This window comes from Pantoea sp. Ap-870 (genome assembly GCF_011752515.1).
In the GTDB taxonomy this organism is placed as follows: domain Bacteria; phylum Pseudomonadota; class Gammaproteobacteria; order Enterobacterales; family Enterobacteriaceae; genus Pantoea; species Pantoea dispersa.
Genome location: NZ_VWXG01000008.1, coordinates 1 through 114861, shown reverse-complemented (window position 1 = coordinate 114861; position 114861 = coordinate 1). Strand labels below are relative to the sequence as shown.

At 59.0% G+C, this 114861-nt stretch carries 107 protein-coding genes, 1 other RNA gene and 1 pseudogene (1 of these 109 only partly in view); 63 read left to right on the top strand and 46 right to left on the bottom strand.

Annotation, left to right across the window (positions count from 1 at the left end):
- The 7 genes from ispG to F3J41_RS18330 form a co-directional block, all read left to right on the top strand.
- Positions 1 to 322, top strand: partial view of a flavodoxin-dependent (E)-4-hydroxy-3-methylbut-2-enyl-diphosphate synthase gene (ispG, locus tag F3J41_RS18360; protein ID WP_021506559.1) — the final stretch only. 800 nt of this gene lie to the left of the window's left edge; the window shows 322 of its 1122 coding nt (coding positions 801-1122); its start codon lies beyond the left edge, outside the window; its stop codon occupies positions 320 to 322.
- Between the two features lie 105 nt (positions 323 to 427).
- Positions 428 to 1702 carry a histidine--tRNA ligase gene (gene hisS / locus F3J41_RS18355; protein ID WP_166711996.1) on the top strand — a complete coding sequence of 425 codons (1275 nt, stop codon included), beginning with the start codon at positions 428 to 430 and terminating at the stop codon, positions 1700 to 1702.
- Between the two features lie 39 nt (positions 1703 to 1741).
- Positions 1742 to 2359 (top strand): YfgM family protein, encoded by a 618-nt coding sequence (locus F3J41_RS18350; RefSeq protein WP_021506561.1) that lies wholly within the window; start codon positions 1742 to 1744, stop codon positions 2357 to 2359.
- 19 nt (positions 2360 to 2378) lie between these two features.
- Positions 2379 to 3560: an outer membrane protein assembly factor BamB gene (bamB, locus tag F3J41_RS18345; RefSeq protein ID WP_058758300.1), complete on the top strand. Its 1182-nt coding sequence runs from the start codon at positions 2379 to 2381 to the stop codon at positions 3558 to 3560.
- Positions 3561 to 3736: 176 nt separating this feature from the next.
- Positions 3737 to 5227 (top strand): ribosome biogenesis GTPase Der, encoded by a 1491-nt coding sequence (gene der, locus F3J41_RS18340; RefSeq protein ID WP_021506563.1) that lies wholly within the window; start codon positions 3737 to 3739, stop codon positions 5225 to 5227.
- Between the two features lie 84 nt (positions 5228 to 5311).
- A complete protein-coding gene (locus F3J41_RS18335) occupies positions 5312 to 5539 on the top strand; it encodes a zinc ribbon domain-containing protein (protein WP_104094083.1) in 228 nt (75 codons plus the stop codon).
- Between the two features lie 329 nt (positions 5540 to 5868).
- Positions 5869 to 8307 carry a glucose/quinate/shikimate family membrane-bound PQQ-dependent dehydrogenase gene (locus F3J41_RS18330; RefSeq protein WP_166711994.1) on the top strand — a complete coding sequence of 813 codons (2439 nt, stop codon included), beginning with the start codon at positions 5869 to 5871 and terminating at the stop codon, positions 8305 to 8307.
- Positions 8308 to 8393: 86 nt separating this feature from the next.
- Here the strand turns inward: F3J41_RS18330 and F3J41_RS18325 are convergent, their stop codons facing one another.
- From F3J41_RS18325 to xseA, 4 genes are all read right to left on the bottom strand, one after another.
- A complete protein-coding gene (locus F3J41_RS18325) occupies positions 8394 to 8576 on the bottom strand; it encodes a general stress protein (RefSeq protein ID WP_071813581.1) in 183 nt (60 codons plus the stop codon).
- 102 nt (positions 8577 to 8678) lie between these two features.
- Positions 8679 to 9008 (bottom strand): protealysin inhibitor emfourin, encoded by a 330-nt coding sequence (locus F3J41_RS18320; protein WP_058775657.1) that lies wholly within the window; start codon positions 9006 to 9008, stop codon positions 8679 to 8681.
- Positions 9005 to 10018 carry a M4 family metallopeptidase gene (locus tag F3J41_RS18315; protein WP_166711993.1) on the bottom strand — a complete coding sequence of 338 codons (1014 nt, stop codon included), beginning with the start codon at positions 10016 to 10018 and terminating at the stop codon, positions 9005 to 9007. Before F3J41_RS18315 ends, F3J41_RS18320 begins: the two co-directional genes overlap by 4 nt.
- A gap of 125 nt (positions 10019 to 10143) precedes the next feature.
- Positions 10144 to 11511 (bottom strand): exodeoxyribonuclease VII large subunit, encoded by a 1368-nt coding sequence (gene xseA / locus F3J41_RS18310; protein WP_166711991.1) that lies wholly within the window; start codon positions 11509 to 11511, stop codon positions 10144 to 10146.
- 168 nt (positions 11512 to 11679) lie between these two features.
- Between xseA and guaB the strand changes: the two genes are divergently transcribed.
- Positions 11680 to 13146, top strand: a complete 1467-nt coding sequence (gene guaB / locus F3J41_RS18305; RefSeq protein ID WP_021506568.1) for an IMP dehydrogenase — start codon at positions 11680 to 11682, stop codon at positions 13144 to 13146.
- Between the two features lie 72 nt (positions 13147 to 13218).
- Entirely contained in the window at positions 13219 to 14799 is a 1581-nt protein-coding gene (gene guaA / locus F3J41_RS18300) for a glutamine-hydrolyzing GMP synthase (protein ID WP_021506569.1), read from the top strand.
- A gap of 113 nt (positions 14800 to 14912) precedes the next feature.
- Here the strand turns inward: guaA and F3J41_RS18295 are convergent, their stop codons facing one another.
- The gene (locus F3J41_RS18295) at positions 14913 to 15824 is read right to left on the bottom strand and encodes a LysR family transcriptional regulator (protein WP_166711989.1); all 912 of its coding nucleotides are present in this window, start codon (positions 15822 to 15824) and stop codon (positions 14913 to 14915) included.
- Positions 15825 to 15919: 95 nt separating this feature from the next.
- Between F3J41_RS18295 and F3J41_RS18290 the strand changes: the two genes are divergently transcribed.
- The 3 genes from F3J41_RS18290 to F3J41_RS18280 all read left to right on the top strand — a co-directional run bounded on the left by F3J41_RS18290 (position 15920) and on the right by F3J41_RS18280 (position 17798).
- A complete protein-coding gene (locus F3J41_RS18290) occupies positions 15920 to 16363 on the top strand; it encodes an ester cyclase (RefSeq protein WP_127834436.1) in 444 nt (147 codons plus the stop codon).
- A gap of 20 nt (positions 16364 to 16383) precedes the next feature.
- Complete coding sequence (locus F3J41_RS18285) at positions 16384 to 17304, top strand: NADP-dependent oxidoreductase (protein ID WP_166711987.1); 921 nt, start codon at positions 16384 to 16386, stop codon at positions 17302 to 17304.
- Positions 17305 to 17429: 125 nt separating this feature from the next.
- Complete coding sequence (locus tag F3J41_RS18280; protein ID WP_058770842.1) at positions 17430 to 17798, top strand: hypothetical protein; 369 nt, start codon at positions 17430 to 17432, stop codon at positions 17796 to 17798.
- Positions 17799 to 17804: 6 nt separating this feature from the next.
- Here the strand turns inward: F3J41_RS18280 and F3J41_RS18275 are convergent, their stop codons facing one another.
- Complete coding sequence (locus tag F3J41_RS18275; protein ID WP_031279408.1) at positions 17805 to 18713, bottom strand: LysR family transcriptional regulator; 909 nt, start codon at positions 18711 to 18713, stop codon at positions 17805 to 17807.
- 139 nt (positions 18714 to 18852) lie between these two features.
- On the opposite strand from F3J41_RS18275, the gene F3J41_RS18270 reads away from it, so the two are divergent.
- The 4 genes from F3J41_RS18270 to F3J41_RS18255 all read left to right on the top strand — a co-directional run bounded on the left by F3J41_RS18270 (position 18853) and on the right by F3J41_RS18255 (position 23085).
- Entirely contained in the window at positions 18853 to 20169 is a 1317-nt protein-coding gene (locus F3J41_RS18270; protein ID WP_166711985.1) for an amidohydrolase family protein, read from the top strand.
- Positions 20170 to 20222: 53 nt separating this feature from the next.
- Positions 20223 to 21410: an arabinose transporter gene (locus F3J41_RS23500; protein WP_072209959.1), complete on the top strand. Its 1188-nt coding sequence runs from the start codon at positions 20223 to 20225 to the stop codon at positions 21408 to 21410.
- Positions 21411 to 21420: 10 nt separating this feature from the next.
- Positions 21421 to 22185 carry an SDR family NAD(P)-dependent oxidoreductase gene (locus tag F3J41_RS18260; RefSeq protein ID WP_166711983.1) on the top strand — a complete coding sequence of 255 codons (765 nt, stop codon included), beginning with the start codon at positions 21421 to 21423 and terminating at the stop codon, positions 22183 to 22185.
- Positions 22186 to 22308: 123 nt separating this feature from the next.
- On the top strand, positions 22309 to 23085 hold the full coding sequence (locus F3J41_RS18255) for a DUF3750 domain-containing protein (RefSeq protein WP_021506578.1): 777 nt from the start codon (positions 22309 to 22311) through the stop codon (positions 23083 to 23085).
- Between the two features lie 54 nt (positions 23086 to 23139).
- Here F3J41_RS18255 and F3J41_RS18250 read toward each other — a convergent pair whose 3' ends face one another.
- The 6 genes from F3J41_RS18250 to ppk1 all read right to left on the bottom strand — a co-directional run bounded on the left by F3J41_RS18250 (position 23140) and on the right by ppk1 (position 29589).
- Positions 23140 to 23319 carry a hypothetical protein gene (locus F3J41_RS18250; RefSeq protein WP_010617609.1) on the bottom strand — a complete coding sequence of 60 codons (180 nt, stop codon included), beginning with the start codon at positions 23317 to 23319 and terminating at the stop codon, positions 23140 to 23142.
- Between the two features lie 47 nt (positions 23320 to 23366).
- Positions 23367 to 24803 carry a magnesium transporter gene (mgtE, locus tag F3J41_RS18245; RefSeq protein WP_021506579.1) on the bottom strand — a complete coding sequence of 479 codons (1437 nt, stop codon included), beginning with the start codon at positions 24801 to 24803 and terminating at the stop codon, positions 23367 to 23369.
- Positions 24804 to 24927: 124 nt separating this feature from the next.
- The gene (locus tag F3J41_RS18240) at positions 24928 to 25113 is read right to left on the bottom strand and encodes a YfgG family protein (protein WP_022548292.1); all 186 of its coding nucleotides are present in this window, start codon (positions 25111 to 25113) and stop codon (positions 24928 to 24930) included.
- A gap of 259 nt (positions 25114 to 25372) precedes the next feature.
- Positions 25373 to 25972 (bottom strand): tellurite resistance methyltransferase TehB, encoded by a 600-nt coding sequence (tehB, locus tag F3J41_RS18235; RefSeq protein ID WP_132464747.1) that lies wholly within the window; start codon positions 25970 to 25972, stop codon positions 25373 to 25375.
- Positions 25973 to 25999: 27 nt separating this feature from the next.
- On the bottom strand, positions 26000 to 27523 hold the full coding sequence (ppx, locus tag F3J41_RS18230; protein ID WP_021506582.1) for an exopolyphosphatase: 1524 nt from the start codon (positions 27521 to 27523) through the stop codon (positions 26000 to 26002).
- Between the two features lie 5 nt (positions 27524 to 27528).
- Entirely contained in the window at positions 27529 to 29589 is a 2061-nt protein-coding gene (gene ppk1, locus F3J41_RS18225; RefSeq protein ID WP_021506583.1) for a polyphosphate kinase 1, read from the bottom strand.
- Between the two features lie 183 nt (positions 29590 to 29772).
- On the opposite strand from ppk1, the gene F3J41_RS18220 reads away from it, so the two are divergent.
- The 3 genes from F3J41_RS18220 to pstB are packed head-to-tail and all read left to right on the top strand — an operon-like array spanning position 29773 to position 34241.
- Positions 29773 to 31866, top strand: coding sequence for an ABC transporter permease subunit (locus tag F3J41_RS18220; protein ID WP_166711981.1), 2094 nt, complete (start codon positions 29773 to 29775; stop codon positions 31864 to 31866).
- Positions 31863 to 33461 carry a phosphate ABC transporter permease PstA gene (pstA, locus tag F3J41_RS18215; RefSeq protein WP_166711979.1) on the top strand — a complete coding sequence of 533 codons (1599 nt, stop codon included), beginning with the start codon at positions 31863 to 31865 and terminating at the stop codon, positions 33459 to 33461. The genes F3J41_RS18220 and pstA overlap by 4 nt, the downstream gene beginning before the upstream one ends.
- Positions 33462 to 33473: 12 nt before the next feature.
- Positions 33474 to 34241: a phosphate ABC transporter ATP-binding protein PstB gene (pstB, locus tag F3J41_RS18210; RefSeq protein WP_021506586.1), complete on the top strand. Its 768-nt coding sequence runs from the start codon at positions 33474 to 33476 to the stop codon at positions 34239 to 34241.
- A 134-nt stretch (positions 34242 to 34375) separates the two neighbouring features.
- Here the strand turns inward: pstB and purN are convergent, their stop codons facing one another.
- Together purN and purM are read right to left on the bottom strand one after the other, a co-directional pair.
- Positions 34376 to 35014 (bottom strand): phosphoribosylglycinamide formyltransferase, encoded by a 639-nt coding sequence (purN, locus tag F3J41_RS18205; RefSeq protein WP_104094091.1) that lies wholly within the window; start codon positions 35012 to 35014, stop codon positions 34376 to 34378.
- Positions 35011 to 36051, bottom strand: coding sequence for a phosphoribosylformylglycinamidine cyclo-ligase (purM, locus tag F3J41_RS18200; protein ID WP_021506588.1), 1041 nt, complete (start codon positions 36049 to 36051; stop codon positions 35011 to 35013). The genes purN and purM overlap by 4 nt, the downstream gene beginning before the upstream one ends.
- Positions 36052 to 36291: 240 nt before the next feature.
- Here purM and upp point away from each other — a divergent pair, with 240 nt between their 5' ends.
- From upp to hda, 3 genes are all read left to right on the top strand, one after another.
- Positions 36292 to 36918, top strand: a complete 627-nt coding sequence (gene upp / locus F3J41_RS18195) for a uracil phosphoribosyltransferase (RefSeq protein ID WP_010617600.1) — start codon at positions 36292 to 36294, stop codon at positions 36916 to 36918.
- A gap of 218 nt (positions 36919 to 37136) precedes the next feature.
- Positions 37137 to 38420 (top strand): uracil permease, encoded by a 1284-nt coding sequence (gene uraA / locus F3J41_RS18190; RefSeq protein ID WP_031279414.1) that lies wholly within the window; start codon positions 37137 to 37139, stop codon positions 38418 to 38420.
- Between the two features lie 92 nt (positions 38421 to 38512).
- The gene (hda, locus tag F3J41_RS18185; RefSeq protein WP_031279417.1) at positions 38513 to 39214 is read left to right on the top strand and encodes a DnaA inactivator Hda; all 702 of its coding nucleotides are present in this window, start codon (positions 38513 to 38515) and stop codon (positions 39212 to 39214) included.
- Here the strand turns inward: hda and arsC are convergent.
- Both arsC and F3J41_RS18175 read right to left on the bottom strand, forming a co-directional pair.
- Positions 39211 to 39558, bottom strand: coding sequence for an arsenate reductase (glutaredoxin) (gene arsC / locus F3J41_RS18180; RefSeq protein ID WP_166711977.1), 348 nt, complete (start codon positions 39556 to 39558; stop codon positions 39211 to 39213). The genes hda and arsC overlap by 4 nt on opposite strands.
- 286 nt (positions 39559 to 39844) lie before the next feature.
- Complete coding sequence (locus tag F3J41_RS18175; RefSeq protein ID WP_021506592.1) at positions 39845 to 41308, bottom strand: M48 family metallopeptidase; 1464 nt, start codon at positions 41306 to 41308, stop codon at positions 39845 to 39847.
- A 697-nt stretch (positions 41309 to 42005) separates the two neighbouring features.
- Between F3J41_RS18175 and F3J41_RS18170 the strand changes: the two genes are divergently transcribed.
- The 9 genes and pseudogenes from F3J41_RS18170 to F3J41_RS18130 all read left to right on the top strand — a co-directional run bounded on the left by F3J41_RS18170 (position 42006) and on the right by F3J41_RS18130 (position 50656).
- Positions 42006 to 42611 carry a DsrE family protein gene (locus F3J41_RS18170; RefSeq protein ID WP_021506593.1) on the top strand — a complete coding sequence of 202 codons (606 nt, stop codon included), beginning with the start codon at positions 42006 to 42008 and terminating at the stop codon, positions 42609 to 42611.
- Between the two features lie 27 nt (positions 42612 to 42638).
- Positions 42639 to 43247: a DsrE family protein gene (locus tag F3J41_RS18165; protein ID WP_021506594.1), complete on the top strand. Its 609-nt coding sequence runs from the start codon at positions 42639 to 42641 to the stop codon at positions 43245 to 43247.
- A 124-nt stretch (positions 43248 to 43371) separates the two neighbouring features.
- Positions 43372 to 44394 (top strand): substrate-binding domain-containing protein, encoded by a 1023-nt coding sequence (locus F3J41_RS18160; protein WP_021506595.1) that lies wholly within the window; start codon positions 43372 to 43374, stop codon positions 44392 to 44394.
- Positions 44381 to 45403, top strand: a complete 1023-nt coding sequence (locus F3J41_RS18155) for an ABC transporter substrate-binding protein (RefSeq protein WP_104094095.1) — start codon at positions 44381 to 44383, stop codon at positions 45401 to 45403. Before F3J41_RS18160 ends, F3J41_RS18155 begins: the two co-directional genes overlap by 14 nt.
- Positions 45403 to 46260: an ABC transporter permease gene (locus tag F3J41_RS18150; protein ID WP_166711975.1), complete on the top strand. Its 858-nt coding sequence runs from the start codon at positions 45403 to 45405 to the stop codon at positions 46258 to 46260. Before F3J41_RS18155 ends, F3J41_RS18150 begins: the two co-directional genes overlap by 1 nt.
- Positions 46257 to 47069 (top strand): ABC transporter permease, encoded by an 813-nt coding sequence (locus tag F3J41_RS18145; protein ID WP_021506598.1) that lies wholly within the window; start codon positions 46257 to 46259, stop codon positions 47067 to 47069. Before F3J41_RS18150 ends, F3J41_RS18145 begins: the two co-directional genes overlap by 4 nt.
- Positions 47066 to 48052, top strand: coding sequence for an ABC transporter ATP-binding protein (locus tag F3J41_RS18140; RefSeq protein ID WP_021506599.1), 987 nt, complete (start codon positions 47066 to 47068; stop codon positions 48050 to 48052). Before F3J41_RS18145 ends, F3J41_RS18140 begins: the two co-directional genes overlap by 4 nt.
- 24 nt (positions 48053 to 48076) lie before the next feature.
- Positions 48077 to 48895, top strand: coding sequence for a phosphodiesterase (locus tag F3J41_RS18135; protein WP_211075318.1), 819 nt, complete (start codon positions 48077 to 48079; stop codon positions 48893 to 48895).
- A gap of 166 nt (positions 48896 to 49061) precedes the next feature.
- Positions 49062 to 50656, top strand: a pseudogene (locus F3J41_RS18130) (sensor domain-containing diguanylate cyclase).
- Positions 50657 to 50713: 57 nt separating this feature from the next.
- Here the strand turns inward: F3J41_RS18130 and bcp are convergent.
- Together bcp and F3J41_RS18120 are read right to left on the bottom strand one after the other, a co-directional pair.
- Complete coding sequence (gene bcp / locus F3J41_RS18125; RefSeq protein ID WP_021506602.1) at positions 50714 to 51181, bottom strand: thioredoxin-dependent thiol peroxidase; 468 nt, start codon at positions 51179 to 51181, stop codon at positions 50714 to 50716.
- A gap of 142 nt (positions 51182 to 51323) precedes the next feature.
- Entirely contained in the window at positions 51324 to 51890 is a 567-nt protein-coding gene (locus F3J41_RS18120) for a glycine cleavage system transcriptional repressor (protein ID WP_059011708.1), read from the bottom strand.
- A 143-nt stretch (positions 51891 to 52033) separates the two neighbouring features.
- Here F3J41_RS18120 and dapA point away from each other — a divergent pair, with 143 nt between their 5' ends.
- The 6 genes from dapA (at position 52034) to ypfH (ending at position 58631) form a co-directional block, all read left to right on the top strand.
- Positions 52034 to 52912: a 4-hydroxy-tetrahydrodipicolinate synthase gene (dapA, locus tag F3J41_RS18115; protein ID WP_166711973.1), complete on the top strand. Its 879-nt coding sequence runs from the start codon at positions 52034 to 52036 to the stop codon at positions 52910 to 52912.
- 14 nt (positions 52913 to 52926) lie between these two features.
- Positions 52927 to 53958 (top strand): outer membrane protein assembly factor BamC, encoded by a 1032-nt coding sequence (gene bamC, locus F3J41_RS18110; protein ID WP_021506605.1) that lies wholly within the window; start codon positions 52927 to 52929, stop codon positions 53956 to 53958.
- A gap of 144 nt (positions 53959 to 54102) precedes the next feature.
- On the top strand, positions 54103 to 54816 hold the full coding sequence (purC, locus tag F3J41_RS18105; RefSeq protein WP_031279423.1) for a phosphoribosylaminoimidazolesuccinocarboxamide synthase: 714 nt from the start codon (positions 54103 to 54105) through the stop codon (positions 54814 to 54816).
- Between the two features lie 206 nt (positions 54817 to 55022).
- The gene (locus F3J41_RS18100) at positions 55023 to 55886 is read left to right on the top strand and encodes a neutral zinc metallopeptidase (protein WP_104188645.1); all 864 of its coding nucleotides are present in this window, start codon (positions 55023 to 55025) and stop codon (positions 55884 to 55886) included.
- Positions 55886 to 57862 carry a tRNA(Met) cytidine acetyltransferase TmcA gene (locus F3J41_RS18095; protein ID WP_166711971.1) on the top strand — a complete coding sequence of 659 codons (1977 nt, stop codon included), beginning with the start codon at positions 55886 to 55888 and terminating at the stop codon, positions 57860 to 57862. Before F3J41_RS18100 ends, F3J41_RS18095 begins: the two co-directional genes overlap by 1 nt.
- Positions 57863 to 57935: 73 nt before the next feature.
- The gene (gene ypfH / locus F3J41_RS18090; protein WP_021508041.1) at positions 57936 to 58631 is read left to right on the top strand and encodes an esterase; all 696 of its coding nucleotides are present in this window, start codon (positions 57936 to 57938) and stop codon (positions 58629 to 58631) included.
- Between the two features lie 67 nt (positions 58632 to 58698).
- Here ypfH and F3J41_RS18085 read toward each other — a convergent pair whose 3' ends face one another.
- From F3J41_RS18085 to F3J41_RS18075, 3 genes are read right to left on the bottom strand one after another with little or no spacing between them, the layout of a single operon-like run.
- Positions 58699 to 58887, bottom strand: a complete 189-nt coding sequence (locus F3J41_RS18085) for a YpfN family protein (RefSeq protein ID WP_021508042.1) — start codon at positions 58885 to 58887, stop codon at positions 58699 to 58701.
- Positions 58888 to 58910: 23 nt separating this feature from the next.
- Positions 58911 to 60038: a succinyl-diaminopimelate desuccinylase gene (gene dapE, locus F3J41_RS18080; protein ID WP_010617581.1), complete on the bottom strand. Its 1128-nt coding sequence runs from the start codon at positions 60036 to 60038 to the stop codon at positions 58911 to 58913.
- A gap of 1 nt (position 60039) precedes the next feature.
- Entirely contained in the window at positions 60040 to 60408 is a 369-nt protein-coding gene (locus F3J41_RS18075; protein WP_166711969.1) for an ArsC family reductase, read from the bottom strand.
- Between the two features lie 322 nt (positions 60409 to 60730).
- On the opposite strand from F3J41_RS18075, the gene ypfM reads away from it, so the two are divergent.
- Positions 60731 to 60862, top strand: coding sequence for a protein YpfM (ypfM, locus tag F3J41_RS23695; protein WP_211072994.1), 132 nt, complete (start codon positions 60731 to 60733; stop codon positions 60860 to 60862).
- A gap of 108 nt (positions 60863 to 60970) precedes the next feature.
- On the opposite strand, the gene acrD is transcribed toward ypfM, so the two are convergent.
- The 3 genes from acrD to narQ all read right to left on the bottom strand — a co-directional run bounded on the left by acrD (position 60971) and on the right by narQ (position 66645).
- Positions 60971 to 64087 (bottom strand): multidrug efflux RND transporter permease AcrD, encoded by a 3117-nt coding sequence (acrD, locus tag F3J41_RS18065; protein ID WP_058770826.1) that lies wholly within the window; start codon positions 64085 to 64087, stop codon positions 60971 to 60973.
- A gap of 195 nt (positions 64088 to 64282) precedes the next feature.
- Positions 64283 to 64915, bottom strand: coding sequence for a response regulator (locus F3J41_RS18060; RefSeq protein ID WP_058758331.1), 633 nt, complete (start codon positions 64913 to 64915; stop codon positions 64283 to 64285).
- Between the two features lie 41 nt (positions 64916 to 64956).
- Positions 64957 to 66645: a nitrate/nitrite two-component system sensor histidine kinase NarQ gene (gene narQ, locus F3J41_RS18055; protein ID WP_058758332.1), complete on the bottom strand. Its 1689-nt coding sequence runs from the start codon at positions 66643 to 66645 to the stop codon at positions 64957 to 64959.
- 239 nt (positions 66646 to 66884) lie between these two features.
- Here narQ and F3J41_RS18050 point away from each other — a divergent pair, with 239 nt between their 5' ends.
- The 8 genes from F3J41_RS18050 (at position 66885) to nudK (ending at position 74921) form a co-directional block, all read left to right on the top strand.
- On the top strand, positions 66885 to 67157 hold the full coding sequence (locus F3J41_RS18050; protein ID WP_058770823.1) for a DUF1471 domain-containing protein: 273 nt from the start codon (positions 66885 to 66887) through the stop codon (positions 67155 to 67157).
- A gap of 290 nt (positions 67158 to 67447) precedes the next feature.
- Entirely contained in the window at positions 67448 to 68950 is a 1503-nt protein-coding gene (gene ansP, locus F3J41_RS18045) for an L-asparagine permease (protein ID WP_031279802.1), read from the top strand.
- Positions 68951 to 69113: 163 nt separating this feature from the next.
- Positions 69114 to 69584 (top strand): ferredoxin-type protein NapF, encoded by a 471-nt coding sequence (gene napF, locus F3J41_RS18040; RefSeq protein ID WP_021508050.1) that lies wholly within the window; start codon positions 69114 to 69116, stop codon positions 69582 to 69584.
- A complete protein-coding gene (locus F3J41_RS18035) occupies positions 69574 to 69852 on the top strand; it encodes a chaperone NapD (RefSeq protein WP_021508051.1) in 279 nt (92 codons plus the stop codon). The genes napF and F3J41_RS18035 overlap by 11 nt, the downstream gene beginning before the upstream one ends.
- Entirely contained in the window at positions 69849 to 72335 is a 2487-nt protein-coding gene (gene napA, locus F3J41_RS18030) for a nitrate reductase catalytic subunit NapA (protein WP_104094115.1), read from the top strand. The genes F3J41_RS18035 and napA overlap by 4 nt, the downstream gene beginning before the upstream one ends.
- Positions 72336 to 72346: 11 nt before the next feature.
- A complete protein-coding gene (napB, locus tag F3J41_RS18025; protein ID WP_021508053.1) occupies positions 72347 to 72778 on the top strand; it encodes a nitrate reductase cytochrome c-type subunit in 432 nt (143 codons plus the stop codon).
- A 7-nt stretch (positions 72779 to 72785) separates the two neighbouring features.
- Entirely contained in the window at positions 72786 to 73370 is a 585-nt protein-coding gene (gene napC, locus F3J41_RS18020; protein WP_058758337.1) for a cytochrome c-type protein NapC, read from the top strand.
- A gap of 972 nt (positions 73371 to 74342) precedes the next feature.
- Entirely contained in the window at positions 74343 to 74921 is a 579-nt protein-coding gene (gene nudK, locus F3J41_RS18015) for a GDP-mannose pyrophosphatase NudK (protein WP_166711967.1), read from the top strand.
- Between the two features lie 70 nt (positions 74922 to 74991).
- Here nudK and rbsK read toward each other — a convergent pair whose 3' ends face one another.
- From rbsK to F3J41_RS17975, 8 genes are read right to left on the bottom strand one after another with little or no spacing between them, the layout of a single operon-like run.
- Positions 74992 to 75966, bottom strand: coding sequence for a ribokinase (gene rbsK, locus F3J41_RS18010; protein ID WP_166711965.1), 975 nt, complete (start codon positions 75964 to 75966; stop codon positions 74992 to 74994).
- Positions 75963 to 76859: an allose kinase gene (gene alsK, locus F3J41_RS18005; protein WP_166711963.1), complete on the bottom strand. Its 897-nt coding sequence runs from the start codon at positions 76857 to 76859 to the stop codon at positions 75963 to 75965. Before alsK ends, rbsK begins: the two co-directional genes overlap by 4 nt.
- Positions 76856 to 77548 (bottom strand): D-allulose 6-phosphate 3-epimerase, encoded by a 693-nt coding sequence (alsE, locus tag F3J41_RS18000; protein WP_166712049.1) that lies wholly within the window; start codon positions 77546 to 77548, stop codon positions 76856 to 76858. Before alsE ends, alsK begins: the two co-directional genes overlap by 4 nt.
- Positions 77548 to 78597, bottom strand: a complete 1050-nt coding sequence (locus F3J41_RS17995; protein ID WP_166711961.1) for an ABC transporter permease — start codon at positions 78595 to 78597, stop codon at positions 77548 to 77550. The genes alsE and F3J41_RS17995 overlap by 1 nt, the downstream gene beginning before the upstream one ends.
- Before the next feature lie 17 nt (positions 78598 to 78614).
- A complete protein-coding gene (locus F3J41_RS17990) occupies positions 78615 to 79604 on the bottom strand; it encodes an ABC transporter permease (protein WP_021508060.1) in 990 nt (329 codons plus the stop codon).
- On the bottom strand, positions 79597 to 81102 hold the full coding sequence (locus F3J41_RS17985) for a sugar ABC transporter ATP-binding protein (RefSeq protein WP_021508061.1): 1506 nt from the start codon (positions 81100 to 81102) through the stop codon (positions 79597 to 79599). The genes F3J41_RS17990 and F3J41_RS17985 overlap by 8 nt, the downstream gene beginning before the upstream one ends.
- A 1-nt stretch (position 81103) precedes the next feature.
- A complete protein-coding gene (locus tag F3J41_RS17980) occupies positions 81104 to 82087 on the bottom strand; it encodes a substrate-binding domain-containing protein (protein ID WP_058758342.1) in 984 nt (327 codons plus the stop codon).
- A 12-nt stretch (positions 82088 to 82099) separates the two neighbouring features.
- Complete coding sequence (locus F3J41_RS17975; protein ID WP_021508063.1) at positions 82100 to 82930, bottom strand: DeoR/GlpR family DNA-binding transcription regulator; 831 nt, start codon at positions 82928 to 82930, stop codon at positions 82100 to 82102.
- A gap of 236 nt (positions 82931 to 83166) precedes the next feature.
- On the opposite strand from F3J41_RS17975, the gene F3J41_RS23495 reads away from it, so the two are divergent.
- The gene (locus tag F3J41_RS23495) at positions 83167 to 83571 is read left to right on the top strand and encodes a hypothetical protein (protein WP_230857099.1); all 405 of its coding nucleotides are present in this window, start codon (positions 83167 to 83169) and stop codon (positions 83569 to 83571) included.
- On the top strand, positions 83546 to 84481 hold the full coding sequence (locus tag F3J41_RS17970) for a DUF1176 domain-containing protein (protein ID WP_240656196.1): 936 nt from the start codon (positions 83546 to 83548) through the stop codon (positions 84479 to 84481). The genes F3J41_RS23495 and F3J41_RS17970 overlap by 26 nt, the downstream gene beginning before the upstream one ends.
- Before the next feature lie 277 nt (positions 84482 to 84758).
- Here F3J41_RS17970 and ampH read toward each other — a convergent pair whose 3' ends face one another.
- The 3 genes from ampH to tal all read right to left on the bottom strand — a co-directional run bounded on the left by ampH (position 84759) and on the right by tal (position 89102).
- Positions 84759 to 85928, bottom strand: a complete 1170-nt coding sequence (gene ampH / locus F3J41_RS17965; protein WP_166711959.1) for a D-alanyl-D-alanine-carboxypeptidase/endopeptidase AmpH — start codon at positions 85926 to 85928, stop codon at positions 84759 to 84761.
- 144 nt (positions 85929 to 86072) lie between these two features.
- Positions 86073 to 88082, bottom strand: coding sequence for a transketolase (gene tkt / locus F3J41_RS17960; protein WP_058758343.1), 2010 nt, complete (start codon positions 88080 to 88082; stop codon positions 86073 to 86075).
- Positions 88083 to 88151: 69 nt separating this feature from the next.
- Positions 88152 to 89102, bottom strand: coding sequence for a transaldolase (tal, locus tag F3J41_RS17955; RefSeq protein WP_021508067.1), 951 nt, complete (start codon positions 89100 to 89102; stop codon positions 88152 to 88154).
- Positions 89103 to 89454: 352 nt separating this feature from the next.
- Here tal and maeB point away from each other — a divergent pair, with 352 nt between their 5' ends.
- Positions 89455 to 91734 (top strand): NADP-dependent oxaloacetate-decarboxylating malate dehydrogenase, encoded by a 2280-nt coding sequence (maeB, locus tag F3J41_RS17950; RefSeq protein WP_166711957.1) that lies wholly within the window; start codon positions 89455 to 89457, stop codon positions 91732 to 91734.
- A 100-nt stretch (positions 91735 to 91834) separates the two neighbouring features.
- Here the strand turns inward: maeB and hemF are convergent, their stop codons facing one another.
- Both hemF and amiA read right to left on the bottom strand, forming a co-directional pair.
- Positions 91835 to 92755, bottom strand: coding sequence for an oxygen-dependent coproporphyrinogen oxidase (gene hemF / locus F3J41_RS17945; RefSeq protein ID WP_166711955.1), 921 nt, complete (start codon positions 92753 to 92755; stop codon positions 91835 to 91837).
- Positions 92756 to 92802: 47 nt separating this feature from the next.
- On the bottom strand, positions 92803 to 93660 hold the full coding sequence (gene amiA, locus F3J41_RS17940) for an N-acetylmuramoyl-L-alanine amidase AmiA (protein WP_166711953.1): 858 nt from the start codon (positions 93658 to 93660) through the stop codon (positions 92803 to 92805).
- A 209-nt stretch (positions 93661 to 93869) separates the two neighbouring features.
- On the opposite strand from amiA, the gene F3J41_RS17935 reads away from it, so the two are divergent.
- The 10 genes from F3J41_RS17935 (at position 93870) to F3J41_RS17890 (ending at position 103219) form a co-directional block, all read left to right on the top strand.
- Positions 93870 to 94295, top strand: a complete 426-nt coding sequence (locus F3J41_RS17935) for a GNAT family acetyltransferase (RefSeq protein WP_021508071.1) — start codon at positions 93870 to 93872, stop codon at positions 94293 to 94295.
- Between the two features lie 113 nt (positions 94296 to 94408).
- Positions 94409 to 95029: an RpoE-regulated lipoprotein gene (locus F3J41_RS17930; protein WP_166711951.1), complete on the top strand. Its 621-nt coding sequence runs from the start codon at positions 94409 to 94411 to the stop codon at positions 95027 to 95029.
- A gap of 98 nt (positions 95030 to 95127) precedes the next feature.
- Positions 95128 to 96030, top strand: coding sequence for a Dyp-type peroxidase (locus F3J41_RS17925; protein WP_166711950.1), 903 nt, complete (start codon positions 95128 to 95130; stop codon positions 96028 to 96030).
- Positions 96031 to 96250: 220 nt separating this feature from the next.
- Positions 96251 to 97267 (top strand): sulfate ABC transporter substrate-binding protein, encoded by a 1017-nt coding sequence (locus F3J41_RS17920; protein ID WP_150361614.1) that lies wholly within the window; start codon positions 96251 to 96253, stop codon positions 97265 to 97267.
- Positions 97267 to 98100: a sulfate/thiosulfate ABC transporter permease CysT gene (cysT, locus tag F3J41_RS17915; protein ID WP_166711948.1), complete on the top strand. Its 834-nt coding sequence runs from the start codon at positions 97267 to 97269 to the stop codon at positions 98098 to 98100. The genes F3J41_RS17920 and cysT overlap by 1 nt, the downstream gene beginning before the upstream one ends.
- Positions 98100 to 98972: a sulfate/thiosulfate ABC transporter permease CysW gene (gene cysW / locus F3J41_RS17910; RefSeq protein WP_021508076.1), complete on the top strand. Its 873-nt coding sequence runs from the start codon at positions 98100 to 98102 to the stop codon at positions 98970 to 98972. Before cysT ends, cysW begins: the two co-directional genes overlap by 1 nt.
- Positions 98962 to 100050 (top strand): sulfate/thiosulfate ABC transporter ATP-binding protein CysA, encoded by a 1089-nt coding sequence (gene cysA / locus F3J41_RS17905; RefSeq protein WP_058770811.1) that lies wholly within the window; start codon positions 98962 to 98964, stop codon positions 100048 to 100050. Before cysW ends, cysA begins: the two co-directional genes overlap by 11 nt.
- A gap of 72 nt (positions 100051 to 100122) precedes the next feature.
- On the top strand, positions 100123 to 101007 hold the full coding sequence (cysM, locus tag F3J41_RS17900; RefSeq protein ID WP_104094124.1) for a cysteine synthase CysM: 885 nt from the start codon (positions 100123 to 100125) through the stop codon (positions 101005 to 101007).
- Positions 101008 to 101180: 173 nt separating this feature from the next.
- Complete coding sequence (locus F3J41_RS17895) at positions 101181 to 101861, top strand: response regulator transcription factor (protein WP_021508079.1); 681 nt, start codon at positions 101181 to 101183, stop codon at positions 101859 to 101861.
- Positions 101858 to 103219 carry an ATP-binding protein gene (locus F3J41_RS17890; RefSeq protein ID WP_166711946.1) on the top strand — a complete coding sequence of 454 codons (1362 nt, stop codon included), beginning with the start codon at positions 101858 to 101860 and terminating at the stop codon, positions 103217 to 103219. The genes F3J41_RS17895 and F3J41_RS17890 overlap by 4 nt, the downstream gene beginning before the upstream one ends.
- Positions 103220 to 103463: 244 nt before the next feature.
- Here the strand turns inward: F3J41_RS17890 and crr are convergent, their stop codons facing one another.
- From crr to cysZ, 6 genes are all read right to left on the bottom strand, one after another.
- Positions 103464 to 103967, bottom strand: coding sequence for a PTS glucose transporter subunit IIA (gene crr, locus F3J41_RS17885; RefSeq protein ID WP_010617547.1), 504 nt, complete (start codon positions 103965 to 103967; stop codon positions 103464 to 103466).
- A gap of 42 nt (positions 103968 to 104009) precedes the next feature.
- Positions 104010 to 105737: a phosphoenolpyruvate-protein phosphotransferase PtsI gene (ptsI, locus tag F3J41_RS17880; RefSeq protein WP_021508081.1), complete on the bottom strand. Its 1728-nt coding sequence runs from the start codon at positions 105735 to 105737 to the stop codon at positions 104010 to 104012.
- A 159-nt stretch (positions 105738 to 105896) separates the two neighbouring features.
- Positions 105897 to 106154 (bottom strand): phosphocarrier protein Hpr, encoded by a 258-nt coding sequence (ptsH, locus tag F3J41_RS17875; protein WP_007889063.1) that lies wholly within the window; start codon positions 106152 to 106154, stop codon positions 105897 to 105899.
- Between the two features lie 178 nt (positions 106155 to 106332).
- Positions 106333 to 106527 (bottom strand): hypothetical protein, encoded by a 195-nt coding sequence (locus F3J41_RS17870; protein WP_021508082.1) that lies wholly within the window; start codon positions 106525 to 106527, stop codon positions 106333 to 106335.
- A gap of 16 nt (positions 106528 to 106543) precedes the next feature.
- A complete protein-coding gene (cysK, locus tag F3J41_RS17865; protein ID WP_021508083.1) occupies positions 106544 to 107515 on the bottom strand; it encodes a cysteine synthase A in 972 nt (323 codons plus the stop codon).
- A 140-nt stretch (positions 107516 to 107655) separates the two neighbouring features.
- On the bottom strand, positions 107656 to 108417 hold the full coding sequence (gene cysZ / locus F3J41_RS17860) for a sulfate transporter CysZ (protein ID WP_166711944.1): 762 nt from the start codon (positions 108415 to 108417) through the stop codon (positions 107656 to 107658).
- Between the two features lie 217 nt (positions 108418 to 108634).
- Between cysZ and zipA the strand changes: the two genes are divergently transcribed.
- From zipA to F3J41_RS17845, 3 genes are all read left to right on the top strand, one after another.
- Positions 108635 to 109618 carry a cell division protein ZipA gene (gene zipA, locus F3J41_RS17855; protein ID WP_166711942.1) on the top strand — a complete coding sequence of 328 codons (984 nt, stop codon included), beginning with the start codon at positions 108635 to 108637 and terminating at the stop codon, positions 109616 to 109618.
- A gap of 72 nt (positions 109619 to 109690) precedes the next feature.
- Positions 109691 to 111709 (top strand): NAD-dependent DNA ligase LigA, encoded by a 2019-nt coding sequence (gene ligA, locus F3J41_RS17850; protein ID WP_058781777.1) that lies wholly within the window; start codon positions 109691 to 109693, stop codon positions 111707 to 111709.
- A gap of 1 nt (position 111710) precedes the next feature.
- On the top strand, positions 111711 to 111929 hold the full coding sequence (locus tag F3J41_RS17845) for a DUF3820 family protein (RefSeq protein WP_021508087.1): 219 nt from the start codon (positions 111711 to 111713) through the stop codon (positions 111927 to 111929).
- Between the two features lie 31 nt (positions 111930 to 111960).
- Here the strand turns inward: F3J41_RS17845 and F3J41_RS17840 are convergent, their stop codons facing one another.
- Positions 111961 to 112962: a bile acid:sodium symporter family protein gene (locus F3J41_RS17840; protein WP_021508088.1), complete on the bottom strand. Its 1002-nt coding sequence runs from the start codon at positions 112960 to 112962 to the stop codon at positions 111961 to 111963.
- Between the two features lie 101 nt (positions 112963 to 113063).
- On the opposite strand from F3J41_RS17840, the gene F3J41_RS17835 reads away from it, so the two are divergent.
- On the top strand, positions 113064 to 113984 hold the full coding sequence (locus F3J41_RS17835; protein WP_021508089.1) for a LysR family transcriptional regulator: 921 nt from the start codon (positions 113064 to 113066) through the stop codon (positions 113982 to 113984).
- Here F3J41_RS17835 and F3J41_RS17830 read toward each other — a convergent pair.
- Positions 113981 to 114337 (bottom strand): FlxA-like family protein, encoded by a 357-nt coding sequence (locus tag F3J41_RS17830; RefSeq protein ID WP_021508090.1) that lies wholly within the window; start codon positions 114335 to 114337, stop codon positions 113981 to 113983. The two genes, F3J41_RS17835 and F3J41_RS17830, sit on opposite strands and share 4 nt — an antisense overlap.
- Positions 114338 to 114709: 372 nt before the next feature.
- Positions 114710 to 114846, bottom strand: a non-coding RNA gene (locus tag F3J41_RS17825) — RtT sRNA.
- Positions 114847 to 114861 lie beyond the last annotated feature (15 nt).

The window sequence follows — 114861 nt, the reverse complement described above, 5'->3', positions numbered from 1 at the left end:
CATCGCCTGCCCGACCTGTTCGCGCCAGGAGTTTGACGTCATTGGCACGGTGAACGCGCTGGAAGAGCGGCTGGAAGACATCATCACGCCGATGGACGTCTCGATCATTGGCTGCGTTGTGAACGGTCCCGGCGAAGCCACGGTCTCGACGCTCGGCGTCACCGGCGGCAACAAGAAGAGCGGTTTCTACGAAGATGGCGTGCGCCAGCGCGATCGCCTCGACAACAATGACATGATCGATCAGCTGGAAGCGCGCATCCGTGCGAAAGCCACCATGCTGGACGAGAGCCGCCGCATCAACGTGCAGCAGCTGGAAAAATAAAGGACGGTGTGCGCCCGGCGCACGCCAGTTGTGATTGAACCTGTGCGGTTTCATCCTCATAAGGTATGATGCCGGACAGGTTTTTTTGTATTAAGAGATTCTAACGTGGCGAAGAATATTCAAGCGATTCGCGGGATGAACGATTACCTGCCGGCAGATACCGCCATCTGGCAGCGTATTGAGGGCACCCTGAAGCAGGTGCTGGCCAGCTACGGCTACAGTGAAATCCGTTTGCCAATCGTCGAGCAAACCCCCCTGTTCAGCCGCGCGATCGGTGAAGTCACCGACGTGGTTGAAAAAGAGATGTACACCTTTGAAGACCGCAACGGCGAGAGCCTGACGCTGCGTCCGGAAGGCACCGCAGGCTGCGTGCGCGCCGGTATCGAACATGGTCTGCTGTACAATCAGGAGCAGCGCCTGTGGTACATCGGTCCGATGTTCCGCTACGAGCGTCCGCAGAAGGGGCGCTATCGCCAGTTCCACCAGATGGGTGTGGAAGTGTTTGGCCTGCAGGGGCCGGACGTGGACGCCGAGCTGATCATGCTGACCCATCGCTGGTGGAAAGCGCTGGGTATTGCTGACCACGTTGAGCTGGAGCTGAACTCCATCGGTTCACTGGAAGCACGCGCCAACTACCGCAGCGCGCTGGTGGCCTTCCTCGAACAGCATAAAGAGGTGCTGGACGAAGATTGCAAACGCCGCATGTATACCAATCCGCTGCGCGTGCTGGACAGCAAAAATCCGGATATTCAGACGCTGCTTAACGACGCGCCGACGCTGGGTGAATTCCTCGACGAGGAGTCACGTGAACACTTCAGCGGCCTGTGCGCGCTGCTCGACGATGCCGGCATCAAATACCGCATCAATCAGCGCCTGGTGCGCGGCCTCGACTACTACAACCGCACCGTGTTCGAATGGGTGACCAGCAGCCTCGGCTCGCAGGGCACCGTGTGCGGCGGCGGTCGCTATGATGGTCTGGTGGAGCAACTGGGCGGCCGCGCGACGCCGGCGGTCGGTTTTGCCATGGGGCTCGAGCGTCTGGTGCTGCTGGTGCAGGCGGTGAATCCGGAATTTGAACCGACGCGCATTGTTGATGTCTATGTTATCGCTTCGGGGCAGGGCGTGCAGTCCGCCGCGATGCAACTGGCGGAAAAACTGCGTGATGCCGACCCGGCGCTGAAGCTGATGACCAACTTCGGCGGCGGTAACTTCAAGAAGCAGTTTGCCCGTGCAGACAAGTGGGGCGCACGCATTGCGCTGGTGCTGGGCGAAGACGAAGTGAAAACGGGCCAGGTGGTGATTAAAGACCTGCGCACCGGCGATCAGCAGACGCTGGCGCAGAGCGACGCCGCCGCGACGCTGCACACGCTGCTGCAGTAAGCGCAGCACTGCAACAGGCATTTTAAGGAGAGGGATTGCGTGGAAGTTTACAGCAACGAAAACGAACAGGTTGATGCGCTGCGTCGCTTCTTTGCCAATAATGGCAAAGCACTGGCGGTCGGGGTTATCGTCGGTATCGCTGCACTGGGTGGCTGGCGTTTCTGGAGCAGCCATCAGGAAGGAGCGGACAAAGCCGCGTCGGCGCAGTATCAGCAGCTGACCAGCGCCATGCAGGCAGACAAGCCGCAGACGCTGGAAGCGGTCGCCAGCTTCGCCAGCGAGAACAACAACACCTACGGTGCGCTGGCCGCGCTGGATCTGGCTAAACAGTACGTTGCCGCCAATCAGTTAGACAAAGCCATCACGCTGTTACAGAGCGGGCTGAAAGACACCAAAGATGCCAATCTGCAGGCGGTGATCAACCTGCGTCTGGCACGCATTCAACTGCAGCAAAATCAGGCAGATGCCGCCCTTACTACCCTGAACAATGTGAAGGGTGATGGCTGGACAGCCATTGTGGCGGACATTCGTGGCGAAGCACTGCTGAGCAAAGGCGATAAGCAGGGCGCCCGCGATGCCTGGAGCAAAGGTGCGGAATCGCAGGCTTCTCCTGCGCTGAAGCAGATGCTGCAGATGAAGATGAATAACTTAAGTTAAGCCAGTCAAGAGAGCGCACATGGAATTACGTAAATACCTGCTGCCAGGGCTGATGTCAGTCACTCTGCTCAGCGGTTGCTCGCTGTTCAGCGGCGAAGAAGATGTAGTGAAAATGGCCCCGCTGCCGAAGGTTGAAAACCAGTTCACGCCGGAAACCGCGTGGAGCACCTCGGTCGGTGACGGCGTGGGTGATTTCTACTCCAATCTGCATCCCGCCTGGCAGGACGGCACCGTGTATGCCGCCGACCGCTTCGGTATCGTGAAAGCGCTCGACGCCAGCAACGGCAAAGAGAAGTGGAAAGTGAACCTCTCTGAGAAGACCGGCTTCTTTTCGAAAAACATTTCGGCACTGCTGTCTGGCGGCATCACGGCCAATGGCGATCGCCTCTACATCGGTAGCGAGCGGGGGCAGGTATTTGCCCTGAACAGCAGCGACGGCAGCATTGCCTGGCAGACCAAAGTGGCCGGTGAAGCACTGTCGCGTCCGGTGGTCAGCGATGGTCTGGTGCTGATTCACACCAGCAACGGTATGCTGCAGGGGCTCGATCAGAGCAGCGGCGCGGTGAAATGGAGCGTGAATCTGGATATGCCAGCGCTGTCGCTGCGTGGTGAATCGGCGCCGGCAGTAGCGTTCGGCGGCGCGATTGTTGGCGGCGATAACGGTCGCGTCAGCGCGGTGATCATGAACCAGGGTCAGCTGATCTGGCAGCAGCGTATCTCCCAGCCAAGTGGCGCGACCGAGATCGATCGTCTTAACGATGTCGACACCACGCCGGTTATCGTCAATGGCGTGGTCTATGCGCTGGCCTACAACGGTAACCTGACGGCGCTGGATCTGCGTTCCGGTCAGATTCTGTGGAAGCGTGAAATCGGCGGCGTCAAAGATCTGATCGTCGATGCCGGTCGTATCTATCTGGTGGATCAGGATGACCGCGTGATTGCGCTCAACGCCGATGGCGGCGTGGCGATCTGGCGTCAGAGCGATCTGCTGCACCGTAACCTGACGTCTCCGGTGCTGTTCAACGGTTACCTGGTGGTCGCCGATAGCGAAGGCTACGTGCACTGGATCAACACCCTGGACGGCCGCTTTGTGGCGCAGCAGAAACTGGACAGCGATGGCTTCCAGACCGAGCCGGTTGTGGCCGGTGACAAGCTGCTGATCCAGGCAAAAGGCGGTGAGGTCTACGCCATCACCCGTTAAGGCGATGGCCCGACGGGCAGCGTTTCGCACGCATTGATACGGCTCCTGATTCGTCAGGGGCCGTTCTGTTTTTAGTCAGGCATGATATTCTTGGCGCCTGCGGCCTGAACCTGACGGCAAATGCCGTTATAATCACGCCATTCGGGCGATTTATTTTTAAAACTGAGGCAAGTGTTATGGTACCTGTGGTCGCGCTGGTTGGGCGTCCCAATGTGGGGAAATCCACGCTGTTTAACCGCTTAACGCGCACACGTGATGCGTTAGTGGCCGATTTCCCTGGACTGACTCGCGATCGCAAATATGGTCGCGCCGAAGTGGAAGGGCGCGAATTTATTGTTATCGATACCGGCGGTATTGATGGCACCGAGGAAGGCGTGGAAAACCGCATGGCGGAGCAGTCGCTGCTGGCGATTGAAGAGGCCGATGTGGTGCTGTTTTTAGTTGATGCGCGTGCTGGCGTCATGCCGGCGGATCAGCAGATCGCCAATCATCTGCGTTCGCGCGATAAAGCGACGTTCCTCGTTGCCAACAAAACTGATGGTCTCGATCCGGATGCTGCGGTGCTGGACTTCTACGCGCTCGGCCTGGGTGAGATTCACCCGATTGCCGCGTCGCACGGTCGTGGCGTCACCAGCCTGCTGGAAACCGCGCTGCTGCCGTGGATGGATGACATCGCGCCGCGGGAAGTCAGCGAAGAGGACGAAAACGAAGCCTACTGGGCCGCGTTAGCCGCCGAAGAGAACGGTGAAGCGCTGGAGGAAGAAGAGGAAGAAGCCTTCGATCCGACCGGTCTGCCGATCAAACTGGCGATTGTCGGGCGTCCGAACGTAGGTAAGTCAACGCTCACCAACCGTATCCTCGGTGAAGACCGTGTGGTGGTGTACGACATGCCGGGCACCACGCGCGACAGCATCTACATTCCGATGGAGCGTGATGACCGCGAGTACATTCTGATTGATACCGCGGGCGTGCGTAAGCGCGGCAAAATCACTGATACGGTGGAAAAATTCTCCGTCATCAAAACGCTGCAGGCGATTGAAGATGCCAACGTGGTGATGCTGGTGATTGACGCGCGTGCGGGCATTTCCGATCAGGACCTGTCGCTGCTCGGCTTTATCCTGAATAGTGGGCGCTCACTGGTGATTGTGGTCAACAAGTGGGATGGCCTGTCGCAGGAGATTAAAGATGAAGTGAAAGAGACGCTGGACTTCCGTCTCGGCTTTATCGACTTCGCGCGCGTGCACTTTATCTCGGCACTGCACGGCAGCGGCGTGGGCAACCTGTTTGAATCCGTGACCGAAGCGTACGACTGCTCGACCAAGCGCGTAAATACCTCCATGCTGACGCGTATCATGAACATGGCTGCTGACGACCATCAGCCGCCTCTGGTGCGTGGCCGCCGCGTGAAACTCAAATACGCGCATGCCGGTGGTTATAACCCGCCGATTGTGGTGATTCACGGTAATCAGGTGAAGGATCTGCCGGATTCCTACAAGCGTTATCTGATGAACTACTTCCGCCGCTCGCTGAACGTGATGGGAACGCCGATTCGCATCCAGTTTAAAGAGGGCGATAACCCGTATGCGGGCAAACGTAACCTGCTGACGCCAACCCAGCAGCGTAAGCGTAAGCGTCTGATATCGCATCTGAAGAAAAACAAACGCTAAACATGATGAGGGCCCGGATGGGCCCTCTTTTTATGGCGTAACATCCGGTTTATCACGATCCTCAGCCACGATTCCGGAGTCATCATGCTCACCCCATGCCCTCACTGTCAGCAACCGCTCACTTACAGCGAACAACGCTTCGACTGCCCGCACTGCCAGCGTCATTTCCCCGCGCTGGCCTGCTGTCCCGACTGCCAGCAGCCGCTGCAGGTGCTGAAGGCGTGCGGTGCCATAGATTATTTCTGTACCCACGGTCACGGCCTGATCTCCAGCAGGCGCGTGCATTATCGCCCGGAAGACGTCATCGAATGAGGGTTTGCGATAGCGCGAAGTGGCGCTGGCTGCTCGCTTCGCGCTGCGTTTGTAGCAAAAATGCTATTGCCCAGTAACCACCGCGTTATGGATGTTCACTTTTAATTGTACCGGATGGTACAATCCTGCCCGCCTTGTCGCGAATGCCAGCGGATGTTGATCCTGCGGCCTCGCTCACAAGCGCTGCATAACGGGCGTAGCTCCCGTACCAACAGATATAAAATAAAGCGTAACGGATAACTTCCTGTCCCTGCTCAGTCAGGAAGACATTGACCGGCTGCTCCCGCATTCCGGCCGCCACGCGTTATTTTTTCAGGAGAGTTTGTGTTATGGCAGAAAATTCCGCTCGTCCCGGTAAAGGGTTGAGTCTCTGGTCCGTGTTATTCGGGCTGGTCCTGCTGGCGATCGGCCTGTTCTTCGCGATCGGTGGCGGTAAACTGGTGGCCCTGGGCGGCAGCTGGTACTTCCTCATTGCCGGTATCGTCATGTTACTGTCGGCGATTCAGTTCTTTCGCCGTAAATCCTCGGCGGTTACGCTGTTCATTCTGGTCTTCGCCGGTACGCTGATTTGGGCGCTGTACGATGCTGGCTGGCAGTTCTGGCCGCTGGTGTCGCGCCTGATGGTGCCGGCCGGCCTGATGGTGCTGGCATTTATTACCTGGCCGGCGCTGCGTAAGCGTGAAGGCAAGGCCTCGCTGGCGAAGCTTTCATATGCGCTGTCAGCGGTGATTGCCGTTTGTATGGTGGTCACCTTTGTCCAGATGTTCCAGCCGCATCCGACAGTGGCTTTCACCGGCAAGCAGCTGCCGTTGATCCCGGTAGATAAAAGCAAACCGCAGCAGGACTGGAGCAGCTACGGCCGTACGCCGCAGGGTGACCGTTTTGCCGCTATCGACCAGATTACCCGCGACAACGTGAAAGACTTGCAGGTTGCCTGGACGTTCCATACCGGCGACACGCCGATCAGCCCGACCGGTAACGGTGCAGAAGATCAGGAAACGCCACTGCAGGTGGGTAATACCCTGTATCTGTGTACGCCGCACAACAACGTGATTGCGGTGGAAGCCGACAGCGGTAAGCAGATCTGGAAGCGCGAAATCAATGCGCAGGCGCAGGTGTGGAACCGCTGCCGTGGTCTGGCGTACTTTGATGCCACCAAACCGGTACAGCAGCCAACGCAGCCGGGCTCCACGCCGGTGCCAGCGGTAACGCTGGCGGCGGGCGATAGCTGCCAGCGTCGCATCCTGATGAACACCATCGATGCACGTCTGATTGCCATCAATGCCGATAACGGCGAGCTGTGTGAAAACTTCGGCAACCACGGTGTGGTCGATCTGAAGCAAGGTCTCGGCAGCGCGCCGGACCCGCAGTATCAGCTGACCTCGCCGCCGCAGGTGGCAGGCACCACGGTTGTGGTGGGCGGTCGCGTCGCGGATAACGTACAGACAGACATGCCTGGCGGCGTTCTGCGTGGCTTCGACGTCATCACCGGCCAGATGCGCTGGGCGTTTGACCCGGGCAATGAAGATCCGAATGCCGTGCTGATGCCGGGTAAAGATTACACCCGCAGCACGCCAAACTCATGGGCGCCAATCTCTTACGATCCGGCGATGAACACCGTGTTCCTGCCGATGGGCAGCTCGTCGGTGGACCTGTGGGGTGCCAACCGTACCGCGCTGGATCACAAATATGGCGCGTCGGTGCTGGCGCTGGATGCCACCACCGGTAAAGAGAAGTGGGTGTATCAGACGGTCCACAATGACCTGTGGGACTTCGACCTGCCAATGCAGCCGAGCCTGGTGGACTTCCCGATGAAGGATGGCACCACCAAACCCGCGGTGGTGATCGGCGGGAAAACCGGCATGATCTGGGTGCTGGATCGCCTGACCGGCAAGCCTTTGACCAAAGTTGAAGAGCTGCCGATGCCGCAGGGCCATATCCCGAACGAGCAGTACACCAAAACTCAGCCGCACTCGGTAGAAATGCCAAACATTGGCAATCAGAAACTGACCGAGTCAGACATGTGGGGTGCTACGCCGTTTGACCAGCTGGCTTGCCGTATTGCTTTTAAAGGCATGCGTTATGACGGCCTGTTCACCGTGCCGGACACCGATGTTTCGCTCAGCTTCCCGGGCTCGCTCGGTGGCATGAACTGGGGCAGCATCTCGTTCGATCCGAACAACCAGTACATGTTCGTTAACGATATGCGTCTCGGCCTGTGGGTGCAGATGATTCCGCAGGACACCACCAAATCGGCTGCCAGCAACGGCGGTGAAGCCATCAACACCGGCATGGGTGCGGTACCGCTGAAAGGCACGCCGTACGCAGTTAACAAAAACCGCTTCATGTCGCCGCTGGGCATTCCATGCCAGGCACCGCCGTTCGGTACGCTGTCGGCCATCGACATGAAGACCCGTCAGATTGTGTGGCAGGTGCCGGTGGGTACGGTGCAGGATACCGGTCCGTTTGGTATCAAAATGCATGCGCAGATGCCGGTCGGTATGCCGACGCTGGGCGGTACGCTGGCAACCCAGGGCGGTCTGGTATTTATTGCCGGCACCCAGGATTACTACCTGCGCGCCTTCGACAGCTCAACCGGTAAAGAAGTGTGGAAAGCACGTCTGCCGGTGGGCAGCCAGGGCGGACCAATCAGCTATGTTTCGCCGAAAACCGGCAAACAGTACATCCTGATCTCCGCAGGCGGTGCGCGTCAGTCACCGGATCGCGGTGATTACGTGATTGCTTACGCGCTGCCCGACAGCAAGTAAGCCGCAGTAAAAGAAAGGCCGACATCATGATGTCGGCCTTTTTTATTTACCGTCCGTGGCGTACTCCTTCCTGTAAGGATCCTTACTTACTTCTGCTTAGAGGGGCGACGGCTTTTTTGACCTCCTTTTCTTCCAGCTTCCCTGGCTCTCTCAGGATCGTTCCTGAAATTGCCCCCACTGACTTTGCCGCCCGCGCTACCGGCTTCCCTGGCGCGCTCCGGGTCCTCTGCAAAGTTCCCGGCACCGCCTCGTTGCTTGGTTTGTGTCATAGCAGAGACCTCATCTAAGGGTATTTTCTTTGATGTGGACTAGCTAGCCACGTTATCCAGTATAGTCAGTTAGTTACGGCGATGCAGTGGGAACTGTGTAAGTTATTCTTCGCCATCGCGCCACAGCGTCTGCAGTTCAGGAGGCGCAACGTTTTCCGGAATCAGGATCACAATCGTTCCGGCTTCGCGGTGGGTCGCGTAGCTTATCTGGATACGGAAATAGCGCTGGTCGCCACGCCCGATGCTGGCGGCCTGTTCCTCCGGCTCGCCGAGCGGCAGCGCCCGCTCCAGCACGTTGCACACGCGCTGCTTCTGCGGTTCCGGCAGCTGCGCCAGCGCAAATCGCCGCTCGCTGCGCAGGCCGGGGATAAATGCAATGCCGCCTTCACGCGCCAGCTCAATGATGGCGTCATCGGTCAGCTGAATATTCACCTTACACCTACCTCGTGCCACGCGGACTGGATCGCCTGTGCCACCGTATTATCAAAACGTTTTGCGGCATGCTGTACGGTAAAGCGCGCAAAGGTGCTGAAGTCGGCATCCTGCGGCAGTTCCTTATCGCACAGCGTGTCGTACCATGCCTGACCGGCCCGTTCCCAGGCAAAGCCGCCCAGCGCGGTCGCCGCCAGATAGAAGGCGCGATTGGGAATGCCGGAGTTAAGATGTACGCCGCCGTTGTCTTCGCGCGTGTCGATATAGTGATCCATATCGGCCGGCTGCGGATCTTTGCCAAGCAGCGGATCGTCATAGGCGGTACCGGGCGCAGACATCGAGCGCAGGCCACTGCCCTTAATACCCGCCGCCAGCAGCCCTTCGCCGATGATCCAGTCGGCCTGGTCGGCGCTTTGCTTAAGGTGATACTGCTTCACCAGCGAGCCGAACACATCGGACATCGATTCGTTGAGCGCACCTGCCTGCTGGAAGTAAATCAGCCCGGCTTCGGTTTCGGTCACGCCGTGCGTCAGCTCGTGCGCGACCACATCAATGGCAATGGTAAAGCGATTGAAGATCTCACCGTCGCCGTCGCCAAATACCATCTGCTGGCCATTCCAGAAGGCGTTCTGGTACTCCTTGCCGTAATGCACGGTGCCATTCAGTTTCAGGCCTTTGTTGTCCAGCGAGTTGCGCTGATAGATCTGCCAGTAGAAATCATAGGTGATGCCGAGATAGTTCCACGCTTCGTCGGCGGCGACGTCACCGTTACCGGGCTGGCCTTCCTCACGGATCAGGGTGCCAGGCAGATTTTGCGTATTACCCGCATCGTAGATAGCACGCAAAACACTGCCGGGCTGCGCGGTGCTGGCTGCGCTGGCGGTATGAGGATGTTCCGCCATCAGCTGTTGCACGTGAGTGAGGGTGCGCCGAGCGTAATCCTGCTGTGCGCCGGAACAGTTATCGATGATGTTTCGCAGAATATACGGAGGAATAACGCTGTAAGGCATGTCGGACTCCCTGACGGATGGGTATGTCAGAAAGTATAGACCCGCTTATCAATCGCGCGCCGCTGCGTCTGCAGCCCGCGCGATTTACGGGGGGTTATCAACCATTTATGCGGCTGAAAAGATTATCACGCCTTACGGCTGCGCGTCTTCTGCGGTTGTAACGCCGTCACCTGACTCTCCACCCAGCCATCATTCAGCCGGGTACGCAGCAGATCGCCGGCATGCAGCTGACGGGTCTTTTTCACCACCTGGCCCTGAGCATCGGTGGTGACGCTAAAGCCGCGCGCCAGCGTCGCCAGCGGACTTACGCCTTCCAGCTGTGCTGCCAGCGTACCAAAACGCTGCCGGCTGTGATTGAGCTGTTTTTCCATGCCCTGCTGCAGCCGGTAGTGCCACTGCTGTAACTGCTGCTGAGCGCGCAGAATACGTCCCTGCGGCTGCTGGGATTGCAGGCGCTGCAGCAGGCGATCCTGCTGGCGATGCGCCAGGCGCAACCGCTGATCGGCCGCTTCCTGCAGACGGCGCTGCAGCTGAATCAGCGTGGTTTGCTGCCGTGCCAGGCGCAGCTGCGGATGCTGTTGTTGCAGACGATGCTGCAGCCGGGTGAAGCGGCGTTGCTGCTGCGCCACGTAATAATCCATCGCCATCTCCATGCGCTGCTGCTGAGACTGCAAACGGCGCAGCAGCTCGATCTGGTTGCGGCTCACCAGTTCGGCAGCGGCAGAAGGCGTCGGCGCGCGCAGATCGGCAACAAAGTCGGCGATGGTGACATCGGTTTCATGCCCAACGGCGCTGACGATTGGCAGGCGGCTGGCAAAGATGGCCCGCGCCACGCGCTCGTCGTTGAAGCTCCACAGATCTTCCAGTGAACCGCCGCCGCGCCCGACGATCAGCACGTCGCACTCGTCACGCTGGTTGGCCAGCTCGATGGCGCGCACGATGGCGGCGGGCGCATCAACGCCTTGCACTGCGGTCGGATAGATCACCACCGGCAGCGAGGGATCGCGGCGATGCAGCACGCGCAGCACATCGTGCAATGCCGCGCCGGTGGCGGAGGTGATCACACCCACCTGGCGCGCCGGCTCCGGCAGCGGCTGTTTAAACTGCTGGTCGAACAGCCCTTCCGCCGCCAGCCGGGCTTTCAGCTGCTCAAACTGTTGCTGCAGCAGCCCTTCACCGGCCGGATGCATGCTTTCGATAATCAGCTGATAGTCGCCGCGCGGCTCATACAGCGTGATGCTGGCGCGCACCAGCACCTGCTGACCGTGCTGCGGGCGAAAGCTGACGCGTCGATTGCTGTTGCGGAACATGGCACAGCGCACCTGCGCGCCATCGTCCTTCAGGGTGAAGTACCAGTGACCGGAAGCGGGCTGAGTGAAATTGGAAATTTCAGCGCTGAGCCACACCAGGCCCATCTCATTTTCCAGCAGTTGGCGCACCGTGGTGTTCAGGCGGCTGACAGTAAAAATATTGGCGGTTGGCGGTAGCGACATGTGATGAGGATCAAATTTCAAATCAGAGGGTTAATTAACCGATACTACATGCCTGCCCCGGAGGATCAAGACTTTTTCCGAAAAAACACTGGAGGCAACCGATTTCGGCCTGTATAATGCCGCGGCAATATTTTATCTGTTTTAAACGCCCCAGGTGGAGATATTGCAATGTTAAGAATCGCGAAAGAAGCCCTCACATTTGACGACGTCCTGCTCGTTCCCGCTCACTCCACTGTTTTACCCAACACGGCCGATCTCAGCACCCAGCTGACCAAAAACATCCGTCTTAACATTCCTATGCTGTCTGCAGCGATGGACACCGTGACCGAAGCCGGTCTGGCGATTGCGCTGGCGCAGGAAGGCGGTCTGGGCTTTATCCACAAAAACATGTCGATTGAGCGCCAGGCGGATGAAGTTCGCAAGGTGAAAAAACACGAAAGCGGCGTCGTAACGGAGCCACAGACCGTGCTGCCAACCACCACGCTGGCCGAGGTGAAAGAGCTGACCGAACGTAACGGCTTCGCCGGTTATCCGGTGGTTAACGCCGACAACGAGCTGGTGGGCATCATTACCGGTCGTGACGTGCGCTTCGTGACCGATATGACGCTGCCGGTGACCGCGGTCATGACGCCGAAAGAGCGCCTGGTGACGGTGAAAGAGGGTGAAGCGCGTGAAGTCGTGCTGCAGAAAATGCACGAAAAACGCGTCGAGAAAGCGCTGGTTGTTGACGACAGCTTCCACCTGCTGGGCATGATTACCGTTAAAGATTTCCAGAAAGCCGAGCGTAAACCTAACGCCTGTAAAGATGCGCAGGGTCGTCTGCGCGTCGGTGCCGCAGTAGGTGCCGGTGCCGGCAACGAAGAGCGCGTTGATGCGCTGGTCGCTGCGGGCGTTGACGTACTGCTGATCGACTCCTCGCACGGCCACTCCGAAGGCGTGCTGCAGCGTATCCGTGAAACCCGCGCAAAATATCCAGACCTCGAAATCATCGGCGGCAATGTGGCGACCGGTGCAGGCGCACTGGCGCTGGCTAATGCGGGCGTGAGCGCGGTGAAAGTGGGCATCGGCCCGGGCTCTATCTGTACTACCCGTATCGTTACCGGCGTTGGCGTACCGCAGATCACGGCGGTATCCGACGCGGTTGAAGCGCTGGAAGGTACCGGTATTCCGGTCATCGCTGACGGCGGTATCCGTTTCTCTGGCGACATCGCCAAAGCTATCGCCGCGGGTGCGTCGGCGGTAATGGTTGGCTCCATGCTGGCCGGTACCGAAGAATCTCCGGGCGAAATCGAGCTCTACCAGGGCCGTGCGTTCAAATCCTACCGCGGGATGGGTTCACTGGGCGCGATGTCCAAAGGCTCGTCTGACCGTTACTTCCAGAGCGATAACGCCGCCGACAAACTGGTGCCGGAAGGTATCGAAGGGCGCGTTGCCTATAAAGGCCGCCTGAAAGAGATCGTGCACCAGCAGATGGGCGGCCTGCGCTCCTGCATGGGCCTGACCGGTTGCCCGACTATCGACGATCTGCGTACCAAAGCCGAGTTCGTGCGCATCAGCGGCGCCGGCATTAACGAAAGCCACGTACACGATGTGACCATCACCAAAGAGTCACCGAACTACCGCATGGGTTCATAATCCCGTAAGATTTCCCGCCCGGCTCCAGCCGGGCGCTTTTATTATTAAGTCCATCCCAATGGAAACGCCTCAATGACGACTGAAAATATTCATAAACATCGTATTTTGATCCTCGATTTTGGTTCTCAGTATACGCAGCTGGTCGCGCGCCGCGTGCGTGAGCTGGGCGTCTACTGCGAACTCTGGGCGTGGGATGTCACCGAAGAGCAAATCCGCCAGTTCAACCCGAACGGCATCATCCTGTCCGGTGGCCCGGAAAGCACCACCGAGCACAACAGCCCGCGCGCGCCGGAATATGTGTTCAACGCTGGTGTGCCGGTGCTGGGCGTGTGCTATGGCATGCAGACCATGGCGATGCAGCTGGGCGGTAAGGTTGAAGGCTCGAACGAGCGTGAATTTGGTTACGCGCAGGTTGAAGTGACAACCCCGAGCGCGCTGGTGCGTGATATCGAAGATGCCATCAGCGCGGCGGGCAAACCGCTGCTAGACGTGTGGATGAGCCACGGTGACAAAGTCACGGCGATCCCGGCAGACTTCGTGACGGTTGCCAGCACCGAAAGCTGCCCGTTTGCCATCATGGCCAACGAAGAGAAGCGTTTCTACGGCGTGCAGTTCCACCCGGAAGTGACGCACACCCGTCAGGGCCTGCGCATGCTGGAGCGTTTTGTGCGCGACATCTGCGGCTGTGAAGCGCTGTGGACGCCAGCCAAAATCATCGAAGATGCGGTAGAGCGCATCCGTGAGCAGGTAGGTGAAGACCGCGTGATTCTCGGCCTGTCCGGCGGCGTGGACTCGTCCGTGACCGCGATGCTGCTGCACCGCGCGATTGGCGAGCGCCTGACCTGTGTGTTCGTTGATAACGGACTGCTGCGTCTGAATGAAGCTGAGCAGGTGATGGACATGTTCGGCGACCACTTTGGTCTGAACATCGTGCACGTTGCGGCAGAAGGGCGCTTCCTCGACGCGCTGGCGGGCGAGAACGACCCGGAAGCCAAACGTAAGATCATCGGCCGCGTGTTCGTGGAAGTGTTCGACGAAGAAGCACTGAAGCTGACCGACGTGAAATGGCTGGCGCAGGGCACCATCTATCCGGACGTGATTGAGTCGGCGGCTTCAGCTACCGGTAAAGCGCACGTGATCAAATCGCACCACAACGTGGGCGGTCTGCCGAAAGAGATGAAGATGGGCCTGGTTGAGCCGCTGAAAGAGCTGTTCAAAGATGAAGTGCGTAAAATCGGTCTGGAACTCGGCCTGCCTTACGACATGCTGTACCGCCATCCCTTCCCGGGCCCGGGTCTGGGCGTGCGCGTACTGGGTGAAGTGAAGAAAGAGTACTGCGACCTGCTGCGCCGTGCCGATGCCATCTTTATCGAAGAGCTGCGCAAAGCCGATCTGTACAACAAAGTCAGCCAGGCCTTTACCGTGTTCCTGCCGGTGCGCTCCGTCGGCGTGATGGGTGATGGCCGTAAATACGACTGGGTAGTTTCCCTGCGTGCTGTCGAAACCATCGACTTCATGACGGCCCACTGGGCGCACCTGCCGTACGACTTCCTCGGCCGCGTCTCCAACCGCATCATCAACGAAGTGAACGGCATTTCACGCGTGGTTTATGATATTTCAGGTAAACCGCCTGCGACGATTGAGTGGGAGTAACGCCCGCACTGGCAACCGCCAGCACCTGAAGCCTCAAAGCCCGCGTAACTGCGGGCTTTTTTATCCTGCCATCTTTCGCATCGCCCGATCAGCGCAGAATTCAGATACAGCGCCTACAGCCGCGCCGCCTGTTGTTCAATAAATTCCCTGAACCACTGCTGGGCGGGATGCGCGTCGCTGCGCCGGTGCCAGATCAGGTTGAACACCATTTCGGGCAACGACACCGGTGGAGGGAACAGCACCAGCTGGCGACTGGCCTGCGCATGCAGCGCCACGCGCTTCATCACGGTCGCCGTCATGTGGGTTTGCGCCACGATAGACGGCACCGTAAACATCTGCTGGACCGTCAGCCCCAGCCGGCGCTTTTTACCCTGCTGCGCCAGCACCTGATCAACCAGGCCGTACAGTTCACCTTCCGGCGAGACCAGAATATGCGGCAGCGCCAGGTAGCTCTCCATGTCCATGCCGCGTCTGGCCGCCGGATGGTTGCTGGTGACGATGGTGACGAATTCATCGCGCAATACTGGCCGGGAGATGATGCGGCTATCGCTGTGGGTGGGCAGGACGCCGATGGCGACATCAATCGCGCCGGCATCTAACAAATCGACCGCGTGATCGCGGTTGGTAAACGCCTGCACATTCAATGATACGCCGGGGGCGGCGTCCTGTAGCGCCTGCATTAACGAAGGCAGCAACACGAAAGCCGGATACTCCGACACGCCCAGTTTGAAGTTTATTTGCGCTTTTTCCGCTGCAAACGCGGGCTTTGCCACCAGCGTCGCTTCGAGCTGGCGCAACGCCCCGGCGATGGGGCCGGACAGATCGCGCGCACGCGCGGTCGGCAGTAAACCCTCCGCGCTGCGCATGAACAGCGGGTCACCGAACAGGGTGCGTAACCGTGACAAAGCGGCACTCATCGCCGGCTGGCTGACGCCCACCTGGGTTGCCGCCCGCGTGACGTTGCGCTCGTTCATCAGCGCGTCAAAAGCCACTAACAGATTGAGATCGATGCCATGAAAATCCATACGGCAAATAATCACTCATATTGAATATTTGTTGGACGAATTGTAGGGCGCTGCGCAAAATTCCACAACCAACCCTCACCTGAAAGTGAATAACGATGAATCCAGCAGCAGAATACGTACAACGGCTGAAAATTGAACGACAGGCGGTAGAGACGCTCTATCAGGCCTTCAGCGACAACAACCCCGATCTGGTCGATAGCGTGCTGGCACCGTCATGGGAAGACATTCCGCTGGCGCCAGGACAAGTTGCCGGACCGGAAGGCATCAAGCCGATCATTCGCATGCTGGCGCAGGCTTTTCCGGACGTGCAGATCGTGGTGCATGACATGATTCAGGAGCCTGGCCGCATCGCGGCGCGGGCGGAAATCAGCGGCACCCATCTCGGCGAAATTTTCGGTATCGCGCCGACTGGTAAGAAAGTGAGCTTCCGTCTGCATGAGTTCCATGCGCTGGAGGACGGCCGTCTGATCACCACCTGGCACATGGAGGATTGGTTTGGCCTGTTCCTCCAGCTTGGCCAGTTTCCGCCACAAGCCTGAATCAGACCGGAGAGTTGATAATGAAAGCAGCATTGATTGATACGTTTGGCACCGCCGATGTGCTGACGATTGGCGAACGTCAACTTCGCGCCGCCAGTCCGGATGAGGTGACGGTGCAGGTTGAAGCGGCGAGCGTTAACCCGCTGGATGTGAAAATCATCTCAGGGCACATGCAGCAGGTTTTCCCGGTGGACCTGCCTTACGTGCCGGGCATGGATTTCTGCGGCGTGATTACAGCAGCTGGCGAGCGCGTGAGCCATTTAAAACCGGGCGATCGCGTGTTCGGGCGCACGCCACCGGGTGCCGGCGGGGCTTTTGCCCAAAGCCTGGTAATCGCCGCCGATGACGTATGCCTTGTCCCGGCAGCGATGAGCGCCGAACAGGCCGCGGCGCTGCCTACCGCGTTTGGCTCCGCGCAGCAGGCGCTGTTCGATGTGGGCCAGCTGCAGCGTGGCGAGCGCGTGCTGATTCACGCCGCAGCGGGTGGCGTCGGCAGCATGGCGGTTCAGCTGGCGCATCAGGCGGGCGCTTATGTCATCGCCACGGCGTCGGCGAAAAACCACGCGCTGGTGACCAGTCTGGGCGCCGATGAGGTGATTGATTATCGTACTGAGGACTTCACGGCCACGCGCGATATCGACCTGGTGATTGATAGCGTCGGCGGCGAAACGCTGAGCCGCTCCTGGTCCGTGCTGCGCGCCGGCGGGCGCATTGCCACGCTGGTGGAGTTCGGCATCACGCCTGCCAGCGGCCAGCACGGCGAGTTTGTCTTCTTCGCCAGCGCGACGCCGTATCTTGCCCGGGCGAGCAGCCTGTTCCAGGCCGGGCAGTTACAGGTCATCACCGAAGCTATCTTTTCGCTGGATGATGCACGCTCCGCACTGGAGAAGGTGGCGACCGGCCATGCGCGCGGCAAAGTGATTATCCGCGCCAATCCTTAACGCCTGGCGTCATGTCGCAGTAAAAACGCGCCCGCTACCCCGCGGGCGTTTGTTTACCGGTCTGTCGCAGGGGATAAGGATGTGTTAATAATCTGGCGTTAACGGCAGAGGCTTCAGGAGGAAACGTGCTGTTTAATTTCAGAGCCGCGGGCAAGCGCGCACCACCTGGCAAACGCCCGCTGACATCCATCATCATTCTTTATCTTGTGATGCTGTGCGGTACGGCTTTTCTCGCGTTTCTGCCGCTGATCTGCGCGATGGGCGCCGGATATGTCGCCAGTCTGGCGGGCTGCCAGCTGGACGAAGGCAACGTGCATCCCTGTTACATCCTGGGAGAAGATCGCGGCCAGTTGCTGTATGAATTAGGCGTCATGGGCTGGTTCCTGCTCGGCACCATTCCCATGGGTGGGATACTGTTTTTACTCGCGACGCTCACCTTCATCGTTCAGCTGGTGGGCTATTACCGGCAAACACGCGCTGAGGGTAATCGGTAATTTGCGTCAGCTCTGTTCCGCACAAATCTCCAGGCAAAACCCGAGAAATGCCTCCACCGCCGCCGGGGCCAGACGGCGCGAAGGTCGGGTGATAAACAGCGGATAGGTTTCGTCAGGCCAGTCGGGAAAAAGTTCGACCAGTTCACCGCTGGCGATCAGATGTTGCACGCTCAGCGCCAGCACCTGGGCCACGCCGGCACCGCCGACGCACGCCTGTACCATTAAATCCGGATCGGTGGTGGTCAGATGGCCGTGGGTGGCGACCGTCAGCCGCTGCGTGCCACGATGAAACTCCCAGCTAAAGGGCTTATTGCTGCGCGGATCGATGTATTGCAGACAATTGTGCTCAGTCAGCTGCTGCGGCTGCGTCGGGCGACCACAGCGTACCAGATAGTCCGGGGCGGCCACCGTCAGGACGCGCGTTTGTAACAGCAGGCGTGAGGTCATGGTGGACGGCGGCTGCGGCCCGAAACGCACCGCAACATCAATACCTTCTGCCACCAGATCGCCCACATCGGGCTGCTGCAAAATCGTCAGTTCCAGATGCGGATAACGGGCACGCAGCAGCGGCAGCTTTGCCGCCAGCACATAGCGGGAAAACAGCGGATTGAGGCTCACGCGCAGCGTACCGCGCACCGTCACGGCGGCGCCGGAGACGTAGTTTGCTGCTTCTTCAATCCCTTCCAGATGCGGCGCCGCCCGCTCATACAGGCTGGCGCCTTCGCTGGTGAGATGCAGGGTGCGGGTGGTGCGATCCAGCAGACGCACGCCGAGACGCTGTTCCAGTCGCGAAATCGCCCGGCTGACGCCCGAGGCGGACAACCCCAGCACTTCGCCGGCGCGGCTGAAGCTGCCGGCTTCAACCACGGCTGCCAGCACGCTCATGCCGGATAATAGTCGGCCATCAAAACTCATCCTGTTCTCCATCTTTGATTTTTAGCAAAGATCATTTGCCTGAGCCTACCTTTATCAAAAATGCGCTGCAACTTATTGTGTGCCCCGAAACGCGACCGGCACTGACCGCCGGATTCTGATCCCTTTTGAGGAGAATGTTATGACTGTACGGCGCACCCTTTTTAAAGGCGGCACTATCCTGACGCTGGACGCCAGCGTGCCCGACCTCGTCTGTGGCGATGTGCTGATTGAGGACGATCGTATTGCCGCCGTGGGGGAAAACCTTTCCGCCGATGATGCGCAGGTGATTGATGCCCGCGGCCATATCGTGATGCCGGGCCTGGTGGATGCGCATCACCATATGTGGCTCGGTGCGATGCGCCGCCTGATGCCCAACGTTGACGACCTGTTTGCCTATATCGATGTGGTGGCAGAAACGCTCGGCGCGCATTACCGTCCGCTGGATATGTACCTCAGCACCCGGCTGACGGCGCTGGCTTGCCTGGATGCCGGCATCACCACGGTGATTGATGCCTGCCACAGTTCACGCAGTCCGGCGCATACCGATGCGGCGCTCGACGCGCTGCAGGAGAGCGGGATTCGTGCGCTGCACATGGTTGGCGCAGCAATGGATAAGCAGGCTTCCAGCGATCATCTGCCGGGCGATCTGGCCCGTCTCGCCAGCCGCTGGAACCACGCCGGCAGTCGCGTACAGGTTGGCCTGTTTGGCCAGCTCAATCTGGCGTGGTGGCGCGTGGCGCGCGAGCTGGATATGCGCATTCTCACCGAGTTTATTGGTGACCTGGCGCAGCTGCCGGCGGAGTTTGCCGAAGCCGGCTTGCTGGGTCCGCACAACATTTTCAACCACTGTACGCGCGTACCGGCGCACACCTGGCAGCAGCTGGCGGACGCGGGCGTCAACATTACCGTGAATCCGCGTTCGGATGCACTGTTTGGTTTCGACGACGACAGCTTTGCCTGGCAGCAGGCGGTCGATCGCGGAATGACGCCGGCGCTCGGTATCGATCTTGATACCGCCTTCGGCAGCGATCTGTTCGGTGAAATGCAGGCGCTGTTTAACCAGCAGCGCTCAGCGATGCGCTATCGCCGCTTCCGGGGCGAAAGCGACGTACCGGCACCGATTAGCGTGGAAGCCGTACTGCAGTCGGCAACGATTAACGGCGCGCGTGCGGCCGGGCTGGAGCAGCAAACGGGCACGCTGACGCCAGGTAAACAGGCCGACGTTATTATGCTGCGCACCGATGGTATCGGCGTTTTCCCGCTGACCAGCGTGACGGCAACGGTGGTGCAGGCGGTGCAACGCGCCGATGTTGATACCGTGATGGTGGCGGGTGAACTGCGTAAACGTCATGGTCAGTTGCTCAACGTCGATGTGGCACAGCTGAACGCGGAAATTACCGCCTCGCGCGACTATCTGCTGAATGCCAGCGGCTATCACCATCCTTTGTTTGCCTGATTTTCCGCAGCGCGGCGGCCTGCCGCGCTGTCTGTTCATTTATGGAGGCTGTTATGTCTGCATTAAGCGCGCAGGCTGAAGCTGCGCATTTGTCGCGACCAGCGACCGGCGTGATTGCCGCGCTGTTTTGCGGTTATCTGGCGGTCGGCTTGCCGCTGCCGGTAATCCCGCTGTTTATCCATCAGCATCTCGGTTTCAGCAACCTGTGGGTCGGGCTGGTGATCGGGATACAGTTTGTTGCCACCGTGCTGACGCGCGGTTACGCCGGTCAACTGACCGATCGCGTTGGCGGTAAGCGCTCGGCGCTGCAGGGCGCGGCGGTGTGTGCGCTGGCTGGCGTGCTCTACTGGCTGGCCGCGCTGCCGGGCTTTTCACCGGCGGTCAGTCTGGCGCTGGTGATTGCCGGACGGCTGGCGGCGGGCATGGGCGAAAGCCAGTTCGTCACCGGCTGCGTGGCCTGGTCAATCGCCTCGGTCGGGCCACAGCGTGCCGGTCTGTCGATGTCCTGGACCGGCATCGCCATGTTTGCCGCGCTGTCGCTCGGTGCCCCTGCCGGTATGATGCTGTATCAGCACGTCGGCTTAGCGGCGGCGATGCTGGCCTGCATCGCGGCTCCGCTGCTGGCAGCGCTCATCGCCACGGCTGCCAGCGGTTATCGCGTGGTCGGAGGGACACGTTTGCCGTTCTATCGGGTGATTGGCCGCATCTGGCGTGAAGGCTGTGGCCTGATGCTGCAGGGCGTCGGACTGGCCGGCCTGACGGCCTTCGCCTCGCTCTACTTCGCCGCGCGCCACTGGCAGCTGGCCGGCTGGGTGATGACCGCGTTTGGCATTGGTTTTATCGCCGTGCGCCTGGTGCTGGGACATCTGCCGGATCGCATTGGTGGCTACCGCGTGGCGGCTTATTCACTGCTGGTGGAGGCGCTGGGGCAGATGCTGCTGTGGTTTGCGCCTGACGAAACCCTGGCGCTCACCGGCGCGCTGATTACCGGTCTTGGCTGTGCGCTGATCTTTCCCGCCCTCGGCGTGGAAGCGCTGAAGCGCGTGCCGCCGGCCAGTCGCGGCAGCGCCATGGGCGCCTTCGTTGCTTTTCTCGACATCGCTTATGGTATTTCCGGACCGATTGCCGGTGCCATCGCCAGCCACTTCAGCTATGCCGCCGTCTATCTGTTTGGTGCGGCCTGTGCACTGCTCGGGGCGCTGCTGGCGCTGACATCGCGCGCCGCTTCACTTCACGCTTAAGGAGTTTTCCATGTCACGTATTTTTATTTCCGGTTCATCCACCGGCCTCGGACTGATAGCGGCTGAACTGCTGGTTGAGCAGGGCCATCAGGTGGTGCTGCACGGACGCAACGCCACGCGTGCCCGCGCCGCGCAGGAGGCGCTACCGCAGGCTGAAGCCGTGGTCAGCGGCGACGTGATAACCATCGCCGGCGCCCTCAGTGTGGCGCAGCAGGTTAATGCGCTCGGCAGATTTGATGCGGTGATCCACAACGTAGCGGTTGGCTATCGCGAGCCTTATCAGTTAACCGCAGATGGCCTGCCGCATCTGTTCGCCATCAACACGCTGGCACCCTATATTCTTACGGCGCTGATTGAACGGCCGCAGCGGCTGATTTACCTCAGCTCCGGCATGCATCATCATGCCGAAGCTAACCTGGATGATATTTTGTGGCAGCGGCGGCGCTGGCACGCTTCGCAGGCTTATGCTGAGAGTAAACTGCATGATGCCATACTGGCGTTTGCCATCGCCCGGCGCTGGCCGCAGGTATACAGCAACGCGCTGGAGCCAGGCTGGGTGCCGACCAAAATGGGCGGTGCCGGGGCACCCGACGATCTTGATCAGGCGCATCGTACCCAGGTGTGGTTAGCCACCGCCGATGAGGCGCGGGTCAGCGGAGAGTACTTTTATCACCGTCAGGCGCTGGCGGCTAATCCGCAGTCGCGCAATCCACGGCTGCAGCAGCAGTTGCTGGCGATATGCGCCGATATCAGCGGTATCGCCCTGCCTGACTAAGGAAAAATCAGCTGACCGGGCACCGCAACGCATTTTTTGTCCACCGCATAGTTGGTGAATACAGACGCTACCGTTTCGGCGCATCATGGCGGGAGCGTTTTTTCACCACCGGGATGCCCATGCATGTTGCCTGTTAAAGCTGTTTTACTCTCTTTTCTCTGTGTGGTGTTACTGTCGCTGGCGGCCAGCCTGGCGCAGGCGACGCGCAGCGGTGAGTTCACCACCGAACGCGGCGGCTGGGCGACGGCGCGGCGTGATTCGGCCGGGCTGGCACCGGATCCGCAGCGCTTCGCCAGTGAGGCGATTGTGCAGGTGTATGCCGCGCCGACCTACGGCTGGAAAGGCGCGGTGGCCGTGCATCCGTGGATTATCTTTAAGCGCGCCGGAGAAACCCGCTACAACCGTTATGAGGTGATCAGCTGGGGCAGCGGCGATAAAGTGCGGCGCAACAGCAATCTGCCGGACGGCTACTGGTACGGTGCGCGTCCGCGTTTGCTGGTGTCACATCGCGGTGCGGCTGCGCAGGCGATGATCCCGCAGATTGAAGCGGCAATTCAATCCTATCCGTGGCCCAACACCTATCATGCATGGCCGGGCCCCAACAGCAACACCTTCCTCGCTCACATTGGCCGTGAAGTGCCGGCGCTGAAGCTCGATTTGCCCGCCAATGCCATCGGTAAGGATTTCCGTTCGCTGCTGCATCCGCTTGGCCTGCCGCCATCCGGGCGCGGCGTGCAGCTGTCGCTGCTCGGCGTGCTGGGCGTCACGTTGGGTGCGGAAGAAGGCGTGGAGGTGAATCTGCTGGGACTGAATCTGGGGCTGGATTTCACCCCGCTGCGTCTGCGGCTGCCGTTTATCGGCGGGGTAGGGCAGGATAATTTACAGAAGGATAAGCCCTGAGACAGCGCCGCGCCGCGACAGCATCGGTTCGCGGGCGGCGCGGGCTCGCAGCCGTTAACAGACGCCGAAATCCCCGTCTTCATGATAGAGATTGACGCTGTCGGCCTTCACCTCGATCTCTTTTTTGATCGGATCGTCAACGCGGGCGCACCACAGCGTATCGCCCGCAACGCGCAGCACCTGCATTTTTGGACCACCGGTTTTCGCCTGCACAAAATCATCCACGTTAAACATCACTGCTCTCCAGCTGATTAGGGATCAACGCTGATTGTAGCTGCGCTTTAGTGGCCGTGCAGCAGAAACAGCGTGGCCAGACCGAGGAAGATAAAGAAGCCGCCGGTATCGGTGATGGCGGTGATCAGCACGCTGGAGCCGACCGCCGGGTCGCGTTTGAGTTTGGTCATAATCAGCGGAATCAGCACGCCCATCAGCGCCGCCAGCAGCAGATTCAGCACCATCGCCAGCATCATCACGCCGCCCAGTTGCAGGTTGTCGTACATCAGCCAGGTCACGCCGCCCATGATGCCGCCCCAGAACAGGCCGTTAAGCAGCGCCACGCCGAGTTCACGCGCAATCAGAAACGAAAAGTTGCCGGGTTCAACCTGATGCAGCGCCAGCGCGCGCACGATCATGGTGATGGTCTGATTGCCGGTGTTACCGCCAATGCCGGCGACAATCGGCATCAGCGTGGCCAGCGCCACCAGCTGCGAAATGGTGTCCTCAAACAGGCCGATGACGCGCGAGGCGATAAACGCCGTACACAGGTTGACGGCCAGCCAGGTCCAGCGCTTTCTTACCGCTTTGCGCACCGGTGCAAACACGTCTTCACCCTGGCTGATGCCGCCCATCTTACGGATGTTGCTTTCGTTCTCTTCGTTCACCAGGTCAATCACATCTTCCACGGTGATACGGCCAATCAGCTTGCCTTTGGCATCGGTCACCGCAGCAGAGATCAGGTTATAGCGTTCGAAGGCGCTGGCGGCCTCTTCCGCTTTGTCATCCAGCTGGAAAGTGGTGGGGCGCGCGTTCATCACCTCAGCCACCAGCGTTTTAGGCTTGTTGAGCAGGATATCGGTCAGCGCCAGTTCACCCAGCAGCTGATTGTGTTCGTCGGTGATGAAGATTTTATCGGTGCCGTCCGGCATGCTTTTGCGCTTGCGCAGAAAGCGTTGCACCGTCGCCAGCGTCACGTCTGAGCGCACGGTCAGGATATTGAAGTCCATCACCTGGCCGACGCGATCGCGATCCAGCTCAATCACGTCCAGCAGCCGGGCGCGCAGGCTGGGATCGAGCGTGGTGAGCAGGCGGCCGGTGAGATCGCGCGGCAGATAACGCGCCAGATAGACCTGATCGTCAATATCCAGCGGCTCGATGGCGCGCAGGATTTCGCGGTCGGTCATCTCTTCCGTCAGGCTGGCCCATACGGTTTCGGAGGCCTCCACCAGCACGCGACCGCGCTGCTCGTAGGGCACCAGCCGCCACAGCGCCAGACGCTCCTCTTCCGGCAGCGCTTCGAGAATGTCCGCAAGGTCGGCCGCGTGCAGCTGCGGCAGTTCATGCTCCAGCTGCTGACGCCAGCCGGTGATTTTGCGCAGTTCGGCGGCGTTGAGGTCGACGGATTTATCCAGCAGCACATCGACTAAATCGTGCTCGCTGAGCAGAAGGTGCAGAATTCGCTGGCGGGTTTCTGATAGTTGTTGTGCGTGCGAAGCAGACATAACGCGTCCTTTGTGTCTGTAAAGTCAGGTCAAAGTGTAGCGCGTTGCGGGTAAAGTGGGCGTAACAAGCAGCATTGCCGCGGCGGACAATGTGATGGCAGAGCGACGATGACCCGCAAATTCCTTAGCGCGTCTCGCTGGTGCTCAGTGTGACCGGTTCAGGTGCGGCTTTCTTTTGCTGATGATGCTCGATGGCACCGGGGATAATGAAAATCAGACGGCCAACCAAAATAAAGAAACTGATCAGCAAAACAATGCGGGTCATGGTACCGGTTTTGGGACGTCTTCGTGCAGAGATGGCGCTATTCACGCGGGGTGGTTCCTGTCAAAGCCCGGCTGGGCGGTGGCAACATTTAGTCACAACCCGACCGGGAGGTCAACCGCTGCGTGAAAAATGAGCAGAAAAGGTTAAGGTTGCTTTGATCGATATCAGCCGCCGGGCGAAGCGTGCGTCATCGACTCTGCAGGGGCGTGATTGATGACGACCGAAACTCGCATACTTTCACCAACCGCACTAATCCGTTGTAGGGTCGCCATTGATGGCGACCGGACCATCTTGTTGCCAGACATCAGTAGCTGGCTTTCTGCGCCAGCAGGGTAGCGAAGCGATACTTAATGCGCTGGCCGTGTTCATCGCGGCGATGCAGTTCACCGACCTCTTCGTTGTACTTCACGATGTGCCAGTTACGGTAATAATGGCTCAGCTCGCCCGATTTAAAGGTAAACGGGAAGTTTTGCGTGTTGGGATAATCGTCGGTGCTCATCGCCGCCACAATCAGGTTGTAACCGTACTTGCGCGTGCTGGCCTGCATATCGGCGATCAGCTGCGGGATGGTCGCCGGCTGCAGGAACATCATCACCACGGTAGAAAACACAAACTGATAATCACCGTTGAAGCGCACCTGATTCAGGTCGCACTGTTCGGTATGTATCTGCTGCAGTTGCTCTTCCGCGATGATGCTGTTAAGGCGTTCCAGACTCTGCGGATTGTTGTCCCAGGCGGTAACAGTAAAACCGTGCTGATTAAGCAGCAGGCTGTTGCGGCCCTGGCCGCAGCCGAGGTCCAGCGCATTACCCACTTCCAGTTTTGGCAGCGCGGCCAGCACTTCGGAGTGGGGCGGCGTCAGGCCGTATTTCTCCGCAAAATAGTTATCGGGGCGTGTTGTCATAGTGCTATTGCGGGCCTGAAGCCCGCGTTACTCCTCTTCCAGCATCAATTTCCAGCCGGTGACGTCATTCCAGTAAGCCTGCTCCCGCTCCAGATCCAGCTGAACCAGCGTGTTCTGACTGAGGAAACCGGCCGGGAAGGTCAGCGTCCAGTGACCATCGTCGGTGCTCAGCTTCAGCGTGTCGGGGCGCGTGGTGGCCTGACGCTGATTGTTCAGCAGGGTGCCGAGCCGCAGCAGGAAGATCATCGGCAGGAACTGTTTCTTTTTAAACAAGGTGAAACGCGGCATCTCATCCTGCTTCACCGCTTTACGGTGGAAGCGTACCAGCGTGGCCAGCAGCATCTGTTGATCCTGATTAAAGCCCGGCATATTGGAGTTCTGCAGGATGTAGGCCGAATGGCGCTGCATACCGCTGTGGTTGATGGTCAGCCCGACTTCATGCAGCAGCGCTGCCCACTTCATCAGCGCCGTCAGCTGGGGATTGGCCAGCTTCGGATTCTGCTCCAGCCACTGGCTGTACAGCTGTTCGGTGGTTTCCAGCACGCGGCGTGCCTGGTCGCTGTCGATGGCATAATGATTTGCCAGGCTCTGCGCGGTACGGCTGCGGATATCCTGATGGCGGAAGCGGCCCTCCATCTCATACAGCACGCCTTCACGCAGCGCGCCATCCGATAGGCGCAGCTCGCGAATGGCCAGCGCGTCAAACACGCCACACAGAATCGCCAGCCCCGGCACAAACACCGCCTTGCGCTCATCCGACAGCCCCGGCAGGCTCAGGGCAGCAAAGGATTTGTGCTTCAGCACTTCGCTCACCAGCATGTCGAGGTTTTCCGGCGTCACGCGCTTCTCTTTCTCGCCCATCGCCAGCAGCACCTCACAGGCCGCTTTGATACTGCCGGACGCGCCCAGCGCATACTGCCAGCCCTGCAGACGGTATTGCCACGCCAGCGTTTCCAGCTTTTGCGCGGCGGCCAGCCGGGCGCGGCGGAAATTCTCCTGGCTAATCTCGCCTTTCGGGAAGTAGAGGTTGGCGAAGCTGACGCAGCCCATGCGGCGACTCTCCACCAGCTGCGGCTCAAAATCTTCGCCGATCACCAGCTCGGTTGAACCGCCGCCGATATCAATCACCAGCTTGCGGCCTTTCTCCGGCTGCGTGTGCTCAACGCCCATAAAGATCAGGCGCGCCTCTTCATTGCCGGAAATCACCTCGATCGGATAAGGGATGACCTCCGCGGCGCGCTGCAGAAACTCTTCCGCGTTGGATGCGATGCGCAGCGTGTGCGTACCGACGATGGTGACGTTGGCGGCGCTGAACCCCTGCAGGCGCTCGGCAAACAGCGCCAGGCAGCTCAGGCCGCGCTCCATCGCTTCTTCGCTCAGGCGATTTTGCGCATCCAGCCCGTCGGCGAGGTGCACGCGCTGTTTCAGGCGTCCCAGCACCTGCATGGCGCCATCCACCACACGGGCAATCACCATGTGGAAGCTGTTCGAGCCGAGATCGATGGCGGCGAATTCCTGCGGTTTCGGCGTACTTTTATGGGAGATTGGCATAGGCGTTATTCGGGTTGTTCCAGTTTCTTGATGTAATCGTAAATCGCCAGCTGCGAGCGCACCTTCTTGCGATTGCCGCGCGGAACATAACGGTTACTCAATTCTTTGTCTACGATGCGGGCTTTTACCGTATCACTTAACAGAATGGCAATGATATCCAGTATGCGCTGTTTCAGGCGCGGATCGAGCACCGACACCGCCACTTCGATACGATAATCGATGTTGCGCGTCATCCAGTCCGCCGACGACAGGAATACTTTTTTATCGCCGCCGCTTTCAAAAATATAGACGCGGTCGTGCTCAAGGTAGCGGTCAACGATACTGGTGATGCGAATATTTTCACTGATGCCCGGCAAATCGGGGATCAGCGAGCACATGCCGCGCACCAGCAGGTTGATTTTCACGCCGGCCGATGAGGCGGCATACAGCCGATCCACCAGACCATTGTCCACCAGGTTGTTGATTTTCAGCGTAATGCCGGAAGGATTGCCCTGCTGCGCGTTGGCAATCTCGTTATCAATCAGCTGATACAGCATGGCGCGCGAGTTTTGCGGCGACACCATCAGGTGTTCGAACGTTACCGGGCGATACGGGTTTTCGATAAAGTTAAATACGCGCCGGACTTCGTTGGTGATGCGCGCATCGGCGGTCAGCAGCGAATAGTCGGTGTAAATACGCGCGGTTTTTTCGTTGAAGTTGCCGGTACCAATGTGGGCGTAACGCACCACTTCTTCGCCCTCGCGGCGGGAGATCAGGAACAGCTTGGCGTGAATCTTCAGGCCGGGCGCCGAGAAGATCACATGCACGCCCGCTTCGGTCAGCCGCTTCGCCCAGCGAATGTTGGCTTCTTCATCAAAGCGCGCCTGCAGCTCGACCACCACCGTGACCTTTTTACCGTTGTAGGCGGCGTGGATCATCGCATCCATAATGCGCGAATTCTTGGCCACGCGGTAAATGTTGATCTTGATGGCCAGCACGTTCGGGTCAAACGACGCCTGACGCAGCAGCTCCAGCACGTGTTCAAAGGTGTGGTACGGATAGTAAAGCAGCACATCGCGGTTGCGGATGGCATCAAAGCCGTTGCGGAAGCCATCAAAACCGATATGACGAATCTGCGGCAGCGGACGATTTTCCAGATTGGCTTTGCCCACGTTCGGGAAGCCGATGAAATCTTTGAAGTTATGATAACGGCCGCCCGGCACAATCGAGTCGTAGCTGGAGATCGACAGCTTATGGCGCAGCATTTCCACCATCGCATCGGGCATATCGCGCTGATAGACAAAGCGCACCGGCTCAGCGGTCAGGCGCTGTTTCAGGCTGGAGGACATCAGCTCCAGCAGGCTGGATTCCATCTCCGTGACCAGGTCGTACTCGGCGTCGCGCGTCATTTTCATTGAGTAGGCGTTCAGCGCGTCGTAATCAAAGAAGCCTTTAAAAATCTCATCAAGGCAGTAGCGCAGAATGTTATCCAGCAGAATCATGGGCTTGCGACGGCGCGGCGATTCTGCCGGCAGATTCACAAAGCGCGGCACTTTATCGGACGGGATCTCCAGCAGGGCGTAACGGATTTCTTCGCCGCGGATAATCTCAACCGCCAGATAGGTGTAGTCGTCTTTCAGGAACTCAATCAGGTCGGTGTCGTGGTTGATCAGAATGGGCGTGACGTGCTGGCGCAGCTGATGCTTAAAGTAGTAGCGTAGCCACTCCTGCTGATTGGGTGACAGCTGGCGCTCGTTGATCAGGAAAATCTGGTTGCGCGCCATCTCCAGCAGCAGGTCATTATACAGCGCATCGAACTCCTGATCCGATTTCTGTACCCGCAGCTGAATCTTTTTCAGCAAATGGCGCAGGGTGGTGGGCGTCCCCTGTTCTTCGCCAATCAGAATGCGGCGCTTGAGATCGGCAAAGCGCACTTTATAAAACTCTTCCAGGTTATTGGAATAGATGCCGAGAAAACGCATGCGCTCAATGAGCGGATTGCTTTTATCAGCGGCTTCCTGCAGCACGCGTTCGTTAAAGGTTAACCAGCTTAGTTCTTTTTCTATATACAGCTTTTCCTGACCCATTCTGACTCCGTGATGCTGTTGCTGGACGGAATGTCCGGCGGAATAAACGCAAAATTGCGGTTCCGCTCAGTGTCCTCCACCATTATGGCGAGAGTATGGCAGCCTTGTCCAACCTCAACAGTTGTCTTATCAATCAGCTACGGGCAACATAGCGGCATAACTTCAAGGGTAACTCTGGCCTGCATGAGCATAAATCGTATTCCTGTCCACTTTAGTGACCGTCGTCGACGCGCCATCGATCAGTTCGTGCGCCGCATCGTCACGGCCTGCGGTGTGGGAATTTTACTGCTGATGCTGCTGCTGTTCTTCTGGCTGATCTGGGTGGTGATGCCGCTGTTCAGCGCGCCGGGCATGCAGCCGACGCTCAGTCAGCAGCTGTGGGACAAAGCCCCGGCGCTGGCGCTGGGCAGTGAAGGCCAGCTCGGCTGGCGCATCAGCCGCAACGAAGCGCGCTTTATTCCGCTCGACGGCCAGCCAGCAGGCGACGCGCTGGCGCTGAACGGCCAGCCGCAGGCGGCAGTGACCAGCAGCGACGGCAACAGCGTATTGCTCAATATGCAGGGCGATCTGTTGCTGATGCAACCGCTCATCCACGGCCAGCACGGTGAATGGTATTTCCCGCTGGGCGATCGGCCGCTGCATCTGCCGCAGGGCGCGGTCAGCCAGATGGCGCTGGCAGTGCCGGGCGATCACCAGTGGCGCATCGCCGCGCAAACGCCGGCCGGTATCAGCCTGCTGACCTTTGCCGGCCAGAAACGCGTCGACCAGATTGTATTGCCCGGTGAGCAGGCCGACCTGATGCGGTTGTCGCCGGACGGCACGCTGCTGTACACCAGTACCGGACGGCTATTGCGGGTGTGGCAGATTACGTCGCAGGGCGCGCAGCTGCGGGAAACCCAGACGCTGACTCAGCAACCGCGCAGCCTGCAACTGCTGGCGGGCGGGCGCAGCTTACTGATTCAGGATGCGCGTGGCATTCAGCAATGGTTTGCCATCACCGGCGACCACGGGCCAAGGCTGCAGCAGATTCACACCTTCACGCACAGCGCGGGTGCGCTCGGCATCGTGCCTGAGGCCCAGCGGCGCGTTTTTGCCAGCTTTGACGCGCAGGGCGTGGTGCGCCTGTTCGCCAGCAAGCAGGCGGGCCCGATTGTCACGCGCCAGCTGGCCGCGGACATCAGCGCGCTGGCGTTGTCTCCGCACGGCGATAGCCTGATCGTCGAACGTGCCGGACAGTGGCAGCAGTTCGCGCTGGATAATCCGTGGCCCGATTTCAGCTGGCGCAATCTGTGGCAGAAAATCTGGTATGAAAACTATCCGCAGCCGGACTGGGTATGGCAGTCCACCGCCGCTGGCGACAGCTATCAGGCCAAATTCAGCCTGATGCCGCTGGTGATCGGCACGCTGAAAGCGGCGTCGCTGGCGCTGCTGTTTGCCACGCCGCTGGCGCTGGCGGCGGCGATGTATACCGCATGGTTTATGTCGCCGGGCCTGCGCCGCTGGGTCAAGCCGGGCATTGAAATGATGGGCGCGCTGCCGAGCGTGGTGATTGGCCTGATCGCTGGCGTGTGGCTGGCGCCGCACATCAGTCGCGCGCTGCCCGGCGTGATGCTGCTGCCGCTGGTGCTGGCCGCTACGCTGCTGGTGTGCGGCGTGCTCAGTCCGCGTTTGCCGGCGCGCTGGCGGCGGCCCGGTTTTGAAGTGCTGCTGCTGATGCCGCTGCTGTTACTGGTGACGTTACTGACGCTGTGGCTGCCGACACTGTGGTGGCCGCAGATGGGCGAACAGCTGGCGCACTATGAGCAGCGTAACCTGCTGGTGGCGGCGCTGGCGATGGGCTTTGCGCTGGTGCCGCTGATCTTTACCCTGGCGGAAGATGCGCTGTTTAGCGTGCCGGTGGCACTGGGGCAGGGCTCGCTGGCGCTGGGCGCGACACCGTGGCAAACCCTGACGCGCGTGGTGCTGCCGGGCGCGTCGGCAGGTATTTTTGCTGCATTGATGATCGGCTTTGGCCGTGCGGTGGGCGAAACCATGATCGTACTGATGGCCACCGGCAACACGCCGGTGAGCGAAGGCGGACTGTTTGCCGGGCTGCGCGCGCTGTCGGCCAATATCGCCATTGAAATGCCGGAAGCCGCGGCGGGCAGCGCCCATTATCGCATCCTGTTTCTCAGTGCGTTGCTGCTGCTGATATTCACGCTGGCGATCAACACCGTGGCGGAACTGATTCGTCAGCGGCTGCGCCAGCGCTACAGTCAGCATGAGGGGCAGGCATGAGCGCGCTGCGTCAAAACGATCACTGGCGCTGGCTGACTGCCGGTGCGGTCGCCGTCTGCCTGCTGGCATTTACCTTATTAATCGGCCTGCTGGGCTGGCAGGGCGTCAGGGCGTTCTGGCCGCAGCCGGTCGATCAGTATCAGTTCCAGCCGCCGCAGGGGGCTCCGCTGATGGTGCTGGGTGAAACGCTGGATCGCCAGCAGCAGGGCGATCGCTGGCGCTACGTAGTGAAAACCGGTAACCGCGATTTTGCCGCGCCGGATTTCCGCGTCATCGTCAGTCAGGGCGAAGCGCAAACCCGACGCCCGGCAGAAGTGCTGGTGCTACAGCGACGCAGTGGCGGCAATGCCTACGGCTGGCTGGTGGAGCTGCGTGAGGACAACGAGGTGCTGACCGCGCGCGACCGCGATGCACTGCTGCAGCAGCGGCTGAAGCAGGTGCATGAGCAGCTGCGCCAGGCGAGCAACATCCGGCGTATCGAGATGGCGCGCCTTAACGCGCAGCTGGAGAGTCTGCAACAGCAGGCTGACGAGCAGCGGCGCGGTGGTCACTTCAGCCTGCAGGATCAGTCAGAACTGGATGCCAACAGCGCAGCGCTGCATAAACGCTTCGGCGCGCTGGCGCAGCAGCTGGCGCATCTGCAGCATGAAAGCCAGCGCGATACGCTGGTGCTGCGCGACGTGCAGGGCGACGATCATCTGATTCCGCTGGCGCAGGTGGTGGCCGCCTGGTATCCAAACAGCCTGAGCCTCGGGCAGAAAATCGGGCATTTCCTCAGTCAGATCTGGCAGTTTGTCAGTGACTCGCCCACCTCGGGTGGCAGTGAAAATGGCGCGCTGCCGGCGATTTTTGGCACTGTGCTGATGGTGCTGCTGATGTCGGTGATTGTCATGCCGCTGGGCGTGGTGGCCGCCGTCTGGCTGCACGAATACGCCGGGCGCAACGCGCTCACCCGGCTGGTGCGCATTGCGGTGGTGAATCTGGCTGGCGTGCCGTCGATTGTGTATGGCGTGTTTGGCCTCGGCTTTTTTGTCTGGCTGATTGGCGGCACCCTCGATCAGCTGTTCTTCTCCCGCTCGCTGCCCAATCCTACCTTCGGCACGCCTGGCCTGCTGTGGGCGGCGCTGACGCTGGCGCTGCTGACGCTGCCGGTGGTGATCGTCGCCACTGAAGAGGGGCTGTCGCGTATTCCGGACAATCTGCGTCAGGGCTCGCTGGCGCTGGGCGCAACCCAGGCAGAAACCCTGTGGCGCGTGGTGCTGCCGCTGGCGGTACCGGCAATGCTCACCGGCCTGATTCTGGCGGTGGCGCGCGCCGCCGGCGAAACTGCACCGCTGATGCTGGTGGGCGTGGTCAAAATGGTGCCTGAGCTGCCGGTCGATGCGGTGTTTCCTTACCTGCATCTTGACCGTAAATTTATGCATCTCGGTTTTCAGATTTACGATCTGGCTTTCCAGAGCCCGAACATCGACGCCGATCGACCGCTGGTGTATGCCACGGCACTGCTGCTGGTGGCGATCATTCTGTCGCTTAACCTGCTGGCGATGGTGCTGCGCCATCGGCTGCGCGAGCGCTACCGGCTTATGACGCACTAATAAGGTTTACACATGACGCCCGATTACGCTATTGCGCTCACCGTTAACCAGCTGTCGCTGTGGTACGGCGAACGCCAGGCGCTGAATAACATTGATCTGCAGATCCCGAAGCATCGCATCACGGCGCTGATTGGGCCCTCCGGCTGCGGTAAATCGACGCTGCTGCGCTGCTTCAATCGCATGAACGACGTCATTGATGGCTGCCGCATCGAAGGCGAGATTCTGCTTGATAGCCACGCGGTGATGCAGGCGAACCAGGACCTGCCGGCGCTGCGGCGACGCATCGGCATGGTGTTCCAGCGCCCGAATCCGTTCCCCAAGTCGATCTATGAGAATGTGGTTTACGGTCTGCGTTTGCAGGGCGTGCGCGATCGTCGCGTGCTGAATGAGGCCTGCGAGCGCGCGCTGCGGGCGGCGGCGCTGTGGGGCGAAGTGAAAGATCAGCTGGGGCAGAATGCGCTGACGCTGTCGAGCGGTCAGCAGCAGCGTCTGGTGATTGCGCGCGCCATCGCCATCGAGCCGGAAGTGCTGCTGCTGGATGAACCTACCTCGGCGCTGGATCCGATCTCGACGCTGGTGATTGAAGAGTTGATGACCACGCTGAAGCAGCATTTCACGCTGGTGCTGGTGACGCACAACATGCAGCAGGCCGCGCGCGTATCCGATTACACCGCGTTTATGCATAACGGGCAGCTGGTGGAGTTTGACGAAACCGACCGGATTTTCACCGCACCGCAGGCGCGGCGCACCGAGGATTATATTACCGGCCGGTTTGGATAAGTATTGTTAGGTTAGCGCGAAGAATCGCGCCGCTACGAAATGTGCAAAGAAATCATGCAGTAATAAACCCGGCACAGCCCCGTAGCGGCGCAATTTATTGCGCAATTCCTGCAAGCGCACGGCGTAAAGGTCAATCAATCGTGCGCATAACCTTCCGGCGGCAGCGGTTCGCCATCTAACCACGCTTTGCCCGCGCGCATCTGCAAGCGTCCTTCGACAAACCAGCTGATCACCAGCGGATAAATCGCGTGCTCCTGATGCTGCACGCGGGCGCTGATCTCAGCTTCGTCATCGTCAGCAAATACCGGCACGCGCGCCTGCAGAATGATCGGTCCACCGTCCAGCTCGTCAGTCACAAAATGCACCGACGTACCGTGTTCCGCATCCCCGTTCGCCAGCGCCTGGCGATGCGTATGCAAACCGGGATATTTCGGCAGCAGCGACGGATGAATATTCAGCAGACGATCATGATAGTGCGCGACAAACGCCGGGCTCAGAATGCGCATATAACCGGCCAGCACCACCAGATCCGGCGCATAAGCGTCGATCTGCTGCATCAGCTGGCGGTCAAAGGCGTCGCGATCGGGGAAATCCTGCGCGGACAGCGCGTGAGCAGGCACGCTGGCCTGCTGCGCACGCGTCAGACCATAGGCCGAGGCTTTATTACTGAAAACGGCAGCCACGCTGCCGTTGATACGCCCGCTCTCGCAGGCGTCGAGGATGGACTGAAGATTGCTGCCGTTGCCGGAGATCAGTACAACCAGTTTCTTCATGGGTTAATAACCACACGCTCTTCGGCATCTGACGCGTTAATCACGCCAATTTTCCACGCCTGCTCGCCAGCCGCGGTCATCAGCTGTACCGCTTTGTCGGCATCGGCCGGGCTCAGCGCAATCACCATGCCCACGCCGCAGTTAAAGGTGCGGTACATCTCGTGACGGCTGACGTTACCGGCCTGCTGCAGCCAGCTGAATACCGCCGGCCACTGCCAGCTTTTCTCGTCAATCACCGCCTGGGTGTTATCCGGCAGGACGCGCGGAATGTTTTCCCAGAAGCCGCCGCCGGTCAGGTGAGCAATGGCATGCACGTCCACCTGCTCAATCAGGCTGAGGATATTTTTCACGTAGATGCGGGTCGGCGCCAGCAGGTGATCGGCCAGCGGTTTGCCTTCCAGCTGTTTGGTGGTGGGATCGGTCTGGCTGACTTCAAGAATTTTACGCACCAGCGAGTAGCCGTTAGAGTGCGGACCGCTGGAGCCCAGCGCGATCAGCACGTCGCCATCCTGCACTTTGCTGCCGTCGATGATCTCAGACTTTTCCACCACGCCGACGCAGAAACCGGCCACGTCGTAATCTTCGCCGTGATACATGCCCGGCATCTCAGCGGTTTCACCGCCGACCAGCGCACAGCCCGACTGCAGACAGCCTTCGGCGATACCGGTGATCACCGCGGAGGCGGTATCCACATCCAGCTTGCCGGTGGCGTAATAGTCGAGGAAGAACAGCGGCTCAGCGCCCTGTACCACCAGATCGTTCACGCACATCGCGACCAGATCGATGCCGATGCTGTCGTGGCGTTTGAGATCCATCGCCAGACGCAGCTTGGTGCCGACGCCATCAGTTCCGGAGACCAGCACCGGCTCGCGGTATTTCTGCGGCAGCGCACACAGCGCGCCAAAGCCACCCAGTCCACCCATCACTTCCGGGCGGCGGGTTTTCTTTACTACGCCTTTAATACGGTCAACCAGATCGTTACCAGCATCAATATCAACACCGGCGTCTTTGTAGCTGAGAGAGGTTTTGTCGGTCACTGCGGAATCCCCACGCGATTGCGGTTGGTGGCAAAAATTAAGCGCGGCAATTCTACCAGTGCAGGCAAACGTTTGCGAGTCCCATCTCAGGGCACCTTTGCAGCGTGCTGATTTTTCGCTAATCCTTATTCTCAGGCGATTTGTGCACGTTACCTGACCAATCACCGGTGGCGCGGCGGTAAAAAGGCGGTATAATCCGGCGATTTTTTTTTAGCTCAACTCAATTCCGGGAGAATAATCATGAAGATCGTGGAAGTCAGACACCCGCTGGTCAAACATAAACTGGGCCTGATGCGTGAGCATGATATCAGCACCAAGCGCTTCCGCGAGCTGGCTTCGGAAGTGGGCAGCTTACTGACCTATGAAGCCACCGCCGATCTCGAAACCGAGCGCGTGACCATTGAAGGCTGGAACGGTCCGGTCGACGTCGATCAAATCAAAGGCAAAAAAATTACCGTCGTCCCGATTCTGCGTGCTGGCCTTGGCATGATGGAAGGTGTGCTGGAACACGTACCGAGCGCGCGCATCAGCGTGGTGGGCGTTTACCGTGACGAAGAGACGCTGGAGCCGGTGCCTTACTTCCAGAAGCTGGTGTCAAACATCGAAGAGCGTATGGCGCTGGTGGTTGACCCGATGCTGGCAACCGGCGGCTCGATGATCGCTACCATCGATCTGCTGAAGAAAGCCGGCTGCAACAGCATTAAAGTGCTGGTGCTGGTGGCCGCGCCGGAAGGCATTGCCGCGCTGGAGAAAGCGCATCCGGACGTTGAGCTGTACACCGCGTCAATCGATCAGGGCCTGAACGAGAAGGGGTACATTATCCCGGGCCTCGGCGACGCCGGCGACAAGATTTTCGGAACCAAATAAATAAACCAGCCGGCCAGAGAGTCGGCTTTTTTTTGGCAAAAATACCGTTCAGTCATACACCGTATCGACAGGATGCACATTTTGTAGCAGCGCGATTTATCGCGCTGATGCCGGGCAAGCTATGGTGCCCATCCGGACAAGGCGCAATCAATTGCGCCACTACGATAAGGTGCGGCGTTGACGAACGAGCATAAAAATAAACGTATAGGGGATAAATGATGACTCGCAGAGCCATAGGCGTTAGCGAACGCCCGCCACTGTTGCAAACCATTCCGCTCAGCCTGCAGCACCTGTTCGCCATGTTCGGCGCTACCGTGCTGGTGCCGATTCTGTTCCACATCAACCCGGCGACCGTGCTGCTGTTCAACGGCGTCGGCACGCTGCTGTATCTATTTATCTGTAAAGGCAAAATCCCGGCCTATCTTGGCTCCAGCTTTGCCTTTATCTCGCCGGTGTTGCTGCTGCTGCCGCTCGGTTATGAAGTGGCGCTCGGCGGCTTTATCCTGTGCGGCGCGCTGTTCTGCATTGTGGCGCTGATTGTGAAGAAGGCCGGCACCGGCTGGCTCGATGTCATGTTTCCACCGGCGGCGATGGGTGCCATCGTGGCGGTTATCGGTCTCGAACTGGCTGGCGTGGCGGCGAATATGGCCGGGCTGCTGCCCGCTGACGGCACCACAGCGGACAGTAAAACCATCATTATTTCGCTGGTGACGCTGGCGGTGACGGTGTTTGGCTCGGTGCTGTTCCGTGGTTTCTTCGCCATTATCCCAATCCTGATTGGCGTGCTGGTCGGCTACGCGCTGTCGTCGGCAATGGGTATCGTTGACTGGAGCGCAGTGGAAAACGCGCCGTGGTTTGCGCTGCCGACCTTCTATACGCCGCGCTTTGAATGGGCCGCGATGCTGACCATCCTGCCCGCAGCGCTGGTGGTAATTGCCGAGCACGTGGGCCATTTGGTGGTGACCGCCAACATCGTGAAGAAGGATCTGATTCGCGATCCCGGCCTGCATCGCTCGATGTTTGCCAACGGCCTGTCGACCATGATCTCCGGCTTCTTTGGTTCCACGCCAAATACCACCTACGGTGAAAACATTGGCGTCATGGCGATCACCCGCGTTTACAGCACCTGGGTGATCGGCGGTGCGGCGATCTTCGCCATTCTGCTCTCCTGCGTCGGTAAACTGGCGGCTGCGATTCAGGCGATCCCGGTACCGGTGATGGGCGGGGTGTCGCTGCTGCTGTATGGCGTGATTGGCGCTTCCGGTATTCGCGTGCTGATTGAATCCAAAGTTGACTACAACAAAGCGCAGAATTTGATCCTCACCTCGGTGATCCTGATCATTGGCGTCAGCGGCGCGAAAGTGCACGTGGGCGCCGCCGAGCTGAAGGGCATGGCGCTGGCCACCATCGTCGGCGTTGGCCTGGCGCTGATTTTCCGCGTAATCAGTCTGTTACGTCCGGAAGAAGTGGTGCTGGACGCGGAAGAAAAACGCGAGCTCTAAAGGATCCTGCGGGCAGGGAAGCCCGGTTCATCTCTGCGGAGGATCGTGATAAACTTGCCCGGTTTTCTGCCCGCTCATCCGTTGAGGTACTTCTGAACACGCCGGCACAGCTTTCACTGCCACTCTATCTACCCGATGATGAAACCTTCGCCAGTTTCTGGCCGGGGGAAAATCCGTCACTGCTGGCGGCGCTGCAGGGCGCGCTGGCGCAACAGCACGGCAGCTATCTCTACTTCTGGTCGCGCGAAGGCGGCGGCCGCAGCCATTTGCTGCACGCTGCCTGCGCCGAAATGTCCGCGCGCGGCGAAGCGGTGGGTTATGTGCCGCTCGATAAGCGCACCTGGTTCGTGCCGGAAGTGCTGGAAGGCATGGAGAATCTGGCGCTGGTGTGCATTGATAATATTGAGTGCATCGCCGGCGAAGCCGAGTGGGAGATGGCGATCTTCGATCTCTATAACCGCATTCTGGAAACCGGCAAAACCCGCCTGCTGATCACCGGCGATCGCCCCCCGCGTCAGCTCAATCTGGGCCTGCCGGATCTGGCGTCACGTCTCGACTGGGGACAAATTTACCGCTTACAGCCGCTGTCCGACGAGGACAAACTGCAGGCGATGCAGCTGCGTGCCGGCCTGCGCGGCTTTGAGTTGCCGGAAGACGTTGGGCGTTTCCTGCTGAAACGCCTCGACCGCGAAATGCGCACGCTGTTTGACACGCTTGATCGTCTCGATCGCGCCTCGATCAGCGCACAGCGCAAGCTGACCATTCCCTTCGTGAAAGAGGCGCTGGGGCTTTAGAGTATCTCCAGCACCGCTTCTGGCGGACGACCAATGCGGGCGCGGTCGCCCTGAATCACAATCGGCCGCTCGATCAGTTTTGAATGCTCCACCATCGCCTGTAACAGCTGTTGTTCGCTGAGATCGTCACTGGCCAACCCCAGCGTTTTATAGATTTCCTCGCCACGGCGCATCAGCTCGCGCGCGCTGTGCATGCCCAGCTGTTGCAGCAGCGTTTTCAGCGTGTCGATGTCCGGCGGCGTATCGAGATACAGCACCACCTGCGGTTCAATGCCCTGTTGCTGCAGTAGCGCGAGGGTTTCGCGGCTCTTGCTGCAGCGCGGATTGTGATAAATACGGACCATGTTTTTTTATCCTGGGTAATCCATTGTTGCCAGGTGCGCATGAATGCGCACCCTACGAATAACTGCTGGTGCGCATGAATGCGCACTCTACGAATAACTGCTGGTGCGCATCAATGCGCACCCTACGAATAACAGTTGGTGCGCATGAATGCGCACCCTACAAAAAACGGCTAATGCGCATCAATATGTACCCTGCGAATTGATGAAATGGTTTATCTGACGACCGTAGGGTGCGCATTGATGCGCACCGAAATCCTGCCGGCCATCCACCCGCGTAACCGGCTATTTACCCTTTTGCATACTGCTTAAAACGCCGCTGTAACTCGCGGAACTGGTCGATACGCGCATCGTAACGCGCCTGCTTCAGGCTGCCGAGCGGCACCTGGGCGCTGGCGCTGCTCAGGGTGGTGATGGCCTGATCGAGCTGGCCGTTCAGCGCCAGACTCTCCGCCCGTGCCGAAAGCTCCTCATCGCGCAGCCCCTGCGCGGCTGAGGCCTGCGCCAGTAAATCCCATGCATTGAGATCGTCAGGGTGCGCAAAGGTATAGCGGTTAAGGATGCGGCTGGCGTTGGCCGGCTGCTTCGCCTCGACGTAGGCGTTCGCCAGGTTAAGCTGCAGCACCGGACTGGTCTGGCTGCCGCGGGCGGCGTTCAGCATGCTGATGGCCTGCTGCGGCTGGTTCAGACCGATGTCGATATCGGTCATGATATCAAGGAACCACAGGTTATCCGGCTGCTTCGCCAGCAACGGCGCGATGATCTTTTTCGCGTTGGCAAAATCTTTTGCCTGCAGGAACTGCACCGCTTTGCCGTACTGCGCCGCCTGCTGTTCCCGCGTGTTGCCTTTGGCGTACTCATTTAGCAAATCGTCAGTCAGCTGATTGCGGCCGGTGGCGTACATACCCAGCGCGCGCACCTTCGCCATATAGAAATCCTGCGACGACTGCACCACCACCGGGCGCATCTGGTTGGCGCGGTTGCGCGCGTCGGCCAGGCGGCTATCGGGCAGCGGGTGCGTCAGCAGAATTTCCGGTGGTTTTGACGAGAAGCGGCTTTGATCGGCCAGCTTTTGCAGAAATGCGGGCATCGCCTGCGGATCGAAACCGGCGCGCTGCAGCACCTGAATGCCGATGCGATCCGCTTCCTGCTCGTTGCCCTGGGTAAAGCTGATAATCCCCTGCTGCGTACCGGCCAGCGTACCGGTCAGCGCCGCCATCCCGGCCTGCGGGCTGGCCAGCGCCAGCAGGATCGAACCCAGCGCGCCGACCCAGGTGAGCGGGGCGCTGCGCTTCTGCTCTTCCATGGCGCGCGCCAGATGACGCTGCGTCACGTGCGAAATTTCGTGCGCCATCACCGACGCCAGCTGGCTTTCGTTATCGGTATAGCGGAACAGCGACGAGTGCAGCACCACATTGCCGCCAAAGAAGGCGAAAGCGTTGAGCTCGTCATTCTGAATCAGGAAAAAGTGAAACGGCGTGCGCACTGAATGGGCGTGTGCCACCAGACGCTGGCCGAGTTCATTGATGTACTGATTAAGCAGCGGATCGTTGATCAGTGGCGCGCTGGCGCGCAGCTGGCGCACGTAGAAGTCGCCAATCTGCAGCTCCTGATTAATGGAGAGCGTGGAGCCTGCCGTGGTGCCCATGTCGGGCAAATTGTCGCTCAGATCGGCGCGGACACCGACCGCAGGCGTGAGCAGCAGCGCAGGAATAAGGGCCGCCAGCACTGATTTTTTCAACCGGTTAAACATGCCTTGATCCTGTAAAAGTCTCCTGCCATTGGACAGGAAAGTCATGCCAATGTTCTGTGACGGCGTTTCCTTTTCAGCCGCGGCTCTATCTTAACCACAGTGAGGATACAAGCAAATGCCGCCGTCACATTGACGTGATGGCAAAGAATGGCTGACTGACGCGAAATTTGTAGCAAAAAATTGAATAGCGAAAAGGCAAAAGAAAAAGGCGCAGCGCCCTGATGAAATTAAAGTTACGTAAAGTTGCTCAAAATAATTGAATCTGGCATGGTTTTTTCCAGGTTTACTCTGAAAAACACGCCCAAAATCCCCCGGTTGGCCCGCTTTATCCATCAGTGATTTTTATCGTGCTGCTCTGGCCGTGCATCACCAGCCCAGAAATGAATGGTCAGGTTTTGCTCACTGGTCAACTGGCGGCGCGCGATGACAGTATTAACCCGCACGATGAGGCGCTGTCTTCTGCTGTGCATCTCTCTCCCTGGTGACTGCCGGTTTTTCCGGCCAGCTATTTTTCAACTCGCCCGCACCGCTCAATTAACAGCCTTATTCAATCAGCAAGCGCGATGATTTCTGCTGGCAGCCAAACGCCGGACAGCCCGCCAGTACAGGCGTTTTGCCCGCCGCGCGCTGTGGTATAGATAAAGCACTTTTTCAAACGGACTGTGAATTAACGCGCAGTGCATGCCGGAGAGTTTCTATGCGTTCTGTTGTTTCCTATGCCCTGATTGCCATCGTGGGTGGGATGGTCGGTGCCGCCGTAATCAAAAGCGATGACCTGTATCAGCGTATCGCGGGCCATTTTTCCGCTGAACCTGCCGATCCGGACGGGTTCTGGAGCACGCCGGCGGTCGCGGGCTACGGCAAAATTCATTATGAAGCCGACGCCGCGTTTAAACCGGCGGTGGGGCTGAGCAACAAAGTGGTGTTCCAGCTGACCCGCAATGAAGGCGATATCAAACGGCCTAACCTCGGGCTGGAGCGCGTGGCGCGCGTGGTCAATCTGTACATCGCCGCTGGCGTACCGGCCGAACAGCTGCAGTTTGTGGTGTCGATGACCGGCGATGCCACGCCCGCCACGCTGGATAACGCGCATTTTAAGCAGTTTTACGGCGTCGATAACCCCAACCTCGCGCTGATTGGCGCGCTGAACAAGCTGGGCGTCAAAGTCTCGGTGTGCGATCAGTCGGTGGCGTTCCATCACTATCCGCGCGACTGGATCGACCGGTCGGTGATTCATGCATTATCCAGCCCGACCACGGTGTCGACGCTGGAAAATCAGGGCTATGCCTTTTTACAGATGTAATCGCGTCTTTGGTTAAGGAGAAGTCTCATGCGTCCAGCATCCTATATTGTTATCGCCGCGCTGGCGGGCTTTGTAGGTGGAAATGTGCTGCAGCTGCCGGAACTGGTGGATAAAGTCAGCGGGAAATTCGCTGACCAGAAAACCGAACCGGCGGATTTCTGGAGCACGCCGGCGATTGCCGGTTACGGTAAAATTCACTTTGTTAACACGCCGGATTACAACCCGGCCAACACGCCCGGGCTGAGCAATAAGATTGTGTTTCAGATCAACCGCAGCGAAGGGGATATCCATCAGCCGAACCTCGGCCTTGAGCGCGTGGCACGCGTCACTAACCTCTATTACGCGGCCGGCGTGCCGCTTAATCAGCTCAACTTTGTGGTGTCGATCAACAGCGATGCGGTGCCGGCCGCGCTCAATAACGATCAGTTCCGTAAAGCATACGGCAGCGATAACCCTAACCTGAAGCTGATTGATGAGCTGAAGAAAGCCGGGGTGAAAGTGACCATTTGCGACCAGTCGGTGGCCTTCCATCAGCTGGAGCGCGACTGGATTGACACCCGCGTCACCCATACGCTCTCCAGCGGCACCACCGTCGCGTCGCTGCAAAACGAAGGGTACGCCTTCCTGATGCTGTAATCCTGCCGACAGCAGTGCAGGCTGCTGTCATCTTTTCGTCATCCCTTCGCGATGTCACTGTCACAGTTCGCCGTTAGTTTAGGCGCCAATGAGATCGATCTCATCGGCACTTTACGAGGCGAACATGTCCGACTTACTCACAGTGGCAAAGCTGGCAGGCGTTTCACGCGCCACGGCCGCGCGCGCCTTTTCCGATCCCCATCTGCTGCGGCGCGACACGCTGGAGAGAGTGCTGGCGGCGTCGGAGCAGCTCGGCTTTCGTCCTAACCACATCGCGCGCCAGCTGCGCACGCAGCACTCCACCACCTTCGGCGTGCTGCTGCCCTCGCTGCTTAACCCGATCTTCTCCTGCCAGTTACAGGCGATGGAGCGCCAGGCGCGCGACGCCGGCTATGGCCTGCTGGTGGCCACCAGCGATTACCAGCCCGAGCGCGAAGCTGCCATCGTTGAACATATGCTGCGCCAGCGCGTGGCGGGCCTGGTCCTGACGGTGGCCGATGCGGATAACAGCGCGGTGCTCAGCACGCTGCAGGCGGCTGGCCTGCCATTTGTGCTGGCGCATAACGTGCCGCAGCACAGCCACTGGCCGGCGGTGTGCGTGGATAACCGCCAGGCGATGCGCGAAGCCACCGCACAGCTGCTGGCGCTTGGTCATCGCCGCATTGCCATGGTCGCCGGACCGATGCTGCAGTCAGACCGTGCGCGCCTGCGCTATCAGGGCTATTGCGATGCCATGCAGCACGCGGGCCTGACGGCGCTGCCGGTGATTGAGATGGCCAGCCACACCCAATCCGACTTTACGCTGCTGGCCCCGATGCTCGGCGGTGCCACCCCGCTCAGCGCCGTAATCTGCACTAACGACCTGCTGGCCATCAGCCTGATTGGCGCGGCGGCGCGCGCGGGCGTGCCTGTGCCACAGCAGCTCGCGGTGATGGGCTTTGACGGGATTGCGATGGGGGCACAAATGGCCCCGTCGCTGGCCAGCGTAGCGCAGCCCGCCGAACGGCTCGGCGCCTGCGCCATCGATATGTTGTTGCATAACGTCAGCCGCGGCACCCGCGTGCTGCCACATCAGTTGCGGAGCGGTGAGAGTGTTGCTGCCCCCGCGTTTATTGCCACCACCAGGGAACCTCATGATGCTGCATAAAAAAGTAAAAATTTACGCCGGCGCCATCGCGCTCAGCGCCAGCGCGTTGTTTACCAGCCTGACGCAGGCGGCGGAAACCGCCATCTGTTACAACTGTCCGCCCGAGTGGGCCGACTGGGGCACTCAGCTCAAAGCGATTGCCAGAGACACCGGTATTCAGGTGCCGCAGGACAACAAAAACTCCGGCCAGGCGCTGGCGCAGCTGGTGGCGGAGCAGGGCAATCCGGTGGCCGACGTGGTCTATTACGGCGTCAGCTTCGGCATTCAGGCCGACAGCGCCGGCGTGGTCGCCAGTTACAAACCGGCGCACTGGGATGACATTCCTGCCGGCATGAAAGACAGCAACGGCAAATGGGTGGCGCTGCACTCGGGCACCATGGGCTTTATGGTCAACGTCGATGCGCTGGGCGGCGCGCCGGTGCCGCAATCCTGGGACGACCTGCTGAAGCCGGAATACAAAGGCATGATTGGTTATCTCGATCCGGCCAGCGCCTTTGTCGGTTACGTGGCGGCGGTGGCGGTCAACCAGGCGAAGGGCGGCAACATGCAGGACTTCACGCCGGCGCTGAACTGGTTCAAAAAGCTGCAGACGAATCAGCCTATCGTGCCTAAGCAGACCGCGTATGCGCGCCTGATTTCCGGCGAGATCCCGATTCTGCTCGACTATGACTTCAATGCTTACCGCGCCCGCTATAAAGATCACGCCAACGTTGCCTTTGTTATTCCGCAAGAGGGCACGGTAACGGTGCCGTACGTCATTAGCATGGTGAAGAATGCACCGCACGCGGCGAACGGCAAAAAAGTGATCGACTATGTGCTGTCTGACAAGGGGCAGGCCATCTGGGCCAGCGCGTTCCTGCGCCCGGTGCGCACCGGCGCCATGAGCGCAGAAGCGAAGAAATATTTCCTGCCGGACAGCGACTATGCGCGTGCGCACACCGTTGACTATCAGCAGATGGCGGCAGCGCAAAAAGCCTTCTCGGCGCGCTATCTGAGTGAGATTCGCTGATGGCGATGACCGACAGCCTGGCGGCTTCGTGCCGCCGGACACCGCGCCTGGCCGGCAGCCGCTGGCTATGGCTGACGCTGCCGGCGCTGCTGTTCTTCTGCGCCTTCTGGCTGCTGCCGTTTGTCCGGCTACTGCAGATGGCGATGCAGGACGACCGCAGCACCCGGCACAGCGGCTACTGGACGGTACTGACCCAGCCACACTACCTGCTCAGCCTGCTGAACACCGTGCTGCTGTCGCTCGCCGTCACGCTGGTGACGCTGGCCATCGCCGCCACAGTCGGCTGCTTCCTGGCGCGCCAGCGCTTCAGCGGACGCAGCACGCTGCTGGCACTGCTGACGTTTCCGCTGGCCTTTCCGGGCGTGGTGGTGGGATTTCTGGTGGTGATGCTGGCGGGCCGTCAGGGACTGCTGGCGCAAATCAGCCTGGCGCTGTTCCACGAGCGCTGGATGCTGGCCTATTCGTTAACCGGCCTGTTTATTGGCTATCTCTATTTTTCACTGCCGCGCGCCATCATCACGCTGGTGGCGGCGAGTGAAAAACTCGACCGCTCTCTCGAAGAGGCGGCGCGTTCGCTGGGTGCCAGTCAGTGGCGCATCACCTGGGATGTGATTGTGCCGGGGCTGCAGCCGGCGCTGCTCTCCACCGGCGCGCTCTGTTTTGCCACCAGCATGGGTGCCTTCGGTACCGCGTTTACCCTGGGCACCGATCTGGCGGTGCTGCCGCTGACCATTTATGGCGAATTCACCAACTACGCCAATTTCGCCACCGCCGCCGCACTGTCGGTGGTGATGGGCGGCGTCGCCTGGCTGGCACTGATGCTGGCGCGCCGACTGGCTCACCAGGAGGTGACATGAGACGTCGCGGCCTGTTCAGCCTGCAACTGCTGGTCACCGTGCTCACCGCGCTGTTCATGATCGTGCCGGTGGTGCTGTCGATGCTGGCCGGCGTGACCAACAACTACTTTACCGGCCTGCGCAGCGGCCTGACGCTGAAGTGGGTGACCCAGGTGTGGCAGCTTTACGCCGACACCTTCTGGCTGTCGCTGCTGATTGCGCTGGCCTGCCTGCTGATCACGCTGCTGATCGGCGTGCCGGCAGCGTGGGGATTGTTAAAAGCGCCGCGGCGCTGGGCGGCGCGCATCGAAGAGTGCCTGATGCTGCCGGTCGCGCTGCCGGGCCTCGCCACCGCGCTGGGCATCATCCTGCTGTACGGCCAGTTCTCCGGCCTGCGCGATAGCTGGCTGTTCATTCTCATCGGTCACGTGCTGTTTACCTTGCCGTTTATGCTGCGCCCGGTGCTGGCGGTAATGCAGGCGGTGGAGATGCCGCGGCTGGAAGAGGCGGCGGCCAGTCTCGGTGCCAGCCTGTGGCAACGCTTTTTTACCGTGGTGGTGCCCAACTGTCGCAACGGCATTCTCGCCGGGGCGTTTATGGTGATCACCCTGTCGGTGGGTGAGTTCAACATCACCTGGATGCTGCATACGCCGCTGACAAAAACGCTGCCGGTGGGGCTGGCAGACAGCTATGCCTCAATGCGACTGGAAGTGGGCTCGGCCTACACGCTGATCTTTATTTTGCTGATTCTGCCGCTGCTGCTGATGCTCAACGCGGTCAATCACTGGCTCAACCGTACGCTCACGCGTGCTAATAAGGAGGCGGCATGAACCCTGCGGCCGTAACCGTTACGCTGCGCCAGTGTGCGCGGCACTTTAATCACCAGCTGGCGCTGCAGCCGCTCGATCTGACGGTGCAGCCTGGCGAAACCCTGGTGCTGCTCGGTCCGTCCGGCTGTGGCAAAACCACCACGCTGCGCATCATCAGTGGCCTGGAGCGCTGTGACGACGGCGGCGAAGTGTGGTTTGACGATCGTAACGTGACAGCGCTGCCGATCGAGAAACGCAACGTGGGCATGGTGTTCCAGAACTACGCGCTGTTTCCTCATCTCAACGTGGCGCAGAACGTCGCCTACGGCCTGAAAGTGCAGGGCGTGGCGCGCGCCGAACGCGACGCGCGCGTGCAGGAGATGCTGGCCCTGGTGGATCTCAGCGCGCTGGCGCAGCGCAGCATCGACAAGCTGTCGGGCGGTCAAAAGCAGCGCGTAGCGCTGGCTCGTGCGCTGGCGGCGCGTCCGAAGGTGCTGCTGTTTGATGAGCCGCTGGCGGCGCTGGATGCGCGCCTGCGCGACCGGCTGCGGCTGGAGATTGGCGCGCTGCTGAAACAGCTGGCGATCACCGCCGTCTACGTCACGCACGATCAGCAGGAAGCGATGGCGCTGGGCGATCGCATTGCGGTGATGGAGCAGGGACGTCTGGTGCAGATCGATACGCCGCAAAATATTTACCAGCGCCCGGCGTCACAGTTTGTCGCGGATTTTGTCGGCGCGATTAACTGTGTCGGGGTCGATGCGCGTGGCAATCCGCAGCATTTCTGCCGCCCTGAGGATGTGCTGCTGGCGGCGGACCAGCGCTACGCACGCCCTGGTTTTATCCTCGGCACCACCTTTCTCGGCGCTGCGCAGCGGCTGAGTATTGATATCGGGCTGGCGGCGCCGATCCAGGTTGATCGCCACGCGCGCGAAGCCTGGCACGCCGGCCAGCCGGTAAGCTGGACGCTGGCGCAGGATGCCGCGCTGCACTTTTCTGCCTGATAAGGAGCTGTTGTGACTGACGCAATGACGCTGATTGCGCAAATCAGCGATTTACACATCAAGGCCCATGGCCGTCTCTCCTATAAAAAAGTGGATACGCACGCTGCGCTGCTGCGGGTGATCGACACGCTGAATCAGCTGGTGCCGCGACCGGATACGGTGGTGATTACCGGCGACCTGGTGGATTTTGGCACTGCGGAAGAGTACCAGACGCTGCGCGAGGCGCTGCGCCATCTGCAACTGCCGTTCCTGCTGATGCCGGGCAATCACGACGATCGCCAGCAGCTGCGCGCCGCGTTTCCGGAGCATCACTACCTGCAGCACGGCGAAACGCTCAACTGGCAGATGCGTGTGAATCATCTGCAGCTGCTGGCGCTCGACTCCAGCGTACCGCATCAGCCGTGGGGCTACGTCGATGACGCACAGCTGCAATGGCTGGCTGAGCAGCTGGCGCGTGAGCCTGATTTGCCGACGCTGGTGCTGCTGCATCATCCGCCGTTCCTGAGCGGCATTGGCCATATGGATCGGCAGCCGCTGCGCAATCCGGCGGCGCTGGCTGCCATTATTGGTCAGCATCCCCAGGTGGAACGGGTGCTGAGCGGCCACCTGCACCGCTCGGTGCAGGCGCGTTTTGCCGGCACGCTGGCCTGCGTGGCGCCCGGTGTGTCGCATCAGGTGGCACTGGATTTGCGTGACCACGGTCCGGCGAACTTTGTGCTGGAGCCGCCCGGTTTTCTGCTGCATCGCTGGCAGCCGCAGCAGGGGATGACTACGCATCTGTGCGCGATCGGCGATTATCCAGGACCGTGGCCGTTTTACGATGCGCAGGGTTTAATTGATTAGCACCAGTAATAGCACAATAAAAAAGCGTTCCTGAGGGTCTGCGTCGTAGTCAATTTGGCTCAGAGGTGTACAATTGTCTGTTACCTCACCAGGGTAAACACCTCCAATTATAACAAGATAGTCAGGCACGCTAACTTATGAAGCTACTCACCAGGGCGGTTGCGCCATGTTAACGCGCATCCGGCCAAAAACTGATCTGCGCACGCTGATTGCGCTGCTGGCGATCACCAGTATCGTCATCACACTGGCTAATACGCTGTACGCCACCTGGCGCGTACAGCGCATGGTGTTGATCGAAAGCACCCTTGAAGCCAATCGCGCTTACGCCACCAAACTGGCGGCCACCACCGAAGTGTTTTTCCAGCTGGCGCAGTCGCAGCTGCACTACAGCGCTAATCAGCTGGGTAAAGATTTCGACAATCCCGAACTGCTGCAGCAGGAAGTGAACCGACTGCGCGAACAGACCAGCAGCTTTAACTCGGTGGCGATTGTCGACAGCAACGGCGTGATTAAAGCCATTTCGCCGGAATCGCTGATGCTGAAAGGCATGCAGCTCACCAGCCAGTCTTCGCGCGAAGCGCTGGCGCAGCGCCAGCCGATGGTCAGCCGGCCCACCATTTCTGCCACCAATAACCTGCTGGTGTTTGTTTCCTGGCCGGTGTGGAGCACCGATGGGCGCTATCTTGGCTACGTCGGCGGCACTATTTATCTGAAGAAAAGAGCATTCTCAACGTGCTGCTCGGCGAGCAGTACTATCGTGACGGCACCCATGTTTACGTGCTGGATCGCGAAAACCGCGTGCTGTATCACCAGAACAATCAGCTGATTGGCAAAAACGTGCCGGGCATCGTCAGCGATCGTCAGCGCCAGGAGCACAGCAATGGCGAAGTTCAGCTGACGGAAGAGGGCACGGCGAAGCTGGCGGGCTACGCTGTGGTACCCACCACCGGCTGGATGGTGGTGGCGCTCAAGCCGACAAACGTCACGCTGGCGCCGCTCTCCGGGCTGCTGCTCCAGGTGCTGAAGAATTCGGTGCCGTTTGCGCTGCTGACACTGCTGGTGGCGGTGATTCTGGCCCGGCTGATTGCCTTGCCACTGTGGCAGCTGGCGCGTAAAGCCAGCCAGATGGATACCCAGGGCGTTTCCGGTGAAATTGGCGTGATCCGCGCCTGGTACTTTGAAGCGGCACAGGTGAAGCGCGCGCTGCTCACCGGCATTGGTCTGGTGCAGGATAAAATCGGCCGGCTCAAGTCAGAGGTGCAGAGCGATCCCATGACCAGCCTGCTCAATCGCCGCGGCCTGAGCGCGGTGCTCGACTATTTCGATACCATGCAGCAGCCGTTTGCCGTGCTGGCGCTGGATATTGACCACTTCAAACGGGTGAATGATAACTTCGGGCATGATGTTGGCGACGAGGTGATCAAACAGGTGGCGCGCACGCTGCGCCAGAGCGCGCGTCAGACCGATGTGGTGTGCCGCAACGGCGGCGAGGAGTTTCTGATGTTGCTTCCCGCCACCGCCCCTGATGAAGCGCGGGTGATTGCGGAGCGCGTGCGCACCAGCATTGCCGGCGGCTGGATTGATCCGGTCGGGCAGATCACCATTTCGATTGGTATCGCCAGCTGGCAGCCAACGCACGGCAGTCAGGAACAGATTCTGAAGCAGGCCGATGATGCGCTGTATCAGGCGAAAAACGCCGGACGGAACTGCGTGGTGATCGCCGGGCAGGAAGCGCTGGCCAGCACGGTTTCGCGCTATTAATCGCGCAGCGTCACAGCAGGATAAAAAAACGGGTGCCTGGCGGGCACCCGTTGGTAATCAGGCTGATTTCAGGTAATCGAGCACGATATCGTGGTGGTTCGAGGTTTTAAAATCGTCGAACACCTTCTCCACTTTGCCATCGCCGCCAATCAGGAAGCTGATGCGGTGAATGCCGTCGTAGGTTTTCCCCATAAAGGTTTTCTCACCCCAGACGCCAAACTGCTCGCAAACCTGATGATCTTCATCCGACAACAGGGTGAAGTTGAGCAACTCTTTCTCGACAAAGCGAGACAGTTTTTCCGGCTTGTCGGTGCTGATGCCCAGCACTTCCACGCCAGCCTTCTTTAAATCATCCATGTTATCGCGCAGACCACAGGCCTGCGTGGTGCAGCCCGGCGTCATGGCTTTCGGGTAGAAATAGACCAGAACGCGCTGTCCCTGGAAGTCGGCCAAATTTACTTGTTCGCCATCCTGATCGGGCAAGCTAAATTTCGGTGCGGTGTCACCGGCTTTCAGTGGATTCATCACAACTCTCCATTTTTTTCTTCATGCTGTGGGTAATACACCATCAGCGGCAAAAGCGCCAGGTGGAGTTTACCTCAGGGTTATTTCACTACACGGTATGCCGGCGCGGCAGAGTGTGTGGCGGAATAACCCGGAGCCTGATTCAGACGGCGCTGTGCGCGTCGTCGGTGACACTATAGAGGCGAATTGAACCTTGTGCATGCAGTTCTTCGCACAGCCGATGGAAAGCCTGCTCAAACGGTGCGCTGGCATGATTCGCCGGGCTGTGCGCGGTCATCTGAATATAGAGCACCGGCGGCGCGTCGTCCTGGGCGGGCGTAATGCGCGACACCAGCTCGGCGATGTTCATCTGATGTTTATCGAACAGATCGGTGAAGCGTTCGATGATATGTGGTGAATCCGGCACTTCTACCTGTACCCAGACGGTAGCAGGCATCGGCGGCGTGACGCGCGCATTGGTGCGTTTCATCACGATCAGCAGCTCCAGCTCGGCACCCTTCATCGGCAGGGTCGATTCAATCAGGGTAATGGCGTTCCAGCTGCCGGAGAGCAGCATAATAAAGGTAAACTCGTCGCCCAGCATCGCCAGGCGGCTGTCTTCAATATTGCAACCGCAGCTGCTGACGTGGCGGGTAATAGTATTGACGATACCCGGACGATCAACGCCCAGAGCGGTGATCACCAGATGGTGCGGCTGTGACTGCGGCAAAATGGCGTTTCCTGTACGTTCGCTAATAACCATAAGGTAAACATAAAAAAAACTGCTGACAAGCGCGGTAATGGCGTGGCTCGCTTGCTTTTCTTTCGGCGGAAAACGTAACATGAGGCACTTGTTTGTCGAGGGGATAGCCCATGTTCACCGGAAGTATTGTTGCGCTCATTACGCCTTTGAATGAAAAAGGTGATGTCTGCCGCGCAAGTCTGAAAAAACTGATTGATTATCATGTCGCCAGTGGTACGGCGGCGATTGTTTCTGTTGGCACCACCGGCGAATCCGCGACCCTCAGCCATGAAGAGCATGGCGATGTGGTGATGCAAACCCTGGAGCTGGCCGATGGCCGCATTCCCGTGATTGCCGGGACCGGCGCGAATGCCACCGCCGAAGGGATCTCTCTGACAAAACGCTTTACCGGCACCGGCGTAGTCGGCTGCCTCACCGTGACCCCGTACTATAACCGTCCGACGCAGGAAGGTCTGTACCAGCACTTCAAAGCGATCGCCGAAAGCACCGATCTGCCCCAGATGCTGTATAACGTCCCGTCACGTACCGGCTGTGACATGCTGCCGGAAACCGTTGCCCGCCTGGCTGAAATCAAAAATATTATCGGAATCAAAGAGGCCACCGGGAACTTATCGCGTATTTCGCAGATCCAACAGCTGGTTGGAGATGAGTTCATTATTGTCAGCGGTGATGACGCGACAGCGCTGGACTCCATGCAACTGGGCGGCAAAGGCGTTATTTCGGTCACGGCTAACATTGCAGCACGTGAAATGGTTGAACTCTGTGCGCTGGCACAAGAGGGCAAATTTGCCGAAGCGCGTCGCCTGAATCAGCGTCTGATGCACCTGCACCAGACGCTTTTCTGTGAACCGAATCCTATCCCGGTGAAATGGGCCGCGAAACAGCTAGGATTAATCGCCGATGACACGCTGCGCTTGCCGATGACGCCGCTGACCGAAGCCGGTCAGGCGAAAACCGCGCAGGCGCTGATCCAGACGGGTCTGCGATAATTTAGGGAGAATCAATGAGTTATTCAGTTAAGCGCTCGACGCTGGCAACCGTGGTGGGCCTCTCCACCCTGATGCTGCTAACAGCTTGTTCCAGCGATCAGCGTTATAAGCGCCAGGTCAGCGGTGATGAATCTTACCTGCAGGCGCCTGAACTGCATGATTTAAAAGCCCCGGCGGGCATGATTCTGCCGCTGCAGAATGGTGATTACGATGTGCCGCACAGCGTGGCGAAAGGCGCGCTGGGTAAAGAGCTCGACATCCGTCCACCGGCGCAGCCGCTGGCGCTGATGAACGGCACCCGCGCGCAGTTCACCGGTAACACCGGCGTGCTGGCGGTTGACAGCAGCCGTGGCTCCATCTGGTCGCAGGTGGTGAACGTGGTGCAGTCGTACAAATTCCCGGTTGCCCAGCGTGATGATGCGGCGCAGCAGCTCACCACCGACTGGGTGCAGTGGAACCGTGCTGACGAAGATAACCAGTATCGCGGCCGTTACCAGATCAGCGTGCAGAACCAGGGCTATCAGCAGGTGCTGACCGTACGTCTGCTGGAACTGCAGCAGCAGGGCCAGACGGTCACCACGCCGGTCCAGGTTCAGCGCTATACCGGTCAGATGCTGAATGACATCAGCACCGGTCTGGATAAGATCGATACCGCCAGCCAGGATGCGGCTGCCGGACGTGCCAGCGGACAGATTGATGTCCAGAGCGGCGCGGACGACACCGGTCTGCCACTGCTGGTGCTGCGCTCACCGTTTAACGTCACCTGGCAGCGTCTGCCGGCGGCACTGAAGCGTATGGGCATGGAAGTTACCGATGACAACCGCTCGCAGGGCAGTCTGAAAGTGACCTACAAGCAGCCGGGCAGCAGCGCGTTTGACGCCATCGGCGCGAAAGATCCGGAACTGCCAAACGGCGACTACAAGTTGCAGGTGGGCGATCTCGATAACCGCAGCAGCCTGCAGTTCATCGATCCGAAAGGACACGTACTCACCCAGGCGCAGAATGATGCGCTGGTGGCGGTCCTGCAGGGCGCACTGAACAAATAAATGCAATAAAGGCCGGAGATTCTCCGGCCTTTTTGTTTTGGTTTTGGCATAATAGCGCCCGGCGAGGTAAACGATTGCGTCAGGCAGTCATCGCGCGGTGAAACACCGCTGAACACGGGTTCTTTCATGTTTGGAGTTAACAAGATGCAAAAGCGAGCTGAGTTGTATCGCGGTAAAGCGAAAACCGTATACAGCACCGACAATCCGGATCTGCTGGTACTTGAATTCCGCAACGATACGTCAGCAGGAGACGGTGCACGAATCGAGCAGTTTGATCGTAAAGGCATGGTGAACAACAAGTTCAACCATTTCATCATGACCAAACTGCAGGAAGCGGGCATTCCGACCCAGATGGAAGCGCTGCTTTCTGATAACGAAGCGCTGGTGAAAAAGCTGGAGATGGTGCCGGTAGAGTGCGTGGTGCGCAACCGGGCGGCCGGATCGCTGGTGAAACGTCTGGGCGTGGAAGAGGGCATGCTGCTCAATCCACCGCTGTTTGATCTCTTCCTGAAAGATGACGCCAAACACGACCCGATGGTCAACGAATCGTACTGCGAAACCTTTGGCTGGGTGAGCAAAGCTAACCTGGCGCGCATGCAGGAACTGACCTTCAAAGCCAACGAAGTGCTGAGCAAACTGTTTGATGATGCCGGTCTGATTCTGGTGGACTTCAAGCTGGAGTTCGGTCTGTTCAAAGGTGAAGTGACGCTGGGCGACGAATTCTCGCCAGACGGCGCGCGTCTGTGGGACAAAGAGACCATGGACAAGATGGACAAAGACCGTTTCCGCCAGAGCCTCGGCGGCCTGATCGAAGCGTACGAAGAAGTGGCACACCGTCTGGGTGTCAAACTGGACTAAGCTTCTGCCGGTGTGCGTCACGGTATAACAGACGCAAACCTTTCAGCGCATGAAGGTCGCCCTTGCTGGCGGCCTTTTTTATTGTCTGTTTACGGCCTTCACACTGCACCCTGCGCGCAATCTCGCTCCGCTGGCATCGCATTGCTGGTACTAACCTCTGCCGCCAACTAAAATCATGCAAAAGTCATTGATAACAGGAGCAGGCCATGCGCTGGCAAGGGCGTCGTGAAAGCGACAATGTGGAAGATCGTCGCGGCGATTCGCCGGGTTTTAGTTCTGGCGGACGCCAGATTCGTCTGCCGCGCGGCAAGGGCGGCATTATTCTGCTGATTGTGGTCGCGGTCGCTGGCTATTACGGCTACGACCTCACCGCGCTGCTGGAAGGCGGCACGCCGGTGTCGCAACAGCAGCAGCGTCAGGTCAATTCGGCGCAGGATAACGAGGCGGCCAAATTCACCTCGGTGATCCTCGCCACCACCGAAGATACCTGGGGCAAATTGTTCCAGCAGATGGGCAAACAATACGCGCCGCCAAAGCTGGTGATGTATCGCGGTGCGACGCGCACTAACTGCGGTACCGGCCAGTCGGCAATGGGGCCGTTCTACTGCCCGGCCGATCAGACGGTATATATCGATCTCTCCTTCTATGACGACATGAAAACCAAACTCGGAGCCGGGGGTGATTTTGCCCAGGGTTACGTCATCGCCCACGAAGTAGGGCATCACGTGCAGAAACTGCTGGGGATCGAACCGAAAGTGCGCCAGATGCAGCAGGGTGCTACGCAGGCGCAGGTGAACCAGCTGTCGGTGAAGATGGAGCTGCAGGCGGACTGCTTTGCTGGCGTCTGGGGCCATTACATGCAGCAGGAGAACATTCTTGAGGTGGGCGATTTACAGGAAGCGCTGAACGCCGCCGAGGCGATTGGCGACGATCGTCTGCAGCAGCAAAGTCAGGGGCGCGTAGTGCCGGACAGCTTCACTCACGGCACTTCACAGCAGCGCTACACCTGGTTCAAACGCGGTTTTGACAGCGGCAATCCGGGCCAGTGCAATACCTTCGCCAGTAACTGATGTTGCACGCTGAACTGACGGCGGCGATGCAGCAAGCCGGTATCCGCCGTCTGTGCGTGATTGCCGGTGAGGCTGGCTGGGCGCGCCAGGAAGCGGCCACATGGCAGGCCGCACTGCCAGGTGACTGGTTAACGGTCAGCGACAGCGATGACTTCCCGCAGCGCGTCGCGCCTGCAGCGCTGCGTACCCTGCTGGGCCGGGAATTCCGGCATGCCATTTTTGATGCGCGCCACGGCTTTCACGCGGAAGCGTTCGCTGCGCTGGCCGGGACGCTGCGGGCCGGCAGCTGGCTGCTGTTACTGACGCCAGACTGGAACGCCTGGCCGGCGCAACCCGATCGCGACAGCCTGCGCTGGGCCGATGTCGACCAGCCCATCGCCACGCCGCATTTCATCCACCATGTGCAACAGCATATCCTGCAGGACGCGCAGGTGATGCTGCTGCGTCAGCACCAGACGCCACGCCTGCCGGCACCGCAGTCCTTCGCGCCGTGGCAGTGTCGCGCCCCCGAGCAGCAGGCGCAGATTGTCCGTCAGCTGTGCGCCATGCCGCCCGGTGTCGCGGTGATCATCGCCCCGCGCGGTCGCGGCAAATCGGCGCTGGCGGGGATGCTGGCGCGCCAGACGCAAAGCGCGCTGGTGACGGCGCCGGCCAAAGCCGCGACGGAGGTGCTGGCGCAGTTCGCCGCTGAGCAGTTTAGATTTATGGCCCCGGATGCGATTCTCGCTCAGCCGCAGGAGGCTCAGCCGCTGGCAGAATGGCTGATTGTGGATGAGGCCGCGGCGATCCCCGCGCCGCTGTTACAGCAGCTGGTGCAGCGTTTTCCACGCGTTCTGCTGACCACCACGGTGCAGGGCTACGAAGGTACCGGGCGCGGTTTCATGCTGCGCTTTTGCGCCACGCTGCCGCAGGTGCGCTATTTCCAGCTGGATGAGCCGCTGCGCTGGTCGGCGCAGGATCCGCTGGAGCAGTGGCTGAGTGCGGCGCTGCTGTTTGCTGAGGCCGAAGCCTGCGACGCACCCGCGCAGACAGCGATTTTTGCCGCCACGCCCGCGCAGCACGCCGGCGCCTTACAGGCTGGCTATCGTCTGCTGGCGAGCGCCCACTATCGCACCTCGCCGCTCGATCTGCGACGTATGCTGGATGCGCCCGGCATGCATTTCTGGCTGGCCGGGCAGCCGCAGCAGGTCACCGGCGCGCTGTGGCTGGTGGAAGAGGGCGGACTGGATGCCGCGCTGGCGCAGGCGGTGTGGGCCGGCTTACGTCGTCCGCGCGGCAATCTGGTGGCGCAGTCATTAGCGGCACATGCCGGTTTTACTGAAGCGGCGACGTTACGTTCGCTGCGCATCAGCCGCATCGCCGTGCAGGCCGCGCAGCGCCAGCGCGGCATCGGTCGCGCGCTGGTGGCGACGGCGCGGCAGCAGGCGCAGGGCGCGGACTATCTGTCGGTGAGCTTTGGCTACACCGCAGCGCTGTGGCAGTTCTGGCGCGCCTGCGGCTTTACGCTGGTGCGTATCGGTTCACAGCGCGAAGCCAGCAGCGGTTGCTATGCGGCGATGGCGATTTGTGCGCTGACGCCTGCCGGTGAAGCCCTGCAGCAGCGCGCCGCGCAGCGTCTGGCGCGCGACTGGCCGTGGCTGCAAAAGCTGATCGCGGTGCCGCTGACCCTGTCGTCCACCGACCATCAATCTCTCAGCGTCGACGACTGGCCGCTGCTGGCCGCGTTTGCCTGGGCGCAGCGGCCGTTTGAAGCCAGCTATCCGGTGCTGCAGCGGCTGGCTGGTGTCGCATCGCCACCCTTGCTGTGTGCCATACTGCAACAAAAACAAACGCTGAGTGAAGCGGCACGGCTGGCCGGCGTGAGCGGGCGTAAAGCGCTGATGCTCAGGTTGCGCGCGGAGGCGGCTGACGCACTCACCACGCTGGATGCCGCCGCCGCGCAGCACTGGCAGCAGCGCCTCGGCACATTGCAATAAATCCATTATCTCATTCAAATTTTCCCAATATCACTTTGCCCTCAGCGGCGTATAGTGATTTGAGGAGGACGTTATGGCACTACGATATGTAATTGTTCAGCAACCGGATAACGCCGCGCAGCTGTTTTTGCTGTATCACGGCGTGAACGACAACCCCGATTCGATGGCGCAGATTGGCAGCTGGTTCGCGCAGGCGTTTCCGCAGGCGCAGGTGGTATCGGTGGGCGCACCTTATCCGGCCAGCGCGCCGCAGGGCCGCCAGTGGTATGCCGAGATACCGGAACACGACCGCTCGCAGCAGCAGGGCGTGGACGCGGTGATGCCGTCCTTTGTCGAGTCGGTGCGTCACTGGCAGCAGCAGAGCGGCGTGCGGCCGGAAGCCACCGCGCTGGTCGGTTTTTCGCAGGGCGGCACCATGGTGCTGGAAGGCGTAAAAGCCCAGCCGGATCTGGCGGGGCGCGTGGTGGCCTTTAGCGGCCGCTACGTCACGCTGCCGGAGCAGGCCAGCACGCGCAACACTATCCACCTGATTCACGGCGATTATGACGAGCAGGTGCCGATGCAGCATGCGGAAGCGGCGATGCAGCGCTTAACTGCGCTGGGCGGCGATGTGACGCTGGATATCGTTGACGACCTGCCGCACGCAATTGATGAACGCAGCATGCAGCTGGCGCTGAACCACCTGCGCTATACCGTGCCGCGCCGCTATTTCGATGAGGCGCTGAGCGGGGCGAAGCCGGGCGACGACGATGTGGTGATGATGGTATGAGACCGGCGCGCCATAAAACAAAGGTCGCCGTGCAGGGCGACCTTGTACGCTAAACGATCGGCGGCGACTACTTCTTTTTCGGCCAGTCGTCGTCATCGTCCCACTTATCGTTGAAATCGCGATGCGGTGGCAGATCCGGTTTGTTATCCATATATTTTTTATGATCGATGCGCTTCAGGTCTTTATAGACGTTCATCAGCACGCCCACCATCAGCAGAATCACAATCACCCACCAGTACTCTTTTAACCATTCCATGAGGTTTCTCCTTCAAGGTGCCATCAGGCGATCAGCTGTTCCATAATGCGCTGATACATCCGGCTCAGCAGCTGCAAATCCGAGGCTTTCACGCACTCATTGATCTTATGAATAGTGGCATTCACCGGGCCGAGCTCCACCACCTGTGCGCCCATGCGGGCAATAAAGCGCCCGTCAGAGGTGCCGCCGGTGGTTAACAGCTGCGGCTTGATCTCATTATAGTGCGCCACGGCGTTGACGACCGCATCCACCAGCTTGCCGCGTGAAGTCAGGAATGGCTGACCGGACACATTCCACTCCAGCGTATAGCGCAGCTGGTGGCGATCGAGCAGCGCCGCCACGCGATCTTTGATCATCTGATCGGTCAGTTCGGTGCTGAAGCGGAAGTTAAACTGCACGAAAAACTCGCCGGGAATCACATTGTTACTGCCGGTGCCGGCCTGCACGTTGGCGATCTGCATGCTGGTCGGCGGGAAGAACTCATTGCCCTGATCCCACTCGGTCGCCACCAGCTCGTTGAGCGCCGGCATTGCGCGATGTACCGGGTTATCAGCCAGATGCGGATAAGCCACGTGGCCCTGTACGCCGTGAATGGTCAGATTGGCGGTCATCGAGCCGCGACGGCCATTCTTCACCACGTCGCCAACCACTTCGGTGCTCGACGGTTCGCCGACGAGGCAGTAATCCATACGTTCGTTGCGCGCCATCAGGCGCTCAACCACTTTTACCGTACCGTTGACGGCGCTGGCTTCTTCATCGGAAGTGATGAGAAACGCCAGTCGGCCAGCATGATTGGGATGGGCAGCAACGAAGCGCTCGGCCGCCACCACCATCGCCGCCAGCGAGCCTTTCATGTCTGCAGCGCCACGGCCAAACAGCATGCCGTCGCGAATCGACGGTTCAAACGGCGGGCTGATCCAACGGTTGGCATCGCCCGGCGGCACCACATCAGTGTGCCCGGCAAAAGCCAGCGTTTCGCCCTGGCCGCGCGTGGCCCAGAAGTTAAGCGTATCGCCAATGTGCATCGGCTCGACGTGGAAACCAATCGCCTCCAGGCGCGCTATTAACATGGCCTGGCAACCGGCGTCATCCGGACTAAGCGAGGGGCGACGAATAAGCTGCTGAGCCAGCTCAATGACCGGACAGAACATGTTATGACTTCTCCTGGATAAAGGCGTGATAAACGGATTCTTTGAAACCCACCAGCAATGTACCGTCTGGCGCCGCCAGCACCGGACGTTTGATCATCGCCGGGTGCGCCAGCATCAGCGCTTTGGCGCTGGCCGCATCGCGGATGGCATCGCGTTCCGCTTCCGGCAACTGACGCCAGGTGGTGCCGCGCGTGTTCAGCAGCACGTCATACCCCAGCTGGTCGATAAAGGATTGCAGCAGCGCCGCATCCAGCCCGTCAGCGCGATAATCATGAAAATGAAAGTCGATGCCGGAAGTGCTCAAATAGTTGCGTGCTTTTTTTATGGTGTCGCAATTCTTAATTCCGTACATCACCCACTGCGCTGTCATCGCGTATTCCCGTCCTGTGTTAAATAAAGCGCGAGTTTACCATAGCGCGCTGTGGGCTGTGAGGTCAGACGCGCAGCAGCGCTGTTTTTCATCTCGCCGCGACGCCAATAAACGGCGCTAATCAGGGCCAGTAAACGCTTTCACTTACCTGCGAAATTGTCGCCTGCGGCATCATTAGCGATCTAAGAATTATCTTAGGTGGTAAAAACGGGCCTGGCGGATTAAGTCCGCGCTTTTATGAGTCGCATTAACAGGTTGCTGAAATGTGCGTCAGTCCGCAGTTTCGGCAAATTCAAGCTTTCTGCGGTAGTTGCCGATAGTGATGAGAGGTGGAAACGTATTCACCTGTAGAAAAAAACGGCGTAAAATCGCCACTACAAGAAGAGAGGGTATTATGGTTGAACACGAACTGGGGAACTGGAAAGAATTTATCGAAGCGATGTTACGTAAGTAATTCGTGAAGAGAAAAGCAGGGCACTTCCCAACTTGCTGTTATTCTTACCGCACACATCAATAAAGCTGCCATTCATCATGGCGGCTTTTTATTTGTCCGGATTTAGCCTCAGTCGTGCGGCTTTGCCCGCAGCGGGAAGCGGCGGCGCACCAGCACAAAGAACAGCGGCACAAAGAAGATGGCCAGCACCGTGGCGGAGATCATGCCGCCCATCACGCCAGTACCGACCGCATGCTGGCTGCCGGAACCGGCACCGCTGCTGATCGCCATCGGCAGCACGCCGAAAATAAAGGCCAGCGACGTCATCAGAATCGGCCGCAGGCGCTGCCGCGATGCCTCCAGCGTCGACTCCAGCAGTTCACGCCCTTTGCTGTTGATCTCATTGGCGAACTCGACGATCAGGATCGCATTCTTCGCCGACAGGCCAATCACCGTCAGCAGGCCGACCTGAAAGTAGACGTCATTCTCCAGTCCGCGCAGCCAGGTGGCGACCAGCGCGCCCACCACGCCCAGCGGCACCACCAGCATCACCGAGAACGGAATCGACCAGCTCTCGTACAGCGCCGCGAGGCACAGGAACACTACCAGCAGCGAAATCGCATACAGCGCCGGTGCCTGCGAGCCGGAGAGACGTTCCTGATAGGAGGCACCGGTCCACTGGAAGCCAACGCCGAGCGGCAGCTGCGCCACCAGTTTCTCCATCTCATCCATCGCCGTGCCGCTGCTGACGCCGTTAGCCGCCTCGCCGACAATCTCCAGCGACGAATAGCCGTTGTAGCGTTCAAGACGCGGTGAACCGGTCTCCCAGTGGCTGGTGGCGAAGGCGGAGAACGGCACCATGCCGCCGCTGTTGTTGCGCACATACCATTTGTTGATGTCGCCCGGCAGCATGCGGAATTCCGGTGCGGCCTGGACGTAGACTTTCTTCACGCGGCCGCGGTCGAGAAAATCATTCACGTAGGTTGAGCCCCAGGCGGTGGTCAGGGTGTCGTTGATGGTATCCAGCGACACGCCGAGCGCCTGCGCTTTGCGCTGGTCGACATCAATCTGCAGCTGCGGGCTGTCGTCGAGCCCGTTGTGGCGCACGCGCGACAGCGCCGGATTGCTGTCGGCCAGCGCCAGCAGCCGATCGCGCATCGCCATCAGCTCGGTGTGCCCGATGCCGCCGTGATCCTGCAACTCCATATCGAAGCCGGAGGAGCTGCCCATGCCGGTGATCGCCGGTGGACTGCTGGCGATGACGCGTGCCTCTTTGATCTTTTTAAAGGCTGCGGTGGCGCGATCGATGATGGCAAACGAGGTGCGATCGCGACCTGGCCGCTGCTCCCAGTCCTTCAGACGCACAAACAGGCGCGCCACGTTTTGTCCGTTGCCGCCCGGACCGGCACCGATGGTGGAGAACACCGACAGCACATTGTCCTTTTCGGCGGTCAGGTAATAATCTTCAACCTTTGCCACAACCTGCGAGGTTTGCTGCAGCGTTGAGCCCGGCGGCAGCTGCACCTGGGTAAGGAATACGCCGCGATCTTCCAGCGGCAGGAAGGAGGTGGGCAGACGGATAAACAGAAACGCCATCACGCCGATAATCGCCAGGTAGAGCAGCAGCCAGCGGCCGCTCTTCAGCAGAATGCGCGCCACACCGCGCTCGTAGCGTTCGGCGCTGGCATTGAAGTGACGGTTAAACCAGCCGAAAAATCCGCGCCGGCCATGGTGCTGGCCCTGCGCCAGCGGTTTGAGCAGCGTGGAGCACAGCGCGGGCGTCAGAATCATCGCCACCAGCACCGACAGCACCATCGCCGAGACAATGGTGATGGAGAACTGGCGATAGATAGCGCCCACGGTGCCGCCAAAGAACGCCATCGGCACAAACACCGCGGACAGCACCAGCGCGATGCCCACCAGCGCGCCCTGAATCTGCCCCATCGATTTACGCGTGGCGGCCCGCGGCGATAATCCCTCTTCGCTCATGATGCGCTCGACGTTTTCCACCACCACGATGGCATCATCCACCAGCAGCCCGATGGCCAGCACCATGGCGAACATGGTCAGGGTGTTAATACTGAAGCCGCAGGCGTACAGCACCGCAAAGGTGCCGAGCAGCACCACCGGCACAGCAATGGTGGGGATCAGCGTGGCGCGGAAGTTTTGCAGGAACAGGTACATCACCAGAAACACCAGCAGGATCGCTTCCAGCAGGGTTTTCACCACGTCCTTAATGGAGGCTTTAACGAACGGCGTGGTTTCAAACGCCACTTTGGCTTCCAGCCCGTGCGGGAAATATTGCGCCAGTTCGGCGACGCGGGCGCGCACCAGCTTGTCGGTATTCATCTCGTTGGCGCCGGAAGCCAGCTTGATGCCGAGACCGGAGGCGGGCTGGCCGTTATAGCGGCTCAGAAAGTCATACTTTTCGGCGCCCATGGCGATGGTGGCCACGTCGCCGAGCGTCACCACTGAACCGTCGGTGTTGGTTTTCAGCGTAATGGCGCGAAACTGCGCGGGCGTCTGTAGCATCGACTGGGCGTTAACCGTGGCGTTCAGCGCCTGTTTGTCCACCGACGGCAACCCGCCGACCTGGCCGACCGCCACCTGAGTGTTCTGCGATTCGATGGCGCTGACCACATCGTCGGTGGTTAGCGCGTAGTTAATCAGCTTGTTGGGATCGAGCCAGATGCGCATGGCGTATTGCGAGCCGTAGGCATCGACCTGGCCGACGCCGTCGATGCGGCTGAGCGGATCCTGAATGTTACTGGCGACGTAATCGGCAATATCCTGTTTATCCATGCTGCCGTCGGTGGAGACAAAGGCGATCATCAGAATGTTGCTGTCGCCGGTTTTGTTTACCGTGACGCCCTGCGACTGCACCGCCGCTGGCAATTTGCGCAGCGCGCTCTGCAGCTGATTCTGTACCTGTTGCCGCGCTTCATCCGGGTTAGTGCCGGCGGTAAAGGTGAGGGTGATCTGCGCCTGGCCGGTGTTGCTGCTGTTCGAGGACATGTACATCAGGTTATCGATTCCCGTCATATTCTGCTCGATAACCTGGGTGACGGTGTTTTCCAGCGTCTGCGCGGATGCGCCGGGATAGTTGGCGGTGATGCGCACGTTGGGCGGCGCGAGATCCGGATACTGTTCCACCGGCAGCGAGATAATGGCCAGCGTGCCACACAGGCACAGCAAAATAGCCAGCACCCAGGCAAAAATGGGGCGGTCGATAAAAAAGTTCGACATGAAACCGACACTCCTCAGCTGCGTACTTTGTACTTGTTATTAGTAAAAGCGTGCCGCACGCTGCGCTTCACGCTGGCGGAGTGCAAGGGCGATCCTGAAAACTCCGGCTGCTGCTTACTGTACGCGGGGCAAATTAGGGAATCGTGGATAAATTATGGAGAAAGTGTAAAAGTCGCAGCAGCTTTATGTGCGCAATCACACATTGCGGCTCTCCAGCCACAGCACCGTTGCCGCAACGCGGGAACGGACGTCGAGCTTACGCAGCAGGTTGCGGATGTGTACCTTTACCGTTTCTTCCGAAATGTGCAGCGTGGCGGCAATCTCTTTGTTGGATAAGCCGCGTGCCACTTCCTGCAACACATCCAGCTCGCGCTCGGTCAGCTGTCTGAACGGATTGGCGCTGGGCTGGCGGGTCGCCAGATATTCTGCCACCACCTCGCTGAACACGTTCTCGCCCTGTGCGCCGCGCATTACCTGCGCCAGCAGCAGTTCCGGTTCGCTGTCTTTGAGCAGATAGCCATCGGCACCGGCATCCACCATGGCGTAAATATCGCTGCGCGCGTCGGACACCGTCAGCACCAGAATGCGTGCCGCGACGCCCTCGTGGCGCAGCGCCTTCAGCGTATCCAGCCCGGACATGCCCTTCATATTCAGATCGAGCAGAATCACATCCGGTGCCAGACGGCGCGCTTCGGCCAGCGCTTCGGTACCGTTATTCGCCTCAGCCACCACTTCCAGACGCGGTTCCAGCGCCAGCAACTGGCGGATACCGCGACGCATCAGCGGATGATCGTCAACGATCATAATAGACAGGGAAGGGTGAGCCATAGGTTCTCCAGAGTTTCAATCCATTTGCTAAGTGTAATGCGTTAAGCCAGCCGGTGCGCGGGGCGGGCGGGAAAACGCAGCGTGACGCAGGTGCCCTGCGCCTGCGGGGTAATCAGTAAGCTGCCGGCGAGACGCGCCGCGCGCTCGGCCATGATGGTTAGCCCGTAGTGGCCCGGCGGCTCTTCTACGCTATTGATACCGCAGCCGTCATCTTCGATGGTCAGCAGGTGCTCATCATCAGCGACACGCTGATAGCGAATCTGAATCTGCTGCGCCTGCGCGTGACGAATTGCATTGAGCAGCGCCTCGCGTGCAATCTGCAGTACGTGCACCTGCTGCTGGGCATCCAGCGTTTGCAGGCCAGGCTGATAGTCAAAGGTAATCGCCGCCTGCGACTGCTCCTGCAGCGGGGCGATCATCGCCTGCATCGCCTGCACTAAATCGGCCTGTTCAATGCTCAGGCGGAAGGTGGTGAGCAGCTCGCGCAGCTGCTGATACGCCTCGGCCAGCGCGCGATCAAAATCGGCGATGATCGCCTGTGCCTGCGGCTGGCTGCTATCGACATTACGCCGCAGCAACGTCAGCTGGATACGCAGAAAAGAGAGCGACTGCGCCAGCGAATCGTGCAGCTCGCGCGCAATGGTGGCGCGCTCTTCAATCAGCAGCATCTGCTGATACTGCTTCTGCGTCTGCCAGATCCACAGTGCACGCGCCAGCATGTTGGCCAGACTGTGCATCAGCTCATCGGCCGGCGGCGCGCGGCGGGTTTGCCAGCACAGTTCGCCGAGGCGCTGCTCCTCCTGCTGCAGCGGCAGCCGCTGCCAGCTGAGATCGTCGGCGGGCACGCCGGCCTGGAAGGCGATATCCTCGCTGGCGATTTGCAGCACCTCCAGCGCTTCCCGTCGCTGCACCAGCCGAAGCAGGCCCTGGAACAGCTCGGGATTGAGCGGGCTGCCGGTGAGAATCTGCGAGCTTTCATACAGCAGCGACAGCGTGCGGTTGGCCTGGGTTAAATCTTCGGTTTTATTGCGCACCGCGCACTCCAGCAGGCGATAGTGCGAATGCAGCCGCTCCGCCATGGTGGTAAACGCCTGCGCCAGCACGCCCAGCTCGTTGGGCTGATGCACTGAAAGCGGCGGAAAACTGAAGTTGGCCTGCTCGACGTATTGACTGGCGGTGACCAGCGAATCGAGCGGACGCACCACGTTGCGGCGAATAAAGCCAATGCTCCACAGCGCCAGCGCGACAATCGCCAGAAAGCCGAACAGGCTGCTGGCGGCCACCAGATGCATTTTCAGCTCGGCATAGTGCTGCACCGCCAGCACGAAGCGGTCAATCTCACTGACGTAGCCCGCCACGCGCTGCTGGTACACCTGCGCCCGCGCCGGCTGCAGCGTCTCTTGCAGTACCGGCCAGCTGTCGCGCAGATAGCGATAGCGGCTGCTGACCTCAATCGGCACCCACGGACGCTCCAGATGCTGCAGCGCCGGTGACTCCAGCGTCTGCTGATATTGCTGCATATGGTGCGCCAGCTGCTGCGGATCGCGCGTGCTGTCCCACGCCAGCCGGTAGATTTGCATGCGCAGCGAGCCGGCGACATTCACCGCTTCAGCATCGCGCAAACTGCTGGAGAGCGTCATCAGCGCCAGGCCAGTGGTTAACAGCGACAGCAGCACAATCGCGCTGAGCGCGCGGGCAATGGTGCGGGTAACGGGACGTTTCACTATCACAATAATAACCATTGTAAGAGCGGGGGATTATAAGTCAGCCGCAGCGCGGGTGCGAGCGCGAAATTGACACATCTGGTTACTTTTATCAGAGAAACTCACCGCGGTTTACGTTTCCCTGGATTACCGGCGTTTGGCTGGCGAAATATTGAACGCTTTTACCGCCCGCGCAGCCTGGTTTGCACTGGCTCGCCGATACTTTGACGCGTAACCCTTTTCCCGCACGACAACAGGAGCACCTCATGAAGACACGTTATGCCGTAATGACTGCTGCACTGCTTGCCAGCGCATCGTTTACTACCTTTGCCGCCTCGCCGTTGAGCGAGGCACAAACCCAGGACCTGCAAAGCAGCGGCACCGTTTCGGTGAGCGGCGTGCGCGGTTCGCTGGATGACGCCACCCGTCAGCTGTCGCAGAAAGCGGAAGAGATGGGCGCCAGCCACTATCGCGTCATTGGCATGCAGAATCCAGGCGATTCCAGCATGTGGAGCGGCAGCGCCGAGATTTACCGTTAATGCCCTTCATTATTCCCCTCTGGTAGTTTTTTCCTGTAGCCACCGATTACCGGCCACCCCACTGGCCGGTTTTTTTGTGCGTCGCGACGGATTATTACAAATCAACCCGTGCAGTCAGCCAGTAAATTTTGCTTCGTTCATGCAGAACGGGTAGGATTCATCGCCGTAATTTCCCGGCTCGCCGCGCGGCATCGTTCCGCCGCTCAGGGGCCGGTTTTACCCCATTTCGCACTGCCCGGCGCAATCGATTGGTTACGCGGTGATTGATGGACAGGACAAACAGGAAAGCTATGAAATCTACTAAAAAAACGCCAGCCGAACAGCGTGCTGCGAGAAGGCGCTGGCTTAACTCTCACGATACGGGTTACCACAAAGCGATGGGTAACCGTCAGGTACAAATGATCGCCATTGGCGGCGCTATCGGTACCGGTCTGTTCCTCGGTGCCGGCGCGCGTCTGCAGATGGCCGGTCCGGCACTGGCACTGGTGTATCTGGTGTGCGGTATCTTCTCCTTCTTTATTCTCCGTGCGTTGGGCGAGCTGGTGTTGCATCGCCCTTCCAGCGGCAGCTTTGTTTCGTACGCGCGTGAATTCCTCGGGGAAAAAGCGTCCTACGTCGCGGGCTGGATGTATTTCGTTAACTGGGCGATGACCGGTATCGTCGATATCACCGCGGTGGCGCTTTACATGCATTACTGGGGCGCGTTTGGTGATGTGCCGCAGTGGGTATTTGCGCTGGGCGCGCTGGCGATTGTCGGCACCATGAACATGATCGGCGTGAAGTGGTTCGCCGAGATGGAGTTCTGGTTCGCGCTGGTGAAAGTGCTGGCCATCGTGGTGTTCCTGATTGTCGGCGTGGTGTTCCTCGGCAGCGGTAAACCGCTGGACGGCAACACCACCGGCTTCCACCTGATCACCGACAACGGCGGGCTATTCCCGCACGGTCTGCTGCCGGCGCTGGTGCTGGTACAGGGCGTGGTGTTTGCCTTCGCCTCGATTGAGCTGGTGGGCACGGCGGCGGGCGAGTGTAAAGACCCGAAAACCATGCTGCCGAAAGCCATCAACAGCGTGATCTGGCGTATCGGCCTGTTCTATGTGGGTTCCGTGGTGCTGCTGGTACTGCTGCTGCCGTGGAACGCCTATCAGGCCGGACAAAGCCCGTTCGTCACCTTCTTCTCCAAACTGGGCGTGCCTTACATTGGCAGCGTTATGAACATCGTGGTGCTGAGCGCGGCGCTGTCGAGCCTGAACTCGGGCCTGTACTCCACCGGACGTATTCTGCGTTCAATGTCGATGGGCGGCTCGGCGCCGCAGTTCATGTCGAAGATGAGTAAGCAGCAGGTGCCGTACGCCGGTATCCTGGTGACCATCGGCGTGTACGTGATCGGCGTAGTGCTCAACTACTACGTTCCGTCGCAGGTGTTTGAGATCGTCTTAAACGTGGCGTCACTGGGGATTATCTCCTCGTGGGCGTTCATCGTGGTGTGCCAGATGCGTCTGCGCAAAGCCATCAAAGAGGGCAAAGCGGAAGATGTCAGCTTCAAGCTGCCGTGGGCGCCGGTTACCTCGTGGCTGACGCTGCTGTTCCTGGTGAGCGTGCTGGTGCTGATGGCGTTTGACTACCCGAACGGCACTTACACCATTGCTTCAATTCCGCTGATTGCCGTGCTGCTGGTGCTCGGCTGGTTTGGCGTGCGTAAGCGCGTGCAGGCGGAGGCGATGAAAGAGCACGAGCATCATCATGACGACCAAGATGATGCGGCGCCTAAACTGGCGGAAGACAACGCGCGTTAATCGCAGCGATGCTCACCTGCGGGGGCCAGTCGGCCCCCGTTTTTATTTCAATTATCCTTCTCTTGATCCCGCATCGGGAATTACACCTTTCGGGTGATATAGCCCTTCATAACCTCAGGTTATTTTACGCACCATCTCTACATCCCCGCATTGAGGTGAGCCGATGGCGCTGTCGCGACGTGAACTCTTTACCGGGCAGCGCGTCATGCCTGCCGGCGGTATCGCGTTGCCGTGGTGGCGGGGTGAGAGCGGCTGTGACGGCTGCGCCCGCTGCGTACAAGCCTGCGAGAGCGGCATTATCCGCATCGCCGCTGGCGAAGCGCCGCAGCTCGACTTTCTGCAGGGCGAATGCACCTTTTGCGCCGCCTGTGCCGATGTCTGCCCGCAGCCGCTGTTTCAGCCGCGCGACACTGAACCTTTTAGCCGGCGCATCCGCATCGACAGCCGCTGTATCGCTTTTCTTGGCGTTAACTGTCGCAGCTGCCAGGAGAGTTGTGAGCAGCAGGCGATCCGTTTTCGCCTGATGCCCAACGGCATCGGCCAGCCGGAAATCCTTCCGCAACACTGCACCGGCTGTGGCGCCTGTATCGCGCCGTGTCCGGTCTCAGCCACAGGACTGCATCATGACGAATAACGACAGCTGGCACGTATGTGGCCTGGTGATTCAGGCACGTCCGACCGCGATCGCGGCGGTGCGGCAGGCGCTACTGAACTTTGCCGACAGCGACATTGCGGCGGAAGATGCCGCACGCGGCACGCTGGCGCTAACGCTGGGCGCGGCCGACAGCGCCACGCTGCTGAGCAACATTGAAGCCACCCGCAACATCCCGGATGTGCTGGCGGTATCGCTGGTTTATCACCAGCAAGACGAAATTGAAGAACCCTGTAAGGAAGCATCATGAACCTGAGTCGTCGTGATTTTATGAAGGCCAATGCGGCGGCTGCTGCTGCAACGGCTGCTGGTCTCACCATTCCGACCGTGACCAAAGCGGCCACCAGCCTGGCTGAGCCGATTCGCTGGGAAAAAGCGCCGTGCCGGTTTTGTGGCACCGGCTGTGGCGTGCTGGTCGGCACGCAGAATGGCCGCGTGGTCGCCTCGCAGGGCGATCCGCAGGCGGAGGTTAATCGCGGTCTGAACTGCATCAAAGGCTACTTCCTGCCGAAGATCATGTACGGCAAAGATCGTCTGACCCAGCCGCTGCTGCGCATGACCGACGGCAAATTCGATAAGAACGGCGAGTTCACCCCGGTAAGCTGGGATCAGGCGTTCGACATCATGGAAGCGAAATTTAAGGCGGCGCTGAAAGCCAACGGCCCGGAATCGGTCGGCATGTTTGGCTCCGGCCAGTGGACCGTGTGGGAAGGTTACGCTGCATCAAAGCTGATGAAGGCGGGCTTCCGCACCAATAACCTCGATCCGAACGCGCGCCACTGCATGGCGTCTGCGGTGGTGGGCTTTATGCGCACCTTCGGCATGGACGAACCGATGGGCTGCTACGATGACATCGAGCAGGCCGATGCGTTTGTGCTGTGGGGATCGAACATGGCCGAGATGCACCCGATTCTCTGGTCACGCCTGACCGCGCGTCGTCTCAGCAATGACAACGTCAAAGTGGCGGTGCTGTCGACCTATCGCCACCGCAGCTTCGAGCTGGCCGATAACGCCATCGTCTTCACGCCGCAGAGCGATCTGGCGATCCTCAACTTCATCGCTAACTACATTATTCAGAACAACAAAGTCGATAAAACCTTCCTGCAGAATCACGTCACGCTGCGTAAAGGCGTGACGGATATCGGCTACGGTTTGCGCCCGACCAATCCGCTGCAGGCGGCGGCGAAAAATCCGGACAATGGCGAGTCGACGCCAATCAGCTTCGATGAGTATGCGAAATTTGTCGCGGAATACACGGTGGAAAAAGCCAGCGCCATGAGCGGCGTAGAGCAGGATCAGCTGATCGCGCTGGCGGAGCTGTACGCCGATCCGAACGTGAAGGTGGTCTCTTACTGGACCATGGGCTTCAACCAGCATACGCGCGGCGTGTGGGCGAACAACCTGTGCTACAACATCCACCTGCTGACCGGCAAAATTTCCCGTCCGGGCACCGGACCGTTCTCGCTCACCGGCCAGCCATCGGCCTGTGGCACCGCGCGTGAAGTGGGCACGTTTGCGCACCGTCTGCCAGCCGACATGGTGGTGAACAATGACAAACATCGCGCTTTAGCTGAAAAACTGTGGAAGCTGCCGCAGGGCACGGTGCCAGCCAAAGTTGGTCTGCACGCCGTGGCGCAGGATCGCGCGCTGAAAGACGGCAAGCTGAATGCCTACTGGGTGATGTGCAACAACAACATGCAGGCCGGGCCGAACCTGACACAGGAGCGCATGCCGGGCTGGCGCGATGCGCGCAACTTTGTGGTGGTATCCGACCCGTATCCGACCGTCAGCGCCCTGTCTGCCGACCTGATTCTGCCGACGGCGATGTGGGTAGAGAAAGAGGGCGCCTATGGCAACGCCGAGCGCCGTACCCAGTTCTGGCATCAGCAGGTGAAAGCGCCGGGCGAGGCGAAATCGGATCTGTGGCAGCTGGTGACCTTTGCCAAACGCTTCCGCGTTGAGGACGTGTGGCCAGAGGCGCTGATTGCTCAGCAGCCTGAGCTGAAAGGGAAAACCCTGTACGACGTGCTGTATGCCAACGGCCAGGTGAATCAGTTCCCGCTGAGCGAAGTGGCCGACGATCGCCTCAACGATGAAGCGCGCGAGTTCGGCTTCTATATCCAGAAAGGCCTGTTCGAGGAGTATGCCAGCTTTGGGCGCGGCCACGGTCACGATCTCGCACCGTTCGATACCTATCACGAGGCACGCGGTCTGCGCTGGCCGGTAGTGGACGGCAAAGAGACGCGCTGGCGCTATCGTGAAGGTTTCGACAGCTACGTGAAAGCCGGTGAGGGCGTACGTTTTTACGGTAAGCCGGACGGCAAAGCCACCATTTTTGCCCTGCCGTACGAGCCGCCAGCGGAAGCGCCGGATGCCGAATACGACCTGTGGTTCTGCACCGGGCGCGTGCTGGAGCACTGGCACACCGGCACCATGACGCGCCGCGTGCCGGAACTGCACCGCGCGGTGCCGCAGGCGCTGCTGTATATCCATCCGCTGGACGCCAAAGATCGCGGCTTCCGTCGCGGTGAGAAGGTGCGCGTGGTATCGCGTCGCGGCGAAACCCTCGCCACCGTGGAAACGCGCGGGCGTAATCAGCCGCCGCAGGGGCTGGTATTTATGCCGTTCTTCGATGCCGGCGTGCTGGCCAACAACATCACGCTGGACGCCACCGATCCGCTGTCGAAGCAGACCGATTACAAAAAATGCGCCGTTAAGCTGGTGAAAATCTGAGGCAGGATGCAATGAAACCTTTTATCACTCTTGTAACCGCCGCCGCCCTGATGCTGGGCGGCGTGGTGTACGCTAATAACGGCGTCGATCTCAATCAGTCACCGGAAGTGACGGCAACGCAGCAGGGCACCATTCATCAGCCCAAAGAGCAGAGCCGTAAGCCGCTGAATTATGTTAATCAGCCGCCGGTGATTCCGCACAGCGTGGAGGGCTACCAGGTGACGAAGAACGTGAACCGCTGCCTGCAGTGTCACGGCACCCAGAGCTATCTGACCACCGGCGCGCCGCGCGTCAGTCCGACGCACTTCACTGACCGCGACGGCGTAGTGAGCAGCACGGTATCGCCGCGTCGCTACTTCTGCCTGCAGTGTCACGTGCCGCAGACCGATGCCAAACCGGTGGTGGAAAACACCTTTAAGCCGGCTGACGGCTTTGGGCAGTGAGGTGGCGATGAAACAGAAACTTTTACGTATCTGGCGCTGGTGGCGACGCCCCAGCCGTCTGGCGCTCGGCACGCTGCTGATTCTTGGTTTTGCTGGCGGCATCATCTTCTGGGGCGGTTTTAACACCGCGATGGAGATGACCAACCGCGAGCAGTTCTGTATTGGCTGTCACGAAATGCGCAACAACGTCTATCAGGAATATATGCAGACGGTGCACTACAACAACCGCAGCGGCGTGCGCGCCACCTGCCCGGATTGTCACGTGCCGCACGAGTGGGGGCCGAAGATGATTCGTAAGATCCAGGCGAGTAAAGAGGTGTACGCCAAGATCTTTGGCCTGATTGATACGCCGCAGAAGTTTGAAGAGACGCGTATCGAGCTGGCGCAGAACGAATGGCGCCGGATGAAGAACAACAATTCGCAGGAGTGTCGTAACTGTCACAACTTCGACTACATGGACTTCACCGCGCAGAAAACGGTCGCCGCCAAAATGCACAGCAAAGCGGTGCAGGACGGACAAACCTGTATCGACTGTCATAAAGGCATTGCCCACCATCTGCCGGATATGAAAGACCAGCCAAACGGTTTCTAATCGCGACCCTGGCCGCGCCTGCCGGTGCGGTATCAGGGTTTTCGTGCCGACCGGTTGATACCGCCGCAAACCACACAACATCGTAGCGGCGCGATTTATCGCGCTAAGTTAATCACTGCACAGCTGCCCGGATGCGCAATAAATTGCGCCGCTACGATTCGTGCGGCTTTTTATTTCTGCACCATCATCCTGCACACATCGTAGCAGCGCGATTTATCGCGCTAAGTTAATCACTGCACAGTTGCCCGGATGCGCAATAAATTGCGCCGCTACGATTCGTGCGGCATTTTATTTCTTCACCCTCATCCTGCACACATTGTAGCGGCGCGATTTATCGCGCTAAGTTAATCACTACACAGCTGCCCGGATGCGCAATAAATTGCGCCGCTACAATTCGTGCGGCATTTTATTTCTTCACCATCATCCTGCACACATCGTAGCGGCATTTTATTTCTGCACCATCATCCTGCGCACACTGTAGCGGCGCGATTTATCGCGCTAAGTTAATCACTGCACAGCTGCCCGGATGCGCAATAAATTGCGCCGCTACGATTCGTGCGGCTTTTTATTTCTGCACCCTCATCCTGCACACATCGTAGCGGCATTTTATTTCTGCACCTTCATCCTGCACACATTGTAGCGGCGCGATTTATCGCGCTAAGTTAATCACTACACAGCTGCCCGGATGCGCAATGAATTGCGCCGCTACGATTCGTACGGCATTTTATTTCTGCACCATCATTCTGCGCACATTGTAGCGGCGCGATTTATCGCGCTAAGTTAATCACTGCACAGCTGCCCGGATGCGCAATAAATTGCGCCGCTACGACACGTGCTATGAAGGTTGAAAAGGCGTAATGCTCAACTGACAGCCTTACGCCATCGCAGGCAACCTGCTCCACAATTCAGATAGTTTTCCCGGCGGCTTCGGCCTATTATCTCAGGCTCCCTCAGCTACGCAGTGGAGCGGCTATGTCGTTAAAGATCAACATCATCAAAGATAAGTTGCTGTCTGATAATTATTTCATTCTGCGCAACTATACCTACGAACTCACCCGCAGCAACGGCGACGTGGTACGTCACAAACGTGAAGTCTATGATCGCGGCAACGGCGCCACCATTCTGCTCTACAACCGTGAAAAAAACAGCGTGGTGCTGATTCGTCAGTTCCGCATCGCGACCTATGTTAACGACAACGACAGCGGTGAGCTGATTGAAACCTGCGCCGGGCTGCTGGATAACGACACGCCGGAAGATTGCATCCGTAAAGAAGCGGTGGAAGAGACCGGCTATCAGGTTGGTAAGGTCGAAAAGCTGTTTGAGGCCTACATGTCGCCGGGCGGCGTGACCGAATTGCTGCACTTTTTCGCCGCTGAATACAGCGATGCGCAGCGCGCTAACGACGGCGGCGGCGTGGAAGATGAAGAGATCACCGTACTCGAGCTGCCGTTTCCTCAGGCGCTGGCGATGGTGAAAGAGGGGCGCATTCGCGACGGCAAAACCATTATGTTATTGCACTATGCGCAGCTGATGGGCTGGTTGCAGGCATAACCGCGGCGGTAATTCGCAGGGCCGGCACGAATGCCGACTCTGCCGATGCCGGGCGCAATGCATTGCGCCACTACGCCATGTGCGTGATTTCCGGAGCATTTAACGGCGTTACTTCACACTCCGGATGGGCCTGCATGCGCGCCAGCGCTTCGGCGTAGGAGGGCATAGAATTGGCCGCGCCGGAACGCTCGACGCACAGCGAGGCAAACGCCGCTGCAAACAGCGCCGCCTGCGGTAACGCATCGCCGGACGCCAGGCGCGCCGCCAGCGCACCGTTGAAGGCATCGCCGGCACCGGTGGTGTCGAGCGGCTGGGCAGGAAACAGCGGAATACGCAGCTGCTGCTCCGCGCTGGAGAGCAGGGCGCCCGCGGTGCCAAGCGTAATAATCACCTGACGCGCGCCCTTACGGTGCAGCACTTCGGCGGCGCGCTGCGCGCTGGCAAAATCGGTCACTTTTACGCCGCTCAGCTGCATCGCTTCGGTGCTGTTGGGCGTTAACAGATCCACCTTAGCCAGCAGCGCATCGCTGACTTTCTGCCACGGTGCCGGATTCAGAATGACAAACGTGCCGCCGGCACGCGCGTTGTCGATCATGCGCTGAATGGCGCTGAGGTTGTTCTCCAGCTGCACCAGCAGAATATCGGCGGCAGCCACGGTGGGCTGACAGCGCGCCACTTCGGCCGCGGTTACGGTGGTATTTGCGCCGGGATAGACCGATATCATGTTCTCGGCATCATCGCCCGCCACGTAAATCAGCGCGTTGCCGGTGGGTTTCTCTTTACAGGTGAACAGCGTAATGGCATCGAAACCGGTCTTCTCCAGATGGCGACGGGCAAACGTGCCAAAATCGTCATTACCCACCTTGCCGATATAGTGCACGCGCGCCCCGGCGCGCAGCGCGGCGGTGGCCTGGTTGGCCCCTTTGCCGCCAGGCCCCATCATGCTGTTGTGTGCCGTGAGCGATTCGCCCGGCAGGGGAAAACGGTTCATCACCGCGACCACGTCGAGGTTGAACGAGCCAAACACACACACTTTTCCTTTCATTGCGCGCTCCTGAACAGCCGTTCTGCGGCGAGGCAGGCGCCGCGACAGCCGGTGTGATCGGTGGATTGACTGAAGATGATTTTCAAACCATCCCGCGTGGCCGGCGGCCGTAAATGCTGCTGAATCTGGCTGCGCAGCTGCGCCAGCGGGAAATCTGCCATCGCCAGCACGCCGCCGCCCAGAATCAGGTACTCCGGATCGAGAATGTTCATCTCGGTGGCGATCAGCTGCGCCAGACGCTGCACAAACGCCTGCAGCGCCGGGTCAGAACCGTGATGGGTAAACAGCGCCGACATCGGCGTTTGCGCCGCATAGGCCTGCGCCCAGTGACTTAACCAGTGGCCGGAGGTCACGGTTTCCGCGCAGCCGTGGTTGCCGCACGGGCAGGGCAGCGCGTTACCGGCCACCGGCACGTGGCCGAGTTCACCGGCTCCGCCATGCTGACCATGGTAGAAGCGGCCGTTGATCCACAGGCTGTTGCCCATGCCGGTGCCAGGATACAGACCTACCGCATTTTCCGGCAGCTGTTCCAGCTGCATTAAATCCCACAGCATCAGATGGTTAACGTCTTTATCCATCGCCACCGGCACGCCCAGTCGTTCACTCAGCAGCGCCGCTACCGGCTGGTGATCGAGCGCCTGAATGAACGGCAGTGAAATCACCTGCTGGCGATCGCGGCTGAGAATGCCCGGCAGGCCGAGCATCACACCGCTGACCGGCTGCTGCTCCAGCGTTTCCGCAATCAGCTGCCCCAGTGCGGCCAGCGCATCGGGCTGCTGCGCCCAGCTGGCGGTGGGCACTTTACGAAAGCTGCTCCAGATGCGGCCCGCCTCCATCAACTGCAGACGGGTGCCGGTGCCGCCAATGTCGATACCGAGCCAGCGTGTTGTCATGCCGACACCTGCGCCAGGCCCTGCGCTTCATCAATGCTCTCACGCATCATGTTCCACGCGGTGGCGAGGTCTTCGTGAATGTTAAACAGGCCGGAAGTACCGACAATCAGCACTTCGGCACCGGCACCGACCAGCGTGTTGTAGGTGCGCGTATTACAGGAACCGTCAATCTCAATCAGGTAGCGGTGGCCGTGCGGCTGCTTCAGCGCCTTCAGCTCCTGCACCTTCTGCACCATCTCCGGAATAAACGGCTGACCGGCATAGCCCGGGTCCACGGTCATCACGGTGATTTTATCCAGCAGATGAATGTAATGATGGATAAAGGAGACCGGCGTGGCCGGGTTGAGCACCACGCCCACTTTTTTGCCGTAGCTGCGAATCAGGTTGATAACGCGGAACGCATCACGGTTGATGGTTTCAGCGTGCGGGCAGATGTAATCGGCGCCGGCGTTGGCCACCGCTTCAATAAAGTCGGTCGGCTCTTCCACCATCAGATGCACATCGATTGCCACTTTGGTATGCGGGCGGATCTGCTCAATAAAGAACGGCGACAGGGTGATGTTTTTAACGTAGTGGCCGTCCATGATGTCGATGTGCAGGAAGTCAGCGCGGGAGTCCAGCACGGCCAGCTGGTGCTTGATCTCCATCAGATTCATACACATCAACGACGGGGAGACTTGAATACGCATCATACTTCCTTTTTTTCGGTCAGAGGATTAAGCGCCGCGGCCAGTTTGCTGAGCCTGACGGCACGGTGATCGTTAAAGCGCGCTTTGAGTTGTTTGAAGGCCAGCACCACCACCAGCACGGCACCCCACATCGCCAGACTGACGTGCTGGCTGATGTTCATCAGGTTGAAGCCGGTGGAGAGCACCTGCAGCGCAATCAGCGCCAGCACCACGCCGGTCACGCGGCCAAAACCGCCGTTGGGATCGGTGCCGCCGAGAATGATGGCCAGCACGGTCAGCAGCAGGTAGGCATCGCCGTAACCCATGCGCGCCGAGTTAAAGCGCGCCATCATGATCAGGCCGGCCAGCACGCACAGCAGGCTGGAGATGACGTACACCAGCATCACCATACGGTGGGTATTGATGCCGCTGAACCAGGTGGCGTTGATGTTGCTACCGCCCATGTAGATGCATTTGCCGGCGCGGGTTTTGCCGAGAAACAGCGCCAGCAGCGTGGCGGCAACCAGGAATACCCACAGCGGCAGCGGCATGCCCAGCAGTGTGTCTGAGCCGAGCGACTGCACCACCGGCGGCATACCGCTCACCGCCGCACCTTTGGTCAGCCAGATGCCGATGCCGTTGAGCGTCATCATGGTGGCCAGCGTCACCAGAATCGGGTGTGCGCCGATGCGCGTTACCATCACGCCGGTGATTACGCCAATCACGGCGGCAATCACCATCGCGCCGACGATGGCGATAAACAGCCACAGCAGCTGCTGACCGGTACCGGCATCAGCGGGCAGGGCGCTCATCAGGGTCCAGGCGATGAACAGCGCCGTCAGGTTAGCGGTGGCGATGATGGCGAGGTTCAGGCCGCCGCTGAGGATGGCGATAAACATCGCCAGCGTTAACAGGCCGAGCTCCGGCAGCTGAAACGCCATGCTCATAAAGGTCGAATCAGTGAGAAAGCGGCCCGGCAGCATGACGCTGAAGGTGGCCAGCGCCAGCGCAATCAACAGCATCAGGCCGATGTTGGTGCCGTCCGGCCGCAGCGCAGAGAGAGATTTCATGATGATGGCTCCTCCCGTCAGACGAAACTGACGTCGGTTTCTTTACGTTTTTTGTAGTGGGTGACGGCAATCGCCACCATAATCGTGCCGCCGACCACAATGTTCATGAAGTAGTTGGAGACGCCGATCAGATTGAGGCCGTTTTTCAGGATGGCGATCAGGAATACGCCCATCAGCGTGCCGCTGACCGTGCCTTTGCCGCCCATCAGGCTGGCACCGCCCAGCACCGTCGCAGCCAGCACATCCAGCTCACCGCCGACCAGCGCGTTCGGCACTACTTCACCCATGCGGTACACCTGCACCAGCCCGCCAATCGCCGCCATCGCCCCGAGCCAGCCGTAGGCAAACACGTGAATCAATCCCACGCGGATGCCAATGCGCCGCGCCGATTCCGCATCGCCGCCCACCGCATACAGCTGACGGCCCAGATTGGTTTTGTTGAGCAGCAGCGCGGTGAGGGCGGCAATCACCAGCATGATCGCCAGCGGTAAGCCAATCTGAAAACTGTTGCCCTGTACGCTAAACGGCAGCACGCTGCGCAGGGTGATCCACCAGTCCGGCAGTGAGTAGAGGCTTTTGCCGCCGGTAACCCACATCAGCAGACCAAACAGCAGCGACTGCATGCTGATGGTGATGATGATCGACACCACGCGCAGCGAGGTGATCAGCAGGGCGTTGATCACGCCAAACAGCGTGCCACAGACGATAGCCAGCAGAATGCTGAGCAGCGCGTTATCAAACTGGAACTGCACAAACAGCGAGGCGATCAGGTATTGCACCACCGACGCCACGGCGGCGAAGGAGATATCGATACCGCCGGTCACCAGCACCACAAACAGGCCGAGGGCGAAAATGCCGGTAACGGCATAGCTTTCCGCCAGATCCAGCAGGTTCTGCACTGTCAGGAACTGATCGCTGGCCAGCGAGAAGAACACCATGAAAGCCAGCAGCACCCAGGCGAGCCAGCCCTGGCTGGAGTGCGGACGTAAACGAGAGAAATCAGGCATTAATCACCTCCGCCAGCTGTTCCTGCGCCACGGTATCGGGTTGGTATTCGGCATGGATGGTGCCGTCGCGGAAGTGCAGAATGCGGTCGCAGTTGTACCAGACCTCCGGCACTTCGTCGGAAATCAGGATGATCGACAGTCCCTCTTTCGCCAGCTCGTGGATCAGCTGATAGATGCTGGCCTTGGCGCCGACATCCACGCCGACGGTCGGCGAGTCGAGGATCAGAATGCGCGGCTGGGTCAGTACCCATTTTGCCAGCACGATTTTTTGCTGGTTGCCGCCGGACAGGGTGGAGATCGCCAGGTTGGGATCGGCCACGCGCACGCCGAGCTGCTGAATCCACTGCAGGATCAGCTTGTTCTTGCGGTATTCGTCGATCAGGTGGAAACGGTTTTGCAGCTTATCGAGGATCGGCAGCACCATGTTGTCGGCCACCGACTGCTGCTGCACCAGGCCGAGCGTCAGGCGATCTTCCGAAACGTAGCCGATGCCGGCTTTGATGGCGTCTTCGTGCCCGCGAAAACGCACCGGCTTGCTGTCGAGCCAGATTTTGCCGCTGTCCGGTTTGGTCATGCCAAACAGCGACAGCGCCAGTTCGGTGCGGCCGGAGCCGAGCAGGCCGCACAGGCCCAGCACTTCACCGGCGTAGAGTTTGAAATTGACGTCATGATACTGACCGGCGCGCGTCAGCTTCTCTACTTCGAGAATCGCCCGATCGGCGTTGCGCGTTGGCGCTTTTAACTGGTAGTCGAGCTTCAGGCCGGTCATCAGTTCGGTCAGGTGATGCGGCGTCATCTCTCTGGCTGGCCAGCAGCCCATCTTGCGGCCGTCGCGGATCACCGTCACGCGATCCGAAATCTCCAGCACTTCATCCAGCCGGTGACTGACAAACACCACGCAGATGTTTTTGTCTTTCAGATAGCGCACGGTGCGCAGCAGCTGATTGACCTCGGTACGCGTCAGCGACGCGGTGGGTTCGTCCATGATCACCAGTCGTGCATCGGCCACCAGCGCGCGGCAAATCGCCACCTGCTGGCGCTGGGCAATCGACAGCGCGGCGACTTTCTCATTCAGATCGAGATCGAATTTCAGCTCATCAATAATGCCGCGCGCGGTGTCGCGCAGCCGGGCCTGACGGTGCCAGCCGAGCAACCCGTTGAGGTTATGCTCAAAGGCGATGTTCTCCGCCACGCTCAAATTAGGAAACAGCGACAGATCCTGGTAAATCACCTGGATACCGAAGTCGCGCGCCTGACGGGTGGTCAGACGCGGGAAACTCTGGCCGTCGCCGAGGGTAATGCGGCTGCCACTGTCCGGGGCGTGCACCCCGGAAATGACTTTAATTAAGGTGCTCTTGCCACAGCCGTTGGTGCCAGCGAGACAGTGCACTTCGCCGGCCAGCAGGGTCAGCGAGATATCGCTCAGTGCGCGGTTGCCACCAAATGTTTTCGACAGGTTGTCGAGCGCAATCAGCGTCTGTGGAGTGACCTCTTGCATGTTACAGCCCCATTTTCACCAGTTTTGGCAGGTTCTCTTTATCGAGACTTTCGGTGTTGTTACCGAGAATGGTGTGCGTCGCCTCATCCACCTTCACTTTGCCCAGCCCTTCAATGGTCATGCCGTCGGTGATTGGCTCTTTCTTCTCCATCATGTCGGCGATACGCACAAATACTTCACCGGCGGTCTGCGGATTCCAGATATAACCGCCCTTGATAGCACCGCGCTGTACCAGTGACGCGCCCTGGCCCGGGCTGAAGGCACCGATGACGCACACCTGATCGATCTTGTTGCGGTTCATGACCGCGCGGCCGGCGCCAATCGGTCCCTGAGAACCAAAGGCCATAATGCCTTTCAGATCCGGGTATTTAGACATCAGCTCGTTGGTGGTGCGGATGGAGTCATCCAGCGATTCGCCGACGCCGAATTTGTCGGTCACCAGCTGCATCTTCGGATAGTGCTGTTTCTGGTAGTTGAGCGCGGCGTCGGTCCACTCCTGATGCAGTGGCACCGTCAGGCTGCCGACATACATGGCGTATTTGCCTTCTTCATGCATGCATTTTGCCAGTGCTTTCATATGGTTGATGCCGTGGGTCGGCGCATCGACCAGCTCGAAATCCCAGTTGGCGTCTTTCTGGCCGGGCGATTCGTGAGTAATCACCATGATCCCGGCTTCACGCGCGCGCTTCAGCACTGGCTCAAGCACTTTCGGGTCGTTTGGCACCACGCCGATGATATCGACCTTCTGCGCAATCAAATCTTCAATCGCGCGCACCTGCAGCGCCGGGTCAGCGGCGGTTGGCCCCACCATCCACGCGTCGATGCCGCGTTTTGCCGCTTCACTTTTGATGCCCGCTTCCATGGCGTTGAACCACGGAATACCGCCAATTTTTACCACGATGCCCATGCGGATTTTGTCAGCGGCCTGCGCGCCAGCGGCGGCAAACAGGGCAAGCAGAGAACAGGCGATAAGATGTTTTTTCATAAAGACTCCGGATTAATTTTTTATTAGCTGCATCGAATGGCTGCGTTGCGAGCAATCAATAATATTGACGCCGTTCCACGCCAGTTCTTGTTCCAGCTCTTTGTCTTTTAATTGGTCAGTGATGAGAAAATCCACATCGCGGTAATGACAAATACGCGCGAATGAGGGGCGCAGAAATTTACTGCCGTCCAGCAGCAGATGTTTTCTTTCTGCCGCTAACAACATTTGCTGTTTTAAATGTGCGTTGTTTTCGTTACCTTCGCGTAAATAACCGTCATTGCCCAAACTGCTGCAGGAAAAAAAGATCTTATTGATCTGAAATTCCCGTAGCGGCTGCTCTGCGACGACGCCGTGGAAATCTTCATAACGGTCAGAATATTCTCCACCCAGGCAGATGGTGCGGATACTGCCGCGCGCTGCAAGGGTCTGGACGATTCTGATAGAATTGGTTAACACCGTTAATTCAATATCCGGTAGCTGTCGTGCCAGATACCAGCAGGTGGTACTACTGTCGAGTAATAAACAATCACCGGGGCTGATAAAATCGAGTGCCCGTTTGGCTATCGCCATCTTGGCCTCGACGTTTTCATTCATGCGCTGGCGAAAAGATAATTCATACTCGTTAATACCGCGTGTATTTCCCTGAATGTTGGCGGCCTGTCGTTTGGCTGGTACTGCACCACCGTGGCTGCGCTGTAATACGCCACGTTTCTCCAGCTGCGTTAAATCACGACGAATGGTTTCCTGCGAAACCTGACACAGCGTGACTAATTCAGCGACAATGACCCGACCATTTAAATTAAGCTCGTCAATAATTCGCTGCTGTCTTTCAATCGGCAACATGACTTCCCTCCGATGGCTATAAATTACTGGATGCCGGAATGTGAAAATGTGGGCTGGGCACGAGTCCGCAGCGACCAACTGGCCCGGCGACATTAAGGTGATTTTCATTGGATTTTTTATGTAAATGAGATCTCTTTATTTCAAATTTGAGTGATCGCATTCACATAAATGCGCGTTATTACGCGAGGGAATGAGAGAGACCGTGCACAGCGTTGACGCTCTGCCAGCACCATAGCATGACCGCTTATGACCGTTTGTGTGTATTTGACCGTTTTGTGAAGGGGGTAAAAATTGTCCGACGAATCCGATTGAGCAGAAATCAGCCGCACCGGATGATGGAGCTGTTGCGCTATTCCACACAGATTGCCCATAAGGCGACGGCTTTTTCAGCAGTTAACTTCGCTTTTCAGGCCACTTCACAGTTTCGGCCTGATGACCGCGCATGCATTGCGCTATCATTTTCTTTCCAGGAATCGGGGATCGTTTTTTTTCATGTCGTATTGGATGAAGTCGCTGCTTTTATTGCCCTTTCTGCTGATCGCCAGCGTACAGGCCGAGCCGCTGCAAAAGTCGTTTTCCGACTGGCAGATCACCTGCAACAACGCAGCGTTCTGCGTGGCACGCAGTTTTCCTGGCGATAATGGCCTGGTGATGACGATTTCACGTCACGCCGGGGTCAACGATCGGCCACTGCTGCGCATTGATTACGGCAGCGCCTATAGCGGTGCATTGCCGGGCGCGGCGCTAAAAGACAACCTGCTGCTCGACCAGCGCCGCCTCAATCCGGACCTCAAACACTGGACGGTGGAGCCGCATCATCTGGCCACCAGCAACGCCATCGCCATCGACGAATTTCTCGCCCAGACGCTGGATGCCAGCAATTTACAGCTCACCTATAAAGCCAGCGCCAGTATTCCGCTGCGCGGTATGAAAGCGGCGCTGCTGCTGATGGATGACGTGCAGGGGCGGGTTAACGGTGCCAGCGCCTGGGTAAAGCGCGGTGATCGCGTGCAGTGGGATGTGCCACCGCCGCCCGCCATCCCGCAGTTGCCGGCACCAATGCCCGCACCCGCGCCGCTGACGCAGCAGGAAACCACCGGCCTGATCGATTACGGAACCTGGCGTGTCAATACCGATAACTGCTCGCTCGATCCGCTGCGGCGGGAAGTCAGCGTTGCGCCACTCACCGACAGCAAAGCGCTGCTGCTGATAAGCTGCGAAACCGGGGCCTACAACGTGATCGATCTGGCGTTTGAAGTCACGCGCAGCCAGCCGTATGTGTCGCGCGGCATCACGCTCAACCTGCCGTTTACCCCGCCGTCGCGCACTGATAATCAGCTGGAGCTGGTGAACGCCGAGTTCGATGCCAGTAACGGCCAGCTGTATACCTTCAGTAAAGGGCGCGGTTTAGGCGACTGCGGTGTGGCCACACGCTGGCAGTTTGATGGTAATGCTTTCGTGCTGGCGGAGTATGCGGAGGAGAAGACCTGTGATGCCTGGCATAGTAGTGATGATTGGCCCACCCTCTGGATTTCACAGCCTGCGTCATAATTCGCGCTGCAGGGGCGTTGGCTGCCTTCTCTCACCCCGGTCACTTACTGATGTAAGCTCCCGGGGATTCACTCAGTTGCCGCCTTCCTGCAACACGAATTATTTAGCAGGCAAATCTGCATCATCCTTCGCACTGCAGGGGCGTTGGCTGCGGCTGCTCACCCCGGTCACTTACCTGAGTAAGCTCCCGGGGATGCCCATCCTTGCCGCCTTCCTGCAGCACGAATGATTTAGGGGAGGGTTCGCAGTAAATAACCACTAGCTGTTGGTCAAATACTTAGCGAATATTACCGATCATCATCGGTGAGCCCGTCTGGTTGCCCACCAGCTCAGCCAGCATGTTGTTGACGCCATCGCTCATTGGGGTGAAGCGGGTGAGCGGCGAGCGCGTCACGACCACAAAGACGCCGACGTTGTGCTGTGGCACCATCGCCATGTAGGTGATGAAGCCGCCGCCGCCGCCGGTTTTCTGAATGATGCCCGGATGGCCCGCCTTCGGTGCCATGTAAACCCAGCCCATGCCCAGCGCGTCGGCGCGTCCTGGCACGTCCATGCCTTCCACTTTGGTCAGCTGGTCGCGGCGATAAATCAGCGTTTGCAGCCGATCGATCTGCGGCGTGCGGTGATTCACCGCCGAGTTGAGGAACTGCTGCATCCAGCGCCCCATATCGTCCGGCGTGGAATACACGCCGCCGCTGCCGATGGCTGCCAGCGTGTTATTGCACGGGCTGGCCCCTTTTTCGGCAATCATCAGGCGCTGACACTGGTCCGGTGATGGCGTGAAAGTGGTGTCCTTCATGCCGAGCGGACGCGTTACCAGCTGCTGCAGCAGGGCCGGATAAGGCATACCGGCGGCTTTAGCCAGCGCGTCGCCCAGCAGATCGAAGGCGAGGTTGGAGTAAGCCGCCTGCGTGCCCGGCGCGGCTTTTAGCTGTGCACCGCGCAGCCACTGCCAGCGATCCGCTTTGGTTGGCCAGACAAACACCGGACGATGCGGTTTGCCGCCCGGCTGCTCGCGCGGCAGGCTGCTGGTGTGGGTGGCGAGATTGATCAGCCGAATCGGCTGGCCGTTGTAAGTCGGTACCCGGGCACCCGGCGGCGCGTATTTGCTCAGCGGATCGTCAAGGCGAATCTGGCCGCGCTCGGCCATCTTCACCATCACTTCGCTGGTCATCAGTTTGCTCAGCGAGGCGATACGGATCAGTGAGTCCTGCTGTGGGCGCACATTATTGCCGGGACGGGTTTCGCCAAAGCTGGCGAACACGCGCTGGTTACCGTCAATTGCCACCAGCGCCATACCGGTCGCACCGCTGCCATAAAAGATATGTTCGGCATAGCGATCAACAATCTGCGAGGCCAGCAGCGGATCGGTCGATACCTGCGCCGCGCTGGTAAAGGGCAGCACGGCAACCATTAAGGCCAGTAAAAAAGGAGTACGTTTTTTCAACGGGAAAGCGTCCGCTATAGGAATCGGAGGAAAACCTATAGTAATCAGTTTGCGCAAAGCGGGAAGGGGGCGGGGCGGATTTTTTTCTGTATCAGGCTGTGAAATAAAACGGCCCTCTCCCGGTAGCGGGAAAGGGCCAGACACTCAGGCAGGCTTAAGCAGGGATTCGGCGTGGCTCACCACGTTCTCGACGGTAAAGCCAAAGGCCGGGAACAGTTTGCCGGCTGGCGCCGATTCGCCGAAGGTGGTCATGCCGACAATTTTGCCGTCGATGCCGACGTATTTGTACCAGTAGTCGGCAATACCGGCTTCAACCGCCACGCGCGCGCGCACGGTGGAGGGCAGCACCGATTCACGATAGGCCACGTCCTGTTTATCAAACACGTCAGTGCTCGGCAGCGACACCACGCGCACCTTGTGGCCGTCGGCGCTGAGTTTCGCTTCGGCGCCCAGCGTGATCTCCACTTCGGAACCGGTGGCAATCAGGATGACGTCCGGCGTGCCGTCACAATCCTTGAGGATGTAGCCACCGCGCGCGATGTTCTCTACCTGTTGCGCGCTGCGCTCCGGCTGCAGCAGGTTCTGACGCGACAGAATCAGCGCGGTCGGACCGTGATGGCGCTCAATCGCCGCTTTCCACGCCACGGCGGTCTCGACCTGATCGCACGGTCGCCAGGTGCTGAAGTTTGGCGTCACGCGCAGGCTGGCCAGCTGTTCAACCGGCTGGTGCGTCGGGCCATCTTCGCCCAGACCAATTGAGTCGTGGGTGTAGACCATAATCTGGCGCGCTTTCATCAGGGCGGCCATGCGCGCTGCGTTACGCGCGTATTCGACGAACATCAGGAAGGTGGCGGTATAAGGCACAAAGCCACCGTGATGCGCGATACCGTTGGCAATCGCCGTCATGCCAAATTCGCGTACGCCGTAATGAATGTAGTTACCGGCGTGATCCTCTTTGATCGGCTTCGAGCCGGACCAGATGGTGAGGTTGCTGGGCGCGAGGTCGGCGGAACCGCCGAGGAACTCCGGCAGCAGTTTACCGAAAGCTTCCAGCGTGTTCTGTGAGGCTTTGCGGCTGGCGATTTTCTGCGGGTTAGCCTGCAGATCGCGAATGAACTGGCTGGTTTTGTTTTCCCAGTCAGCCGGCATTTCGCCCTTCAGGCGGCGGCTGAATTCGTCCGCCAGCTGCGGATGTGCCTGCTGATAAGCCGTGAACTTCTCTTCCCAGGATTGCTCCTGCGCGGCCCCGGCTTCTCTGGCATCCCACTGCTGATAAATATCCTGCGGGATCTCAAACGGACCGTAATTCCAGCCGAGCTGTTTACGCGTCAGCGCCACTTCTTCTTCGCCCAGCGCGGCCCCGTGCGACTCCTCTTTGCCGGCTTTGTTTGGCGAGCCAAAGCCGATCACCGTGCGGCAGATGATCAGCGAAGGCTTGTCGGTGACGCTTTGCGCTTCTTTGATGGCCGCCGCGATGGCGTCCGGATCGTGGCCATCGATGCCTTCGGCGCTGCCCACCACGTGCCAGTTATAAGCTTCAAAACGCTTGTGAGTGTCGTCGGTAAACCAGCCTTCGGTTTCGCCGTCGATGGAGATACCGTTGTGATCGTAGAAGCCAATCAGTTTGCCGAGGCCCAGCGTGCCGGCCAGCGAACAGACTTCGTGCGAGATGCCTTCCATCAGACAGCCGTCGCCCATAAACACATAGGTAAAGTGATCGACGATATCATGGCCCGGCTGGTTAAACTGGGCCGCCAGCGTGCGCTCGGCAATCGCCAGACCGACAGCGTTGGCCAGCCCCTGGCCGAGCGGGCCGGTGGTGGTTTCAACGCCCGGCGTGTAGCCAATTTCCGGGTGGCCCGGCGTTTTTGAGTGCAGCTGGCGGAAGTTTTTCAGCTCTTCCAGCGGCAGATCATAGCCGGTGAGATGCAGCAGGCTATACAGCAGCATCGAGCCATGCCCGTTAGACAGAATGAAGCGATCGCGATCCGCCCAGGCCGGGTTGGTCGGGTTGTGCTTCAGGAAGTCGCGCCACAGCACTTCGGCGATATCAGCCATGCCCATCGGCATACCTGGGTGGCCGGAATTTGCTTTCTGTACCGCATCCATGCTCAGGGCGCGGATCGCGTTAGCCAACTCTCTGCGTGAAGACATAGGGTTCTCCCTTGTAATTGGGCAAAAGCGGACGGGCCGCAACCCGTCCGGCAGAAGGTGAGTTCAGGATTACAGGCGGGCGGCCAGCACGTCTTCCAGCTTCTGCTGGTCGACGGCAAACTGGCGGATACCGTCGGACAGTTTCTCCACGGCCATCGCATCCTGGTTATGCTCCCAGCGGAACTCCGCTTCGGAGAGCGGTGCCGGCTGGTGGAAGCCCTCGGTTGATGGCTCCAGTTTGCGCTCCACCGGCGCTTCGCTGTTGGCCAGCTCTTCCAGCAGGTTCGGGGAGATGGTCAGGCGATCGCAGCCGGCCAGTGCCACAATCTGCTCCACTTTACGGAAGCTGGCACCCATGATGACGGTGTTGTAACGGTGCTTTTTGTAGTAGTCGTAAATACGACGCACCGATTTAACGCCCGGATCTTCGTCGACCACATACGGATCGAGCGGTTTGCGCGTGTTGTACCAGTCGTAGATTCGGCCGACAAATGGCGAAATCAGGAACACTCCGGCTTCGGCACAGGCGCGCGCCTGGGCGAAGGAGAACAGCAGCGTCAGGTTACAGTTGATGCCGTTCTTCTCCAGCTCTTCCGCCGCTTTGATGCCTTCCCAGGTGGACGCCAGTTTGATCAGAATACGTGAGCGGTCGATGCCGTTCTCTTCATACAGGCGGACCAGCTTCTCCGCTTTGGTCACACACATGCCACGATCGAAAGAGAGGCGCGCATCCACTTCGGTCGAAACACGGCCCGGTACGCTTTTCAGAATTTCCATACCGAGGTTGATCGCCACTTTATCGCTGGCGTTGATGATTTGCGTCTCTTTGCTGCCGCCCTGTTTTTTCGCGTACTCAATGGCGTCATCAATCAGGTGTTTGTAAGCGTCGAGGCCGGCAGCTTTGAGGATCAGGGATGGGTTAGTGGTGGCATCTTCCGGATGGTAATGGCGAATGGATTCGATATCGCCGCTGTCCGCCACCACGGTGGTGAACTGTTTTAATGCATCTAGCTGGTTCATCGCTTAACTCCTTGATTAGCAATAATGTGGGCAAAACAGGCACCCGGGCAGTCATCGTCTTAGGTGCGCCCTTATCGGGGAAGGGAGGTTCCACACAGTGCAACAGACGCCGGATGAAGAAAATGCGTTTTCTCTGATTGTGACGTCGGGGCGCGTTTCTGATAGTCAGGCCTGCCTGATCGGTTCAGCTCAGCGTTTTGCCATCCTTAAGCATAGCAGGCTGTCCCAAAGCCGCAGGCGAAGCCGTGGCAATCCGTGCCCTGGCGACTGTGCGTTCTTTGAGCGCCTTCACCCTCTTTTGCGCCGCGCGTTCTTATACTGAGGGCTTTTCAGCCGTGCAAAAGGATGTCTGATGGACGATCAACTCAAGCAAAGCGCGCTCGATTTTCACCAATATCCCACCCCCGGAAAAATTCAGGTGTCACCCACTAAGCCGCTGGCGACGCAGCGCGATCTGGCACTGGCCTATTCGCCCGGTGTGGCGGCACCCTGTCTGGAAATTGCCACCGATCCGCTGGCCGCGCACAAATACACCGCGCGCGGCAATCTGGTGGCGGTGATCTCCAACGGCACGGCGGTGCTGGGGCTCGGTAATATTGGCGCGCTGGCCGGCAAGCCAGTGATGGAAGGCAAGGGCGTGCTGTTCAAAAAGTTTGCCGGCATTGATGTGTTCGACATCGAAATCGACGAGCACGACCCGGATAAGCTGATTGAGGTGATTGCCGCGCTGGAGCCGACATTCGGCGGCATCAACCTTGAGGACATCAAAGCGCCGGAGTGTTTTTACATTGAGCAGCAGCTGCGGCAGCGCATGCAGATTCCGGTGTTTCATGACGATCAGCACGGCACGGCCATCATCTGTACCGCGGCAGTGCTTAACGGCCTGACCATCGTGAATAAGGCGATTGCCGACGTGCGGCTGGTGGTGTCGGGCGCTGGCGCGTCGGCCATTGCCTGCCTCAATCTGCTGGTGGCGCTTGGCATGCAGCAGAAAAATATCGTGGTGTGTGATTCAAAAGGGGTGATTTACCGCGATCGCGAAGCGGACATGACGCCGACCAAAGCTGCCTATGCCGTGGAAGATAGCGGGGCACGCACGCTGGATGAGGTGATTGGCGGCGCGGATATTTTTCTCGGCTGCTCCGGTCCGAAAGCGCTGACGCCAGAGATGGTGCAGAAGATGGCACCAAATCCGCTGATTCTGGCGCTGGCCAATCCGGAGCCGGAGATCATGCCGCCGCTGGCGAAGCAGGTGCGGCCGGATGCGATTATCTGTACCGGGCGCTCGGATTTCCCTAATCAGGTGAATAACGTGCTGTGCTTCCCGTTCATCTTCCGCGGCGCGCTGGACGTCGGTGCCACCGCCATCAACGAAGAGATGAAGCTGGCGGCGGTGCATGCGATTGCCGCCCTGGCGCAGGCGGAACAGAGCGACGTGGTGGCGTCCGCTTACGACGATCAGGATCTGAGCTTTGGCCCGGAATACCTGATTCCCAAACCGTTCGATCCGCGTTTGATTGTGCAGATAGCCCCGGCCGTCGCCAGAGCAGCGATGGATTCCGGCGTGGCGACGCGACCGATTGCTGACTTTGACGCCTACCGCGAGCAGCTCACCGAGTTCGTGTATAAAACCAATCTGTTCATGAAGCCGATCTTCTCGCAGGCGCGTAAAGCGCCGCAGCGCGTGGTGCTGGCGGAAGGCGAAGAGGTGCGGGTGCTGCACGCCACTCAGGAGCTGGTGTCGCTCGGGCTGGCGAAGCCGATCCTGATTGGCCGTCCCAACGTGATTGCCATGCGTTTGCAGAAGCAGGGGCTGAAAATCGAGGCCGGGCGTGATTTTGAGATCGTGAACAACGAGTCCGATCCGCGCTTTAAGGAGTACTGGAATGAATATTATCAGCTGATGAAGCGGCGCGGCGTTACGCCGGAAACCGCCCAGCGCGCGGTGATTGGCAATCCCACGCTGATCGGCGCCATCATGGTGCATCGCGGCGAAGCGGACGCGATGATTTGCGGTACCATCGGCGACTACCGTGAACATTACGACGTGGTGGAGAAGGTGTTTGGCTTCCGCAATGACGTCAAGGTCGCCGGAGCGATGAACGCGCTGCTGCTGCCGAGCGGCAACACGTTTATTGCCGATACCTATGTGAATGAGGATCCCAGCGCTGAGCAGCTGGCGGATATCACGCTGCTGGCGGCAGAAACCGTGCGGCGTTTCGGCATCGAACCGCGCGTGGCGCTGCTGTCGCACTCCAGTTTCGGCACTTCGAACGCACCCGGCGCGCGGAAGATGCGCGAGGCGCTGGCGCTGATTCAGCAGCGAGCGCCGGAACTGGAGATTGACGGCGAGATGCACGGCGATGCAGCGCTGGTGGAGAGTATTCGTCGCGAGCTGATGCCGGACAGCCCGCTGAAAGGTACCGCCAATCTGCTGATCATGCCGAACGTTGAGGCCGCACGCATCAGCTACAACCTGCTGCGCGTGTCCTGTTCGGAAGGGGTGACGGTGGGGCCGGTGCTGATGGGCATCCGCAAGCCGGTGCATGTGCTGACGCGCATCGCCTCGGTGCGGCGCATTGTTAACATGGTGGCGCTGGCGGTGGTGGAGGCGCAGACCGAGCCGTTGTGAGCGGCAAGCTGGCCTGATACCCGGTCGCCCTGAAGGGCGACCCTACGGGAGCGCGTTTTATCGGGTTATTCCGTAAGGTGAGCATGAATGCGCACCTGACTTATTTTTCCAGCCCCAGCCAATCCTGCACCGGCAGAAAATCGCGGGTCAGCGCGGCTTCCGGGGAGTCGTCGGCGGGTTGATAATCATATTCCCAGCGCACCAGCGGCGGCATCGACATCAGAATCGATTCGGTGCGACCGCCGGTCTGCAATCCGAACAGCGTGCCGCGATCCCACACCAGATTAAACTCAACGTAGCGGCCCCGGCGGTAAAGCTGGAACTGACGTTCGCGCTCGCCCCACGCCAGTTCTTTGCGCTTCGCTACAATCGGCTGATAGGCCTGCATGAAACCGTTGCCGACCGCCTGCATGAAATCAAAGCAGTGGTCAAAATCCGGCGTATTCAAATCATCAAAAAACAGGCCGCCAATGCCGCGCTGCTCGTTGCGGTGTTTCAGGTAGAAGTAGCCGTCACACCACTTTTTGTAGCGCGCATAGACGTCGTCGCCAAACGGCTGGCACAGATCGAACGCGGTCTGATGCCAGTGCCGGGCATCCTCTGTGAAACCGTAATAAGGGGTGAGATCGAAACCGCCACCAAACCACCAGACCGGATCGGCGCCCGGCTTTTCGGCAATGAAAAAGCGCACGTTGGCGTGGCTGGTTGGCACATACGGATTTTCCGGGTGTACCACCAGCGACACGCCCATCGCTTCGAAGCTGCGGCCCGCCAGCTCCGGGCGGTGCGCGGTGGCTGAGGCGGGCATCTGCTCGCCATACACATGGGAGAAATTAACCCCAGCCTGCTCGAACACCTTGCCATTACGCAGCACGCGGCTGCGTCCGCCGCCGCCGCCGGGGCGTTGCCAGGTGTCTTCGGCAAAGCTGGCGCTGCCGTCTTCCGCCGCCAGACCGGCGCAAATATCATCCTGCAGCGCCAGCAGATAGGCTTCGACGCGCGAAATATCGGGATTGCTCATGGCTCACTCATTGCAAAAATTTGCCGCGATTCTAGCACAAAACGCTATCAGGCCTGGCGACGATCGTACTCATCAAAGTAATTGACGATACCGTCAGCAATCGCCCGGGCAATTTTCTGGCGAAACGCCGTGGTGCCCAACAGCTGTTCTTCACGCGGGTTGGTGATAAACGAGGTTTCCACCAGCACCGACGGAATGGAAGGGGATTTTAACACTGCGAACGCCGCCTGCTCGGTGTGCTGGCTGTGCAGGTGATGCACCGGGCGAATCTGGTCCAGCACGTGTTTACCCAGCGTCAGGCTGTTGCGGATGGTATCGGTCTGCACCAGGTCGAACAGGATCTGGTTAAGGTAATTATCTTTTTCCTGCACCGCCGCGCCACCCACTTTATCGGCGTCGTTTTCGCGCTGTGACATATAGCGCGCCATGGCGCTGCTGGCACCGCGATTGGAGAGGGCAAACACCGATGCACCGTTGGCTTCCGGGCTGGTGTAGCCGTCGGCGTGAATCGACATAAACAGGTTGGCGCCGTGCTGATGCGCAATCTCCACGCGCTGGTAGAGCGGAATGAAGTGGTCGCTGTCGCGCGTCAGCCGCACTTCCACCTTCGGATGGTTCTGCAGCAGCGTACGCACGATGTTGGCGATCTCCAGTACGATGTGCTTCTCTTCTGAGCCTTCCTGACCCACCGCGCCAGAATCAATGCCGCCGTGACCGGGATCGATCATCACAATGCGCTTGCCGCTGGTGGCCGGTTTCGGCGGTGTATGGCGTGCGCTGACGGGCACTGCCGCGCGCGTTTCCTGCGCCTGGACCGCGCGCGGCGACAGCACCGCCAGCGCCAGGCCGGAGAGGATCAGCTGGCGGCGATTGGTCAGGCGCCGCAACAGTGAAATCTTGTTCATTAACATGTCCCTGAGAGTAAACCTGCCCCGTGTTATAGCCTAAGCGCCGTCCGGCGGCGACTGCCGAACCATTTCAGGACATTACTTTGTATTTCAGGCCGCGAATCGCTATTTAGCCGTTTTTTTCAGCCGTTGCGCCCTGCGAGGGTTGCGCCTGGCAAAGAATGCGTGATAATCAGCGAATTGTGCCTCATTGCAGGGTAACGCCGATGGAAATCCGCTCCTTCCGCCAGGAAGATTTTGAAGAAGTCATTACGCTCTGGGAGCGTTGCGATCTGTTACGGCCGTGGAACGATCCGGAACTCGACATCGAACGCAAAATGAATCATGACCCGGAGCTGTTTCTGGTGGCTGAGGTAGGCGGCGAGGTCGTGGGCACGCTGATGGGCGGCTACGATGGTCATCGCGGCTCTGCCTATTATCTGGCGGTGCATCCTGATTATCAGGGCCGGGGATTTGCCAATGCGCTGATGAACCGGCTGGAGAAAAAGCTGATTGCGCGCGGCTGCCCGAAAATTCACCTGATGGTGCGCGAAGAGAACGATCAGGTGGTGGCTTTCTACGAGAAGCTGGATTACGAGCCGGTCGACTCACTGCTGCTGGGCAAACGCCTGATTGAAGACCGCGAATACTGATTCCACGCGTTGCGCGGCCGGGTTTCTGCCCGCCATGCAGCACCGCGAATAAACTTTTTGCCGGTTTGCGACTCCAACAGGCACGCCAGTCGGCACAAAAGAAAGGAGTTTGCATGAAAGTTGTTCGTCCCGCCCTGCTGGTCAGCGCCCTGGTGCTGGCCGGTTGCGCCAGTTCCGGTTCCTCTTCCCCTGCCAGCACCAGCGAAAGTCACTGGTACAATCCGCTCAGCTATCACTGGTCGGCGCTCAATCCGTTTAGCTGGTTTGGCAGTTCGCTCACCGTCACCGAGCAGGGCGTCGCCGGGCTGAATAGCAACACGGCAATGTCGGAGTCCGCCATTAGCGCCGCGCTGAACAATGATTATCAGCTGCGTCAGGGCATGCGCACGCAGAACGGGCAGGTGGTGGATTTCTGGCAGGCGCTGGATGACGGTAAGGTTAAGCTGGTGATCAATGGCCAGCGCAACGTCGAGCGCATTGAAGTGCTCGATAGCGATGCGCGCAGCGCCGACGGCAGTAAAATCGGTGATGCGTTCAGCGATAAATTCAGCAAAGCGTTTGATAATTGCAAAATGGTTGCCGGGCTGGATGTGCGCGATGTTGAGTGCCGCGCGCCGGGTAGTCAGCATATCGCCTATATCTACAGCGGCGAGTGGCACGGTCCGACCGGGCTGATGCCGTCGGATGATACGTTAAAAAGCTGGAAAATCAGTAAGATCGTCTGGCAGCGTTAACTGGCGAAAAAATTGCGTTAACGCATCTTCTGCGCAGGGCTTTCCGGTATGATACCGGCGAAAAAACGCCGTTAACTTTTATGCCGGAGAGCATTGTCATGTCTCAGTTTCAGAGCGGGATCCTGCTGGAGCACCGCCGTTTCGCCATTTGGCTGGAAGCCCGCGCCACCGGCGACCTCGCTGCGCTGCGTCAGGGTTGCCACGCCTTTCTGCAACAGCTGGCTGCGCTACAGCAGCAATTCCCGGACGCCGGTCTCGGTGCGGTCATCGCCTTTGGTGATGCGCTGTGGCGCGATCTGCAGGGCACCGACTCAGCTCCCGAACTCAAAGCTTTCACGCCGCTCGGCAAAGGTGCGGCACCGGCGACCCAGCGCGATTTGTTGATCCATATTCAGTCGCTGCGTCACGACGTGAACTTTTCGCTGGCGCAGGCGGCGCTGACGGCGTTTGCCAGCGCGGTCGCCATTGAAGAAGAGACGCACGGTTTCCGCTGGGTCGAAGATCGCGATCTTTCCGGTTTTGTTGATGGCACCGAAAACCCGCAGGGCGAGGCGCGCCAGCAGGTGGCGATCATTGCTGACGGCCCGGATGCCGGCGGCAGCTATGTGTTTACCCAGCGCTGGGAGCACAACCTGCCGCAGTTCAACCGGCTGGCGATTGATAAGCAGGAAGCGATTATTGGCCGCACCAAACAGGACAATGAAGAGCTGCCGGGCGATCAGCGGCCGGCGACGTCGCACCTGAGTCGCGTGGATTTGAAAGAAGCTGGCAAAGGCCTGAAGATTCTGCGCCAGAGCCTGCCGTACGGCACCGCCAGCGGTCGCCACGGTCTCTATTTTATTTCGTACTGTCATCGTCTGTATAACATTGAGCAGCAGCTGCTGAGCATGTTTGGCGAGCGCGACGGCAAGATGGATGCCATGTTACGGTTCACCAAACCGGTGAGCGGCAGCTACTTCTTTGCCCCTTCGCTGACGGCGCTGCAGGCGCTGTCACGTTAATCCATCGCGTTTTACCGGTGCGCCGCCGTGCGCACCACATCCCCGCTTGACGCGGCTCAGTTAATCCCGCCCTGCGCATAAACTCTGCCGCTGGCTTATGCCTTTTTAGACTTTGAAATCCCTAAACGATATATAAAACCGTTACAGCTTTCGCCAGAGTTATAAATACACTGACAGCATCTAATGGCATAGGCTCGAACTCCATTTCTCAGGGTGCAGCATGACACGTTCGGTTTCGAAAAAATGGCTTGGCGGTATAGCGCTGTCGCTGAGTTTAGCGGGCGCGGCACAGGCAACAGAGCTGCTCAATAGCTCTTACGATGTGTCACGTGAACTGTTTGTTGCCCTGAATGCGCCGTTTGAACAGCAGTGGAACGCGGCGCACCCTGACGACAAGCTGACCATTAAACAGTCACATGCGGGCTCCTCAAAACAGGCGCTGGCCATTCTGCAGGGGTTGCGTGCCGATGTCGTGACCTATAATCAGGTGACCGATGTGCAGGTGCTGCACGACAAAGGTAACCTGATCCCGGCCGACTGGCAGAGTCGTCTGCCCAACAGCAGCTCACCGTTTTATTCCACCATGGCCTTCCTGGTGCGCAAGGGGAATCCAAAGCAGATTCATGACTGGGCCGATCTGGCGCGCGATAACGTGAAGCTGATTTTCCCGAATCCGAAAACCTCCGGTAACGGCCGTTACACTTATCTGGCTGCGTGGGGCGCTGCCGACCAGGCGGACGGCAAAGATCAGGCCAAAACCGAAGCGTTTATGACCAGGTTCCTGAAAAACGTTGAAGTGTTCGATACCGGCGGCCGTGGTGCCACCACCACCTTTGCCGAGCGCGGGCTGGGTGATGTGCTGATCAGCTTTGAATCGGAAGTGAACAATATCCGTAACCAGTACGGTAAAGACCAATACGAAGTGATTGTGCCGAAAACCAACATTCTTGCTGAATTCCCGGTCGCGTGGGTCGATAAGAACGTCGAACACAACGGCACGGCGGAAGCGGCGAAAGCCTATCTTAATTACCTCTACACGCCGCAGGCGCAGAAAATCATCACCGGCTTTTACTATCGCGTGAATAACCCGCAGCTGATGGCGGAGCAGAAAGATCGCTTCCCGCAGACCGCGCTGTTCAATGTTAATGACGCGTTTGGCGGCTGGCCGCAGGTGATGAAAACCCACTTCGCCAGCGGCGGTGAGCTGGATAAATTACTGGCAGCGGGGCGCGGCTGATGTTGGCTTCTGCACAGAAACGCGTTCTGCCCGGTTTTGGTCTCAGCCTCGGCACCAGCCTGCTGTTTACCTGCCTGATTCTGCTGCTGCCGATCAGCGCGCTGATCATGCAGCTGTCGCAGATGACGCTGGCGCAGTACTGGCAGGTGATCAGCAATCCGCAACTGGTGGCGGCGTATAAAGTCACGCTGCTGTCAGCGGGCGTGGCCTCGCTGTTTAACTCGGTGTTTGGCATGCTGATGGCGTGGATTCTGACCCGCTATCGCTTTCCCGGCCGTACGCTGCTGGATGGCCTGATGGACCTGCCGTTTGCGCTGCCGACGGCGGTGGCCGGCCTGACGCTGGCCGGGCTGTTTTCGGTTAACGGTTGGTACGGTCAGTGGCTGGCACATTTTGATATCAAAGTGTCTTACACCTGGCTCGGTATCGCGGTGGCGATGGCTTTCACCAGCATTCCGTTTGTGGTGCGTACCGTGCAGCCAGTGCTGGAAGAGTTAGGCCCGGAGTATGAGGAAGCGGCGGAAACCCTCGGTGCCACGCCGTGGCAGAGTTTCCGGCGCGTAGTGCTGCCGGAAGTCGCGCCGGCGCTGCTGGCCGGGACCGCGCTGTCGTTTACCCGCAGCCTCGGTGAATTTGGCGCGGTGATCTTTATCGCCGGTAACATCGCCTGGAAAACTGAAGTGACCTCGTTGATGATTTTTGTTCGCCTGCAGGAGTTTGATTATCCGGCCGCCAGCGCCATCGCTTCGGTGATCCTCGCGGCGTCGTTGCTGCTGCTGTTTGCGATTAACACTCTGCAGAGCCGCTTTGGCCGCCGTCTGGGAGGTCACTGATGGCTGAGATTTCACAGATCAATCATGCCGAGCGTCAGCCGGTGAACTGGGGCAAATGGCTGCTGATCGGCATTGGCGTGCTGGTATCGATTGGCCTGCTGGTGGTGCCGATGGTCTCCATCTTCTGGGAGGCGCTGGGGCAGGGCATCGGCAAGGCCTTTAGCAACCTGCAGGATGGGGACATGCTGCATGCTATCTGGCTGACGGTGCTGGTGGCGCTGATTACCGTGCCGGTAAACCTGGTGTTCGGCACGCTGCTGGCCTGGCTGGTGACGCGCTTCACTTTCCCCGGTCGCCAGCTGCTGCTGACGCTGTTCGATATTCCGTTTGCCGTGTCGCCGGTGGTGGCCGGTCTGATGTATCTGTTGTTCTGGGGCGTGAACGGCCCGGCTGGCGGCTGGCTTGATGCGCACAACATCCAGGTGATGTTTGCCTGGCCGGGTATGGTGCTGGCGACGATTTTCGTCACCTGTCCGTTTGTGGTGCGCGAGCTGGTGCCGGTGATGCTGAGCCAGGGCAGCCACGAAGATGAAGCCGCCGTGCTGCTGGGCGCGTCTGGCTGGCAGATGTTCCGCCGCGTGACGCTGCCAAATATCCGCTGGGCGCTGCTGTACGGCGTGGTGCTGACCAACGCGCGCGCCATCGGCGAATTTGGTGCGGTATCGGTAGTGTCCGGCTCGATTCGCGGCGAAACCTATACCTTACCTTTACAGGTTGAATTACTGCATCAGGATTACAACACCGTGGGCGCTTTTACCGCCGCCGCGCTGCTGACCCTGATGGCAATTGTGACGCTGTTTCTGAAAAGCGTGGTGCAGTGGCGATTAGAGCATCAGCAGAAGCGCCAACAGGAGGAAAATCATGAGCATTGAGATTAAACACATTAATAAAGCATTTGGCCGCACGCCGGTGCTGAACGATATCTCTCTGGATATTCCTTCCGGCAAGATGGTGGCGCTGCTCGGACCGTCCGGTTCCGGTAAAACCACGCTGCTGCGCATTATCGCCGGGCTGGAGCACCAGAACAGCGGGCAGATCCATTTTCATGGCAAAGACGTCAGCCGCACGCACGCGCGCGATCGTCAGGTCGGCTTTGTGTTTCAGCACTATGCGCTGTTCCGCCATATGACGGTGTTCGACAACATCGCCTTTGGCCTGACGGTGCTGCCGCGCCGCGAGCGTCCGAACAGCGCCGAAATTAAGCAGCGCGTTACCCGCCTGCTGGAGATGGTACAGCTGGCACATCTGGCCAACCGCTACCCGGCTCAGCTCTCCGGTGGACAGAAACAGCGCGTGGCGCTGGCGCGTGCGCTGGCGGTTGAGCCGCAGATTCTGCTGCTGGACGAACCCTTTGGCGCGCTGGATGCCCAGGTACGTAAAGAGCTGCGCCGCTGGCTGCGTCAGCTGCATGAAGAGCTGAAATTTACCAGCGTGTTTGTGACCCACGACCAGGAAGAAGCGATGGAAGTGGCGGATAGCGTGGTGGTAATGAGTCAGGGCAATATTGAGCAGGTGGGCGCACCGGATGACGTGTGGCGCGAACCCGCGACCCGCTTCGTGCTGGAGTTCCTCGGCGAAGTGAACCGCTTTGACGGCGAAGTGCACGGCTCGCAGTTCCATGTGGGCGCGCATCGCTGGCCGCTGGGCTATACGCCAGCGCATCAGGGCGACGTGGAGCTGTTCCTGCGTCCGTGGGAAGTGGACGTGTCACGCCAGAGTAGCCTGGAGACGCCGTTACCGGTGCAGGTGCTGGAGATCAGTCCGCGTGGCCACTTCTGGCAGCTGGTGGTTCAGCCCGTCGGCTGGCAGAGCGAGCCAATCTCGGTAGTGTTTGCCGGTGAACAGACGGCGCCGATCCGTGGCGAACGGCTGTTTGTTGGTCTGCAACAGGCACGTATCTACCAGGGCACCACGCCGCTGCGCCCGGTTGCCTTTGCCGAAAGCGCCTGATATTTTTGTCACTCCTTCGGGCGGGATTTTCCCGCCCGATTTATTTGTACTCCTTTCGGCTGGAATGACACCGTGACCACTCTGGAAAACACCATCGGCAATACGCCGCTGATTAAGTTGCAGCGCCTGACGCCGGATAACGGCAGCGAAATCTGGCTTAAGTTGGAAGGCAACAATCCGGCAGGTTCGGTGAAAGATCGCGCGGCCTGGTCGATGATCCACCACGCTGAGTTGCGGGGTGAAATCCAGCCCGGCGACACGCTGATTGAGGCCACCAGCGGCAATACCGGCATTGCGCTGGCGATGATTGCCGCGCTAAAAGGCTACCGTTTACGCCTGCTGATGCCGGAGAACATGAGCCAGGAGCGGCAGGATGCGATGCGCGCATATGGAGCTGAGCTGGTGCTGGTGACGCGTGAGCAGGGCATGGAAGGGGCGCGCGATCTGGCACAGGCCATGGCGCAACGCGGCGAAGGCAAGGTGCTCGATCAGTTTAATAACCCTGACAACCCGCTCGGCCACTATCTCACCACCGGTCCGGAGATCTGGCAGCAAAGTCACGGCCGTATGACGCATTTTGTCTCCAGCATGGGCACCACCGGCACCATCAGCGGCGTCGGACGCTATCTGAAAGAGTTTGCCCCGGCGGTAAAAGTGGTGGGTCTGCAGCCGCAGGAAGGCAGTAGCATTCCCGGCATCCGGCGCTGGCCGGCGGCCTATCTGCCCGGCATTTATCGTCCGGAGCTGGTGGATGAGGTGATGGATATGGCGCAGCAGGAAGCGGAAGAGACCATGCGCGCGCTGGCGCAGCGTGAAGGCATTTTCTGCGGCGTCAGTTCGGGCGGTGCGGTAGCGGGCGCATTACGCATCGCCAAAGCGCAACCGGGCAGTGTGGTTGTCGCCATTGTCTGCGATCGCGGCGATCGCTATCTCTCCACCGGCGTTTTTCACCGCTAGTTCCCCCCGCCTGTTTCTGGCTTCGTGCGCCCTGTGACGCGGCGTACGGGCCATTTTTGTCTATAGTCTCCCTAAGCATGTTCTGACGCGGTCACTGTAAGGATCGCGTAAAACCGGCTGCTTTCCCGCGGCACTCAGGACAAAATAGCGGCAATTTTGTACGAGAGAAAAAGATGAAAATCCTGCTTGTTGATGACGATGTTGAACTTGGCACCATGCTGAGCCAGTACCTGATTGCCGAAGGTTTTGAAACCCAGCTGGTGCTGACCGGCAGCGCCGGGATTGAAGGGGCGTTATCCGGACACTACACCGCGATGATTCTCGACATCATGCTGCCGGATATGAGCGGTATTGATGTGCTGCGTCAGGTGCGGCAGAACAGCCGCCTGCCGGTGATCATGCTGACGGCGAAGGGCGACAATATCGATCGCGTTATCGGCCTGGAGATGGGCGCGGATGACTACGTGCCCAAACCCTGCTATCCGCGCGAGCTGGTGGCGCGTCTGCGCGCGGTGCTGCGTCGCTTTGAAGATCAGGCACCGGTGCCGGATAAGAAAGAGGTCCTGCGCTGGGGCGATCTCAGCCTGAACCCGGCCACGCGTATCACGGAGTGGCAGGGCAAAGCTTTTGATCTCACCGCGTCGGAGTTCAATCTGCTGGATCTGCTGCTGCGCGCACCGGACCGCGTAGTGTCCAAAGATGAGCTGTCGGAGAAGGGGCTGGGCCGTCCGCGTGAAGCTTACGATCGCAGCGTGGACGTGCACATCAGCAATATCCGCCAGAAGCTGGCTGCGCTGACCGCAGACAGCGTGAATATTGAAACCGTGCGCAGCATTGGTTATCGCATTCGATGAAACACAGCTACCGTGGCCGCATGTTCTGGAAGATCCTGCTGGGCTTCTGGATTGTGTTTGTGATTATCAGCCAGCTGCTGTGGCTGGGCTTTACCTTGTCAGGAAACCGTCACGAGCCGCCGGAGATTGTGGCGGTGCGCCGTATCGTCAATCTGCAAATGGCTTCAGCGGTGTCGGTACTGGAGCGCGGCGGCCCCAGCTCGCTCGACGATATGATGGCCGACTGGGAGCCGAACGATCGTCAGTTTTTCTCGGTGATTCAGCACGCGAGACCGGCCACTACGCCGGAAAATGCGCCGCCGGAGACCTTTAATCAGCCGTTTCACGGGCCGTTTCCGCAGGTGATTGTGCGCTGGGTGAAGGGCGCTGACGGTAAAGAGTATGAACTGCGCTATGACGTAAAAGGGCTGCGCGAAGACAGTTCAATGGGCGGCGGAGGCCCGCGTCGTATTCTGAATATCCCCGAGCCGATGTTTACCTTTGCCGGCGCGCTGGGGCTGCTGTTCAGTCTGCTGCTGGCGTGGAACCTGACGCGACCAATGCGTCAGCTGCGGGAGGGGTTTGCCCGCGTGTCGCGCGGTGATTTGTCGGTGCGGCTCTATCCGGTGATGCGCCGCCGCCATGATGAGCTGTCGATTGTGGCCCAGGATTTTGATGCGATGGTGGAGCGGCTGGATACGCTGGTGAAAGCGCGTGAAGAGCTGCTGCATGATATCTCCCACGAGCTGCGCTCCCCGCTGGCGCGCCTGCAGTTAGCCACCGGTCTGGCGCGTCAGACGCCGGAGTCGGTAGCCTCCTCACTGAATCGCATCGACGAGGAGGCGCGCCGTCTGGATAAGATGATCGGCGAACTGCTGACGCTGTCGCGCGCTGAACATGAGAGCATGCCTGGCGAGCAGTACTTTGACCTGACAGGCCTGCTGCATGCGGTGGTAACCGATGTGCGCTACGAAGCGCAGATCCCCGGTGTGCACGTAGATTTTCTGGTGGATGAGAACGCGGATTACACCGTGCGCGGTAATGCTGAGCTGATCCGCCGCGGCGTGGAGAATGTGCTGCGCAACGCGCTGCGTTTCTCGCATCAGGGGCAGCATATCAGCGTGCAGTTGCAGGCGGAGAATCAGTGGCTGGCGATTCGCGTGCGCGATCAGGGGCCGGGCGTGGATGATGAGAAGCTGTCGAGTATCTTCGATCCGTTCGTTCGGGTGAATTCGCCGCTGATGGGCAAAGGCTACGGGCTGGGGCTGTCAATTGTGCGCAAAGTGGTTCTGGCCCATCACGGCGAAGTTCAGGCGGTGAACCGTCCGGAAGGCGGGCTGGAAGTGACGCTGCGGCTGCCGCGCTGGAAGCAGGCGTAAATCATCACGTCAGGCGCAGGCGGTCAGGACGACCGGACAGATCGCAAAGACGGCATAAACCGTCCCTGGGCCTCGGCCCGCGCCATCCATGGCGCGGGACGCTTTGCTCCTCTGCCCGGTCGTCCTGCCCTCAAACAGGCACGGTGCGCTTTGCCAGAAGCGCTCGCCTGCAAATCATTCATCAGCGTGTGAAACAAACAAAAACGGCACCCATTGGGTGCCGTTTTCACGCAATCAGCGCGGTTTACTTCCTGATGCGGATAACCGGCGTTTCGCCCACGGTAACCTGACCGGAGAGTTTCACCAGGTCTTTGATCTCATCCATATTCGAGATCACGACCGGGGTCAGCGTGGATTTGGCTTTCTCTTCCAGCAGCGGCAGATCAAACTCGATCACCACATCGCCTTTTTTCACTTTCTGGCCTTCTTCAGCGATGCGTTTGAAGCCTTCACCTTTCAGTTCTACCGTGTCGATACCGAAGTGCACGAACAGTTCGATGCCGTTATCAGACTCGATAGAAAACGCGTGGTTGGTTTCGAAAATCTTGCCGATAGTACCATCCACTGGTGCAACCATTTTGTTGCCAGTAGGTTTGATGGCGATACCATCACCGACGATTTTCTCTGCGAATACCACATCAGGTACGTCTTCGATATTCACGATTTCGCCTGACAGAGGCGCAACGATATCGATAGTCCCTGACGCGCTCTCTGATTTATCGCCAAAAAGTTTAGAAAACAAACCCATGATCTTCTCCTAAGCAGTAATTTGGGGCCAGCGTCTCGTGGATCAGCAGAGCGTTTTTTCTTTGATGAACTTGTTCACCAGGTTCATCAAATCTTCCGCTGTGGGTTGAGCCAGAGCCTGCTCTGCCAGTGCCTTCGCATCTTCGAAATTGGTATTGCGAATGATCTTCTTGATGCTTGGGATTGAAATGGCACTCATGCTGAATTCGTCCAGCCCCATTCCCAGTAACAGTAGTGTAGCACGTTCATCACCAGCCAGCTCACCACACATGCCGGTCCATTTCCCTTCGGCATGTGATGCGTCGATCACTTGCTTAATGAGGCCCAGTACAGATGGCGTCATTGGGTTATAGAGGTGTGAAATCAAATCATTACCACGATCGACCGCCAGAGTATACTGCGTCAGGTCATTTGTCCCAATACTAAAGAAGTCGACTTCTTTCGCCAGATGGCGGGCAATCACTGCGGAAGCCGGGGTTTCTACCATGATGCCTACTTCAATGGACTCATCAAAGGCTTTACCTTCTTCACGCAGCTGTGCCTTCAGCATCTCCAGCTCAGCCTTCAGGAAGCGCACTTCTTCCACCGAAATGATCATCGGGAACATGATGCGCAGTTTGCCGAAGGAAGACGCACGCAGAATAGCACGCAGCTGGGCATGCAGAATCTCTTTGCGGTCCATAGCGATACGAATCGCACGCCAGCCGAGGAACGGGTTCTCTTCTTTTGGCAGGTTCATGTACGGCAGATCTTTGTCGCCGCCGATGTCCATGGTGCGCACGATCACGGCCTGGGAACCCATCGCTTCCGCCACGGCTTTGTAAGCCTGGAACTGCTCTTCTTCGCTTGGCAGCGAATCGCGGTCCATGAACAGGAATTCAGTACGGTAAAGACCAACACCTTCCGCGCCGTTGCGCTCAGCACCGGCGACATCACGCACGGTACCGATGTTGGCGCACACTTCAACCTGATGGCCGTCCAGCGTAATCGCTGGCAGATCTTTCAGTTTCGCCAGCTCGTGCTTCTCAGACAGATACTGCGTCTGAATCGCTTTCAGCTCTTCCTGCACGTCGTCGGTCGGATTGACGTAAATCTTGTTGTTCACGCCATCGATAATCAGGAAATCACCGTTTTTCACGGTAGCGGTCACGTTACCGGTGCCGACAATCGCAGGCAGTTCCAGCGAACGCGCCATGATCGAGGTGTGTGAAGTACGACCACCCAGATCGGTAATAAAGCCCAGCACCTTTTTCAGGTTCAGCTGTGCGGTTTCGGATGGCGTCAGATCTTTCGCCACCAGAATGGATTCGTCAGCAATGGCGCTCAGGTCAACGATATGCAGACCCAGAATGTTCTGCAGCAGACGCTTGCCGATGTCACGTACGTCAGCCGCGCGCTCTTTCAGATATTCGTCGTCGAGCTCTTCCAGCGCTTTCGCCTGGCCTTCAACCACAGAGTGGGCGGCGGCGTCAGCGGTTACGTGATCTTTTTTTATCAGGTCGATGATTTCCTGCTCAAGCTCTTCGTCTTCGAGCAGCATGATGTGACCTTCAAAGATCGCCGCTTTCTCTTCACCGAAGGTTTCACCGGCTTTCACACGGATGGCTTCAAGCTGCCCGGCTGCTTTGCTGCGACCGTCGAGGAAGCGCTGAACTTCCTGCTCAACCTGGTCGTCAGTAATCTTTTTACGGCTGATGACGATCTCGTCTTCCTTCAGCAGCAGTGCTTTGCCGAAAGCGATACCCGGTGATGCTAAAATGCCTGAAATCATAACCCTACCTTTTAATCACGATGGCTCATTGACCCAATGCGTTGCCACTGTCGCGGAGCAGTACTCTAAGGAAGCAATAACGCGGACAGGTTGTCCGCGATCAACATAATTGCACTCAATGGGGCAAAGGAGTCGGTTTAATGGCTTGCCGGAGCGGAATTACTCCAGTTCAGCCATCAGTTTGACCAGATGCTCAACCGCCTGCTGCTCGTCTTCACCTTCTGCAGAAAGCGTAACAACCGTACCCTGAGTCAGACCCAGAGTCTGCAGTTTGAACAGGCTTTTCGCGCTGGCAGATTTGCCGTTAGAAGTAACGGTGATTTCAGACTGGAAAGCCTTCGCTTCTTTCACGAACTGAGCTGCAGGACGGGTATGGAGGCCGTTAGGTGCGGTAATGGTAACTTCTTGCTGGAACATTCTATTTCCCCAACTTTATCAGGTTTGGTGTTATGGATCTAAAGTCTAGCCTGGAGCCGTAACTTTAGCCTGTGTAGGTGCGCTGGTACGGCATCACGCTGACCAAAAAATGCGCTTGAATGAAAAAGTCATTTTTTCGATGACGGATCAAAACTGCTGCAATACGTCACTCTGCTGATTATGCCGTGATTCGCCGTTTCACCAAATCAGTAAATCGATTCAGCTTGATCCACTTCAAAGGCAGATTAATTTCAGGCACCGAAATAATTGGCTGCTTAAATACCAGAGCCGCATCACTGAAATCAATCTGCCCGGTGGTAAAAGTGAGATCTGCGCCACAAAAAAGCACCCATTTGGGTGCTTTTTTCATCATTTTCAGACTCTGTCGTTTACTGTTGCAGCTCTTTTTCGGTGAACAGATCGGCAAACAGTGCGGTACTGAGATAGCGTTCGCCGGAAGAGGGCAGAATCACCACGATATTTTTATTGGCGAAGGCTTCATCTTCCTGCAGCTTAAGGGCAGCCGCCACCGCTGCACCGGAAGAGATACCGGCCAGAATGCCTTCTTCTTCCATCAACTGACGCGCGGTGCTGATCGCTTCTTCATTGGTGATGGCCACCACGCGGTCAATCAGTTTCAGGTCAAGGTTGCCCGGAATAAAACCGGCACCGATGCCCTGAATCTTGTGCGGACCCGGTTTGATCTCTTCTCCCGCCAGCGCCTGTGCGATGACCGGGGAATCCGTAGGCTCAACGGCCACGGTGATCAAATCCTGCTTGCCTTTGGTGTTCTTGATGTAGCGGCTCACGCCGGTCAGCGTACCGCCGGTGCCCACGCCGGCAATGAAGACGTCTACGGCGCCGTCAGTGTCTTCCCAGATCTCCGGGCCAGTAGTCTTTTCGTGAATTTCCGGGTTGGCCGGGTTGCTGAACTGCTGCAGCAGCACATATTTGTCCGGATCGCTGGCAACAATCTCTTCTGCTTTAGCGATGGCGCCCTTCATGCCTTTTGGCCCTTCGGTCAGCACCAGATTGGCGCCCAGCGCTTTCAGCAGCTTGCGACGTTCAATCGACATGGTCTCAGGCATGGTCAGCGTCAGCTTGTAGCCGCGCGCAGCGGCGACATAGGCCAGCGCAATGCCGGTGTTGCCGCTGGTTGGCTCTACCAGCTCAACGCCCGGTTTCAGAATACCGCGTTTTTCTGCGTCCCAAATCATATTGGCACCGATACGGCATTTAACGCTGAAGCTCGGGTTACGCGACTCGACCTTAGCCAGAATGCGTCCATTACCGATGCGGTTCAGTCGAACCAGCGGCGTATGACCAATTGTCAGAGAGTTGTCTTCATAGATCTTACTCATAGCCCGTCCTTAACTGTATGAAATATTGGGAACCCTCAGAGCATACCTGTTCTGACCCCCGGCGGAAGGAAAGAAATCGTATATCTATATAGCCTGCAACCATAAGCCTGATGCAAAAATGCATAAGGCTTTTTGATGCATTATAGATGACGCGCATGCTGGCTGCGGTAGCGATCGACCCACATGGCGGTCGCGCCGCATACCGCGACCGGCATGATGGCGAGATTGAGGATCGGAATCATGGTGAACAGACTGACCAGCGCGCCAAACTGCATATTGGCGGTTTTATGCTGACGCAGCGCGTTACGCATCTGAGGAAAACTGACTTTGTGGTTGTCGAACGGATAGTCGCAATATTGTATCGATAGCATCCAGGCGCTAAACAGAAACCACAACACCGGCGCCACGGTCTGGCCAAAGCCGGGGATAAAATAGAGCAGCAGCAGGCCCAGTGCGCGCGGCAAATAGTAGCCGAGCTTCTGTAACTCGCGCTTCATGATGCGCGGGATGTCTTTCATCATGCCGAGCCAGCCACTGTCCAGTAGGGGTTTTCCGGTCAGACGTCCTTCCAGCTGCTCCGCCAGCAGGCCGCAAAACGGCGCGGCAATCCAGTTGGCGATGGTGGAGAAGAAATAGCTGAATACCAGCACAATCGAAATCACCGCCAGCGGCCACAGCAGATAGCTCAGCCACTGCAGCCAGTCCGGCACGTGCGACATCAGCTGTGGAATCCACTGGCCGAGGCGCTGAAACAGCCAGATAAACGCACCGCCCAGCAGCACAATGTTCACCAGCAGCGGGATGATGACGTAGCGGCGGATACCGGGCAGACGCACCAGTTTCCAGCCCTGGGCAAAATAATGAATACCATTCATGGATGAGACCGAATTCTCAGCGGGCATAGCGAGCCTTTCTCCTTTATGTAGCGGCGCCAACATCATAACCTGGCTTTTTATCGGTGACAGGCGCACTTTGCGCGAAAAAACAGCAAAAAAGCGTGGGGCAGCTATCTTATTTGTCAGAAAATACTGCACAGACTTGCACTTGTGTAGCTGGGCAAATACAGTTAGAGGATAAAGTTTGCCGTGGTGGCAAGGTATTGGAACAACAGAGAATACAATGATGCAGGATTTGCGTCTGATATTAATCGTTGTTGGCGCGATCGCCATAATAGCGCTGCTTCTTCACGGACTGTGGACCAGCCGTAAAGAGCGCTCTTCCGTGTTTCGCGATCGCCCGCACAAACGTCTGAAACAGCGTGAAGAAGCGGATGACGATGATCTGCTGAACAGCGAAGACGATGGCGTCGGCGAAGTACGCGTGCGTCGTCAGCGTGATGCCGAAGACGAGCCGCAGTTCGATGCGCCGGTCACCAAACCTGCTGCTCCGCGTGCGCCGGAACCGGTGCGTCAGCCATTCCCACGCCAGGAAACGCCGTTAAGCGGCGATCCGCTGCTGGACGATGAGCCGGTACGTCAGTCTGCACCTGCGCCACAACCGCAGGCGCCGGTAGCGCAGCCCGTGCCGCAGCCACAACCGATTCAGGCCGATCCGCTGCTGGATAATGAACCGCTGTCCGCCACCCAGCCGGCTCCGGAGTTTACCGCCGCCGAGCCGGAGGTTAAACAACCTGAACCTGCGCCTGTGCAGGAAGCTGCACCGCAGCCGCAGCCCGCTGCGCCGGGCAGTAAAAAAGAAGCGGTGCTGGTGTTGCACGTTGCCGCGCATGCCGGTGGCGCACTGAACGGTGAAGCGCTGCTGCAGGGCATTCTGCAGGCCGGCTTCCAGTTTGGTGAAATGAACATTTTCCATCGCCATCTCAGCCCGGCCGGCAGCGGTCCGGTGCTGTTCAGCCTGGCAAACATGGTTAAACCGGGTTCGTTCAATCCGGATGAAATGGGCGATTTCACCACGCCGGGCGTCTCGATCTTTATGATGGTGCCGTCCTACGGTGACGCCAATCAGAACTTTAAGCTGATGCTGCAATCGGCACAGCGCATCGCCGATGATGTCGGTGGCGTGGTGCTGGATGATGAGCGTCGCATGATGACACCACAAAAGCTGGAAACCTATAAAGCACGCATCCGCGAGGTTATTGGCTAAGCGCCGCCAGCAGTATCACCCTTTAACTAAATAACCCCCGCTTGCCGGGGGTTTTTTATCGGACGAGAGAATATGACATCGGTTCAGGAGCAGATCACCGCGCTGCGCACCACGTTACGCCACCACGAATACCTCTATCACGTGATGGATACGCCGGAAATCCCGGATGCAGAATATGACCGATTGATGCGCGAACTGCGTGAGCTGGAGAGCGCGCATCCCGATTTAATCACCCCGGATTCTCCCACCCAGCGCGTGGGCGCGGCACCGCTTGCCACCTTTGAACAGGTGCGCCACGAAGTGCCAATGCTGTCGCTCGATAACACCTTTGATGAAGCCGGATTTCTTGCCTTCAATAAGCGCGTGCAGGATCGCCTGAAAAGCACTGACGATCTCACCTATTGCTGCGAGCTGAAGCTGGATGGTCTGGCAGTAAGTTTACTATATGAAAACGGCCTGCTGGTGCGTGCCGCCACGCGCGGCGATGGCACTACCGGCGAAAACATTACGGCGAACGTGCGCACCATTCACGCCATTCCGCTGCGCCTGCACGGCGACAATATTCCGGCGCGGGTAGAAGTGCGCGGCGAAGTATTCATGACCGAAAGCGGCTTTGAGAAGCTGAATGAGGAAGCGCGACGCACCGGCGGCAAAGTGTTTGCCAACCCGCGTAATGCGGCAGCCGGCTCGCTGCGCCAGCTCGATCCGCGCATCACCGCGAAACGTCCGCTCACCTTCTTCTGCTACGGCTTTGGCCTGCTGGAGGGCGGCGAAATGCCTGCCAGCCACTGGCAGCGTCTGCAACAGTTTAAGGCCTGGGGATTACCGGTCAGCGATCGGATTCGCCTGGTGCACACCGCGGATGAAGTGCTGGCGTTTTATCGTCAGGTTGAGCAGGACCGTCCGTCACTCGGCTTTGATATTGACGGCGTGGTGATCAAAGTCGACTCGCAGGCGCTGCAGGAGCAGCTGGGCTTTGTGGCGCGCGCACCGCGCTGGGCGGTGGCATTCAAGTTCCCGGCGCAGGAGCAGATGACGATCGTGCGCGACGTTGAGTTTCAGGTCGGACGTACCGGCGCGATTACGCCGGTGGCGCGCCTCGAACCGGTGCAGGTCGCGGGCGTGATAGTCAGTAATGCGACGTTGCACAACGCCGATGAAATCGCCCGGCTGGGGCTGCGTATCGGTGACAAAGTGGTGATTCGTCGCGCCGGTGACGTGATTCCGCAGGTGGTCAACGTGGTGGAATCCGAACGTCCGGCGGATGCGCGCGAGATTGTGTTCCCCAGCCACTGTCCGGTGTGCGGCTCTGACGTAGAGCGTGTGGAAGGCGAAGCCGTAACGCGCTGTACCGGCGGGCTGATTTGCGGCGCGCAGCGTAAAGAAGCGCTGAAGCACTTTGTCTCACGCCGTGCGATGGACGTGGACGGCATGGGCGATAAAATCATCGACCAGCTGGTGGAAAAAGAGTACGTCAAAACCCCGGCCGACCTGTTCCGTCTCACCGCCGGCAAGCTGACCGGACTGGACCGCATGGGGCCGAAATCAGCGCAAAACGTGGTGGACGCGCTGGAAAAAGCCAAATTCACTACACTGCCGCGCTTCCTGTATGCGCTCGGCATCCGCGAAGTGGGCGAGGCGACGGCGGCCAACCTGGCGAACCACTTTGGTGAGCTGGAAAAGGTCATGAACGCTGACCTTGATGCGCTGATTGCGGTACAGGACGTCGGCAAAGTGGTGGCAGCGCACGTGCGCAACTTCATGGAAGAGGAGAGCAACCGTGAAGTGATCCGCCAGCTGACGGAGGAGGTGGGCGTGCACTGGCCGGCGGTGGTGGTGGTCAAAGCCGAAGAGATCGACAGCCCGTTCGCCGGAAAAACCGTGGTACTGACTGGCTCGCTGTCGCAGATGAACCGTGACGATGCCAAAGCGCGGCTGACGGCGCTGGGGGCCAAAGTCAGCGGCAGCGTATCGAAAAAAACCGATCTGCTGATCGCCGGTGAGGCCGCCGGTTCCAAGCTGGCAAAAGCGCAGGAGCTGGGGATTGCGGTGATCGATGAAGCCGAAATGATTCGCTTACTGGGCGCCTGAGATGGATAAGCAGCAGCTGGTTGAGATTGCCAATACCGCGATGCCGTTTGGCAAATACAAAGGGCGGATGCTGATCGATGTGCCGGAAGAGTATCTGCTGTGGTTTGCGCGTAAAAATGAGTTTCCTGCCGGCAAACTAGGTGAGCTGATGCAGCTGACGCTGGCGATCAAAATCGAAGGCTTACAGGGCTTGGTTAAACCGCTCAAGCGCAGTGAATAAGTGACAGGCCCGCAGTTGCGGGCCTGATGTTTTATGACTTCTGCGCTTCAATCTGCTGCTTCGCCAGCTTCTTCTCATTGCCGGCTTTATAGCGCTGGGCAATGAACGAGCACACCATCAGCTGGACCTGATGGAAGATCATCAGCGGCAGGACAATAATCCCCACTGCGCTGGCCGGGAACAGAATGTTAGCCATCGGCACACCGTTTGCCAGGCTCTTTTTCGAGCCGCAAAACAGCACCACAATCTCATCCGCACGGCTAAAGCCAAACAGCCGGGAAGCGCCAAGGTTGATCGCCAGTGCGACGAACAGAATCAGCAGGCTGCCAGCCAGAATCCACAGCAGGGTATCAACGCCAACGCGATGCCAGATGCCGTTAACCACCGCTTCACTGAACGCCGAATAGACCACCAGCAGAATCGAGGTTTGATCGGTTTTGCCAATCAGGCTGCGATGCTTCTCCACCCAGCCACCAATCCAGCGGCGTGCCAGGTGGCCCAGCACAAAGGGCACCAGCAGCTGCAGCATGATTTTACCAATCTGCTCGAGGCCGTTACCCGGCGCATCGCTGTGCACATTCATCACCAGGTTAACCAGCAGCGGCGAAATAAAGACGCCCAGCAGACTGGAGGCGGAGGCGGCACACACCGCCGCGGCAACGTTACCGCCCGCCATGGAGGTGAAAGCAATCGCGGACTGCACCGTCGCCGGCAGGATACACAGGTAGAGGAAACCGGTGTAAATCTCCGCGCCGACGTTAACCGGATGCCACCACACCAGCAGCAGGCCAAGGATCGGGAAAATCACGAAGGTACTGCACATAATCCACAGATGCAGCCGCCAGTGGCTGCTGCCGGCGATGATCTTCTCACGCGACAGTTTGGCACCGTGCATGAAGAACAGCAGGGCGATGGCCGCGGTGGTCAGGTATTCGAAGAAATCGACAAACCCGCCTTTGGCCGGGAAGAAGCTGGCCAGCAGCACGGTGATGATGAGTTTGACCATCATCGGATCAAGTCGTAAAAAGCCCATTGTTACAATCCGGTTAAATGTAATAAATGATGCTGCTGATTGTGCGTCAGACGCGTTTAGAAATAAAATTGATTTATTGCATTAATCTATGAGCGTAATCGATGAATTACACCTTACGACAGCTGCGCACCTTTGTGGCGGTGGCGCAGCACGGCAGTTTCAGCCAGGCAGGGCAGGCGATTGGGCTGAGCCAGTCGGCGGTCAGTCACAGTATTAAAGAGCTGGAAGCGGAGATGGGCGTACGGCTGCTGGATCGCACCACGCGCGAGGTGTTACTAAGCGAAGCCGGACAGCAACTGGCAACGCGGCTGGAACGACTGCTGGAGGAGCTCAATACCACGCTGCTCGATGTGCGCAGCTATGGCGAGCAGCGCAGCGGCACGGTGCGCGTGGCGGCCAGCCAGACGCCCTCGGCGCATCTGATGCCGCAATGTCTGGCCAGCAGCCAGCTGCGTTACCCCGACATTCGGGTGATTCTGCACGACCGCGTGCAGCAGTGGGTATTGCAGAGCGTGCGCAATGCGGAAGTCGATTTTGGCATCGTCATCGGTCCGCTGCAGGATGCCGATTTTGATAGCGAGGAGATTCTGCAGGAGCCGTTTTTACTGTTGTGTCATCAGGATGATGCGCTGGCGCAGGTGCCGCAGGCCCAGTGGTCAATGCTGGCTGGTCGCGCTATGGTGCTGCAGGATTACGCGTCGGGCAGCCGATTGCTGGTCGATGCCGCATTGCAGCGGCTGGCGCTGAACGTACAGGTGGTGCAGGAGATTGGCCATCCGGCCACGCTTTATCCGATGGTGGAAGCGGGCATTGGCATCAGTATTTTACCGGCACTGGCGCTGCCGCTGCCGTCTGGTCGTAAGCTGACGGTGCGCCGGCTCTATCCGGAGATCAATCGCAGCCTGATGCTGATTAAACGCAAAAACCGGTCACTCACCCCGGCAGCGGAGGCTATCTGGCAGGAAGTGCGTCAGCAGGCGGCGCTGCTGACGCAGGATCGCGCGCTTAATCCGGCGTTTTAAACATAAACGTCAAGTTGGTTGCTGTCGGTTGGGCGGTTGATACCATCCGCTTTCACTGCAGTAACCTCCTGTTTCTCCTGCTTCTGCTCCGCTTTCTCCTTTTCCTGCTTCTGCAACTGCTGGATTTGCGCCTGCAGCAGCTGAATCTGCGCGTTAATCGTCTCCTGCTTATCCTTTCTTTGCTTCTCGGTCAGGCTTTTGTCCTTCGCGATGTCTTTCAGTTCATCGTTCAGACTGGCGATTTGTTTGGTCAGGCTGGCGATTTTCGAAGCGCTATCGCTACTGCCGGATGCGCTTCCGGATCCCGAAGTACTGCTGCTGCCAATATTGGTATTGGTCGAAATGGTGGTCATAACGTTCTCCTTGCAAATGTGCCCTTTCGTTATCGGAACGCAGCCGCTGCGGCTTGAGGGTGAGAGGTGTTAAATTTGCGAAAAGGTTTCGTCAGGAACGAGGGCGGAAGGGGATAGGGCGGGCACGGCCTCAGGCAGAGCGGGTTCTTCCTTAACAGATGAAGCGGAAAAGCGCCCTGAGAATGTAAGCGCGGTCAGATAAGGCAACCGCAAGTCGCACATTATTTGTAGCGGCGCGATTCATCGCGCAATAAATTGCGCCGCTACCAAACGTGCAACCGTGGTTGAATGCAGTTGCAGCTTAGCTGGTAGCCAGGGAAGTGGGATGTGAAGAAACGAAAAAAGCGCCCAAAGGGCGCTCTTTTCTGAATTTGGTGGGTCGTGCAGGATATGCCTAGGCCCATCCGGGGCCTCGCCCTGCGGGTGATGCTGGCGCATCAGCCTGAATCGCTCCCGGCGATTCAGTCGAACCTGCAGCAGGTTCTCATCCTGCACGTTCAGCATCGGCACACAGAAACGAAAAA

Bases quoted from the DNA above. Each gene is read 5' to 3' on its own strand.
- F3J41_RS17845 (WP_021508087.1), top strand. From the start codon at position 111,711: ATGGATAAGCAGCAGCTGGTTGAGATTGCCAATACCGCGATGCCGTTT.
- alsK (WP_166711963.1), bottom strand. From the start codon at position 76,859: ATGACAACACGCTGGCTCGGTATCGACATTGGCGGCACCGGCACCCGT.
- ppx (WP_021506582.1), bottom strand. From the start codon at position 27,523: ATGCCAATCTCCCATAAAAGTACGCCGAAACCGCAGGAATTCGCCGCC.
- der (WP_021506563.1), top strand. From the start codon at position 3,737: ATGGTACCTGTGGTCGCGCTGGTTGGGCGTCCCAATGTGGGGAAATCC.
- tal (WP_021508067.1), bottom strand. From the start codon at position 89,102: ATGAACCAGCTAGATGCATTAAAACAGTTCACCACCGTGGTGGCGGAC.
- F3J41_RS18315 (WP_166711993.1), bottom strand. From the start codon at position 10,018: ATGCCTTACAGCGTTATTCCTCCGTATATTCTGCGAAACATCATCGAT.
- F3J41_RS17990 (WP_021508060.1), bottom strand. From the start codon at position 79,604: ATGCCTGATTTCTCTCGTTTACGTCCGCACTCCAGCCAGGGCTGGCTC.
- bamC (WP_021506605.1), top strand. From the start codon at position 52,927: ATGAGTTATTCAGTTAAGCGCTCGACGCTGGCAACCGTGGTGGGCCTC.
- F3J41_RS18270 (WP_166711985.1), top strand. From the start codon at position 18,853: ATGACTGTACGGCGCACCCTTTTTAAAGGCGGCACTATCCTGACGCTG.
- F3J41_RS23500 (WP_072209959.1), top strand. From the start codon at position 20,223: ATGTCTGCATTAAGCGCGCAGGCTGAAGCTGCGCATTTGTCGCGACCA.
- acrD (WP_058770826.1), bottom strand. From the start codon at position 64,087: ATGTCGAACTTTTTTATCGACCGCCCCATTTTTGCCTGGGTGCTGGCT.
- F3J41_RS18095 (WP_166711971.1), top strand. From the start codon at position 55,886: ATGTTGCACGCTGAACTGACGGCGGCGATGCAGCAAGCCGGTATCCGC.
- F3J41_RS17870 (WP_021508082.1), bottom strand. From the start codon at position 106,527: ATGATGAAAAAAGCACCCAAATGGGTGCTTTTTTGTGGCGCAGATCTC.
- cysK (WP_021508083.1), bottom strand. From the start codon at position 107,515: ATGAGTAAGATCTATGAAGACAACTCTCTGACAATTGGTCATACGCCG.
- F3J41_RS17920 (WP_150361614.1), top strand. From the start codon at position 96,251: ATGACACGTTCGGTTTCGAAAAAATGGCTTGGCGGTATAGCGCTGTCG.
- F3J41_RS18255 (WP_021506578.1), top strand. From the start codon at position 22,309: ATGTTGCCTGTTAAAGCTGTTTTACTCTCTTTTCTCTGTGTGGTGTTA.
- cysT (WP_166711948.1), top strand. From the start codon at position 97,267: ATGTTGGCTTCTGCACAGAAACGCGTTCTGCCCGGTTTTGGTCTCAGC.
- ypfH (WP_021508041.1), top strand. From the start codon at position 57,936: ATGGCACTACGATATGTAATTGTTCAGCAACCGGATAACGCCGCGCAG.
- cysZ (WP_166711944.1), bottom strand. From the start codon at position 108,417: ATGCCCGCTGAGAATTCGGTCTCATCCATGAATGGTATTCATTATTTT.
- F3J41_RS18135 (WP_211075318.1), top strand. From the start codon at position 48,077: ATGACGCTGATTGCGCAAATCAGCGATTTACACATCAAGGCCCATGGC.
- crr (WP_010617547.1), bottom strand. From the start codon at position 103,967: ATGGGTTTGTTTTCTAAACTTTTTGGCGATAAATCAGAGAGCGCGTCA.
- ptsH (WP_007889063.1), bottom strand. From the start codon at position 106,154: ATGTTCCAGCAAGAAGTTACCATTACCGCACCTAACGGCCTCCATACC.
- amiA (WP_166711953.1), bottom strand. From the start codon at position 93,660: ATGAACAAGATTTCACTGTTGCGGCGCCTGACCAATCGCCGCCAGCTG.
- F3J41_RS18275 (WP_031279408.1), bottom strand. From the start codon at position 18,713: ATGAGTTTTGATGGCCGACTATTATCCGGCATGAGCGTGCTGGCAGCC.
- F3J41_RS18285 (WP_166711987.1), top strand. From the start codon at position 16,384: ATGAAAGCAGCATTGATTGATACGTTTGGCACCGCCGATGTGCTGACG.
- dapE (WP_010617581.1), bottom strand. From the start codon at position 60,038: ATGTTCTGTCCGGTCATTGAGCTGGCTCAGCAGCTTATTCGTCGCCCC.
- F3J41_RS18155 (WP_104094095.1), top strand. From the start codon at position 44,381: ATGATGCTGCATAAAAAAGTAAAAATTTACGCCGGCGCCATCGCGCTC.
- F3J41_RS18260 (WP_166711983.1), top strand. From the start codon at position 21,421: ATGTCACGTATTTTTATTTCCGGTTCATCCACCGGCCTCGGACTGATA.
- cysA (WP_058770811.1), top strand. From the start codon at position 98,962: ATGAGCATTGAGATTAAACACATTAATAAAGCATTTGGCCGCACGCCG.
- F3J41_RS18295 (WP_166711989.1), bottom strand. From the start codon at position 15,824: ATGGATTTTCATGGCATCGATCTCAATCTGTTAGTGGCTTTTGACGCG.
- cysW (WP_021508076.1), top strand. From the start codon at position 98,100: ATGGCTGAGATTTCACAGATCAATCATGCCGAGCGTCAGCCGGTGAAC.
- purC (WP_031279423.1), top strand. From the start codon at position 54,103: ATGCAAAAGCGAGCTGAGTTGTATCGCGGTAAAGCGAAAACCGTATAC.
- napC (WP_058758337.1), top strand. From the start codon at position 72,786: ATGAAACAGAAACTTTTACGTATCTGGCGCTGGTGGCGACGCCCCAGC.
- xseA (WP_166711991.1), bottom strand. From the start codon at position 11,511: ATGTCGCTACCGCCAACCGCCAATATTTTTACTGTCAGCCGCCTGAAC.
- napF (WP_021508050.1), top strand. From the start codon at position 69,114: ATGGCGCTGTCGCGACGTGAACTCTTTACCGGGCAGCGCGTCATGCCT.
- rbsK (WP_166711965.1), bottom strand. From the start codon at position 75,966: ATGAAAGGAAAAGTGTGTGTGTTTGGCTCGTTCAACCTCGACGTGGTC.
- dapA (WP_166711973.1), top strand. From the start codon at position 52,034: ATGTTCACCGGAAGTATTGTTGCGCTCATTACGCCTTTGAATGAAAAA.
- F3J41_RS18160 (WP_021506595.1), top strand. From the start codon at position 43,372: ATGTCCGACTTACTCACAGTGGCAAAGCTGGCAGGCGTTTCACGCGCC.
- ligA (WP_058781777.1), top strand. From the start codon at position 109,691: ATGACATCGGTTCAGGAGCAGATCACCGCGCTGCGCACCACGTTACGC.
- F3J41_RS18085 (WP_021508042.1), bottom strand. From the start codon at position 58,887: ATGGAATGGTTAAAAGAGTACTGGTGGGTGATTGTGATTCTGCTGATG.
- pstA (WP_166711979.1), top strand. From the start codon at position 31,863: ATGAGCGCGCTGCGTCAAAACGATCACTGGCGCTGGCTGACTGCCGGT.
- ptsI (WP_021508081.1), bottom strand. From the start codon at position 105,737: ATGATTTCAGGCATTTTAGCATCACCGGGTATCGCTTTCGGCAAAGCA.
- nudK (WP_166711967.1), top strand. From the start codon at position 74,343: ATGTCGTTAAAGATCAACATCATCAAAGATAAGTTGCTGTCTGATAAT.
- F3J41_RS18325 (WP_071813581.1), bottom strand. From the start codon at position 8,576: ATGACACAAACCAAGCAACGAGGCGGTGCCGGGAACTTTGCAGAGGAC.
- pstB (WP_021506586.1), top strand. From the start codon at position 33,474: ATGACGCCCGATTACGCTATTGCGCTCACCGTTAACCAGCTGTCGCTG.
- upp (WP_010617600.1), top strand. From the start codon at position 36,292: ATGAAGATCGTGGAAGTCAGACACCCGCTGGTCAAACATAAACTGGGC.
- F3J41_RS17840 (WP_021508088.1), bottom strand. From the start codon at position 112,962: ATGGGCTTTTTACGACTTGATCCGATGATGGTCAAACTCATCATCACC.
- F3J41_RS17925 (WP_166711950.1), top strand. From the start codon at position 95,128: ATGTCTCAGTTTCAGAGCGGGATCCTGCTGGAGCACCGCCGTTTCGCC.
- F3J41_RS17835 (WP_021508089.1), top strand. From the start codon at position 113,064: ATGAATTACACCTTACGACAGCTGCGCACCTTTGTGGCGGTGGCGCAG.
- F3J41_RS18060 (WP_058758331.1), bottom strand. From the start codon at position 64,915: ATGGCTCACCCTTCCCTGTCTATTATGATCGTTGACGATCATCCGCTG.
- tehB (WP_132464747.1), bottom strand. From the start codon at position 25,972: ATGACAACACGCCCCGATAACTATTTTGCGGAGAAATACGGCCTGACG.
- bamB (WP_058758300.1), top strand. From the start codon at position 2,379: ATGGAATTACGTAAATACCTGCTGCCAGGGCTGATGTCAGTCACTCTG.
- F3J41_RS18290 (WP_127834436.1), top strand. From the start codon at position 15,920: ATGAATCCAGCAGCAGAATACGTACAACGGCTGAAAATTGAACGACAG.
- F3J41_RS18150 (WP_166711975.1), top strand. From the start codon at position 45,403: ATGGCGATGACCGACAGCCTGGCGGCTTCGTGCCGCCGGACACCGCGC.
- guaB (WP_021506568.1), top strand. From the start codon at position 11,680: ATGTTAAGAATCGCGAAAGAAGCCCTCACATTTGACGACGTCCTGCTC.
- tkt (WP_058758343.1), bottom strand. From the start codon at position 88,082: ATGTCTTCACGCAGAGAGTTGGCTAACGCGATCCGCGCCCTGAGCATG.
- ppk1 (WP_021506583.1), bottom strand. From the start codon at position 29,589: ATGGGTCAGGAAAAGCTGTATATAGAAAAAGAACTAAGCTGGTTAACC.
- F3J41_RS17895 (WP_021508079.1), top strand. From the start codon at position 101,181: ATGAAAATCCTGCTTGTTGATGACGATGTTGAACTTGGCACCATGCTG.
- F3J41_RS18050 (WP_058770823.1), top strand. From the start codon at position 66,885: ATGAAGACACGTTATGCCGTAATGACTGCTGCACTGCTTGCCAGCGCA.
- uraA (WP_031279414.1), top strand. From the start codon at position 37,137: ATGACTCGCAGAGCCATAGGCGTTAGCGAACGCCCGCCACTGTTGCAA.
- F3J41_RS18170 (WP_021506593.1), top strand. From the start codon at position 42,006: ATGCGTTCTGTTGTTTCCTATGCCCTGATTGCCATCGTGGGTGGGATG.
- F3J41_RS18175 (WP_021506592.1), bottom strand. From the start codon at position 41,308: ATGTTTAACCGGTTGAAAAAATCAGTGCTGGCGGCCCTTATTCCTGCG.
- purN (WP_104094091.1), bottom strand. From the start codon at position 35,014: ATGAAGAAACTGGTTGTACTGATCTCCGGCAACGGCAGCAATCTTCAG.
- mgtE (WP_021506579.1), bottom strand. From the start codon at position 24,803: ATGTCTGCTTCGCACGCACAACAACTATCAGAAACCCGCCAGCGAATT.
- napA (WP_104094115.1), top strand. From the start codon at position 69,849: ATGAACCTGAGTCGTCGTGATTTTATGAAGGCCAATGCGGCGGCTGCT.
- arsC (WP_166711977.1), bottom strand. From the start codon at position 39,558: ATGGTCCGTATTTATCACAATCCGCGCTGCAGCAAGAGCCGCGAAACC.
- F3J41_RS18100 (WP_104188645.1), top strand. From the start codon at position 55,023: ATGCGCTGGCAAGGGCGTCGTGAAAGCGACAATGTGGAAGATCGTCGC.
- bcp (WP_021506602.1), bottom strand. From the start codon at position 51,181: ATGAATCCACTGAAAGCCGGTGACACCGCACCGAAATTTAGCTTGCCC.
- maeB (WP_166711957.1), top strand. From the start codon at position 89,455: ATGGACGATCAACTCAAGCAAAGCGCGCTCGATTTTCACCAATATCCC.
- F3J41_RS18220 (WP_166711981.1), top strand. From the start codon at position 29,773: ATGAGCATAAATCGTATTCCTGTCCACTTTAGTGACCGTCGTCGACGC.
- F3J41_RS17935 (WP_021508071.1), top strand. From the start codon at position 93,870: ATGGAAATCCGCTCCTTCCGCCAGGAAGATTTTGAAGAAGTCATTACG.
- F3J41_RS18035 (WP_021508051.1), top strand. From the start codon at position 69,574: ATGACGAATAACGACAGCTGGCACGTATGTGGCCTGGTGATTCAGGCA.
- F3J41_RS17995 (WP_166711961.1), bottom strand. From the start codon at position 78,597: ATGAAATCTCTCTCTGCGCTGCGGCCGGACGGCACCAACATCGGCCTG.
- guaA (WP_021506569.1), top strand. From the start codon at position 13,219: ATGACGACTGAAAATATTCATAAACATCGTATTTTGATCCTCGATTTT.
- F3J41_RS18335 (WP_104094083.1), top strand. From the start codon at position 5,312: ATGCTCACCCCATGCCCTCACTGTCAGCAACCGCTCACTTACAGCGAA.
- hemF (WP_166711955.1), bottom strand. From the start codon at position 92,755: ATGAGCAATCCCGATATTTCGCGCGTCGAAGCCTATCTGCTGGCGCTG.
- ypfM (WP_211072994.1), top strand. From the start codon at position 60,731: ATGAGAGGTGGAAACGTATTCACCTGTAGAAAAAAACGGCGTAAAATC.
- F3J41_RS17975 (WP_021508063.1), bottom strand. From the start codon at position 82,930: ATGTTGCCGATTGAAAGACAGCAGCGAATTATTGACGAGCTTAATTTA.
- F3J41_RS18075 (WP_166711969.1), bottom strand. From the start codon at position 60,408: ATGACAGCGCAGTGGGTGATGTACGGAATTAAGAATTGCGACACCATA.
- F3J41_RS23495 (WP_230857099.1), top strand. From the start codon at position 83,167: ATGACCGCTTATGACCGTTTGTGTGTATTTGACCGTTTTGTGAAGGGG.
- ansP (WP_031279802.1), top strand. From the start codon at position 67,448: ATGAAATCTACTAAAAAAACGCCAGCCGAACAGCGTGCTGCGAGAAGG.
- F3J41_RS18165 (WP_021506594.1), top strand. From the start codon at position 42,639: ATGCGTCCAGCATCCTATATTGTTATCGCCGCGCTGGCGGGCTTTGTA.
- F3J41_RS17985 (WP_021508061.1), bottom strand. From the start codon at position 81,102: ATGCAAGAGGTCACTCCACAGACGCTGATTGCGCTCGACAACCTGTCG.
- F3J41_RS18250 (WP_010617609.1), bottom strand. From the start codon at position 23,319: ATGTTTAACGTGGATGATTTTGTGCAGGCGAAAACCGGTGGTCCAAAA.
- F3J41_RS18145 (WP_021506598.1), top strand. From the start codon at position 46,257: ATGAGACGTCGCGGCCTGTTCAGCCTGCAACTGCTGGTCACCGTGCTC.
- F3J41_RS17890 (WP_166711946.1), top strand. From the start codon at position 101,858: ATGAAACACAGCTACCGTGGCCGCATGTTCTGGAAGATCCTGCTGGGC.
- F3J41_RS17830 (WP_021508090.1), bottom strand. From the start codon at position 114,337: ATGACCACCATTTCGACCAATACCAATATTGGCAGCAGCAGTACTTCG.
- F3J41_RS17930 (WP_166711951.1), top strand. From the start codon at position 94,409: ATGAAAGTTGTTCGTCCCGCCCTGCTGGTCAGCGCCCTGGTGCTGGCC.
- napB (WP_021508053.1), top strand. From the start codon at position 72,347: ATGAAACCTTTTATCACTCTTGTAACCGCCGCCGCCCTGATGCTGGGC.
- zipA (WP_166711942.1), top strand. From the start codon at position 108,635: ATGATGCAGGATTTGCGTCTGATATTAATCGTTGTTGGCGCGATCGCC.
- F3J41_RS17980 (WP_058758342.1), bottom strand. From the start codon at position 82,087: ATGAAAAAACATCTTATCGCCTGTTCTCTGCTTGCCCTGTTTGCCGCC.
- alsE (WP_166712049.1), bottom strand. From the start codon at position 77,548: ATGCGTATTCAAGTCTCCCCGTCGTTGATGTGTATGAATCTGATGGAG.
- F3J41_RS18140 (WP_021506599.1), top strand. From the start codon at position 47,066: ATGAACCCTGCGGCCGTAACCGTTACGCTGCGCCAGTGTGCGCGGCAC.
- F3J41_RS18330 (WP_166711994.1), top strand. From the start codon at position 5,869: ATGGCAGAAAATTCCGCTCGTCCCGGTAAAGGGTTGAGTCTCTGGTCC.